This window comes from Saliniferula longa, assembly GCF_050789285.1.
Taxonomy (GTDB): domain Bacteria; phylum Pseudomonadota; class Alphaproteobacteria; order Rhodobacterales; family Rhodobacteraceae; genus CAVPWP01.
In genome coordinates, this window is the sequence record NZ_JBOUVX010000001.1 from 171,630 (window position 1) to 280,266 (window position 108,637).

Below are 108,637 nucleotides of genomic sequence, written 5' to 3' on the forward strand. Positions count from 1 at the left end.
CTCGAGCTGGACGTTGCGGATCATCATCAGTCCCGCCTCGATCGACGAGGCGAAGATCAGGAAGAGGGGCGGGAACAGCAGGGCGAACTCGACCGTCGCCGTGCCGGTCTCGGCCCGGAGAAAGCGCCCGAACCGCCGCGCCGCGCGGGTGCCGAGGCCGGTCATTGCGTAAGCCTCAGCTGCGTGATCTGGCCGGCGATCGACCGGAAGGCGTCCGAGATGCCGGTGCCGTCGGTTTCATAGTAGAACCCGCCGTTCGCCCCGCCCGTGGCGCAGTACTTCATGACCTCCTTCGCACCGGACGGCGCCTCGAAGGCCAGCGTGAAGATCACCGCGCTGGTGTCGCGCTTCACCGCGTCGCAGATGTCCTTCATCCGCTGGTCGGCGGCCGAGTACCCGGTGAAGTCCTCCAGGGCGGCGCGGTGCTGGTTGCGCGCGGTGTTGTCGGCGCCATCGAAGAAGTAGTTGGCGATGTCGTCCTCGGCGAACCAGTCGTGCAGCGTGATGTAGTCGATCTGACGTGCGTCGGGATAGCTGTCGAGGAAGTTCGCGCTGTAATACCGGTTGTCGCCCGTCGTGTTCCAGTGGCCGGGGCGGTACCAGCGCTGGCTCGACGACCGGTTCGGCATCTCGACGAAGAAGCCGTCGCGCCAGGTCAGGTTGCGGCCAAGCTGCGAATCGTACCGGCGATAACGGCACGAGGTGTCCGAGGGGCGCTGGTTCGGGTTCCAGGCCGAGAAGCAGCCTTGCGCGGTGCTCCAGGCTTCATGCGAATACCAGATGCGCGAGGGGCCGTTCTTGAACTGTTGCTTGAGATCGCGCTGAACCGTGTTCTCGCCGTCCGTCATGACGACCAGAACCTTCATCGTTTCGGTGGGGTCGTAGTCGTTCGGCCGGTTCTCGGCACGATCGGCGATCAAGTTGTCCTCGATCATCTCGGCCACGACCGGGCGAAGCGCCGGGTCAAGCAGGGCCGCGCCCCACTTGATGCCCAGGTCGACGGCCGTCCAGCCACTGGCGGTCAGGCTGTTGATATGGTTCTTGAGCTGGGTGACGCTTGTCGAATGGACAAGCATCGGGGTGCGGGTCTCGTCGCACCAGCGCTCATCGTCGGACGGTTGGTTATAGCTGTCGCCGCCTTCATGGAAGTGGCCAAGCCGTTCAAGCGGCGTGCTCGCGTCAACCACCACCGTGTCGAAATCCTCGTCGTCGAAGCGGATGCAGGTCGCGAAGTCGTGCGTGGTGTCGTAGGCCGTGATCGCGCCGGGATGCGCCGGCGGGTTGACCACCTGAATCGTTTCCCCGTCTGCGTTGAGGTAGTCGATCATCGGCCCGGTCACCACGACCGAGTGGTAGGGGATGATCGACATCGACGTGATGCCTTCCGTCCGCTCTTCGTCGACGACCGTGTCGATGAATTCGTTGGCCGCGCTCTTGAGGTTGATGAGCCGCCGGTTCGATCCCATCGACCCGGAGATGTCGACGACAAGCGAGATCTCGACGTTCTGGATCCGCTCGAGCGCGGTGCTTCCCGCGACCGACTGGAACTGCGTGACCTCGGCCGCACGACCCTTGCCCGCGGCGTCGAAATCGTCGCCGAAGATGCCGTTCACGTTCACCCAGTTGGTGAAGTAGTTGGGCGAGGTCACCCTCGAAGTGATCGCTACCTGGCGCGAGACAAGCTCGCCCTCCTGGCCGGGAATCGGATTGCCGTCCTCGTCGAAGACACCGCCGACATAGCTTTCCTGGACGTCGATCGTCTCGCGCGGCGGCGGCGTGCGCCCCGCCTTCACGTAGTAGTCGATGACCACGTCCCGGGGATCGAGCGGCTGGCTGAGCCCCGCTGCCGCCAGCGCCGCGCGGTCCATCGTGGCCTGGTTGATCACGCGCGACGTCTCGAAGCGCATCAGGTCCACGGCGAGGCCGCTGACCATGACCATGCCAAGGAAGAAGAACAGCGCGAGAATGATGATGCCACCCTCTTCGTCCTGTCGGAACCGCCGGGTGCGGCGCAGCGCGACGGACCCGAAAAGCCGGGCCTGCGTCGAAAGAGGAAGGGTCTCGCTGCCGTACGACTGGCCAATCATATTCCACCTACCTTGGGTCCCGGGCCTGCGAACACCGCATCCGGAACGGACCACCACACGTGAAAGTGGACGTCGTTATGTGGCCAAAATTGGGCGAGGGCCGCTTCAATCGACGATTAACCGCGAATGAACGACAATTGCGGCTGGCGTTCATAAACTGATCACGAAAGCTGTCCACGATCGGGAAACAAAGCCCCACGTCTCGCGTGTTCGTTTGCGCCCGGGAACCAAGGAGGAATTCGATACCCCGATGCGGTAGCCTGACCGAAGACGGCTGGGTTGCGTGATTCGCGGGCCCGCGCGCCGCCCGAGGGAGAAGGAAGCATGCCGTGACCATCCAGACCCGCACCGCCGAGCCCGGCTTTCGCGACAGCGTCGACCTGATGTTCAACCGCGCAGTGGCGCTGATGGATCTCAGCCCCGGCCTTGAAGAGAAGATCCGCGTCTGCAACTCGACCTATACGGTGCGTTTCGGGGTGCGCCTGCGCGGTCAGATCCACACCTTCACCGGCTATCGCTCGGTCCATTCCGAACACATGGAACCGGTCAAGGGCGGCATCCGCTATGCGCTGGCCGTCAACCAGGACGAGGTCGAGGCGCTGGCCGCGCTGATGACCTACAAGTGCGCGCTGGTCGAGGTGCCGTTCGGCGGATCCAAGGGCGGGCTCTGCATCGACCCGCGCCAGTACGAGGAGCACGAGCTTGAATTGATCACGCGGCGTTTCGCCTATGAACTTGCGAAGCGCGACCTGATCAACCCTGCCCAGAACGTTCCCGCCCCCGACATGGGTACGGGCGAGCGCGAGATGGCCTGGATCGCCGACCAGTACGCGCGGATGAACACCGCCGACATCAACGCGCGCGCCTGCGTGACCGGCAAGCCGCCGCACGCAGGCGGCATTCAGGGCCGGGTCGAGGCGACGGGGCGCGGTGTGCAATACGCGCTGCGCGAGTTCTTCCGCCACCCCGAGGACGTCGCGAAGGCCGGTCTTTCGGGCAAGCTCGACGGCAAGCGCGTGATCGTGCAGGGCCTTGGCAACGTGGGCTATCACGCCGCGAAGTTCCTCAGCGAAGAAGACGGGTGCCGCATCACCGGCATCGTCGAGCACGACGGCGCGCTTCATTCCGAGACCGGCCTCGACGTCGAGGCGGTGCGGGCCTGGATCCAGCGCCACGGGGGAGTGTCCGGCTTCGCCGACGCGACATACGTGGCCGAGGGGGCAAGCCTTCTCGAGGCCGAGTGCGACATCCTGATCCCGGCCGCGCTGGAAGGCGTGATCAACCTGGGCAACGCCGAGCGCATTCGCGCGCCGCTGATCATGGAGGCCGCGAACGGCCCCGTCACCTCGGGCGCGGACGAAGTGCTGCGCGCGAGGGGGACGGTGATCATCCCCGATCTTTACGCCAACGCAGGTGGCGTGACGGTGAGCTATTTCGAGTGGGTGAAGAACCTCAGCCACATCCGCTTCGGGCGGATGCAGCGCCGTCAGGAAGAGGCCCGCCACCAGCTTGTGGTGGATGAACTGGAGCGGCTGTCGGCCGACACCGGCATCGGCTGGACGCTGTCGCCCGGCTTCAAGGAGAAATACCTGCGCGGCGCGGACGAGCTGGAACTGGTGCGCTCGGGCCTCGACGACACGATGCGCACGGCCTACCAGTCCATGCGCGAGGTCTGGCACGGGCGCGACGACGTGCAGGACCTGCGCGTGGCGGCCTACATCGTTGCGATCGGGCGGGTGGCGAAAAGCTACAAGGCCAAGGGGCTCTGAACGGGCGGCACACGGTGGCCGCCTCCGGCGGGAGTATTTGGAAAGAGAAGACCCCCGGGCACTCTCGACTCGGGGCGGCGGCGTGCCGATATACTAGGGCATGAGTCTGCCCCCCGGTTTCCTTGACGAGCTTCGGACGCGCACCTCGCTGTCGCAGGTTGTCGGACGCAAGGTCGTCTGGGATGCGCGCAAGTCGAACCGCGGCAAGGGCGATCTCTGGGCGCCGTGCCCGTTCCACCAGGAAAAGTCCGCAAGCTTCCACGTCGACGACCGCAAGGGCTATTACTACTGCTTCGGCTGTCACGCGAAGGGCGACGCGATCTCGTTCGTGCGCGAGACCGAGAACCTGGGATTCATGGAAGCGGTCGAGGTGCTGGCCCGCGAGGCCGGCATGCCGATGCCCGCGCGCGATCCGAAGGCGCAGGAGAAGTCGGACCGTCGCGCCGACCTGGCCGAGGTGATGGAGCAGGCCGTGCGCCATTACCGTCTGCAACTGCGGACCGCCGCCGCGGCCGAAGCGCGCGACTACCTTGCCCGACGCAGCCTGTCCGAGGCCGCCCTCGACCGCTGGGAGATCGGCTTTGCCCCGCCGGGCTGGCAGGGGCTGTGGGAGCATCTGCGCGGCAAGGGCGTGGCGGCCGACCTGATCCTTGGCGCGGGACTCGCGCGATCGTCGGACCGTGGCAAGGAGCCCTACGACACCTTCCGCAACCGCATCATGTTCCCGATCCGCGACGCCCGCGGCCGCGCCATCGCCTTCGGCGGCCGCGCGATGGATCCGGCCGACACTGCGAAATACCTGAACTCGCCCGAGACCGAGCTCTTCGACAAGGGCCGGAGCCTGTTCAACCACGGCCCGGCGCGCGAGGCGGCGGGCAAGGGCCAGCCGCTGATCGTCGCGGAAGGCTACATGGACGTGATCGCCCTGACCGAGGCGGGGTTCACGGCCACCGTCGCGCCGCTTGGCACCGCCGTCACCGAAGATCAACTGCGCCTTCTGTGGCGCATCGACCCCGAGCCGGTGGTGGCGCTTGACGGCGACCGGGCGGGCCTCAACGCCGCGCTGCGCCTGATCGACCTTGCGCTGCCGATGCTCGAGGCCGGGCAATCGCTGCGCTTCGCGATCCTTCCCGATGGACAGGACCCCGACGACCTGATCCGCGCGGGCGGGGCGGCGGCGATGCAGCGCTGCCTCGACGCGGCGGTGCCGATGGTGACGCTGCTCTGGCGGCGCGAGACGGAAGGTAAGGTCTTCGACAGCCCCGAACGGCGCGCGGGGCTGGACAAGTCGCTGCGCGAGGCGATCCGTCGGATCAAGGACCCGTCGGTCCGCTCGCACTACGGGGCCGAGGTCAACCGCTTGCGGCAAGACCTGTTCGCGCCCCAGCGCGTCCCCCGGTTCAAGGGGCCGCGCGGTTTCGGCCGCGACGCCCCGCGCACGCCCACGCCTGCGGCCAAGGCCTCGGCCCTGGCGACGGCGGATGCGTCCTGGGAGGATCAGCTGCGCGAAGCGGTGATCCTTGCCATGCTCGTCACGCATCCTGGCCTGATCCCCGACTTCGTCGACGAGCTCGAGCGGATGGAGCCGCTGACCCAGGACCATGCGCGGGTGCTTTCGGCGCTTCTGTCCTCGCCCGAGCCCACGCGCGACGAAATCGATCGCCTCGCCGGGGCGGACGCTCTTGAAAAGCTCTTTACCCTGCGCCATGTGCAAATCTCGCCGGGGGTGCGCAACGCGGACGACAGCGCCCTGGCGATGGCGTGTGTCCGCGAAGAGCTGGCCAAGCTGGCCGCCCGCCGCGGCGCCGAGCGTGAGATCGAGGAAGCGGCGCACGACCTTCAGGCCCTGGCCGACGAAGGCGTGACATGGAGGTTGAGCCAGGCCGCCGAGGCGCGTAACAGCGCGGGCCGGATCACGGCCGGGGAGGAAACGGATTTCGAACGTGCACCCAACGGTCTTCGCCTGAGCAAGGAGGACCGCGACCGCGCCAAGGCGGTCTTCGGGCAGATCGATTTCGGGCGCGGAGGCCGCAAACGACCGTAGCAGCCGGGCCGCAGACCCGGTAGGCGATGTGCCGACGGGTTGCGAATCGGTGAGTCGCCCTAAATGATTCGCGTCAGGCGAATCGCCAGATGATCAGGAGTGCCGCATGGCCGCTAAGGACACCTCGGAAGAGCGCAAGCAGGACGATCAGGACGGCGAGATGATGCTCGACATGAGCCAGGCCGCCGTCAAGAAGATGATCGCCGATGCCCGCGAACGCGGCTACATCACATACGATCAGCTCAATCAGGTCCTGCCGCCCGAACAGGTGTCGTCGGAACAGATCGAGGACGTGATGTCGATGCTCTCGGAGATGGGCATCAACGTCATCGAGGATGACGAACTCGAGGATGACGAACAGAAGGGCGCGACCGACGTGGTCGAGACCTCGACCTCGCGCGAGATCGCCGTCGCCGCGACCGAGACCGAAAAGCTTGACCGCACCGATGACCCGGTGCGGATGTACCTGCGCGAGATGGGCTCGGTCGAGCTTCTGTCGCGCGAGGGCGAGATCGCGATCGCAAAGCGCATCGAGGCCGGCCGCAACACGATGATCGCGGGCCTGTGCGAAAGCCCGCTGACCTTCCAGGCCATCACCATCTGGCGCGACGAGCTTCTGAACGAGGACATCCTGCTGCGCGACGTCATCGACCTCGAGACGACCTTTGGTCGCTCGGTCGGCGAGGATGGCGACGACGAACCGGTGGTCGACGACATCGAGGTCTCGGCGAGTTCGCCGAAGAAACGCAGCGACGAGCCCGAACTTGACGCCGACGGCAACCCGATCCGGACCGACGACGAGGAAGACGACGACGACCAGGCCAGCATGTCGCTGGCCGCGATGGAATCGGCGCTGAAGCCGCGGGTGCTCGACATTCTGGAACGCATCGCGCGCGACTATTCGAAGCTGTCCGAGATGCAGGACCTGCGCATGTCGGCCACGCTGAACGAGGATGGCTCGTTCAGCGTCGGCGACGAAGAGCGCTATCAGAAGCTGCGATCGGAAATCGTCGAGCTGGTGAACGAGCTTCACCTGCACAACAACCGTATCGAAGCGTTGATCGACCAGCTTTACGGGATCAACCGCCGGATCATGGCGATCGACGGCCAGATGGTGAAGCTGGCCGATCAGGCGCGCATCAACCGCCGCGAATTCATCGACGAGTACCGCGGCTACGAGCTTGACCCCGCCTGGCTTGACCGGATGGCGCAGAAGGCCGGTCGCGGTTGGCAGGCTTTTGTCGAGCGCTCGTCCGACAAGGTCGAGGAACTGCGCGCCGAGATGGCGCAGGTCGGCCAGTATGTCGGCGTCGACATCGGCGAATTCCGCCGCATCGTGTCGCAGGTCCAGAAGGGCGAGAAGGAAGCCCGGCAGGCCAAGAAGGAAATGGTCGAGGCCAACCTCCGCCTCGTCATCTCGATCGCCAAGAAATACACCAACCGCGGTCTGCAATTCCTTGATCTCATTCAGGAAGGCAACATCGGCCTGATGAAGGCCGTCGACAAGTTCGAGTATCGCCGCGGCTACAAGTTCTCGACCTACGCGACCTGGTGGATCCGGCAGGCGATCACCCGCTCGATCGCCGATCAGGCGCGCACGATCCGCATCCCCGTGCACATGATCGAGACGATCAACAAGCTGGTGCGCACCGGCCGCCAGATGCTGCACGAGATCGGTCGCGAACCTACGCCCGAGGAACTGGCCGAAAAGCTTCAGATGCCACTCGAGAAGGTGCGCAAGGTGATGAAGATCGCCAAGGAGCCGATCAGCCTCGAGACGCCCATCGGCGACGAGGAAGACAGCCAGCTTGGCGATTTCATCGAGGACAAGAACGCCGTCCTGCCGCTTGACAGCGCCATTCAGGAAAACCTGAAGGAGACGACGACCCGCGTTCTGGCCTCGCTCACCCCGCGCGAGGAACGCGTGCTGCGCATGCGCTTCGGTATCGGAATGAACACCGACCACACGCTGGAAGAGGTGGGCCAGCAGTTCAGCGTGACCCGCGAACGCATCCGCCAGATCGAGGCGAAGGCGCTGCGCAAGCTCAAGCACCCCAGCCGGAGCCGAAAGCTGCGGAGCTTCCTCGATCAGTAGGGGGATGGTCTCGGACGACGATTTTCTTCGGTCGTCCGCGCAGTTCGCGGCAATCGGCGACGACCACGTGAGGGCGGTCTAGCTGCGGTTGCCGGGTGATTCCGACCGTGTGACCGGGGCGGACCTGCGTCCCGCTTCGCACGGCTAGATCGACCACGACCTTTGCGCATACTCGGGCAACAAGTTGTATTGCCCCGCAGTCCTGAACCAGCGCGTAGTGTTGTTCTGACTTCGCGGGCCGGCACTTCGCGCCCGAGTGGTTTCGCAACAACGAATTCTCCAGGCGTTCCTGGCGGCCGCCGAAACGAACGCGGGCGACATCACGCTGCGTGTGGCGAAGCTGGACGAGGCGACGCGCGTGATCCGGTTCTTCTTCCCGAGGTCGTGACGAACCCGGTTTCGCGCCACCCTTTCCCCCGACGCCCCCGCCCGCTAGTCTTTCGCCGAACACTCCAGCAACAGGGAGCGCGCGCCCATGTCCCTTTTCTCGCGTCTGTTCGGCGGCGGCGGCTCGTCCGGCCCCACGGCCGACGCCATCGACCACAAGGGTTTCGCCATCACCCCCACGCCGATCCGAGAAGGTTCGCAGTACCGCATCAGCGCGCGGATCACCAAGGAGGTGGGCGGCGTGACGAAGACCCATACCCTGATCCGGGCCGACATGCTGGGCGATCCGGACGGCGCGGCCGAGGCGTCGGTCGCCAAGGCCAAGATGCTGATCGACGAGCAGGGCGAACGTCTGTTCGACTGACCCGCGCGAAGGAGGCCCCATGGCACACCCCGCACTTACCGCCGACTCGGTGGCCGTCGTCACGGGCGGCGCCTCGGGCATCGGTCTTGCCGCCGCCCGACGCTTTGCCGGCCTCGGCATGACGGTCGTCATCGCGGACACGCGTGACAGCCTGTTCGCCAAGGCCGCTGCCGACCTGCGTGCCGCCGGTGCGCGCGAGGTCGTGACCGCCGAGGTCGACGTGGCCGACCGCGCCGCGCTGGAATGGCTGGAAAAGGATGTGGCGGCGCGGTTCGGCGGCACCGACATCCTGATGAACAACGCGGGCATCCAGCCCGGATCGGCGATGTTCGGCGACGACACGGTCTGGCATCGCGTCCTTGACGTGAACTTCTGGGGGGTTGCCAACGGCAGCCGTGTCTTCGCCCGGCGCATGATCGAACGCGGCCGCCCCGGCGCCATCGTCAACACCGGCTCGAAGCAGGGGATCACCACGCCGCCGGGCGACCCGGCCTACAACGTGTCGAAAGTCGCCGTGAAGGCCTTTACCGAGGCGCTTGCACACGAGTTGCGCAACACCGAAGGCGCGCACCTGACCGCCCATCTTCTGATCCCGGGCTTCGTTTTCACCGACCTCACGCGGGGCGGGCGCACGGAAAAGCCGGCGGGCGCCTGGACGCCGGAAGAGACGGCCGATTTCCTTCTCGCCAGCCTCAATCGTGGCGACTTCTACATCCTTTGCCCCGACAACGACGTGCCCCGCGCGCTTGACGAAAAGCGCATGTCCTGGGCCATCGGCGACATCATCGAGAACCGTCCCGCGCTGTCGCGCTGGCACCCCGATTTCGCCGCGAAGTTTGCGGCGTTCGTTGCCGGGGACTGACTTGCGCCAGGGGCCCGGACCGAAGTTCGGGGGCGGGCTGCCGTGATGCGTCCCGCCTTCACCCTGACCGTCGTGACCAGCCGCGACGGCTTCATCGCCCGTGCGCCTGACGACACGCCGGCGTCCTGGGCCAGCCCGGAAGAGCAGGCGCTGTTTCTGGCCGATGTCGGCGCCGCCGACTGGGCCGTCATGGGCCGCCACACGCATGAGGGCGCAGACCGTCCCGACCGGCGGCGGATCGTCTTCTCTGCCGCCGCCGGGGCAGGCCATTGGCGGCGTCCCACCCAGCTTTGGATCGATCCTGCGGGGCTGAGCCCTGCGGAACTTCCCGGCCTTGTCGCGTCGGTCCATCCGCTTCGGCAGGGTCTGATTCTCGGTGGGACGCAGGTTCATGACTGGTTTCTCGACCACGGCGCGATCGACAGGGTTCACCTTTCGGTCGAGCCGCTTGAGTTCGGCGCAGGGCTTGCGCTGTTCTCGCGCTTTCCCGGCCCGCCCGAGGCGGCGCTTGCCAAGGCCGGTTTCGTGAAGCGGTCCGAGCGACGTCTGAACGACCGCCCAACCCTTTACTCGGTGTGGACCCCGCGGCGCGGCTAGGTCTTGCTTGGCGCGGCGGGCGCCGCCCCTTTCGCCCTGCGCCGCCACCACGCCACCCCGAGCCACAGCATCGCGCCAAGGATCGCGGGGGCGATCAGGGCATGCTCGACCCTTTCGAGATCACCGAAAAGCCGTTCGACCGCGTGGCCCAACAGGTAGCCAAGGCCCACCCAGAGCACCGCCCAGACGACGGCCGAGATGGCCGCGCACAGGGCGAAGGGCAGGGGGCGCATTCCCAGCGTTGCCAGCGACATCGCGCCGGCCGTCTTCATGCCCGGCAGGAAGCGGAACGTCAGCGCGAAGACGACAAGGTTCTTCGACAGCCGCCCGACCACCTGCGCCACGCCCTTGTGCTCGAGCGCGCGTCGGACAGGACCGCTGTCGCGATAGGTTCGGCCCATCCAGTAAAGGAAAAGGTCCGAGAGGTACCCGCCGGCGGCCGCCGCGATCATGGTTTCAAGAACCGGCGTGTGTCCCTGGTGGGCCATGATTCCCCCGGTCATGGCGACGGCTTCGCCCTCGATCGCGGTGCCTGCGAACACGGCGAGCGTTCCATAGCTTTGAACGAAGGAGTCGAGCCAACCCGTCATGGTGCCCTTTCAGTGGCGCTTGGGCCGGGTGAACCATCGTCGCGGCCCGGTCTTGCGTCAAGGCCCGCCAGATCCCGGCCGATGGGCGCCGGCACGGCGGACGGGACCACATGGCATCTTGAATTCCCCGAGTGGAGCCGGGATGCTTGCCGCAACCGGCGGGGTCTGCCCTGCCAGAACGAACGGAGAAGCCGATGTTCCGCCATCTTGCCGCCGCCGCCTCTGCCCTTGTCGTCGTATCCGCCTGCGTCCCGTCCGATCCGTCGGGACGGCAGACATTCGTCACGCGCGAGTCGGCGGTGGTGCTTTTCTCCAGCGTCGACGATCCCTTCGAAGTCAGGTTCAAGGCGGGCTTGGGCGCTCCTGACTACTGGTGCGCGGCGGGGCGTTTCGCCGACCAGCAGAACCTGTCGGGCTCGACCCGGATCTACCGCCTGACGCCCAATCCGCGCCCGCAGGGGTCGGGAATAGTCTTTACCTTCGTGCCACCGGCGCCGGGGATGGCGCAGCCGACCGGCCTGATGCGGATCAGCTCCAACACAGACAGCCTGTCGGCGTTCCAGGCGCGCGACCAGTGCAACGTCGTGCGCCTTCGCACAGAGCGGTTCTGAACGGGCGGCAGCCACAATCCGCAAGGGTGGGGATGCAGGATATCCTCGGTTTCGGGCGCAACATCGGGTGGGTCCAAATCCCCCCTACCCAACGCATAGGCGACCCCCTATAGTGCCTGTGGATAAGAGGCAGAGACCACCGAGGGAGAGTCCATGCGCTGCCCGTTTTGCGGAAATATCGACACCCAGGTGAAGGATTCGCGGCCCGCCGAGGATCACGTCGCCATTCGGCGCCGGCGCTTCTGCCCGGCCTGCGGGGGCCGCTTCACCACCTACGAGCGGGTGCAGCTTCGCGATCTGGTGGTCATCAAGTCCTCCGGCCGGCGTGAGGAATTCGACCGCGACAAGCTGGAGCGTTCGGTGCGGATCGCACTGCAAAAGCGCCCGATCGAACCCGAGCGCATCGACCAGATGGTGTCGGGGATCGTGCGCCGGCTGGAAAGCATGGGCGAGACCGACATTCCCTCGAAGACGATCGGCGAGATCGTGATGGAGACGCTGGCCCGGATCGACACGGTGGCCTACGTCCGGTTCGCCAGTGTCTACAAGAACTTCCAGGCGGCCGGCGACTTCGACAGGTTCGTCAGCGAACTGAGGCCGCCGTCCCAGACCGAAGAGTGACCGCCCAAGAGGACCGGCGCTTCATGGCGCTGGCGCTGGCGCTGGGCCGGCGGGGGCAGGGCACGACCTGGCCGAACCCGTCGGTGGGCTGCGTGATCGTCCGTGACGGCCGGATCGTGGGACGCGGCTGGACCCGGCCCGGCGGTCGGCCCCACGCCGAATCCGTGGCCTTGGACCAGGCGGGCGCCGCCGCGCGGGGTGCCACCGCCTATGTCAGCCTCGAGCCCTGCGCGCACCACGGCAAGACCCCGCCCTGCGCCGAGGCGCTGGTCACGGCGGGGATCGCGCGCGTGGTCACGGCGATGACCGACCCCGATCCCCGCGTGTCGGGGGCAGGCCACCGCATTCTCGAGGCGGCGGGGGTGGCCGTCACGACCGCCGTGCGTGAGGACGAAGCCCGGCGCGACCATGCCGGGTTCGTGCTGAGCCGGACCCAGGGACGCCCCTTCCTGACGCTGAAGCTGGCCCTCACGCTGGACGGGCGGATCGCGACGGCAAGCGGCGAAAGCCGCTGGATCACCGGCCCCGGGGCGCGGCGGCGGGTTCACGCGATGCGGGCATGCCACGATGCAGTCCTGATCGGCGGCGGAACGGCGCGGGCTGACGACCCCGCCCTGACGGTGCGCGGCCTTGGCCCCCTGCCTCAGCCGGTTCGGATCGTGGCGTCCGCCGGTCTGGACCTGCCCACCGACAGCCGCCTGCTGCGCGGCCTTGGCGAGGCACCGCTATGGGTTGTCGTTGACGACGACCGCGTGAGTGCCTCGACAGGCTCGGTCTGGACCGATCAAGGCGTCCGTCTGCTGCCGGTGGCGGCCGGTCCGGACGGCCGTCTCGCCCCGCGCGCAATGATGGCCGCGCTGGCCGAGGCTGGCCTGACGCGCGTCTTGTGCGAAGGTGGCGGGGCGCTTGCGGCCTCGCTTCTTGGCGCCGATCTGGTGGATGAACTGGTGGTCTTTTCGGCCGGGCTTGCCATCGGCGCCGAAGGGCGTCCGGGCCTTGGCGATCTGGGCCTTGGGCGGCTGGCCGATGCCCGGCGCTTTCGGCTGCGCAGCACAGAAGCCGTCGACGGCGACGTGCTGCATCGCTGGTCGCGCGACTAGCGCCAAAACCCCCGGCTTGCCGCCAGCCCCTGAAGTCTGGACACGAGCCCAAGCCATCGGCCCCGTTGCGGCCCCTCGTCACGGGCCAGACGCTCGATCGCGACCTCGACGGGGCAGGGCAGCCCGGTCACGGGATCGACATAGCGCGGGTAGTCGATCAGCACGGCATGGGCCAGCCCCGGGAGGTCCGGCCCCGCGCGGCGCCAGGGCGGGGTTGACGCAAGGTCGCGCGTCAGACCCCAGCCGGCATAGAAGGGCGTACCGAGGCAGGTCACCGGCAGGTCGCGCAGCAGCGCCTCGAACCCCAAGGTCGAGGTCATGGTCCAGACCTCGTCGGCGGCGGCCAGCGCCGCGGCGGCGCCGACGCCGGACAGGACGGCATCGGCCAGTGCCAATGCGCTGGCGTCGACGGCGCCCCGCCGCAGGCCGGCCTCGACATCGGGATGGGGCTTCCACAGAATCACGGCGCTTGGGTTCGCGGCGCGGACGGCGGCCAGAAGCGCGGCGTTCGTCGCGACCGCGCCGCAGCCCGTCACGATCGAGGCGTCGTCCTCGACCTGGCCCGGTACAAGGATGCGGTGGCCCTGGGGCAGGTCCGGCAAGTCCGGTGCGCCGGTCGTATACTTTGTCAGGCCAAGGTCGGTCAGCTGCGCGATCACCCGCGCCGCACGGGCGCGCGCCGCCGGGGGCAGGGTCACCGAGGCCGCGATCAGCCGGTCAAGGCGGCTTTCCCGGCCGGGGTCGTAGTAGATGCCAGGATCGTCGCGCACCAGCGACAGGGGCGGGACAAGCGCCGCGCCCAGTCCGCGCGAACGCAGGATACCGTCCTCGATCCGGACGACCGCGCCCGCGCCCTGGCCGGACTGTGCGCTGCCCCAAAGCATCAGGGGGCGCTTCAGCCGTTCGGCCTCGCGTCGCGCCGCCTCGGGCGGGTCGCGGAAGCGCAGCGCCTCGTGGCGTCCGAAGAAGCGCTGCAGGTGCGCGCGCTTCCACAGCCGCATGCCGCTTGCGACATAGCCCAGGTGATCCTCGCGCCAGACGCGGGCCTGCGCCTCAAGCGCCTCGATCACCTCTTCGGGGCCGCACAGGCGGTCGCGGTAGGGGTCGTACCATGTCGGGTAAAGGATCATCGCGGCAGCAAACAGCTGGGTGGCCGACAGCTGGCGCTGGCGGCGGGCCAGGGGCCGGTCGTCCTGCGTCAGCCCCCATCCGGCATAGAAGGGCTGGCCGAAGACGCGCGGACGGTGCCCGGCAAGGATCGCCTCGAACCCAAGGCCCGAGGACAGGGTGTAGATGGCGGTCGCGCCTTCGAAGAGGCGCCAGGGGCTGAGCGGGGCGGAAAGCAGGCTGACACGTGCGTCTTCGTCCCCCGGGCCGAAATGGCCGGGGCGAAGGCCCTGGGCCGTTTCGGGGTGTGTCTTGATCAGGATGCGCGCGTCCGGGTGATCGGCGCGGGCGGCCGTCAGCATCGCGCGAAGCGCCTCGCCCCCGCCGCTGGTCGCGACCGCGGCGTCGTCGCGGGTCTGGTCGATCACCAGCACATATCCGGGCGGGGGCGGGGCGAGCGCGGGATCGACGGCGGCAAACTTCGTCAGGTGCGCGGCGCGCAGCCGCGCGATCGCGGCGTTCGCCCGGTCAAGCAGCGCGGGGTCGTCCAGCGGGTGCGTGGCAAGCAGGGTCTCGAGGTCGCTGGGCGTCGCCGGGTCATAGTGCACGCCGGACGTGTCCAGCAGAAGGCCCAGCGTCGGCTCGCCCGCCCGGCCCGGGAATAGCGAGCGCAGGAACGCATCCTCGACCGAAAGAACGCCCGCGCCCGTCGCCCGCGCCACGGCCTGCCCCCGGGCCGCCACCGGACGGCGGCCCCAGACGCCCACCCAGTCGTCCGGCCCGGGCGCCCCGATCCGGATGTCCCATCTGGCAAGATCGAGGATCCGACGCACGCGGCCCCCGGTCAGGAAGCCGCCACTATAGACGTAAAGGGCGCGCCGGCCGCCCGCGGGATCGGCCGCCCCGCCCAAGGCGGTTACTGCGCGAGTTGGCTGTACGAGGCCGCCACGTTCAGCGGTGCGGTGAAGGCCCCCAGAACCTTGGCGAACTGCGCATAGGGCGCCTCGGTCACGAAGACCGTGTCCTCGTCGCGGATCGCGAAGTCGCGCGCAAGGAACATACCCGTGGGCGAGGTGAGGTTCAGAACATAGACCATGCGCTGCTGGCCTTGCAGATCCGACCGCCCCAGAACGGCGTTCGCGATCGCGGGGTCTTCGTTGCGGAAGACGAAGATCCCGGTCGGATCGGCCAGTGCCGGGCTAAGCCCGCCGACCCGCGCGATCGCCTCGATGGCCGAAATCGATTGGGTGTCGAACTGCACGCGGTTCTGCGCGCCGGTGGCACCCAGCGCGGTGAAGGCGCGCTGATCGACATCGACCAGAATGCGGTCGCCGCCGCGCAGAGCGATATCGAGGCGGGGGTTCTGGTACAGATCCTGAAGCCAGACCTTGCCGATCTGGTCGCCGCGCGTGACGGTGACTTCGGCGATCTCGGGCGGGATCGTGACGCCGCCTGCGCGTGCCAGCATGGCGCTGAGCGTGCGCGTCGGCCGCTCGATCGGGTAGACGCCCTGGGCCCCGATGCCGCCGATCAGCGAAACGGTCGAGCCATCTCCGGCCAGGCGACGGACAAGAACCTGCGGGTCGGGCGTCTGCTCCTGCAGCCGTTCGGTGATCAGCTGACGGATTTCCTCGGGCGTGTTGCCCGCGGCGCGGATGCGTCCGGCATAGGGCACGAAGATGAAGCCCTCGCCGTCGACCTGCACCTCTTCCAGCGCGGTCGCATTGGCGCCCTGCGGCGACAGAAGGCCGTCGTCCACGTTCTCCCAGATCGTCAGCCCAAGCGTGTCGCCGGGCCGGATCGTGTCCGACCCTACGACGCCAGCGGTCAGGAAAGCCTGCGAAAACCCAAGCGCCGGCACGACCGAGGTCGCGGCCGCCACGCGGTCGTTCACCTCGACGATGTAGGCGTCGCCCTGGTTCTGGACCGACCCCTCGAAAATCTCGGTTTTGGTGGGACCCGTACGTGGAAGCGCGCAGCCGCCCGTCGCGAGACACGCCAACAAAAGGATGCCCATGCGGGCACCGCCTGCGGTGGAGAGTTTCACTGCCTGGTCTCCTCGACCTGTGAGCCTGCCTCAGCTTTTTCAGGCAAACTACCGGAATTGCGGCGAATCCGCCAGTCCGCCGGTCAGGGAAGCGCGCGCAGATGTTGCCCTTGCGCCGCACCCGCGCCAAGGGCCGCCTCGTAGGGCGAGGCCTCGGCAAGCATCAGGTCCACGATCCGGCGCAGCACCTCGCGCCGCCCGCGCGCCGAATAGAAGCCGCCCCGTATCTGGCTGGTCTTGAGAAGGAAGCGACGATAGCCGCGATAGGCTGCAAGGTCCGACGGCACCGGGTCGGCGAAGAACGCGGGCAGCGGATGGTCCGACACGAAGCCGGGCTTGCCATAGACCGCCGTTCCGAAGGCCTTGACCGGAAGCCCGCGCCAAAGCGCCTGCTGCGCCGCCGTGGAATTCACGGTGACGACGCTGCGCGCGCTGTCGAGCATCGGCGCCAGCTTTCCACCGATCAGGAAGTGCACGCGGTCGGCGACGCCCAGCGCGGCCGCGCGGCGGGCGATTGCGGCCGCCAGTGCCGCGCGCCCGTCTTCGAGCGGGTGCGCCTTGAAGACAAGGTGATGATGCCCGGGCGCGCCGCGTGCGAAGCCGTGCAGCACCACATCGAGGAAGTCGGTCATCGAGCGGAAGGGCGAGAACGCCCGAAAGCTTGAATCATGCTCAAGCTGAAGCAGCACAAGGTGGTAGGGATAGCCGCCGTTGCGCAGCCTGCGCGACGAGACCGCGCGTTGCAGGTGGTGCACCGGCATCAGCGCAAGCCGCCTCAGGTAGAGACCGAACTCCTGCCCGACCGTCGCCCCGCGATGTGAGAGAAAGCCGGGGTATCGCCGCCCGCCAAGCGCGACGGCGGCATGATAGATCGCGCCATAAAGCACGTGTTCGCGCATGTCGCCCCAAAGCGCAGGGGCTTCGGGCATGTCGATCGCCTCGGCGACGAGCGACGCCAGCATATCGTCCAAGTCCAGCGCCATGAGGGGCGAGTGGCCGTTGGTGCCGTCGCGTTCGTAGGTCACCCAATAGGGGCGCAGGTAGCCTTCCTCGAACAGGTGCGTGCGCAGCCCGCGGGCGCGCGCCACTTCAAGGGCTGTGGCGTGAAGGGGCCGTGGCTCGCCGTAAAGGACGATGTCGGTGATGCCCCGGGCGTCAAGGCAGGCCGCAAGCCAGTCCGGCCAGTCCGTCAGGCCGCCGCGATAGGGAAGATACCGCGCCCGGTCGCGCCAGAACAGGCTGTCGCCGCCGTTGAAGCCGACGCGCCAGACCTCGGCCCCGGCGGCTGTCAGCATCGCGGCCAGACGCGTGAAGAAGGGGCCGTGAGGACCCTGCAGCATCAGGAAACGTCGCGTTTTCGCCATCTGCGTTCCGCCACCACCCGGACGTGCCGGTCCTATCGTGCTTTGGCACGCAAGTCATTATGGATTGCGGGTCGTTCGCGGGCGGTACGCGGCAAGGCTTGCTCTTGCGCCACAGGCCGACTAGGTGACGGGTCAACCCCGAGCGCACCCGTCGAAGGCCAGCCCCATGTTCACCGGAATCGTCACCGACATCGGCGAAGTCGTCGAACGCGAAGACCGCGGCGACACCCGCCTGCGCATCGCCACGTCCTATGACGTGGCCGGCATCGACATCGGCGCGTCGATTTCCTGCTCGGGCGTCTGCCTGACCGTCATCGCCAAGGGCGCCGCCCCGCGCGGCTGGTTCGATGTCGAGTTCTCGGCCGAGACCGCGTCGAAGACGACGGCGGGCGACTGGCGCCCTAGCACGCGGCTAAACCTCGAGCGGGCGCTGCGGGTGGGCGACGAACTGGGCGGGCACATCGTGTCGGGCCATGTCGACGGCGTGGCCGAGGTGCTGAGCGCCCAGCCGGAAGGCGACAGCATGCGCTTCCGCTTCCGTGCGCCGCACAGGCTGGCCCGGTTCATCGCGCCCAAGGGATCGGTCGCGCTTGACGGCACGTCGCTGACCGTGAACGAGGTCGAGGGCGACGACTTCGGCGTCAACATCATCCCGCACACCCGGCAGGTCACGACCTGGGGGCAGATCCGTGCGGGCGACCGCGTCAACCTCGAGATCGACACCTTGGCCAGGTATGTCGCGCGTCTGGCCGAGGCCGCCGCATGACCATGATCGGCCACAACAACGGCCCCACGATGGAGCGCGGCCGCGCCTGGCGCCGTCATGCCTGGACCCGGGCCCGGGCAGAGCTTCTGCCGACCTTGCCGCTGGAAGTGGTGCGGATGCGCGTGCGCCGCGCGCGCGAGCTTGGACTCGATTACCGGGCCTATGCCTCGATCCGCGCGGCCTCGGGCCATGATGTCGTGGCGCTTCTGTTTTCGTCGAACGCCTTGCGGGTTGGACCGCGCAACGTGACGGTGCCCGCCGATCGCGCCGAGCGCCTCGGGGCGCTGGCGTCCTGCGGCCGGCTGGCGATCCTGCACGCCCCGACCAGCCCCGAAGCCTTCGCCTTTGCCAACCCGATGTTCGACGCGGCCGGCGCGGCCCCCCGCTTTACCGACGGCTGGGCGGCGATGCGCGCCGCCCTGCGACAGCTGACCGCCGACCGTGGCCTGCCCGGCGACCGGGTCGTCCTGATCGGCGAGACCGCATTCGAGCGGGAATGGACGCAGGCCGGCAAGCTTGCCGGGTATATCCCCGCCGACCGCTATTTCGGAGCCTCCGCATGACCTTCAAGACCCCTGACCCGAGCGAGGAGAACTGGCGCGACGCGATCTCCTCGATCGACGAGATCATCGAGGATGCGCGCAACGGGCGCATGTTCATCCTTGTCGACCATGAAGACCGCGAGAACGAGGGCGATCTCATCATCCCCGCCCAGATGGCCACGCCCGAGGCGATCAACTTCATGGCCATCCATGGCCGCGGTCTGATCTGTCTTGCGCTGACAAGTGCGCGTGTCGATGCGTTGGGCCTGCCGCTTATGGCCTCGCAGAACTCGTCGCGGCACGAAACGGCCTTCACCGTCTCGATCGAGGCGCGCGAAGGCATCTCGACCGGCATTTCCGCGCATGACCGTGCGCGCACCGTTTCGGTGGCGATCGATGCCTCGAAGACCGGCGCCGATATCGCCACGCCGGGCCATGTCTTCCCGCTTCGGGCCCGCGACGGCGGGGTGCTCGTTCGCGCCGGCCACACCGAGGCGGCGGTCGATGTGTCCCGGCTTGCCGGGCTGAACCCCGCGGGCGTCATCTGCGAGGTGATGAACGAGGACGGCACGATGAGCCGCCTGCCGGAACTGGTGGCCTTTTCCCAGCGGCATGGGCTGAAGATCGGCACGATTTCCGACCTGATCGCCTATCGCCGCCGCCACGACAACCTGGTCCGCGTATCGTCGGAAACCACCGTCACGTCGGAATTCGGCGGCGAGTGGACGCTGCGCATCTTCACAGACCAGACCCAGGGCGCCGAGCATATCGCCCTGATCAAGGGCGACATTTCGGGCGATGCGCCGGTGCTGGTGCGGATGCATGCGCTTGACCCCATGCTCGACGTGGTCGGCCTTGGCCCGCGCGGGCGTCGCGACGAGTTTGGCGATGCCATGACCCTGATCGCCGCCGAGGGCCGCGGGGCGCTGGTCCTTCTGCGTGACACGACGATGAAGCTGGTCTCGGACGGCGACGTGTCGCCCCAGACCCTGCGCCAGTACGGGCTTGGCGCGCAGATCCTGTCGTCGCTCGGGATTTCGAAGCTGGTCCTTCTGACCAATTCGCCCAAGCCGAAGGTCGTGGGCCTTGACGCCTACGGCCTCGAGATCGTGGGCACCCGCAAGATTTCGGAGATCGGATGATGGCCGGACAGTCGCACTATGTCCTTGAAACCCCGTCGTTCGACGACCCCGTCAGCGTCGCGATCGTGGTCGCACCCTATTACAAGGACATCGCCGACGGCCTGATCGCCGGCGCTGTGGCCGAGCTTGCGAAGGCCGGCGCCACCCACGAGATCATCGAAGTGCCCGGCGCGCTCGAGGTCGCCCCGGCGATCGGCATCGCCGCCCGCATGGGCGAGTTCGACGGCTTCGTGGCGCTGGGCTGCGTGATCCGGGGCGAGACCACGCATTACGACACGGTCTGCAACGACTCAAGCCGGGGCCTTCAGCTTCTGGGGCTGCAGGGCCTGTGCATCGGCAACGCTATTCTGACGGTCGAGACCCACGCCCAGGCCGCCGTCCGCGCCGACCCGGCGGGCCAGAACAAGGGCGGCGGCGCGGCGGCGGCGGCGCTTCACCTGATCGCGCTGACCCGGCGGATGAAGCGCACCGGCAAGGGCGTGGGCTTCCTCGCCGCCAAGGACGCCAAGGCATGACCAGCGTGCGCCAGATGAAATCCGCGGCCCGGCTCTATGCCGTGCAGGCGCTTTTCCAGATGGAGGTGTCGGGCCAGACCGTCGAGGCGGTGACGCGCGAGTTCGAGGATCATCGCTTCGGGGCGACCTACGAGGAAGGCGAGATGGTCGAGGGCGACGTCGATCACTTCCGTAGGGTCGTGGACGACGCGGTGAACCATCAGGCGAAGATCGACCAGATGACCGACCGCGCGCTGGCCGTGGCCTGGCCCATCAACCGGATCGACCCAACCCTGCGGGCGATCTTCCGGGCGGCCGGGGCAGAGCTGGCCGAAGGTGACGCTCCGCCGAAGGTGGTGATCAACGAATACGTCGATCTTGCCAAGGCCTTCTTCCCCGACGGGCGCGAGCCGAAGTTCGTCAACGCGGTGATCGACCACATGGCCCGCGAGGCGCGGCCCGACGCCTTTTGACGGGTCATCTTTCGCGGCAGGTCTTCAGTCGCCGTCGCGGAACGCGAGTTCGGCGGTGATTGGCAGATGGTCCGAGGCACGCAGCGCCTCGCCGCTCGACACGACGTCCGAGCGCACCACCTGCAACCCCCCGGTCAGCGCGATCCGGTCAAGCGGCGCCACCGGACGCGCGGCGTGATAGGTCCTGCCGGGCGAAATCACCCGATATCCCTGAAGCGGACCGAAGCCATCGGTTTCGGACCACTCGTTGAAATCCCCCATGATCATCGTCGGCATTCGCGGCCCGTCGGCCACGGCGGCGGCGATGGCTTCAAGCTGCATCTGGCGATAGCGGCGCAGAAGGCCGAGGTGGGTCGCCACGACCCGCAGCGTCGCGTCCCCCCGCGCCAGTTCGGCCAGAATCGCCCCGCGGGGTTCAAGACCCGGCAGGTCGATGCCGCGCAGCCGCGTGACGCGGAAGCCGCCCCGGATCAGAAGGGCATTGCCATGAAACCCGATCGAGGGCGTCGAGGGATCGACATCCAGCGCCTCCATCCCCAGTCGCCTCGCGGTGTCGGCCGGCAGCGCGCTGGGGCGCGGGGGAAGGCGGCGGTCGGCCTCCTGCAAGGCGACGATGTCGGCCTGAAGCCCCGCGATCACCCCCAGCGTGCGGTCGGGATCGCGCCGTCGGTCAAGCCCGATGCACTTGCGGATGTTGTACGATGCGACGCGAAAGACGGTCATGGCCGTGATATGGCGCGCATTCGCCGCAGGCGCAAATCCGCCGTTTGGGCGGGGTGCCCTTTTCCCGTCGCCGCGGCGTGCTATCTTTCATGCAGGAATCGCCATACGAGGTGCGCCATGCCCCCTCTTGTCCGTCTCTACATCCGCCAGACGCTGGTCGGTTTCGCCCTTGCGGCCGTCTTCGTGGGGCTCTTGTTCTGGTTCAACGTCGCGAACCTCTGGCACCTGGTGAACAACTCGTCAGAGGGCTGGCTGGCGGCCTTCCTTCTGTTCATGTTCAACGGGGTCGTCTTTTCCGGCGTGCAGTTCGGCATCTCGATCATGCGCATGGCCGAAGGCGACGACGATGATCCGTTCGGCGGCAAGCGGCTGCGCGCGGCCATCGCGCCCGCAGAAGGTGCCGTGCCCCTGCCTGTGCCGGTCAAGGCGGACGCGCCGCGCGCCTGAGGCGCCAAGCGTTCGGAAAGAAGTGACGGGACCACCCGGACCGTAACGGAACGAATTCCCGAGGACCTGTTTACACAGGTGGGCGCCGGGTAACCTGACCAGGGTCAGAACAGAGCCAGCTCCCTCGGAATTGAGTAAGGCCACCGGAATTTTGCCGCAACACGAGAGGGGCAGAACCCGTCACCGCCGAGAGATAAGCCCGCGCAGGCTATACGGCAAGAGGGCGTGACGGTCGAAAGGCCGTGGGATGGCTTGATTTTTGTTCACGACTTGTTCACAGTCCCTCCATGCCCGACGATCTTGCCTGCCACGCCGCAAGGCCTGCCGACCGCCCGGCGGAACGCCCGGGCCAGACCCTTGCCCGGGGCGTTTGCCGTCACCTGCTCGGGCATGACTTCGTCACCGTCGAGGAACTGATCCCCGCGCCGGGGCTGCGGGTCGACGTCATGGCCTTGGGGCCGAAAGGCGAGATCTGGGTGATCGAATGCAAGTCCTCGCGCGCCGATTACATGTCGGACACGAAGTGGCAGGGCTACCTTGGGTTCTGCGACCGGTTCTTCTGGGCTGTGGACGAGGCCTTCCCGACCGACCTTCTACCCCAGGACACCGGCCTCATCATCGCCGACGCCTATGACGCCGAGATCCTGCGGCTTGGGCCCGAGACGAAGCTGCCGGGTGCGCGTCGGAAGTCGATGGTGCAGAAGTTCGCGCGCCACGCCGCCGTGCGCTGGCATGCGGCGCGGGATCCGGCGTTCACGGGCGTCTGGCCGGGCTAGCGGTCCTTCTTGCCGCTCATCGTGCGGGCGCGCGCGGCCGCGGCGCGGATCTCGTCTGCGATCTCCTCGGCCTCGTCGGGGTCGAAGTCGAGAGGCAGGTCGACCCCGTCGCCTTCGATATAGATCCGCACCATCCCCATCGAGGTGGGGCCGATCTGAAGGTTCGCGGCGACGTCGGATTCGGAATTGATGCCCATGTCCGCCTCGGCTGGCTGAAGATTGCCTCCCTTACCGTCCGGGCCGCGGGCGATCAAGGCCGCCCTTGATGACAGCCCGGGCCTCTGAAAGGATCGCATGATGACGTCTGCGGCCACGGACACGGCGATCTTGCGCGAGTTTCGCACCGGGGATGCCGGCTGGCTGATCGAGCAGCACGCCCTTCTCTATGCCCGCGACGAAGGCTTCGACGCCAGTTTCGGCGCGCTTGTGGCCGAGATCCTTGCGGACTTCCTGCGCAGCCACGAACCGGCGACCGAGCGCGGCTGGATCGCAGAGGCGGCGGGTCTGCGGCTTGGGTCGATCTTCTGCGTTCAGTCGGGCGAGCCCGGCGTGGCCAAGCTGCGGCTGTTCCTTCTGATCCCCGAAGCCCGTGGCAGGGGGCTGGGACAGCGCCTTCTCGACGACTGCCTTGGCTTCGCGCGGGCGGTCGGATACCGGCGCCTGAAGGTCTGGACCTACGAAAGCCATCGCGCCGCCTGCGCGCTTTACGCGCGCAACGGCTTTGCCTGCACGGCGTCCGCCCCGGTGCGATCCTTCGGGGTCGACCTTGTCGAGCAAACCTGGGAGATCGCCCTCTGAGCCCTTGCAATCGCGGGGGGGCGAGAGTAAATCGCCCGGCAGTGCCGCCTTAGCTCAGTTGGTTAGAGCGCTGGATTGTGGATCCAGAGGTCCCCCGTTCAAGCCGGGGAGGCGGTACCACTCTCCCTCCGGTAGCACCCGATTGACCCTGTCCTCGATGCCGCACTAGGCTTGCCCTTGGGGCACAGGGCGCCCCGGGGGCGGAGCGCTTCGGGATGACATCGGCCAATTACGCGGTAGTCGCTCTTGTCATCCACGTTTCGCTTCTTGCGGTGTTCATCACGCGCGCCCTTTTGCGGCCCAACCGCGAGCCGTCGTCCCGGGTGGCCTGGGTCCTTGTGATCCTCGCGGTGCCGGCGCTTGGCATTCTGGCCTACATCCTGCTTGGCGAAACGAATGTCGGCCGCCGGAAGGTGGCCCGTTACCGCGAGATCAGCGCGCGGCTTTTCGAGAAGGCGCGAACCCTGAACGACGCCGCCTTCTACGAAAAGGTCGATCCCGAGCATCGCCACCTCTTTCGCCTGGGCCAGTCGATCAGCCACTTCCGTCCGCGCGGTGGCAATACCGCGCATCTGATGGAAGACTCGGCCGCGACGGTCGACGCGATGGTCGCCGACATCGACGCCGCCCGCGACCACGTGCACATCCTGTTCTATATCTGGCTGACCGACAACAACGGGCTGAAGGTCGTCGAGGCAGCGAAGCGGGCTGCGCTGCGTGGGGTCACGGTGCGCGCCATGGCCGACGATCTTGGCTCGCGCGGGCTTATCCGGTCGATGCACTGGACGGACATGGCCGATGCCGGCGTCCGCCTTGCCCGGGCGCTGCCCATCGGCAACCCGTTCCTGCGCCCGATCAAGGGGCGGATCGACCTGCGCAATCACCGCAAGATCCTGGTGATCGACAACCGCGTGACCTATTGCGGCAGCCAGAACTGCGCCGACCCCGAGTTCCTCGTGAAGGCGAAATACGCGCCGTGGGTCGATCTGATGGTCCGCTTCGAGGGGCCGGTGGCAATGCAGAACCAGGCGCTGTTCCTGCAGGACTGGATGACCCACGTGCCCGAGGATCTGACGGGGATTCTGCGGGATCCCGGCGACGGCGCGGACGGCGTCGTCGCACAGGTGATCGGAACCGGGCCCACCGTGCGTCCTTCGGCCATGCCCGAGATGTTCGAGGCGCTGATGCACGCGGCCCGTGACGAGCTTGTGATCACGACGCCCTACTACGTGCCCTCCGAGTCGATGCAGTCCGCGATCCGCGCGGCGGGGCAGAGGGGGGTCGACACCGTCCTGGTCCTTCCCGCGCGCAACGACAGCTGGATCGTCTCGGCCGCCAGCCGCAGCTACTATGCCGACCTGCTGCAAGCCGGCGTGCGTGTCTTCGAGTATCAGAAGGGCCTGCTGCATGCGAAGACCCTGACAATCGACGGAAAGGTGGCGCTGATCGGTTCGGCCAACCTCGACCGGCGCAGCTTCGACCTGAACTACGAGAACAACATTCTTCTGGAATGCCGGGACCTGACCGCCGCGATCAGAACGCGCCAGCAGGACTACCTGGCGGACTCGCGGGAACTTCACGCAGACGAGGTCCGCGGCTGGAGCGCGCCACGCCGGCTGTGGAACAACACGATCGGAATGATGGGGCCCGTTCTCTAGCGACCGGGCCCCTGCAGGGTGGCTGGCCTCAGCCCGCCACGAGGCCCATCTGCTCGAGTTTCAGAAGCACCTGGTGCGCGCAGTGATCGACCTCGACGTTCTCGGTGTCGAGACGCAGTTCGGGGGTCTCGGGCACGTCGTAGGGATCCGAGATGCCGGTGAACTCCTTGATCTTGCCTTCGCGCGCCAGTCGGTAAAGACCCTTGCGGTCGCGCCGCTCGCATTCCTCGAGGCTGGTTGCGACATGCACCTCGACGAAGGCGCCATACTGCTCGATCTCTTCGCGGACCGCCCGGCGGGTCGTCGCATAGGGTGCGATGGGCGCGCAGATGGCGATGCCGCCGTTCTTGGTGATCTCGCTGGCGACGAAGCCGATGCGGCGGATGTTGAGGTCGCGATGCTCTTTCGAGAAGCCAAGCTCGGACGACAGGTTCTTGCGCACCACATCCCCGTCAAGCAGCGTGACCGGGCGCCCGCCCATCTCCATCAGCTTGACCATGAGGGCGTTGGCGATCGTCGACTTGCCCGAGCCCGAGAAGCCCGTGAAGAATACCGTGAAGCCCTGCTGCGAGCGCGGCGGATAGCGGCGGCGCAGTTCGTTCACAACCTCGGGGAACGAGAACCACTCGGGGATCTCAAGCCCCTCGCGCAGGCGGCGGCGAAGCTCGGTGCCTGAGATGTCAAGGATCGTTGCCCCGTCCGTCACCTCGTCACGGGGTTCGTACTGGGCACGTTCCTGGACATAGACCATCTGTTTGAAATCGACCATCTCGATGCCGATTTCCTTCTGGTGCTGGGCGAAAAGCTCTTGCGCGGCGTAGGGGTCGTAGAAATCCTGGCCCTGGCTGTTCTTGCCCGGGCCGGCGTGGTCGCGGCCCACGATCATGTGGGTGCAGCCGTGGTTGCGACGGATGATTCCGTGCCAGACGGCCTCGCGCGGACCAGCCATGCGCATGGCAAGGTTGAGAAGGCTCATCGTCGTCGTCGCGGCCGGATATTTGTCGAGCACCGCCTCGTAGCAGCGCACGCGGGTGAAGTGGTCGACGTCGCCCGGTTTCGTCATGCCGACGACGGGATGGATCAGAAGGTTGGCCTCGGCTTCACGCGCGGCGCGGAAGGTCAGTTCCTGGTGCGCGCGGTGCAGCGGGTTGCGGGTCTGGAAGGCCACGATGCGCCGCCAGCCCAGCTTGCGAAAATAGGCGCGCAGTTCGTTCGGCGTGTCGCGGCGGGCCTTGAAGTCGTAGTGGACGGGCTGCTGGATGCCGGTGATCGGGCCGCCAAGATAGACCGGCCCGGCCGTGTGATGCAGGTAGTTGACCGCCGGATGGGCAAGGTCGTTCGCGCCGAAGACCTTTTCGGCCTCGCGCGCCTTGTCGGGGCTCCACTTGTCGGTGACCGACATGATCGCAAGGATCACGCCTTCCTGGTCGCGCAGCGCGATGTCCTGGCCGGGTTCGACGGTGCCTGCGAATTTCTCGCTCACGTCCAGGGTGATCGGGATGGGCCAGAGCGTGCCGTCCGCGGTGCGCATGTTCTCGACCACGCCGTCGTAGTCGGCTTCGGTCTGGAAGCCCTTGAGCGGGTGGAAGCCGCCGTTCATCAGAAGCTCGAGGTCACAGATCTGGCGGGGGGTCAGATCCCATGACGGAAGCTCGCCGGCTTCGACCTTCAGCTTCTGCGCGCTGTCATAGGAGACGTAGAGTTCCGGGATCGGGACAAGATTGGGGAGTTGCATCAACACACTCGCATCAAGGGCAAAAGGCGCGGGCTGTCGCGCCGAAGAGGGTTCGCGCGCCACCTACTCCTGCGCCACGCCCGGCACAACCCGTGCCGCAGCGGTCGCGCGAAAACGGAGTGTTCCCTATGTCCTGCGGGTGACGGTGCCGCGAGGCCCGGCAGGGGGCAGCTGGCGCGCAGGCGGGCCTTCCGGTGTTACTCCGCGGCGGCGGCCGCGCCTTGCGCGTCCTGTTCGGCGAGGAACCGCTCGGCCTCGAGCGCGGCCATGCAGCCCATGCCCGCACTCGTCACCGCCTGGCGATAGACGTGATCGGTCAGATCGCCCGCCGCGAAGACCCCGGGAATCGAGGTGGCCGTCGAGTCGGGTTTCGTGACCACATAGCCGCCGTGGTGGGTTTCAAGCTGGTCCCGGACCAGTTCGGATGCCGGCGCATGGCCGATGGCGACGAAGAAGCCCGCGCAGGGAAGCGTGCGGCTTTCGCCGGTCTTGACGTTGCGGACCACCACGCCGTCGACGCCGCGCGGGGTTTCGCTGCCCACGACTTCGGTCACCTCGTGGTCCCAGACGACCTCGACCTTGGGGTTGTTGAACAGGCGGTGCTGCAGGATCTTCTCGGCCCGCAGTTCGTTCCTGCGGTGGACCAGCGTGACCTTCGAGGCGAAGTTCGTCAGGAACAGCGCCTCTTCCACGGCGGTGTTGCCGCCGCCGATCACGACGACGTCCTTGCCGCGATAGAAGAACCCGTCGCAGGTTGCGCAGGCCGAGACGCCGAAGCCCTTGAAATGTTCCTCCGACGGCAGCCCCAGCCACTTCGCCTGCGCGCCCGTCGCCAGGATCACCGCGTCGGCGGTGTAGGTCGTGCCGCTGTCGCCCTGCGCGGCGAAGGGGCGCCGCGACAGGTCGATGCTCTGGATGTGGTCGGCGATGATTTCGGTTCCCATGGCCCGGGCGTGGGCCTCCATCCGCACCATGAGGTCCGGCCCCTGCACCTCGGTGTCGCCGGGCCAGTTCTCGACCTCGGTGGTGATGGTAAGCTGCCCGCCGGGCTGGATGCCCTGGATCAGCACGGGGTTCAGCATGGCGCGCGAGGCATAGACGCCCGCGGTGTAACCTGCGGGACCCGACCCGATGATCAGGACCCGGGCATGCTTCTTGTCGGACATCTCGATCCTCCTGACAGCTTGGCGGCCAGACGGATATAGACGGCGCCCGCGCGGTGCGGAACCCCCGGCGCATGCGAAACGGGCCAGGCGAAACGGTTCGCGTGAAACGGCGGGCGCTTTCGCGCCCGCCGTCTTGGCTCTCGGTAGTAGGGGTGGGATCCTCGCAAACCAGGACGCGCCCGGCGCTGTCGGCGGTATGGTCGCCGTCGGTGGAGGGCTATCGGTGCACGACGGTCAGTGCACGATCGACTCTTCCTTGACGAACATGTTGGCCCAGGCGCGTTCGACCAATGCCGGCGACATCTGGTAGGGGATGCCTTCGAATTCGCAGATGGCGATCATCTGGTCGATCAGGAACACCGGCTGGTAGTTCGCATAGATATTGTCGATCGTCGGATACTTCTCGCGCATCAGGTAGATCAGCGTCTCTTCGTCCAGCGGGATCTTCTTCTTCTTCGCCACCATCGCGAAGATCTTCAGGAAATCCTGCTGGTTCGGCCCGTCGATCTTGATCTTGAAGAAGATCCGGCGAAGCGCCGCCTTGTCGAAGATCTCGTTGGGGTGGAAGTTGGTCGAGAAGATCACCAGCGTGTCGAACGGCACTTCGAATTTTTCGCCCGACTGAAGCGCCAGGATGTCCTTGCCCTCTTCCAGCGGGACGATCCAGCGGTTGATCAGCGCCTGAGGCGGTTCTTCCTGGCGGCCAAGGTCGTCGACGATGAAGACCCCTCCGGTCGCCTTCAGCTGCAGCGGGGCCTGGTAGGTGCGCGCCGTCGGGTTGTAGACAAGGTCGAGCATCGACAGACTGAGTTCGCCCCCGGTGATCACCGTCGGGCGTTCGCACAACACATAGCGCGTGTCATAGCGATTGCCGGTGCGACGCAGCGAGTTCGGGTCGTCGACAAGTTCTTCGGCAGCCGAATGCACGATCGGGTCGTAGACCGTGATGACCTGACCCGCGTATTCGATCGCGCGGGGCACATAGATCTTGTCGCCCAGCGCGTTGCGGATCCCGTTCGAGATCGACGACTTGCCGTTGCCCGGGGGACCGTACATTAGGATCGACCGTCCCGCGCTGACCGCCGGGCCAAGGTGGTCAAGCAGTTCGGGCGGCAGGATCAGGTGGCCCATCGCGCCTGTCAGCTGGTCGCGCGTGATCTGGATGTTGCGGATCGACTGGCGCTTGACCTGTTCGGCATAGACCTGCATCGGCACGGGCATCGCGCCGTAGTATTCCGACTGCGACAGCGCATCGAGCGCGCGCGCCTTGCCGCTGTCGGTCAGCTGATAGCCCATCTCGCCGCCCGAGTTGGCGTGCAGCGTCCCGGTCGCCTGGACAAGCTTCTGGCCGCGGGCAAGGTCCACCAGTTCCTGGGTGACCGGCACCGGCAGGCAGATCGCGCGCGACAACTCGGTCACGAGTTCAAGGTTCATGCGGAACATGGTCTTGAGCAGGATGTCCCGCATCATGACCGTGGTAAGCTTCATTTCCGAAAGGCTGCGCGGCGCCGGGGGGGCCATCACGCCGGTGGTCTGCATGTTCATCCTGAACCGCTCCGCAACTGCTGTCTCTGCCGATGGCGGGGCGCCACGCGCTGCGGGCGCGCGCAAATCACCCTGCCGATCCTTCGCATCGTGATGCCGGGTCAATGTGGCCAAATGATGAAGACACGCGGCCGGGGCCGCCAGAAAGCGGTCGCAATCGGCGTTCAGGCCGGGGTGCGCAGGGCCAGCGCGAGATACCCCACCAGCGTTCCCGACAGGGCCAGTCCCATGGGAAAGTCCTTGCGCGTCCAGCTTTCCCATCCGGGAAAGGCCCGGCGCACCGCGGGGATGCGGCGCACGGCGCGGTGGGTGATGAAGGCCGCGATCAGCACGGCGGAAAACAGGATCAGCACGAAAAGCCAGTCCGCCAGCGCGAAGAAGGGCGCCATCGCCGCGGCGAACTTGGCGTCCCCCGCGCCAAGCGCCCCCGTGAGGTTGAGAAGAAATCCCACCAGCAGAACCACCACGAGGTGACTCCACCGCCACAGGTACTCGGGCAGGGGCAGGACAAGCACGCCCACCACGGCGAAGACCGCCGTCAGGGCGAGGACCGCCTTGTTGGGGATCTTCATCGTGGCCATGTCGCTCCACGCCACCCACAGCGCGATGGGCAGCGTGGTGATCAGGAACCACAGCGCGGCGTCGGGATAGGCCATGCCCCGCCGATCAGCCGCGGACGTTACCTTCCAGCGCCTCGAGACTGCGCACCGCGGCCTCGAAATGCTGGGGATGTGTCTCGATCGCGTCGTTGAGCAACGCCTTGCCGGTCGTCACGTCGCCCTGCTTGATCGCCGACAGCGCAAGCGTGTGCAGAAGCTGCGCCTTTTCCGTCTGCGTCATCGGGATGATGGGCATGTCGTACTTGCGCTGCGCCCCCCGCGCGAGGACGAGGTTGTTCTTGGTGGTGAAGACCGAGGGATCGTACCCGATCGATTCGGCAAAGAGCTTCTCGGCCTGGGCGAAATCGCCGCGCGACAGTTTCGAATAGCCCCAGTTGTTCAGCACGCCGCCGGGGCGGGTCGTCAGTCCCACGGCAATCTCGTAGAAGCTGTCGGCCTTCTGCCATTCCTTGTTGCTGTCGGCCACCATCGCCTCGAGGCGGTAGCGCTGGAAGGTCTCGAAGGTCGGTGGAATCTTGTCAAGCTGCGCCTCGGCCTCGTCCCAGTCGCCGTTGCGGATCAGTGCATCGGCATAACCCAGTCTGTCGTCGGGGGTGGCGTCGGGCATGCTCACCACGCGCTCCCAGGCCTGGGCGGCCTCGCGCGGGCGCTTGGCCCGGATCAGCGCCAGCGCAAGCCCGCGCTGAAGATCGATCCTGTCAGGCTGCTCGGTCGAAGCGCGGACGAAGTAGTTCACGGCCTCTTCCGGATCGGCGGCCTGAAGCATGACGTCGTTCAGCCCCGATTCGTCGATCACGTTGACCGCGTCGATCGCGCGTTCCACATCGGTGTCGGCGGACTTGTCGCATGCCGACAGCGCCACGGCGCTGCCAAGGCAGAGTGAAACGAAGATTGCGTGGCGCATGTGCCTGCGTCCTTTTCCTGCTCGATCCCTTCGCTTATGGCGTCGGCAGAAGCAGGAATTCTCCCGGTCCGCGGCGCACCAGTGCGAAGTTTGTATCTTGCTCAGGGTACTCGGGATTCTCGATTTTTGCGAGAGCAAGCCGAAGATTGTCCCGGATTTCGGCACTTTGGCCACTATCAAGCGCGAAGGCGGTGCGGAAGACACGGCTGGCTTCGCCGTATTCGCCCTTCTCCATCAGCACGACCCCAAGGTTGTTCCAGGCCGGCGCGAAGCGTTCGTCCTTCTCGATCGCCTGACGCAGAAGGTCCTCGGCCTGGCCCAGGCGCCCAAGCTTCAGGTTCGCCGACCCCACCGCGGACAGCACGTCGACGGTCATCCCCTGTTCGGCTGCGGCACGGGCGTAAGCGCGGATTGCCAGCTCGTACTCGCCCGCGGCCATCAGGCGATGGCCCACGATCAGGCCGTCGACGCTTTCGCCGCGCGGGTCGATCCCGGAGGGCGCGAACGGGCCTGGCGCCGATGACGCAAAACCGCCTGCGGTATCGCAGGCGGCCAGCGCGAGCATCGCGATGAGCGGCCAAGGCCCGGGTCTTGCCATCTGCCCCTAGAAGTTCGCTGCCTTCAGCGTCTGGACAATCTCGTACACCGACGGGCCGATCAGGATGATCAGAAGTGGCGGCACCGTCAGCATCATTGTGGCAAGGGTCATCTTCGTCGGCAAGGTGTTTGCCTTCTCTTCGGCCCGCATCACCCGCTTGTCCCGCATTTCCGACGCATAGACGCGCAGCGCCTCGGCGATCGAGGTGCCGAAGGCGGCCGACTGGATCATCACGGTCACGAAGCTCGACACGTCGGTGACGCCGGCGCGTTCGGCCATGTCGCGAAGCACTTGCGTCTTGTCCTTGCCGGCCTTCATTTCCTGGCTGACGATCTCGAACTCGTCGGCAAGTGCGGGGAAGCCTGGGCGGATCTCCTTCGAGACGCGGATGATCGCCTGGTCCATCGACTGCCCGGCCTCGACGCAGACCAGCATCATGTCAAGCGCGTCGGGAAAGCCGTTGGTGATGGCTTGCTGACGTTCGGCCTGACGGCGCGTCACCCAGTACTTCGGCGCCATGTAGCCGATCACCCCGGGCAGCAGCGCGGTCATGATCAGCGAACTGGTCGACGGATCGCCGGTCGCGCTTTTCAGCACGACAAGGGCAAGACCGAAGATCATCAGGCCGATGCCAAGCGCGAACTGGAGGAAATGGTAGGTCCGCACCGCGTCCTTCGAGCGGTAGCCGGCCTGAAGCAGCTTCAGCCGGACGGCCGAGTATTCCTTTTCGTCCTGCGGCTCGAGGAAGGTCGAGTACTTGTCGAGCTTGGCGTTCTTGGCGTTGGTCCGCAGCGCGGCCTTGCCGTCTTGGCGCGCGTTCCCGCCCTTGGCGGTCTCGCGCAGCTTGTCGAGGGGGTCCTTCTGCCGGCGCAACAGGGCCGGCAGGGTCAAGAGGATCAGCAGGACCCCAAGGATGCCCACCGCGATCAGCGGGCCGAAGGGGCCAAGGCTGCCGGTGAGAAACGCGTTGATGTTTTCGGGCATGACCGTTCCTCAAACCTTGATGTTCACGAGATGCCGCATCACGAAGACGTTGGCGACGAGGAAGGCGGCGACGACGAGGCAGGCCGGGATGAACAGGGCAGTCTCCTTGACGTCGTCGTAATAGTTGGGCTGGATCACGTTGATCCCGACCAGGGCGACGATCGGGAAGATCGACAGGAACATGCCTGACCACTTCGCTTCGGCGGTGATCGCCTTGACGCGGCGGAACAGCTTGAAGCGTGATCGGATCACCTTGGCCAGACCGTCGAGGATTTCGGCGAGGTTGCCGCCCGATGTCTGCTGGATCGTGACGGCGACCGCGAGGAAGCGCAGATCCTGCATGTCAAGCCGCTCGGCCATCGACTTCAGCGCGTCGCCGACGTCGCGGCCATAGGCGGCCTCGTCCGAGATGACGCCCATTTCGGTCGCCAGCGGGTCGGGGATTTCCTTGGCCACGATTCCCAAAGCCGACGAGAACGGATGGCCCACGCGCAGGCTGCGCACCATCAGTTCCACCGCGTCCGGCAGTTGCTCCTCGATCATTCCAAGGCGCTTTTTCGCGGTGTTGCTGACCCAGATGAAGACCGCGCCCACGCCCATCGCCACGGCGACGATGATGCGCACGATCACGCCCGCGCCGGTGCCGAAGGTCAGGCCGATGAAGGCCACCACCGACAAGAGCACCATCATCAGCACAAGCTGTGTCGGCGTGAAGGCGATGTTGGCCTTCTGCGCCTTGTCCGCCAGCATCGCGTAAAGCGGGATCGACCGCGATTTCATGTGCTGGCTCATCTCCTTGCGGAGCTGTTCGAGCACCTGTTCGCGGCCCGCGCCCTTCTCGAGCATCTCGAGGCGGCGGTTCACCCGGCTGTTGAGGCTGATCGACTTGCCGAAGACCGTCAGGTAGATGCCCTGCACAAGCGCCAGGACCCCGACGAAGATCAGGCCGTAGATGATCGGTTCGATGCTGATGACCATGGGGCCTACTCCGCTGCGAAGGGTTCGAAGATGCTTGCGGGAAGGTCGTAGCCCCACATGCGGAAACGTTCCGAGAAGTGGCTGCGCACCCCGGTGGCGGTGAAATGCCCGATGATCTTGTTGTCGGGCGTCAGGCCGACGCGCTGGTAGCGGAAGATCTCCTGCATCGAGATGACTTCGCCTTCCATCCCGGTGATCTCGGTGATCGAGACCATCCGGCGCGAGCCGTCCTGAAGGCGGCTGGCCTGGACGATCAGGTTGACGGCGCTGGCGATCTGGCTGCGCACGGCCTTGATCGGCATCTCGATGCCGGCCATGGCGATCATGTTTTCAAGGCGGCTGACGCCGTCGCGGGCCGAGTTCGCGTGGATCGTGGTCATCGATCCGTCGTGGCCCGTGTTCATGGCCTGAAGCATGTCGATGACTTCTTCGCCCCGGGTTTCGCCGACGATGATGCGGTCCGGGCGCATCCGCAGCGCGTTGCGCAGACAGTCACGCTGGGTGACGGCGCCCTTGCCCTCGACGTTCGGGGGTCGGCTTTCCATCCGGCCCACATGGGTCTGTTGCAGCTGAAGTTCCGCCGTATCCTCGATCGTCAGGATGCGTTCGGCATCGTCGATGAAGGACGACAGCGCGTTCAGCGTGGTCGTCTTGCCCGAACCCGTACCGCCGGAGACGATGATGTTGAGCCGGGTGGCGACCGCGGCCTGAAGATAGGCGGCCATCTCTTCGGTGAAGGCGCCGAAGCTCACCAGGTCGTCGACGGCGAGCTTCTCCTTCTTGAATTTCCGGATCGAGACAAGGCTTCCGTCCACCGCGATCGGCGGCACCATGGCGTTGAAGCGCGACCCGTCGGCCAGACGGGCGTCGACATAGGGGTTCGATTCGTCGACCCGCCGGCCGACGGCGGACACGATCTTGTCGATGATGCGCAGCAGGTGACGCTCGTCCTTGAAGGTGATGTCGGTCAGCTGCAGCTTGCCCGCGCGTTCGACGAAGATCTGGCGCGGCCCGTTGACGAGGATATCGTTGACTGTGTCGTCCTTCAGCAACGGCTCGAGCGGGCCAAGGCCCGTCACTTCGTCGAACAGCTCCTGGTTCAGGGCCGCGCGTTCGTCGCGGTTGAGAACGACGCCCATCTCTTCAAGGCGCTCGCCCGAGATCGCGATGATCTCGGCGCGCAGTTCCTGCTCGCTCGCCGTTTCCAGTGCCGACAGGTTGAGGTTGTCGAGAAGGGACTTGTGAAGCTCGACCTTGATCTCGGACAGCCGTTCCTTGCGCTTCTTCTCCTTGTCGACCGGGGCGGCCTGCGCCGCCACGGGGGCGGGCTTGCGCTGCACTGCGGTCGACCGCGATGCGGACGACGCGCCCGGCGCGGCCCCGCCGCCGCCCTGGATGGTCTTGAGTTCGGGTGCCTGCGGTTTGCCGTCACCTGACTTGCGATATTTCGAGAACACGGCTTTGACCCCTTGGGACTGATTCAGCCGCCCGCGGCCACGGACTGGTTGAGTTCGTGAACGGAGGTGGCGAGTTTGTGGATTTCCTTGCGAAGCGGATTTTTCGCGGCCATCTCGGCCAGTGGAAGACCGTGGTCGTTGGCCTGCACGACCTGGCGGCCGCCGTCGGGCATCTGCACCTCGACCTGGATGTCGAGGCTTTCGGCAAGCCGCTTGACGCGGCTCTTGCCGCTGAGGTCGGTGAATTTCGGCGCCCGATTCAGGACATAGCGCAGCTTTTGATAGGGCAGTTCGTCACCCTTCAGCGCGCGGATCATCCGCAGCGTGTTCTGCGCCGAGCGCAGGTCAAGCTCGAGCATGGCGAAATAGACGTGGGCGGAATGCAGCACCGTCTCGGTCCACATCACCACGGTGCTCGGCATGTCGATCACTACGTAGTCGAAGTTCGATGCCGCCGTCGCGATCAGCCGTTGCACGTCTTCCTGCGAGATGAAGTCAAGTGGCAGAAGCTCGTTCGGGGCGGTCAGGACATGCAGCTTCTCGTTATAGGTCAGCAGCGCCTGCATGAAGGACTCGCTGTCCATCGAGGACGTGTCCTGCAGCAGTTCGAGCACCGCGTCCCGGCGCGGCAGGTCAAGATAGGTCGAGGCCGATCCGAACTGCAGGTCAAGGTCCAGAAGGCAGACGCGCGGCGGGTTGTCCTTGTCGATGTTGGCCAGTTCCCAGGCGAGGTTCACCGCGAAGGTCGTGGCGCCCACGCCGCCGGCAAGGCCGTGCACGGGCAGGACGACGCCGTCCTTGTCGCCAGTGGCCTTCAGCTTGTTGCGCATCTGGTCGGGAATGTCGCTTTCCGGCGGGCGCTTGGCGGCCTCGCGCATCCGCTCGATCGCGTCGTGAAGCGCGCCATCGGGAAGCGGGTAGGGCACGAATTCCTCTGCCCCGAGCTTGAGAAGCTGGTGCAGGGCGATCGGGCTGACGTCCTCGGCGATCAGGAGCACCTTGATCCCGCGCTGCGAGGCGGTCTTGATGATCTCGGCGATCGTCTCGATCTTGTCCTCGTCTTCAGAGTCCATCGCCACCGCGACGAATTCGAGCGTGTCGGCCTCGGCCTGGCGGAGAAAGACGTTCGCATCCTGGAAGGTCAGGTCCCCCCAGCTTTCGCCGCATTCGGTTTCCATGTCCTCGATCAGGAGGTCGAAATTCTGAACATCCCGGCTGATCGTGCAGGCCACGATCGGTGCCGGTTCTGGCTGAAGTGCCGCTGTCCTCGTCATAATACCTCTCGTCCTTCCGCGGGTGCCTGCGGCGGCGCGTTCTGCGGCCGCCTCCTCACCAGGGGGAGTCAAAATTCGCGCGCGGAGATTCGCGCACACCACTCCCACCCGATGAAGGTCGTGGGGAATGGTGGCGACATTGAGGCTAAAAAAACGTAATTATTCGGAATTTCCGAACGATTTGGGCGGCCGTCGATCCGACGGCCGCCCATTGTATTCTTGCTCCGTTTCCGCCCCGAGGAGAACCCGGCGGGGGGATCAGCCGCCGCCTGCGTCCGAGATCTGGGAGATGGTGGTCTCGTTGCTCGGCGGCGCCTCGGTCGCGCTGGCGACGTATTCGCGGTAGATGATCCGCGCGTACTTCCCGTCCATCACCGTTGGATGGCGCTGGACGAAGCCGCTGACCTCGGTCACGGTCCGGCGGTTGCGCCGCTCGGGCTCGGGCGTGACGATCAGCGGTTGGGTCAGACCTTTCGACACCAGCGCCTCGAGCCGCGACCGGCTGATGCCCTGGCTGACCAGGTAGCTGACCACTGCCTCGGCGCGGCGCCGGCCGAGCGCTTCGTTGTAGGCGGCCGAGCCGACCAGGTCGGTGTGGCCATAGACGCGGAAGCGGACCTCGGGGAACTGCTTGATCCAGTCCGCCTGGCGGCGAAGGACCGCCCGGGCCTCATCGTCGAGCACGGCGCTGTCGAAGGCGAAGTTCACCATCGTCGGCACCTGTTCGGCGAAGCGCGCGTTCAGGTCGATGACCATCTGCCCGGTCTGCACCATGGTGTTGTTCATGGTCGGGTTGCCGAAGCCACCTTCGTCCACCCAGGACCCGGCCTCGGTTCCCCATTCCTCGCCGCAGGCGGCAAGGGAGAGGGCCGAAACGGTCGCGAAGACGATCTTTAGATTGGTCTTCATGGCTCTCACTCCATTACGTAGCCGAAGGACCCCGAGAAGTCCTGCCGGGCGACTTCGCCGGCCCCGCCCGAGAGGGACGATCCGGAAGCGGCGATGCGGCCGTTCAGGAACAGCTCGGACTCTGTCGGCGGACGCACGCGGTCCGTCGGCAGTGCCAGCGCCTCGCCCCGGGTCGGGGACACCAGGTGCGCGGTCACGATGATCACGAGTTCGGACTGCTGGCGTTCATATTCGGCCGAACGGAACAGCGCGCCAAGAACCGGGATGTCCCCAAGCCAAGGCACCTGACCGGCAAGATCGAGGAAGTCGTCCTGCAACAGCCCCGCGATTGCGAAGCTTTCGCCGTCGCGCATCTCGACCGTGGTCTGGGTCTGCCGCACGCGGAAGGCGTTCACGCTGAAGCCTTCGTTCTGGACGGTCACGGTCGTGTCGATGCCCGACACGGCCGCGTCGAGTTGAAGGTTGATCGTGTCGTCGTTCAGCACCCGCGGCGTGAAGGTCAGCTGGACGCCGAAGGGCTTATATTCGATGCCGATCCCGTTGTCGCCGTCGACGACGGGAATGGGGTACTCGCCGCCCGCAAGGAACGAGGCCTGCTGACCGGACAGCGCCGTCAGGTTCGGCTCTGCCAGGGTGCGCGACATCCCCTTCGATTCAAGCGCTTCCAGCAGGACACTCAGCTGGAGGTCGCCGATGGGAAGGGTAAAGGCCATCTGGCCGGTCGCCTCGGCGTTCGGTCGCAACGCGGCCGAGTTCGGCGCGCCGATCGGGGTCAGCGGGACAAGCGACCCCGAGCCGGTGCCGATCGAGATGCCACCGTCGGTCCCCAGGCTGGTCAGCGTCAGACCCGACGACAACTGCTTGCGCACCGACCGCGCCATTTCGGCGAAGCGCACCTTCAGCATGACCTGCTGCGTGCCGCCCACGACCATCAGGTTCGACACCCGTTCGGGGGCATAGCGGTTGGCAAGGTCGATGGCCCGATCCAGAGCCTGGATGGACGAGACCGTTCCCGACAGCACGATGCCGTCGTTGGCGGTGCGAACCTCGATCGCCTCGCCCGGAAGGATCTGCTGCAGACGCTCCTTGAATTCGGCGACGTCGGGGGCGACCTGCACCTCGACGTTGGTGATAAGCCGCCCGTCGGGACCCAGAAGCGTCAGCGTGGTGCGCCCGGGGGCCTTTCCAAGCACGTAGATCGTGCGGTCGGACAGGGTCGAGATGTCGGCGATCGCGGCGTTCGCGATCGAGATTTCTGCGAAGGGAATGTCCGATTCCACCACAACCGCGCGGTTCATCGGAACGTTCAGACTGCTCGATGCCTCGCCCGTCATCACCTGAATCGTCTGGGCGGAAGCGGTTGATACGCCAGTCATCGTTACGGCAAGCCCGAGTAGGGCCGCCTTAAGGAATATGTCGATTTTCATGTGACCTGCCTCTCCGATCACGCCTCAAGGGACGGGTCTTATGCCCGCATTGCCCCGGACGATGAGGCAGTTTGGCATTTATTTCAAGAATCAAGCGTTTGGCGGGGTCACTTTATGTGGAAAACCCGCAACAGTCTGGAAGCTGTTGCGGGTCGGACACGGTGCGACTCTATATGAAGTGTGCGCGAGCGCGCGCCACGTCGGATCAGTTCGTGCAGGGGATCGGGATTTCCACGACTTCGGCGCCACGGCGGGTGCGCACGGTGCAGACCCGCTCGCGTTCGCGCTGAACGACCTGGGTGCGCTCGATGCCCAGAAGGTCGGACTGGTTCATCGCAACGCCTTCCGAGGTTTCGTCGTCGAAGGTGCCCACAAGGGCAAGCGACAGGCTGCCGGTCGATTGCGCCTGCGCAAGCGAGGCAACCTGCTGCGGCGTGGCTTCGACCGTCACGGTACGCGCCACGGTCGGGCTGTCGCGCTCGGAATCAGCCGACTGGTCGATGGCCAGGATTCGGATGCCCGGCTGGATCAGCTGCGTCACTTCCTGGGCTTCGCCGTCCGCCATCTCGGCGCGGCCCGACCAGTAGACGTCGACCCGGTCGCCGGGCGTCAGGAAGCCTGACACGCCCGAGGCGACGTCGACCCGGATCGCGAAGGCGCGCATCCCCTTGGCAAGACGCGACGACACGCCGGCATCCTCGCCGGGCTCGGTCACCTTCACTTCGAGGACGGCCTCGTCCTTTTCCATCGCACGCAGCACTGTGCGCAGTTCCTCGTCGCCCTTGGGGAAAATGGCCTCGATCGTCTGGAACGCACCCTCGGGCACCGCGTCCTGGGGCCACTTCACCGACCGGACGTCTTCCTTTGTCAGCTTGTCGCCATAGCGCACGGCGCGATTGACCACGAAGACATCGATTGTCGGCACGATGGCGGCACGGGCCGCGCGTTCGCGTTCGAGCTGTTCCTGATAGGTGTTGATATACCCTTGGGCCATGTAGACCGCGAAGCCGGCAAGGCCGAGTCCAACCAGAAGGACCAATCCGAAAATCATACGCATGTTACATTTCCTTCCTACGTCGCGCGTTCACAAGGACCGTTCAGACTTGTCCCACCCCAACGCCATGTGCGGACCCTGACGGGTAATTGTGGCGACAGAATGGACAGAAGGCGGATTCGGCATGAAATGTCGCTGGCGTTGACGGGTATCGCGCACAGTGTCCTGCATGTCACGGCCGACGCTGACCCGACGACCACCAGGCGTGTTGCCACGCCCGAGGGCGGTCGTCGCAGGATCAGTCGGTGCCGGTGCCGTTGAACGCGTTCACGACGGTCTCATCGTAGCCGCCCGCCTGGTTGATGTCGGCATCGATGGCGGCAGTGACGTTGCCAACGCCGCCGGCGACGACCGTGATGACGGCAAGCCCTATCCCGACGATGGCGGCCGTCAGCACGACCCAGTCGACGGTCACGGCGCCGTCCTCATCCTGCGAGAACCGTGAGACGAACTCTTTCACCATTGCGCGGCCCTTCCTGCGATTGGCGTAGATCATTGCCTTCGTTTGACACCGAGAATGTGGCGCTTGTTTGGAGGACCAGGGGTGGGACCACGACATCGGTGGCTGCCCTGGAAACAGTCCGTTCAAGCAAAAACCGCGCCCCCAAGGGAGCGCGGTCTTGTTTCGGCGCAAGCCGTCTGGCTTGCAGCGACCGAGGATTAGTCGGTCCCGCCGCCCGAACCAGCGTTCAGCGCGTTCGTCGCGGTGTCCGAGAAGGTCGACGCACCGGCGAGGTCGCTGTCGATCGCGTCGGTCACGTTGCCGATCGAGCCGGCGACAGCGGTCAGCACGGCGATGCCGAGGCCGACGATCGCGGCGGTCAGCACGACCCAGTCAACCGTCACGGCGCCGGATTCGTCGTTCTTGAAGGTCTTCACAAGCTTGAACAGTTCCATCATTCCCTCCGTTCATACGTAAGCTCTGTTGCACTCACCTCAGCGGGTCATTCCGGAGTGTCCTTTGAACCGGTCGCCGCGTTGGCATGGGCTCATAAAGACCCTTGATTGGGGCAAGAGTTTGGCTTGGATCGTACCTTTTTGCAGAACCCCAAGAAATCTGCTGGAATCCGCTCATCCCACGGAAAGTAAACAAGAAAATTCTTTTTCGAACTTTTCGCAAGCGGGCAACTCGGCCAAAGCCGGGGCTTTTTGGTCTCAGTTGGGCAACAATCGCCGCGCAACGGATGGTTTTTCCACGACTTCTTGGGCACGTTGTCGAAAAACGACCCGAGGCAGACCAGCATGAACCCGGCAGCTCGCATCCCTGCGACGGTTGCGCTTTGTGCCTTCGTCTTGATGGCGGGGGCGATGGCGGCGGCCCAGACCGCCCCGGCCGCGCCCGAGGAGGGCGCACCCTCCGTGCCCGCGCCCTCCGCGCCCGCGCCCTTCCCGGAGGTTCAGTCGAAACGGCTGAAACCCCCCGCGCCTGGAACGACGAAGCGCATCACCGTGCAGCTGACCGAGCTTCCCGATTTCCGCCAGACCCCCGGCCCGATGACGATTCCGCCCGGACCGGGCGGTCCCTGGCGCCAGGACGAGGGCCCGCAGATGCCGGGCGCCTTCGACTGGTACTGGGCGTCGGTTTCGCCCTCGCTGGCCGAAAGCGGTCCGGCCCGCGTGACCCGCGCGATCGAGATGATCGCGCAGGGTCCCGATGGCCAGCCGTCCGCCGCCCCGCGGCTTCAGTCGCTTCAGCAGATCGCCGACCGCCACGGCGTCGACATCCTCAAGGCCACGATCGGAACGCGGGTGTCGCCCGCGCTTGTGCTTGCCATGATCTCGGTGGAAAGCGCCGGTCGGACCGAGGCGGTGAGCAGCGCGGGGGCGGTGGGGCTGATGCAACTCATGCCTGCGACGGCCGAGCGCTTCGGCGTCGCCGACCGCACCAAGCCGCACGAGAACATCCGCGGGGGCGTGGCCTACATGGATTGGCTTCTGAACGAATTCCGGGGCGACGCCGTGATGGCGCTGGCCGGCTACAACGCCGGCGAGAACGCGGTGAAGAAACACGAAGGCGTGCCGCCCTACGCCGAAACCCGCGCCTACGTGCCCAAGGTGCTTGCCGCGTGGACGGTGGCGCGCGGGCTGTGCCTGACCCCGCCCGAGCTTCTCAGCGATCCCTGCGTCTTCGTCGGGCGCCAGGCTGTCCGCTCGAACTGAGGGGGCTTGGCCAGTCGGCGCTTCAACGAACGGGTGGCCCGGAAAGGAAAATGCCGCCGGGCGTCAGATCAGGGGCAACGCACCGGCGGCAGGAGGGACTGAGGTGCAATTACACTGCTCTCGCCATTGGTTCGGGTATAGCGCCGGAATGCGTCGAAATTGTGTTCTGTTTCCCGCGCGGCCCTGCCTGCGCGGCGGAGGACAGGCGCACGATCAGACGGAAAAGACGTCGGCCCATTCCGGGTGACGGGCCCTCCAGCCGTTGACGAATGGGCAAAGCGGAACGATGCGCACGTGTTCCGCCCGGGCATCGGCCACCAGACGGCGGACAAGCGCGTCGGCCACGCCCTGACCGCGCCAGACGTCCGGCACGCCGGTATGGTCGGCGATGATGAGGGCGGGCGAGGCGATCGAATAGGTCAGTTCGGCCTCATGCCCGTCCTTGCGCCGCACATACCGGCCGCGGCTGCCCTCGACCTCGCGCAGGATCTCGTCAGACAATGGTGGCTTCCGTCGCGGCGATCATCGCGTCCCGCGTCACGCCGGGGGCGAGTTCGACAACGTGCAGGCCCTTGTGGGTGACATCGAGCACGCCAAGGTTCGTGATGATGCGGTCGACGACGCCCTTGCCGGTCAGCGGCAGCGTGCACTCGCGCAGCACCTTCGATTCGCCGGCCTTGTTCGTGTGGTCCATCACCACGACGACCCGCCCCACGCCGGCGACAAGATCCATCGCGCCGCCCATGCCCTTCACCAGCTTGCCCGGGATCATCCAGTTCGCCAGGTCGCCCTTCTCGGACACTTCCATCGCGCCAAGGATCGCCATCGCGATCTTGCCGCCCCGGATCATCCCGAAGGACGTCGCGCTGTCGAAATAGGCGGTGTTGGGCAGTTCCGTGATGGTCTGCTTTCCCGCATTGATGAGATCGGGATCCTCGTCGCCCTCAAGCGGGAAGGGCCCCATGCCCAGCATCCCGTTCTCGGACTGAAGCGTCACGCTCACGCCTTTGGGGATGTAGTTCGGCACCAGGGTCGGGATTCCGATCCCGAGGTTCACGTATGTGCCGTCTTCGAGCTCTCGCGCGGCGCGCGCCGCCATCTGGTTGCGGTCCCAGGGCATCAGGCTTCCTCCCGCTTGCGCACGGTGCGCTGCTCGATCCGTTTCTCGTGCTGGCCCTGGATCAGGCGGTGCACGTAGATGCCGGGCAGGTGGACGTGATCGGGGTCAAGGCTGCCCACCGGCACGATCTCTTCCACTTCCATCACGCAGACCCGGCCGCACATCGCCGCCGGCGGATTGAAGTTGCGTGCCGTCTTGCGGAAGATCGCGTTGCCGCTTTCGTCGGCCTTCCAGGCCTTGACGATGGCGAGATCGGCGAAGATCCCGCGCTCGAGGATGTAGGTCTCGCCGCCGAAGTCCTTGTGCTCCTTGCCCTCGGCGATCACGGTGCCGACGCCGGTGCGGGTGTAGAAGCCGGGAATGCCGGCCCCGCCCGCGCGCATGCGTTCGGCCAGCGTGCCCTGCGGCGTGAATTCAAGCTCAAGCTCGCCCGACAGGTACTGGCGCATGAATTCGGCGTTCTCGCCCACGTAGGACGAGATCATCTTGCGCACTTGGCGCGTCTGAAGAAGGATGCCGATCCCGAAATCGTCGACGCCCGCGTTGTTCGAGGCGAAGGTAAGGTCCTTCACCCCTGAGGCGCGGATCGCCTCGAGAAGAAGTTCGGGAATGCCACACAGGCCGAAGCCGCCCGAGGCAATGACCATCCCGTCCTTCAACAGACCGTCCAGCGCCTCGGCCGCCGAGCCATAGACCTTCTTCATGCGTCTCTCCCTGCCTGAGCGTGAAGCCGCCGCCGTTGTGACGCGCGCGCCCCCCTCTGTCAATCGAGACGCCGCAGCGCAGAAAGGGCGATCAGGCCGTCTTCTTCCCGGCGGACGGTTTCGCCGCCCGCTTCGCCGCCGGCTTCGCCCCTGCCTTCGGACTGGTCTTCGCGCGGGCCTTGGAACCGGCCTTGGAACCGGCCTTCGAACCGGCCTTGGCGCTCCCCTTCTTGCCGGCCTTGGCCGCGATGAGGTCAAGCGCCATCTCAAGCGTCACGGACGCGGGGTCGGTCCCCTTGGGCAGGGTGGCGTTGACCTTTTCCCACTTCACGTAAGGCCCGTAACGGCCATCAAGCACCTGGATCGCGCCGCCCTTTTCGGGGTGGGGGCCGAAGTCCTTCAGCGCGGCCGCCGGTGCCGCACGCCCGCGCCCGCCGCGCCCGGCGGCTTTCTGGGCCAGAACCTCGACCGCGCGGTTCATGCCGATGGTGAAGACCTCGTCGACCTCGGGCAGGTTCGCGTAAAGCTTGCCGTGCTTGACGTAGGGCCCATAGCGGCCGATCCCGGCCTCGACCAGTTCGCCGTCCTCGGGGTGGGGGCCGATCTCGCGCGGCAGGCTGAGAAGGGTCACCGCCTTGGCCAGGTCGATGTCGTCGGGTGCCCAGCCCTTGGGCAGGCTGGCGCGCGGCGGCTTGGGGGCGTCCTCGGTCGCATGGCCGCGCTGGACATAGGGCCCGAAGCGGCCGTTGAAGAGCCGAATCTCGTCGTCCGCGTCCACGCCCAGAAGCTTGCCGTCCGGCCCGATCGCGTCGCCCTCATCCATGCCCGGGGGGCCGAAGGGGCGAGTATAGCGGCATTCGGGGTAGTTCGAGCAGCCGATGAACGCCCCGCCCGAGCGCGCCGTGCGCATCGACAGCCGGCCCTCGCCGCAGACCGGGCAGGCGCGGGGGTCGGACCCGTCCTCGGTCGGAGGGAAGAGGTGGGGCTCGAGCACCTCGTTGATCTTTTCGAGCACCTCGGTGATCCGCAGCTCGGTCGTCTCGGCCAGGGCGGCGGCGAAGTCGCGCCAGAACCTGCCCAGAACCTCCTGCCAGTCGCGGGTGCCGTTGGTGATGTCGTCGAGCTCTTCTTCAAGCTCGGCGGTGAATTCGTAGCCCACGTACTTGCGGAAATAGTTCACCAGGAAGGCCGTCACCAGCCGGCCCTTGTCCTCGGGGATCAGGCGGCCCTTGTCCTTGCTGACATAGCCACGGTCCTGGATCGTGGTCACGATCGAGGCATAGGTCGACGGCCGGCCGATCCCAAGCTCTTCCATGCGTTTCACCAGTGTCGCCTCGGTGTATCGCGGGGGGGGCTGGGTGAAGTGCTGCTCGGGCGTGATGTCGCGCTTTTCGGCCGTCTCGCCCTGCATGATCTGGGGCAGGCGGGCGTCGTCGCCGTCCTCGGCGCCCCTGTCGCCGTCGAGAGGGGCGTCGTCGCGGCCTTCCTGATAGACCTTGATGAAGCCGTCGAAAAGCACCACCTGGCCGGTTGCCCGCAGAGCGACCTGCCCATCGCGCGAGGCGATGTCGACCGTGGTGCGTTCAAGCCGCGCCGCCGCCATCTGGCTGGCCAGCGTCCGCTTCCAGATCAGGTCGTACAACTTGCGCTGGTCGGCATCGGTCAGCTTCAGCTGGCCGGCGTCGCGGCGCATGTCGGTGGGGCGGATGCATTCATGCGCTTCCTGCGCGTTCTTGGCCTTGTTCTTGTACATCCGCGGGCTGTCGGGAAGGTAGTCGGCCCCGAAGCGGTCGCGGATCGCGTCGCGGGCGGCCATCACCGCCTCGGGGGCCATGTCGATGCCGTCGGTCCGCATGTAGGTGATCAGACCCGCCTCATAGAGGCGCTGGGCCGCCTGCATGGTCTGGCGCGCGCCGAAGCCGAACTTGCGGCTGGCCTCCTGCTGAAGGGTCGAGGTCATGAAGGGCGCGGACGGGTTGCGGTTGGCGGGCTTGGCCTCGACCGACGTGACGAACAGATCGCGCGATCGCACCGCCTGCACGGCCAGCTCGGCCGCGGTTTCGGTCGCGATGTCGAACTTGTCGAGCTTCCGTCCGCCAAGAACCGTCAGCCGGGCCTCGAATTCCTGCCCGCGCGGCGTGGCCAGACGGGCCTTGACCGTCCAGTACTCCTGGGCGCGGAAGGCCTCGATCTCCATCTCGCGCTCGACGATGAGGCGCAGGCAGACCGACTGCACGCGTCCTGCCGACTTCGCGCCGGGCAACTTGCGCCAGAGCACCGGCGACAGGTTGAAGCCCACCAGATAGTCGAGTGCGCGGCGCGCCAGGTAGGCGTGCACAAGCTCCATGTCGATGCCGCGGGGCGCCTTCATCGCCTCGGTTACCGCGCGTTCGGTGATCGCGTTGAAGACGACACGGCTGACCGGGGTGTCCTTTTTCAGCGCCTTGCGGTCGCGCAGCGCCTCTTCGAGGTGCCAGCTGATCGCCTCGCCCTCGCGGTCGGGGTCGGTGGCGAGGATGAGCGCGTTGTCCGTCTTCAGGGCGTCGGCGATCGCCTTGAGGTGCTTGCGGCTGTCGGCAGCGACTTCCCAGGACATCTCGAAGGCGTGGTTGGTGTCGACCGATCCGTCCTTGGCGGGAAGGTCGCGGACATGTCCGTACGAGGCGAGGACAGTGTAGTCGGGACCGAGGTACTTGTTGATCGTCTTGGCCTTGGCGGGGGATTCGACGACGACGACTGGCATGAAGGTCCCTTTGGCGAATGACGGCGCTTCATGTGGGACCGGGACGGTCTTTGTCAACGCCGCTTGCGGGGCGTCCGGGGCGGGCAATTCGCCCGGCCCTTAAGGGCCGCGGTCAGGAGGCGCGCGTCAGAAGGCCGCCCGGCTGCCGTTCGATGCGTCCCTCAAGCTCGAGCGTGACAAGCTCGGGCGTCACCGCCGAGGCCGGTCGCCCGAGGTCGCGAATCAACTGGTCCTCGGCCAGCGGGCTTGGGCCGAGGCGCGACAGGATCTCGCCGTGAAGCGCGGCGGTCTCCTTCAGCGTGCGCCGTTCGGCCGCTGCCGCGGGGATCGGCGTTTCCGGCGCGGCGGCCGCGTCGCGTTCGGCGTCCGCGACGGGACGCGCCGGCAACGCGAGCGCTTCGAACACGTCGCGCGATCCGCGCACAAGCGCGGCGCCGTCTCGGATCAGCATGTTGCAGCCCGCCGCGCGCGCGTCGAACGGATGACCCGGCACCGCCAGCACATCCCGCCCGAGGTCGAGCGCGGCGCGCGCGGTGATCAGGCTGCCCGATTTCGTTGCCGCCTCGACCACGACGAGGGCCTGGACGAGGCCCGCGATGATACGGTTCCGGCGGGGGAAATGGCGCGCCTGCGGGGTCAGGTGCATCGGCTCTTCGGAAAGCCGAAGCCCCTTCTCGGCGATCTCCTGCGCCAGCACGGCGTTCTCGGGCGGATAGATTGCATCGACCCCGCCGGCCATGACCGCGACGGTGCCGCGGGCAAGCGACGCGCGATGCGCCTCGGTGTCGATGCCACGCGCCAGGCCCGAGACGACCACGACCCCGGCCTCGGACAGGTCCGCGGCCAGCTTGCGCGCCATGCGCAGCCCAAGCGACGACGCGTTCCGCGCGCCCACAAGGGCCACCGTGGGGCGCGCGAGAAGCGCGGTGTCGCCCATCACCCACAGAAGCGGCGGCGCTTCGGGGGTCTCGGCCAGCAGGGTGGGATACCCGGGCGTGCCGATCGCGACCAGGCGCGCGCCCGCGCGCCGGCCGCCTTCGATTTCGGCCAGGGCGACCTCGGGCGGGCAGGGGGCATAGTCGTCGACGCCGGCGGCACGCGCGACCTCGGGCAGCGCGGCAAGCGCCGCCCGGGCCGACCCGTGTTCCGTGAGCAATCTGTAGAAGGTCGTCACGCCGACCCGGCGCGAGCGCAAGAGGCGAAGCCAGTCCGGCAATTCTTCCTCGGTGAGGGGTGGGGTGAGTGAGGGGGTGGAAGAAGTGGAAAGATCCTTCACCGTCCTGTCTCCGCCTGCTTGCAGGGCCATTTGGACGCGAATCAGTTAATGGGCCGTTAAGCCCCGAACAGATGAGAAGATTTCCCTGCTCCGGCGTCCGCTGTCAGGCCGAGCCGCCCACCGTCAGCCCGCCGATTAGCAGCGTCGGCTGGCCCACGCCCACCGGCACCCATTGCCCGGCCTTGCCGCAGTTGCCGATCCCGGGATCGAGCGCCATGTCGTTTCCGATCGCGCGGATCTGGCGCAGCGAGGTCGGACCGTCGCCGATCAGCGTGGCGCCCTTCACCGGCGCGCCGACCTTGCCGTTCTGCACACGATAGGCCTCGGTGCAGGAAAAGACGAACTTGCCGCTGGTGATGTCGACCTGACCGCCGCCGAAGCCCACAGCGTAGATGCCGTCTTTCAACTCGGCGACGATGTCGTCGGGGGCGGCATCGCCTGACAGCATGTAGGTGTTCGTCATCCGCGGCATCGGCGCGTGCGCGTGGCTTTCACGCCGGCCGTTGCCGGTGGGGGCCACCCCCATCAGACGGGCGTTCTGCCGGTCCTGCATGAAGCCGACAAGGATGCCGTCCTCGATCAGCACCGTCCGGTTCGACGGCGTGCCCTCGTCATCCACCGTGATCGACCCGCGGCGGTCGGGAATCGTTCCGTCGTCAAGGACCGTCACGCCCTTCGCGGCGACCTGCTGGCCCATGAGGCCGGCGAAGGCCGAGGTGCCCTTGCGATTGAAGTCGCCCTCAAGGCCGTGTCCCACAGCCTCGTGCAGAAGGATGCCCGGCCAGCCCGGACCAAGCGCCACGTCCATCATCCCCGCCGGCGCCGGGACCGCCTCGAGGTTCACAAGTGCGATCCGCAGCGCCTCGCGCGCCACCCCCTGCCAGTGATGCGGCTCCAGCAGCATGGCAAGCCCGGCCCGGCCGCCACCGCCCGACGAGCCGCTTTCGCGGCGTCCGGCCCGTTCGACGATGACGCTGACGTTCAGCCGCGCCATCGGGCGCTGGTCGGTCACGGGCACGCCGTCGGCGCGCAGGATCACCACCTCCTGGATCGAGGCCGCGACCGTGGCTGAAACCTGCACCACGCGGGGATCGAGCGCGCGCGCGAAGGCGTCGATCTCGCGCAGGGTGTCGACCTTGGCTGCGAAGGCGGCGTCCGCGATCGGGTCGCGGTCGGTGTAGAGACGGCGGTTGGTCGCGGCGGGCGCGGGGGCCAGCGCACCGCCGCCATCGCCGATGGCAAGGCGCACGGTGTCGACCGCTCGGGCGATGGCGCGGTCCGAGATCTCGGTCGAATGGGCATAGCCCGTGGTCTCGTCCCGGACGGCGCGCAGGCCGAAGCCTTCGGCGGCGTCGTAGCTTGCCGTCTTCAGCCGGCCGTCGTCGAAGACCAGCGCTTCGGACCGGCGGCGTTCAAGGAAAAGCTCGCCGTCGTCGCCTCCGGCCACCGCCCGGCGGACAAGCGCACGCGCGTCGTCGGCGCCAAGATGCGTCTCGAAGGGGCGGAACAAGGTGGAATCGGTCATCGGTGTCCTTTCGGCGCGGTGCGGGCCGGCGGTTGCCGAAGCCGGCAGAAGCGTCCGTTTGACGCAAACCGCAGGGCTTGCACCGCCGGGACATATATGATGTTTGAAGGCGCGAAAACAACGGACCGGGCGGCAAGCCCCGGCTCTCCCGCGGCTAGGCGGGACCATCGAAGAAAACGACTGAAGAAGATCACTGGCGAACAGGATTGAGAGAAATGCGTCTGAACTCCCGTCTGATGGCATATGTCACCGCCGCGTCGACCCTTATGGCCGCCGCTTCGGCGCAGGCCCAGGCCACTGTCGAGGGGCTCGATATCATCGGCGCGCCGGTCGACCGGGCCATCGGCTTCCAGCCCGCGGCGACCTCGATCGCCGAGGACCTGCAGTGGCTTGACGGCTTCATCCTGGTCATCATCACGGCCATCGTCCTGTTCGTGACGGCGCTTCTGGTGGTCGTGGTGGTCCGCTACAATCGCCGCGCCAACCCCACGCCCGCGACGTTTACCCACAACACCCCGATCGAGGTGACCTGGACCGTCGTGCCGATCGTGATCCTTGTCTTCATCGGGGCCTTCTCGTTGCCGGTCCTGTTCAAGGAGCAGGTGATTCCGGAAGCCGAAGTGACGATCAAGGCGACCGGGTATCAGTGGTTCTGGGGCTACGAGTACCCTGACGAGGGGTTCGCGTTCGACAGCTTCATGCTGCCGCGCGAAGAGCTTGAGGCGAATGGCTACACCCAGGATGAGTACCGCCTTGCGACCGACACGGCGATGGTGGTGCCCACCGGCAAGCGCGTCGTGGTGCTGGTGACGGCCGCCGACGTGATCCACAGCTGGACGATCCCGGCCTTCGGCGTGAAGCAGGACGGCGTTCCCGGCCGCCTCGCCGCCCTCTGGTTCGAGGTCGAGCCGGGCAAGGAAGGGATCTATTTCGGCCAGTGCTCGGAACTGTGCGGCAAGGACCATGCCTTCATGCCGATCACCGTGAAGGCCGTGACCGAGGCCGAATACGAGGACTGGCTGTCCCGCGCGGCCGAGGAATACGCGGGCAAGCCGCGCATGCTGGATGTTGCGTCGGCCGACTGAGGCCGATGCACCCTGACAGACGCAGGCAGTCCCGATGACAGACGCAACCGTCACGATCCGCGAGCAAGAGGCCCAGTTCGGAGATTACTTCGCGCTGCTGAAGCCGCGTGTCATGTCGCTTGTGGTCTTCACCGCGCTCGTCGGCCTGATTGTCGCGCCGGTTCCGGTGCATCCCTTCGTGGGGTTCTGCGCGATCCTCTTCATCGCGGTCGGCGCCGGTGCGTCCGGCGCGCTCAACATGTGGTGGGACGCCGATATCGATGCGGTGATGCGTCGGACCGCGAAGCGCCCTGTGCCGTCGGGCAAGGTGACCCCAGACGAGGCGCTGGCGATCGGCGTGGCGTTGTCGGGCCTGTCGGTCGTGATGCTGGCGCTTGCCACCAACCTGATGGCGGCGGCGCTTCTGGCCTTCACCATCTTCTTCTACGCCGTGATCTACACGATGTGGCTGAAGCGCTGGACGCCGCAGAACATCGTGATCGGCGGCGCGGCCGGGGCGTTCCCGCCGATGATCGGGTGGGTGGCCGCGACCGGGTCGATCTCGGTCGAGGCGGCGCTGATGTTCGCGCTGATCTTCATGTGGACGCCGCCGCACTTCTGGGCGCTCGCGCTTTTCATGCGTTCGGACTACGACGACGCCGGCGTTCCGATGCTGACCGTCACGCACGGCCGCCGCGTCACGCGGACTCACATCCTGGCCTATACCGTCCTTCTGGTTCCGGTCGCCGTGGGCCTTGGCCTGAGCGGCGTGGGCGGACCGGTGACGCTGGTCGCCGCGCTGGCGCTCAACGCCTGGTTCCTCAAGGGCGCGATCGCGATCTGGCGTCGCGACGAAGCCACCGCCGAGGCCGATGCCTATGCCGTCGAAAAGCGGTTCTTCCGTTTTTCGCTGTCCTATCTCTTCCTGCACTTCGGGGCGCTGGTCGCCGACGCGGCGCTTCGCGGATTTGGGGTGATCTGATGGCGATCCGGGCCACGCACGAACTTCACCAGCGGCGCGCCTCGCGCAACATCGGCGTGGGCCTCGTGCTTGTCGCCTTCATTGCGGTGATGTTCGGCCTCACGGTGGTCAAGATCCGCAGCGGCGCCAGCATGGAGGCCTTCGACCATGTCGTGCGCCCCTCGATCACGGTCAGCGAATGAGGGCGGGCGGATGAAGATGCGGCGCCTCTCGGACAAATCGCGCACCTTGGTGCAGCTGGTGGCGGTGGTCCTGTTCATGGGCTCGCTCGGCTTTGCCTCGGTGCCGCTTTACGACTGGTTCTGCCGTGTCACGGGCTTCGGCGGCGAGACCGGCGTGGCCGAAGCCGGGTCCGAGACCATCCTCGACCAGACCATCAAGGTCCGGTTCGACGCTTCGCTCGAGCGCGGCATGCCGTGGGAGTTCCGCCCGGTGCAGATCGAAATGGACCTGCGCATCGGCGAGACCGGGCTGGCCTTCTACGAGGCCTACAACCCGACCGACCAAGCGGTGGCGGGAACCGCCAGCTACAACGTCGCCCCCTTCGAGGCGGGCGGCTTCTTCACCAAGATCGACTGCTTCTGCTTCGAGATGCAGGTGCTTGGCCCGGGGGAGCGGGTGCTGATGCCCGTGACCTTCTTCGTCGATCCCAAGATGGTCGAGGACCGCGACGCCAAGTTCGTGAAAACCATCACGCTCAGCTACACCTTCCACGAAACGGCCTTGCCGGACGACTATGCCGCCTTGCCGGTCGCCGCGGGCGATGGCTACAACTAAGAAAACGGGACACCGGGAGCCTCCAGACATGGCGCACGCAAAGAACCACGACTACCACATCCTGCCACCGTCGATCTGGCCCTTCCTGTCGGCGGTTTCGGCCTTCATCATGCTTTTCGGGGCCGTGCTGTGGATGGCCAACGGCGTGCCGTGGCTGTTCTGGATCGGCTTCGTGGGCGTGCTGTACTGCATGTTCGGCTGGTGGTCGGACGTGATCCGCGAATCGAACGCGGGCGATCACACCCCGGTGGTGAGGATCGGCCTGCGCTATGGCTTCATCATGTTCATCATGTCGGAAGTCATGTTCTTCGCGGCGTGGTTCTGGTCGTTCTTCAAGCACGCGCTCTACCCGATGAACGAATACGTCGGCTCGACCTACGTGCCGCCCGACTTCTATCACCTCGACCCGCTGCACCTGCCGCTCATCAACACGCTCATCCTGCTTCTGTCGGGCTGCGCGGTGACCTGGGCGCACCACGAACTGGTGCATGGCGGAAGCCGCAAGAACGTGGCGAATGGCCTGATCATCGCGGTCCTGCTGGGCGTGCTCTTCACCGCCTTCCAGGCCTACGAATACCGCTATCTGCTGGTCACGCAGGACTGGACCTTCGGAGGTGACAAGTTCTTCTCGAACTTCTTCATGGCCACGGGGTTTCACGGGATGCACGTGATCATCGGGACGATCTTCCTGTTCGTCTGCTGGCTGCGCGTGCGCGCCGGCCACTTCACCGCCGAAAAGCACATCGGCTTCGAAGCCGCTGCCTGGTACTGGCACTTCGTCGACGTGGTCTGGCTGTTCCTTTTCTTCGCGATCTACCTCTGGGGCATCGGGCTTCCCGGCCACTGAGCGCCGGCGCCCTCGGGCGCGCGGTTCACTGACCCGGCGGGTGCGGCGCGAAAGCCCGCACCCGCTTTGCTTGAAAGGCCTGCGATGCTGCGGCGCGTGATCCTTCCACTGATCTTCGGGATCGGCGGTTTCGCCGTGCTGATGGGGCTTGGCCTGTGGCAGCTTCAGCGCCTCGCCTGGAAAGAGGGCGTACTGGCCGAGATCGACGCCCGCATCGGCAGCGCCCCCGTCGCCCTGCCGGCGGCGCCGGACGCGGCCGCCGACCGCTATCTGCCGGTCGTGGTGCGCGGCGTCTTCGACGGGACCGAACTTCGGGTGCTGGCCTCGAGCCGTGACACCGGGGCGGCCTACCGCATGATCGCGGCCTTCGACACCGACGACGGACGGCGCGTCCTGATCGACCGGGGACTTCTGCCGGTCGAGACGCCGCCCGTGCCGATCGCGGGGCAGGCGGCGACGGTCGTGGGCAATCTTCACTGGCCCGACGAGATCGACAGCTACACCCCACCGCCCGACCTTTCCGCGAATCTGTGGTTCGCGCGGGACGTGCCGGCAATGGCCGAGGCGCTGGGCACCGAACCCGTCCTGGTCATCGCGCGGACGATCGACGGCCCCGATCTTGCGGCGCAGCCCCTTCCGGTCGACACGCGCGATATCCCCAACAACCACCTCGGCTACGCCGTCCAGTGGTTTGGCATGGCGCTTGTCTGGGCGGGGATGACAGTCTTTCTGCTCTGGCGTATCAGGCGGCGAACGAACTGAAGGAAACGTGATGCGGTACGTGTCGACCCGGGGCAAGGCGCCGGCGCTGAGTTTCGAGGAAGCCATGCTGACGGGCCTTGCCCGCGACGGCGGCCTCTACGTCCCCGAGACGATTCCGACGATGTCCGCGGCCGATATCGCCGCGCTGGCAGGCCTTGGCTACGAGGATGCGGCCTTCCGCGTCATGCGACCCTTCATCGGCGACAGCTTCACCGATGGCCAGCTGAACGAGATCATCGCCAAGGCCTATGCCCCCTTCGGCCACGCGGCCCGCGCGCCGCTGGTGCAGACCGGGCCGAACCAGTTCCTGCTCGAGCTGTTCCACGGGCCCACGCTGGCCTTCAAGGACTTCGCGATGCAGCTCATCGGGCAGCTTTTCCAAGCGGCGCTGAGCCGGCGGGGCGAGCGGGTGACGATCGTCGGCGCGACCAGCGGAGACACCGGATCGGCCGCGATCGAAGCGTTCCGGGGGCTGGCGGCCGTCGACGTCTTCATCCTGTTCCCGCATGGCCGTGTGAGCGAGGTGCAGCGCCGCCAGATGACGACGCCGTCCGAACCCAATGTCCACGCGCTGGCGGTCGACGGTGACTTCGACGCCTGCCAGGGCCGGCTGAAGGACATGTTCAACGACTTCGACTTCCGTGACGGCGTGCGGCTTGCCGGCGTCAACTCGATCAACTGGGCGCGCATCCTTGCCCAGGTCGTCTATTACTTCACGGCCGCCGTGACGCTGGGCGCGCCCCACCGCGCAGTCAGCTTCACCGTGCCGACCGGCAACTTCGGCGACGTCTTCGCAGGCTACATCGCCCGGCGGATGGGCCTGCCGATCGACCGGCTGGTGATCGCGACGAACCAGAACGACATCCTGCACCGTGCGTTGTCGACGGGCGAGTATCGGCAGGCCGGGGTCGCGCCCTCGATCAGCCCCTCGATGGACATTCAGGTCGCCTCGAACTTCGAACGCGCGCTCTATGACGCCTACGGGCGCGATGCGAACGCCGTGACGCAACTGATGGACGAACTGAAGACCAACCGGGGCTTCACGATTAGCCAGGGCGCGCTCGAGGCCCTGCGCGAGGTGTTTTCGTCCGGGCGCGCCTCGGAGGCCGAGACGAAGGCCACGATCGCCGAGGCGTTCCATACCACGGGCGAGGTGCTTTGCCCGCATACCGCCGTCGGCGTCAAGGTCGCGCGCGCGGCTGCCGTGGACGAGATTCCGATGGTCACGCTGGCCACCGCGCACCCCGCGAAGTTCCCCGACGCCGTCGAAGCCGCCATCGGGCTGCGGCCCGCCCTTCCATCCCGGATGGCGGACCTGTATGACCGGCCCGAGAGGGTCACCCGTGTCGCGGACGATCTGGCCGCGATCGAGGGCGTGATAAGGGAGCGTCGCGCAGCGTGAGCGTTCAGATAGACAGCCTGCCCAATGGCGTCCGTGTCGTCACCGAGCGGATGGAGGGGCTTCAATCCGCCGCGATCGGGCTTTGGGTCAACGTCGGCGGCCGCCACGAACGGGTCGAGCAGAACGGCATCGCCCATTTCCTTGAACACATGGCCTTCAAGGGCACCGCGCGGCGCAACGCGCTTGAGATCGCGGAAGCCATCGAGGATGTCGGCGGGCACATCAACGCCTACACCAGCCGTGAGACGACGGCCTATTACGCCCGTGTTCTGGAAGCGGACGTGCCGCTTGCGCTTGACGTGGTGTCCGACATCGTCCTCAACCCGGTCTTCGATCCGCACGAGATCGAGGTCGAGCGCCACGTGATCCTGCAGGAGATCGGCCAGGCGCTCGATACGCCAGACGATATCGTCTTCGACTGGCTGCAGGAGGCCGCCTATCCCGGCCAGCCCATGGGGCGGTCGATCCTGGGTCCCGAGGATTGCGTAAGTCGGTTCACCCGCGACGACCTTGCCGCTTTCGTGGCCGAACGCTATGCGCCAGGCCAGATGATCCTGGCGGCCGCGGGCGCCGTCGACCATGACGCCATCGTGCGGCAGGCCGAAGGCATCTTCGGCCATCTGGCCCCGCGCGGCGGTGGCCTGATCGAGCCCGCGCGTTTCGCCGGCGGCGAGATCCGCCGCGACAAGCCGCTCGAGCAGGTGCATTTCACGCTGGCCTTCGAAAGCCCCGACTACCGCGACCCCGAGATCTATACGGCACAGATCTATGCCACGGCGTTGGGCGGGGGCATGTCGTCGCGTCTGTTCCAGGAAGCCCGGGAACGTCGGGGGCTGTGCTATTCGATCTTCGCGCAGGCCGGGGCCTATTCGGATTCCGGGATGATGACGATCTATGCCGGCACCAGCGGCGAGGATGCGCGCGGCCTGGTCGAGCTGACGATAGACGAACTCAAGCGTGCCGCCCTCGACCTGTCCGAACCCGAGGTCGCCCGTGCCCGCGCCCAGATGAAGGCCGGGCTGCTGATGGGGCTGGAAAGCCCCTCGTCGCGGGCCGAGCGGCTGGCGCGGCTTCTGGCGATCTGGGACCGTGTGCCGCCGTTGGAAGAGACGATCGCGCTGATCGACGGGGTCACCACCGCAGGCGTGCGCGACCACGCCGCCGCCATGGTGCGGTCGGGCCGCGCGGCGGTTGCGCTTTACGGTCCCGTCGGAACCACGCCCGACCTTTCGGAGATCACCGGAAGGCTTGCCGCCTGATGCTTGTCCGACGCCGGCGTGTCCGGATCGAGACCGCGCGGCTGACCCTGCGTCCGCCGGTTCATGCCGACTATCGTGCCTGGGCGGGCCTGCGCGAACAAAGCGCGGGCTTCCTTGTCCCATGGGAGCCGACCTGGTCGGCCGATCATCTTACGCGCAAGGCCTTCACCAACCGCGTCTACTGGGCGAACCGGTCGATCGCGACCGGGTCCGCGCTGCCGCTGTTTCTCGAACGGAGGTCCGACAAGGCGCTTCTGGGCGCGATCACGCTGGACAACATCCGTCGCGGCCCGGCGCAGGACGCGACCCTTGGCTACTGGATCGGCGAGCCCTTCGCGCGGCAGGGCTACATGCGCGAGGCCATCGCGGCGCTGGTGCATCATGCCTTCGAAACGCTCGACCTGTCGCGAATACAGGCCGCCTGCCTGCCCGAGAACAAGGCCTCGCGCGGGGTGCTCGAGAAATGCGGCTTCAAGTACGAGGGGGTCGCGCAAAGCTATCTTCAGATCAACGGGCGCTGGCGCAACCACGTGCTCTATTCGAACCTGCGCGGCGACCGGCGCGGCAAGACGCAGGCGGGGTAGGGCACGCGCGCGCCGTTGTCTTTCGCACGTTCCTCCGGCAGGCTCTCGGCCCATGCCACGGTCAGGGGAGCCCCAGGAATGTATCTGCCCGCCCATTTCGAAGAGGTTCGCCCCGAGGAAATCGCCGCGGTCATCGAAGCGGCGCCCTTGGCCTGCATCGTCGCGCAGACGGGCGAGGGGCTGGTCGCGAACCATGTGCCGCTTCTGGCCGCGCCCGATGGCACGCTGATCGGCCATGTGGCGCTGGCGAACGACATGCACCGGCTGATCCCCGACGGAGAGGAGGTTCTGGCGATCTTCCGCGGCGAGGATGCCTATGTTTCGCCGAACTTCTACCCCAGCAAGCCCGAGCATCATCGCCACGTGCCCACCTGGAACTATCAGGTGGTTCACATCCACGGCGCGATCACCTTTCAGCACGACGCCCACGCCAAGCGCGCGGCGGTCGGCCTTCTGACCCGCACGCACGAGCGTCGGCTGAACGGGGCGCAGGCCTGGAGGATGGCGGACGCCCCGCCCGACTACATGGACCAGATGCTGGGCAACATCGTCGCCTTCCGCATCGCGCCCAGGCGGACGCTGGCCAAGTCGAAGCTCAGCCAGAACCGCGAGGAGCGCGACTATCGCGGCGCAATCGACGGCCTGCGCGCCAGCGGGCACGCGACGATGGCACGCCGCATGGCGCAGCGATTGCCCGATGCCGAGTGACCGGCACGGTCCCCCTGTTCTTCGCCAAATCCGCGCTATCTTCCCTGCCATGACGCCGTTCCGCGCCCTTGTCGCGGTCGCCGCGCTGGTCATGGCCTTTCCCGCCGCCGCGCAGGACCGCCGCCCGAGCCACTGCATCGCCATCGCCGATGCAGCGCCGGGGATCGAGTATCTGCACAAGGCCAGTTTCCGGGAACCGCCCGCCGACGAGTTCACCGTGCGGATCAGCTATGTCGACCACGCGATGTTCCTCATCCAGAGCGCGGGCGGGCTGTCGGCCGTGACCGATTATTCGGGGTTCATCGGACCTGTCGATTTCGTGCCCGACGTGGTCACCATGAACAACGCCCACTCGACCCACTGGACCAGCGTCCCCGACCCGCGAATCCCCCATGTCCTGCCGGGCTGGGCCGACTTCGGCGCGGCCGCCGATCACGCGCTTGATCTTGACGAAATGTACGTTCGCAACGTGCCCACCGACGTGCGGTCGGGCTTCGGCGACGGCGTGCGCGAGAACGGCAACTCGATCTTCGTGTTCGAGGTCGCCGGCCTGTGCATCGGGCACCTGGGACACTTGCACCACGAACCGGACGATGCGCAGTACGCCGCCCTTGGACGCCTCGACGTGGTCATGGCGGCGGTCGATGGCGGGCTGACGCTTGACCTGCCCACCATGATCCGCGTGCTCGACCGGCTGCGGTCGTCTGTGGTGATCCCGATGCACTGGTTCGGACCATCCTCGCTCGAGCGGTTCCTGTCCGGGATGGCGGCCGAGGGCTTCGTGGTCGAGCGCGATCTGGGCACCTCGATCGAGGTGTCGCTGCGCACGTTGCCGTCGCAGCCCACGGTCATGGTGCTCCAGCCGCGCTATCTGGCCGACGACTGAGCCTTGCAGGCGACCCGGGCGCACTGTTTGATGGCGCCATGCTGAGGGATCTTTCCCCCGCTCTGTTGGCCGAACTGGGCGCGCGTCTGCGCGATGACACGCTGCGCCCGGTCGAGCCCCGATATCTGGAAGAGCCGCGCGGACGTTACCACGGCCGCGCCGCCGCCGTTGCCGCGCCGCGCACGCCCGCCGAGGTCGCCGAGATCCTGCGCTTCGCCGGCGAGGCGCGCATCGCGGTCGTGCCCTATGGCGGGGGCACGGGTCTGGTCGCCGGCCAGATCGCCGAAGGCGGTCCTCTGCCGCTTCTGCTGTCGCTGGAACGGATGCGGGCGATCCGCACCGTCCACGCCGAGGAAGCCGTGCTGGTGGCCGAAGCCGGCGCCCCGGTTGCCACCGTGCAGGAGGCCGTGCGCGAGGCGGGGCTGCTTTTCCCCTTGTCCTACGGCTCGGAAGGGACGGCGCAGATCGGTGCGGCGCTGGCGGTGAATTCGGGCGGCACCGGCGTCCTGCGCTATGGCAACGCGCGCGAACTGTGCCTGGGCGTCGAGGCGGTGCTGCCCGACGGCAGCATCCACCACGGGCTGAAGCGGCTGCGCAAGGACAACACGGGCTACGATCTGAGGGGCCTTCTCATCGGGTCCGAGGGGACGCTTGGCGTCATCACCGCCGCCGCCCTGCGGCTGTTCCCGCGCCCCGAGCGTCAGGCGGCCGCACTTCTGTCGGTGGCCTCGCCCGAGGCGGCGCTGACGCTTCTGAACCGCGCGCGCGACCGGGTGGGCGAAGCCGTCTCGGCCTTCGAGTTGCTGTCCGGTACCGGCCTGCGCTTCCTGTCGGAAGCGGGCATGGCCGCGCGCTGGCCGCTGGCGGATGTGCCCGCCTGGGCGGTGCTGATCGACCTTGGCACCGGCGCCGGAAGCGATCCCGGCGCGGCGCTTGAAGCCCTCTTCGAAGCGGCGCTTGAGGACGGACTGGCGGTCGACGGGCTTCTGTCGCAGTCCGAGGCGCAGCGTGCCGCCTTCTGGACCCTGCGCGAGGCCATTCCCGAAGCGAATCGCAAGATCGGCGCGGTCGCCTCGCACGACATCTCTCTCCCGCTGGGCGAGATCGCGCGCTTCATCGCCGAGACGACACCGGCGATCGAGGCGATGGGGGCCCTTCGCGTCAACACCTTCGGCCATCTTGGAGACGGCAACCTGCACTTCAACGTCTTCCCCGCATCCGGCCGCCGGCGGGAGGAGTTCGACGACCTCCGCGCCGCGGTGACCGAGGTCATCCACGCCCGCACCGTCGCATTGGGTGGGTCGTTCAGCGCCGAGCACGGCATCGGCCGGCTCAAGGTCGGTGATCTCGAACGCTGGGGCGACCCCGCGAAACTGGCCGCCATGCGGGCGATCAAGGCCGCGCTCGATCCGTACGGCATCATGAATCCCGGCGCGGTCCTGCGCCTGCGCTGACTCTATTTCGATGAATGCCGAAATAGTCTTGTCGGAAATCCGTCGCCGTGCGATCCCGCGCACATGGATCTTGACGCCCTTGCCCTTCGCCTTGCTGCACTGGGAAATCCGACCCGCCTTGCCGCCTTCCGGGCACTGGTCCGCGCGGGCCCGGCCGGGCTTGCCACCGGGGCGCTTCAGGCGCGTCTGGGCCTGCCGGCCTCGACGTTGACGCATCACCTTGCGCATCTTCTGAAGGTCGGCCTTGTCACGCAGGAACGGCACGGCACGACGCTGATCTGTCGGGCCGATTTCGAGGGCATCGACGCCGTCGTTACAAGCCTCCGGTCCGAGTGCTGCGCCGACATGGGGCAGTCCGAGTGAACCCCGTCCTTGCGCTGGGCCTCACGCAGATCATCGGCTACGGCGCGCTTTACTATGCCTTCCCGATCCTCGCACCCGCGGTCGCCCAGACCTTCGGCCGGCCCGAGGCGCATCTTTACGCCGTCTTTTCCGCGGGTCTGCTTGTCGGTGGCTTCGCGGCGGTCGAGGCGGGGCGTCTGATGGACCGGATCGGCGCGCCGCGCCTGATGGCGGCGGGAAGCCTTCTGGCGGCCGCCTGCCTGTGGCTTATGGCAGCGGCGCCCAGCTTTGCGGTCTGGGCCGTCGCCGTGATCCTGACCGAGGTCGTGGCGGTCGCCGTCCTCTACGACGCGGCGTTCGCGGCGCTTGCACAACTGCGCGGGGCGGGCGCGCGGCGGGCGATCACCCGGCTGACGCTGATCGCCGGCTTCGCGTCGACCGTCTTCTGGCCGCTTGCGGCCTGGCTCGACGCGGCGGTGGGCTGGCGCGCGACCTACGCGATCTTCGGCACGCTGCACCTCACGATTGGCGCGGGCCTGCACCTGTGGCTTGTCCGCCAATCGCCACTGGTGGGTGACGGCCCCCTCCCGCAGCGGCCGGTCCCCGAGGCCGTGCCGCTGCCGCCTGCCGAGGTCGATCACGCCTTCCGCGCCGTCGCCGTCAGCTTCGCGCTGTCCGGGGCGCTGGTGTCGGCCTTCGGGGTGCACATGGTGCCAGTCCTTGCCGCGTCCGGGTTGGCCGGTCAGGCGACGCTGGCGGCGATGCTGGTCGGGCCGGCGCAGGTGGGGATCCGACTGGTCGACGCGCTGTTCTTCGGCCGGCTTCACCCGCTGACGGTGGCCGCGATCTCGGCGGCGGCCCTGCCGCTGTCGGCGGTGGGCCTGATCGCAGGGGCGCCGGTCTGGCTGGCCGGCATCCTCTTTGCGTCGCTTTTCGGGGTGGGGCAGGGGCTTGCCAGCATCGTGCGCGGCACGGTGCCGCTGGCGCTGTTCGGGCGGGCGGGATACGGCGCGCGGCTTGGTCGGCTGGCGCTGGTGCGCACCATCGCCTCGGCCGGCGCGCCCTTCGCCTTCGCGGCTGCCGGGGCGTCGCTGGGATGGACGGGCGCACTTTGGCTTTTCGCGCTTCTCGGGGTGGTGGCGGCGGTGCCGCTTGTTCACCTTCGGGCCAGGCTGGCGTCGGCGGGCAGGCTGCGACCCTTGCGCTGAGCAAGGCGCCCCGCCGATCAGGGACCGGCAGGGCGATGATCACTCGTCACTCGCACGGAGGGGGCCGCGCTCAAACAGGCCCGATCCCGTCGGGCTTCGTGACGAATACGCGCGGAATGGTTAATGGGGGGTTCACGCGCCGTCGAACTCGCACAGGACGTGCACCTCCATCCCCATGGCTTCGAGATGACGCCGGCCGCCCAGCTCGGGCAGGTCGACGATGAAGGCGCAGCCCACGATCTGCGCGCCCAGCCGCTCCAGCAACCGGATGCCCGCCCCGGCGGTGCCACCGGTGGCCAGAAGGTCGTCGACCAGCAGCACCTTCTCGCCCGGCTGCACGGCGTCGTCATGGATTTCCATGATCGCCTCGCCGTATTCCAGCTGGTATTCCTCAGAGATCGTGGCCCCGGGCAGCTTGCCCTTCTTGCGGATCGGCACGAAGCCCACCGACAACTGGTGCGCGATGGCCCCGCCGATGATGAATCCCCGCGCCTCGAGCCCCGCGACCTTGTCGATCCGCTCGCCGGCATAGGGGTGCAGCATCTGGTCGATGCACATTCGGAAGCCGCGCGCATCGGCGAAAAGCGTGGTCACGTCGCGGAACATGATCCCCTCGTGGGGGAAATCCACGATCGTGCGGATATAGTCCTTCACGGCCTTGCGGGGGGCGCTGTCCTTCATCGTCGGGTCTCCGTGTCGGTGGTTGCGCGATCCGCGCGGCCTTGCATCACAAAACGCGCCCCGCCACCGCGTCGAGCTTGTCCAGAATCGCGGGGTCACGCCGGTCGGGCGCGGTGAGGATGGCATGGTCAAGGGCCCGGTCACAGCCGTGCGGGCAGGGCGCGCGGGCCGCACCCAGCACCGCTGGAAGGCGGGCCATAAGTGCGCGCGCCCGATCGGCGTTGCCCGTCATGGTGCGGATGATTTCGGCCACGTCGACCTCGCCGTGCTCGGGGTGCCAGCTGTCGTAGTCGGTGATCATCGCGACGCTGGCATAGCAAAGCTCGGCCTCGCGGGCGAGCTTGGCCTCGGGCATGTTGGTCATGCCGATCACGTCGGCGCCCCAGGACTCGCGGTACATGCGCGATTCCGCCAGCGTCGAGAACTGCGGACCCTCCATCGCAAGATAGGTGCCCGACCTGTGCACGCGGATGCCCTGGGCCATCGCGGCCTCGTGGCAGGCGGCCGACAGGCGCGCGCAGGTCGGATGCGCGACCGAGACATGGGCGACGCAGCCGGGACCGAAGAACGAGGATGCGCGTCCGACGGTGCGGTCGATGAACTGGTCGACCAACACGAAGTCGCCCGGCGCCATGTCCTCGCGGAACGACCCGCAGGCCGAGACCGAGACGACGTCGGTCACGCCAAGGCGCTTGAGCGCGTCGATGTTGGCGCGGTAGGGGACGGAACTTGGTGAATGGACATGCCCGCGCCCGTGCCGCGGCAGGAAGGCCATCGGCACGCCGTCAAGCGTCCCGGTCAGGATCTGGTCCGACGGGGCGCCCCAGGGGCTGTCGATGCGGCGCCAGCGGGCGTCTTCCAGACCCGCGATCTCGTAGACGCCCGATCCTCCGATCACGCCGATCATCGTTCTGCTCATGGACGGGGTCCTTCTGACACGGCTCGCCGCAGGGTTGCACGCCGAAGGGTTGTCCGGCGGCGCCCGGAAAGCAAGCCCCGGCGCAGGTCATCCGTCACTTCGGAAGTCGGTCGGCTTTCCGACGCACAAGGACGCTGCGCAGGTCGTGCATGGCCATCAGCAGTCGGTCGGTCAGCGCGTCGAGCTCGGCATCGGTCGCGCGGCTTTGCGCCCAGTGCGCGGCAAGGTTCAGCCGGTCGATCGTCGCCTCGATCTCGTCCGCCTCGCGGCGGGCAAGCGTGTCGCGGCGCGCCACGATCCAGTCGTCGATCGCGGTGCGGTCGACCTCGGTCAGCGTCCGCCCGCCCTGAGGCTTCACCTCACCGCTGCGCAGGTTGAGGCTGGCGATCGGCTCCATCTCGATCCGGCCAAGGCGGTTCTCGGTCGTCACGCGGAAGACCGTCGCGCCGTTTTCACGGATCCGAAAGAAATACGGGGGCAGGGCGATGCTCATGCCCCTTTGTCAGACGGGTCGGCCGGTGATTCAAGAGGCTGCGATGCAAGGGCTGCGATGCAAGGTCCGGGTCCGCGCGCGACGGACCCTTAGCCCCGGGGTTTTGCGCGCAGCGTGGGTGGGGCCGTCGTCGGGTCTTCGGGCCAGGGATGACGCGGGTAGCGGCCGCGCATCTCCTTGCGCACATCGGCGTAGGAGCTTGCCCAGAAGCCCGGCAGGTCCGTCGTGGTCTGAAGCGGTCGGCCCGCGGGGGACAGAAGCGTCACCTTCAAAGGCTGGCCCGCGACCGTCGGGTGGACGGTGGTGCCGAACATCTCTTGCAGGCGGACGGCGATCTCGGGCGTGCCAGCGGAATAGTCGATGGCGACCTCGCGCCCCAATGGGGTCGTGACGTGGCCGGGGGCCGCACGGTCGAGGGCCTGCAGCGCCGGCCAGTCGAGCATGGCGCGCAACGCCGGCAGCGCATCGAAGGCATCCCAGTCGGCGGCCGTGCGCAGGTTCGACAGATGCGGCAGCAGCCAGTCTTCAAGTCGGTCCAACAGGGCCGCATCCGACATGTCCGGCAGGTCGAGGCCCCCCGCCCGTGCTGCGGCAACGCGGGCGCGAAAGCGCTCGGCCGCCGGCGACAGGCGCAGGCCACGCTCGCGCACGCCGTCGAGCATCGCCAGGGCGACGGCTTCGGGCGGGGCCTCGGGCCAGGGCTGGTCGGCAAGGACGATCGCGCCCAGGCGTTCCTGCCGCCGCGCGACGACGCGGCGGTCGCGGTGCGACCAGGCGCAGGTCTCGACCCAGGCGATGGCGTCGCCTGCGACCGCGCGCAGGTCGGCTTCCGCGATGGGGGCGGCCAGCCGGATGCGCGCCTCGCGCGGGTGGCCGTCGGTGTCGGTGACGACGAGATAGGGTGCGGCAGCCAGCGGATCGGCGGGATCGAGCCGTGCGCCCTTGCCGCCCGAGGTGACGAAGCGGGGCTCGTCGCCCGGACGGCGTTGCGCGATGCGGTCGGGGTAAGCGAGCGCGGCCATCTGCGCGGGCGTGAAGCCCGCGTCGGGCCCCGTGACGGCCGAGGCAAGACGGCGCGCTTCGTCGCGGATCCGTCCCGCCGTCTCGCGCGACAGGGCAAGGCCCCGATCGCGGCCCTGCAGCGCCTCGAGCCGCGCCAAAAGATCGGCACCCGCCCCCGGCGCCGGATCGCGGTCGCCCAGAAGCGCGGCCAGCGGCGCGGCGGCGGGGCCGGCAAGGGCAAGCATGTGGGCCAGCCGGGGATGCAGCGGCAGGGCGGCGATCTGTCGGCCATGGGCGGTGATCGCACCCGTGGCGTCCAGCGCACCCACGCCCTTGAGAAGCTCCCGCGCCTCGGCCAGCGCCGCCTCGGGCGGCGGCGTGAGAAAGGCAAGGTCGGCCACCTCGCGCGTGCCCCAAAGCGCAAGGTCAAGGGCGAGGCCGGCAAGGTCTGCGGCCTCGATCTCGGCCGGCGGATAGGCGGCCAGCGCGCCCTCGGCGGCCTTCGGCCACATCCGGTAGCAGATGCCCGGCGCGACCCGCCCGGCACGGCCCCGGCGCTGGTCGGCCTCGGCGCGGGTCACGCGCTCGGTCACCAGGCGGCTCATGCCCGATCCCGGATCGAACCTCGCCCGCCGGGCGCGGCCGCAGTCGACGACAACGCGAATGTCCTCGATCGTGAGCGAGGTCTCGGCGATCGAGGTCGACAGCACCACCTTGCGGCCCGACGGCGCGGGGGCGATGGCGGCGCGCTGGCGCGCGAAAGGCAGGCTGCCGTGCAGGGGGCGGATCACGCAACCGTCCGGCAGCCGTCCCTCAAGCGACGCCGCGACGCGGGCGATCTCGGCGGCGCCGGGCAGAAAGACAAGGACGCCACCCTCGGTTTCGGCCACGGCAGCGGCCACAAGGCGCGCCGCCGTCATCTCGAACCGTTCACCTTGCGGGGGCGGGCCGGCCAGCCAGCGCGTCTCAACCGGATAGGCACGGCCCTCGGCCCGGACGATGGGCACCCCGCCCATCAGCGCCGCCACCGGCGCGGCGTCAAGCGTGGCGGACATCGCCAGCAAGATAAGGTCCTCGCGCAGCGCGCCCCGCACTTCGAGCGTCAGGGCAAGGCCAAGGTCGGCGGCCAGGGAACGTTCGTGGAACTCGTCGAAGATCACCGCGCCCACGCCGTCAAGCCCCGGGTCGGACTGAAGCATTCGGGTCAGGATGCCCTCGGTCACCACTTCGATCCGGGTCCCGCGCGAGACCCGGCTTTCGCCCCGCATCCGGTACCCCACGGTGTGGCCGACCGGCTGACCCAGGGCCTCGGCCATGCGTTCCGCGGCGGCGCGGGTGGCAAGGCGGCGCGGCTCCAGCATCAGGATGCGGCCCGGCGTCAGGCCGGCGTCAAGCAGCGCAAGGGGCACGCGCGTCGTCTTGCCGGCGCCGGGCGGCGCCTCGAGCACGGCGGCGCCGGCGCGCGAAAGCGCGTCGAGCAGCGCGGGAAGCGCCGGGTCGATGGGAAGCGGATCGGTGGTTGCTGCGGGCGTCACGGGGACCGGTTATCGCCGAACCATCGAGCCCCGGCCATAGGTGGTTTCCATGTCGACGCGCGTGGCATGCCATTTGCCGTCGCCCGCGGGCTCGTAGGTCAGCTGGAACGGGAAGACGGTGCGTTCGGCCATCTCGTCGGGCTTGAAGCCGCCGATGCGCCGGTATTCGGCGGTGCAACGGATCGTGTCGCCCTCGACCTTCGGCGCGCCAAGCGTGATGCGTGACCGGCGGATTCCGTCGAAGAGGTATTCGTCGACCTTGCAGACCGCGTCGCGCGGCTGGGCGCCGAGGACCGCATAGATCGCGGTCATCACGTCCAGCGTTCCGCCCTGCTTGGCCGGGTCGAGCGCCAGTTCGCTTTGCGGGCGCGGGGGATCGAGCTCGCGCCCCTGGGGCACGCCGCCGCGATAGGCCATGCGGGCCTTTCGCACCTCGCCGTTGTTGTTGCGCGCCTCTTCGTAAAGCGAGGGGCGGAAGTCCCGCCCCGAGATCACGCCGCGGGACTTGGCGTCATAGCTGACCGTGCGCAGACGCCCGATCAGGCCCGAGGTCTGAAGCTTTCCGGCCGCGCTGTAGCGGCCGCCCTGTTCGGCCCCCGAATAGCCAAGCTGCGCGGCCTTCACGCCGCGCAGGTAGATGTCGAAGATCCCCTGATCACTGCTCTGGGCCAGTGCTGCGAAGGGAAGCGCCGCGATCGCCGCGGCCAGAAGGACCCGTCGTGCCGTCGTCATCGTCGCCTGCCTCATGCGTCCGTTGCTCTGGACATATCATGGGGCTTATGGGCAAGTCTCTGGCCACGAAGTCAACTGCGCTGACATCTTCGTCAGCGGCGAACCGCCGGAAAGCCGTGAACGCCGTTACAGAGCTTGCAGAGAAGGTGATTGCGGGCGACCGGCGGGCGCTGGCGCGGGCGATCACGCTGATCGAAAGCGCCCGGTCAGACCACCGCGAGGATGCCGACCGGCTGCTCGAACGGCTGGCGGCCAGCGGGCGGCAGGCCCTGCGGGTCGGCCTTTCGGGCACACCCGGCGTGGGCAAGTCCACCTTCATCGAGTCCCTCGGCACGCGGCTGACCGGGCAGGGGTTGCGGGTTGCGGTTCTGGCGGTCGATCCGTCCTCCACACGCTCGGGCGGGTCGATCCTGGGTGACAAGACGCGGATGGAGCGTCTGTCGCGCGATCCGAACGCCTTCATCCGTCCTTCGCCCAGCCAGACCACACTGGGGGGCGTCGCGCGCCGCACGCGCGAGGCGGTCGCCGTCTGCGAGGCGGCGGGCTTCGACGTGGTGCTGATCGAGACGGTGGGCGTGGGTCAGTCCGAGACCATGGTCGCGGGCATGTCCGACGTCTTCGTGCTGCTTCTGGCCCCGGCGGGCGGGGACGAGCTTCAGGGCGTGAAGCGGGGCATCATGGAAATCGCCGACCTCATCCTTGTGAACAAGGCCGATGGCGAGCTTCTTCCGGCGGCGATGCGGACCTGCGCCGACTACGCCGGGGCGCTGCGGCTTCTGCGCAAGCGGCCCGAGGACCCGCCGGGCTTTCCCAAGGCGCTGGCGGTCTCGGCCCTGTCCGAGACCGGGCTTGACGCGGCGTGGGAGGCGATCACCGGGCTGGCCGAATGGCGGCGCGACGCCGGCGTCTGGGCGGCCCGGCGCGCGGCCCAGGCGCGGGCCTGGTTCGAGGACGAGGTGCGCCATGCCCTGTTGCAGGAGCTTGCGTCGGATCCCGCGACGCGCGCCGAGATGACGCGGCTTGGCGCGGCGGTCGAAGCCGGGACGGCCGCGCCGCGGGCGGCGGCGCGCGCGCTGCTCGAGACCCGGCGGCGGCGATAGGTCCGGGGTCAGGTCCGCTGCTTGATCAGTGTGGCCAGCGCCTCGCGGCCACGCCGTTCGGCACGGCGGATCCGGACGGCAGTGCTGAAGGCTTCCTGGAACGTCGGCGAGGCGACGCCGATGGATTTTGCCACCTTGTCGACGAGCTCGTCGTCGCCCGCCGCCTCGGCGGCGTCCAGCACATCGCGGGCAAGTTCGTCGGCGATGGTCTCGAGTAGCGTGCTCATGCGGTCGCGCCCTTGCTGTTCGATGTCTCTGGTGCGTATAGGGCGCTGCGGTCACCGGGGGCAAGCCGTCGGGTCGGCGATGGATCCGGGCCGGCGCCCACGCCGGGCCTTGCGCCTTGCCAAGCCTTGACTGCCCGGGCGATTCTGCCTAAGACCCCGCAACTGAATTTCGAGGCCCTGCACCGGGTGCGGGGCTTCGCCCGTTACAGACGAGGATGAAACCATGTCGCGCCGTTGCGAACTGACCGGTAAAGGGCCGATGACTGGCAACAACGTCAGCCACGCCAACAACAAGACGAAGCGGCGCTTCCTGCCGAACCTGACCGAGACCGCGCTGATGTCCGAAGCGCTTGGCCGGACCTTCAGGCTGCGTGTGTCGAACGCCGCGCTGCGCACGGTCGACCATACGGGCGGCCTCGACGCCTTCCTCGCCAAGGCGAAGGACGCCGACCTGTCGGCGAATGCGCTGAAGATCAAGAAAGAGATCGCGAAGGCCCAGGCCGCCGCCTGACGCTTTCGTCCGCTTCATTGCGCACGGCCCCGCCCGATCGGCGGGGCCGCTGCATTTTGCCGCTTGGACTTCCGCCACGGGTCGGGCAATAGCGGGCCGATGCCGAACGCTCTTCGTCTTTTCACGCTGACCGGCCTTGTGCTGGGGATGGTCGTCACCGCGCTGTCGGTCGGCCACGCCCGCGGGCAGGCGCGTGTCGCGGGCGAGGTGGTGCTTTGCATCGGCACGCAGGTCGTCACGGTGACGGTCGACGCGGATGGCCAGCCCGTCACGTCGGTCCAGACCTGCCCGGATGGCATTCTCAAGCTCGCCGCGCCGCTCGCGCCGCCCGTTGTGGTGGCCCGGCCTGCGGATATCGTATGCGCGGGCGTCGACCGGCCGGAAACCACCCTTGCCGCCTCCGTCGCGGTGATCGATTGGAAGGCCCGCGCACCGCCGCGCCTGGCCTGAGCTTGACGATCACCGACACTTCACGACCAACGACGGAGACCACGATGTCCCTTCCCAAGACGCTTCTTGCGGCCGCTGCGGCCGCGTCCATCGCCCTGCCGCTTTTCGCCGCCGAGACGATCGAGGTGCGCGATCCCTATGCGCGGGCCGCGTCGCCCAGCGCCATGGCCGGCGCCGCCTTCATGACCCTCGTCAACACCGGAGCCGAGGATGACCGCCTTGTCGCGGCCTCGACCGACGCGGCACAAAGGGTCGAACTGCACACCCACCTCGAGGACGCCGGGGGCGTCATGCGCATGGTCGAGGTCAAGGACGGCTTCGCCATTCCGGCCGGCGGCGAAACCATGCTCCAGCGCGGCGGGCTGCACGTGATGATGATGGGTCTGACCCGCCCCTTCACGCAGGGCGAGGCGATCGAGCTGACCCTGACCTTCGAGAAGGCCGGCGAGATGACCCTGACGGTGCCGATCGACAACGAGCGCGCCGATGGCATGGGCATGGCCCACGGCCAGGGGCACGGGGCGCCAAGCAACTAGGCCAGAAGCCGGTCGACCCAGGCCGGCACGATCCGGGTCGCGGGCCCGACGATGACCTCGTCGAAGGCGCCCGCGACGTCGGATGGCGCAAGGTTCAACTCGACCGTCCGCGCCCCCGCCGCGCGCGCTTCGGCCACGAAACCCGCGGCGGGATAGACCTGACCGCTGGTGCCGATGGCGGCGAAGAGGTCGGCACGCGACAGTCGGTCGGCGATCCGGTCCATGTGATAGGGAACCTCGCCGAACCAGACGACGTCCGGGCGTGTCGCGGCGCGACCGCAGGCGGGGCAGGGGTCGGCGGGCGCCATGACGCGCGGGGCCTGCCAGCGCGCGCCGCAGGCCGCACACAACGCGCGCATCACCTCGCCGTGCATGTGGATCACGCCGGCCGTCCCCGCCCGCTCGTGCAGGTCGTCGACGTTCTGGGTGACGATCGTCACCTCTCCGCGAAAGCCGGCCTGAAGGCGCGTCAGCGCCCGGTGGGCCGCGTTCGGATGTGCCCCCAGGCAGTTCTCGCGCCGGGCGTTGTAGAAGCCGTGGACCAGCGCCGGGTCGCGGGCGAAGCCCTCGGGCGTCGCCACCTCGTCGAGGTCATGGCGCGACCAGATGCCGCCCGCGTCACGGAAAGTGCCAAGGCCGCTTTCGGCCGAGATGCCGGCCCCGGTCAGAAGGAAAAGGTGCCGTGTCATGCCATGCATGCCGTCGGGTTGACCGCGACCGGGGGACATGGCCAGATCGGGCGATGGTCCGCCGCGTGCTTTGCGTCTGTCTTGGCAACATCTGCCGTTCGCCCACCGCCGAGGCGGTGTTGCGCGCGCAGGCCGTGGCGCGTGGTCTTGACCTCGTGGTCGACAGCGCCGGAACCGGCGGCTGGCATGTCGGGAAGCCGCCCCATCCCCCGGCGGTCGCCGCGGCGGCGTTGCGGGGCTATGACCTGACGCCCCTTCGGGCGCGGCGCTTCAGCCGGGCCGATTTCGATGACTTCGACCTGATCCTTGCCATGGACCGCGCCAATCTGGACGACATCGAACGCCTGCGGCCGGCGGGGCATCCCACGCCGGTCCGGCTGTTCCTCGACGATGCCGATGTGCCTGATCCCTATATCACGGGCGAATTCGATGCCGTGCTCGACGTTGTCGAAACCGGGGCGGGCGCGATCCTCGATCAGTTGCGGCAGTAGGTTTCGGCCGCCGTGCCGAAGTTCACGTACCGCTCCCAGAATTCCTCGTCCGAGCGGCGATCCGACTGGCGGACCTCTTGCGCGCGATGGGGATCCTTGAAGAAGCTGGCGGCAAGCCGCTGATCCTTCGTCGACAGCGTCAGGTCGGCCGCCTGCTGGATGCACCCGCACAGGGACCGGCTGATTCCCGGCCGGTCACTGCTCAGGCAGGCCCGCTCGATGGTGCCCGCCATTGCGGTGCCGCCAAGGCCTGTCAGGACCAGGGTTGTCGCTGCTGCTGCGATCGGTCGTCTCATGAGACACCTCTTTGTCTGCCTCTCCCGGCGATCTGTGCCACCGGTTCGTTAACGGAATATGCCACAACGCCCGCCGTCCGGGCAAGATGTCCGGACGGCGGGACATCGGCGTCAGGGCCTTTTCACATGCCGGATGTCGGGATGAAGCGAGGCGCCAAGGATGTGATCCGACCGCCGCACCACGTGGCTGGCCTGCCCGACGATCAGCGGATCGGGCGGCTGCGCGATGGTCGGGTCCTTTTCGGGATAGTCGATACTGTCCAGGAAATGGCGCATGCAGTTCAGCCGCGCGCGCTTCTTGTCGTCGGACTTGACGATCGTCCATGGCGCGTCGGCGGTGTCGGTATAGAAGAACATCGCCTCCTTCGCCTCGGTGTAGTCGTCCCATTTCTCGATGCTGGCCTTGTCGATCGGCGACAGCTTCCAGCGCTTGAGCGGGTCGGTCTCGCGTGCCTTGAAGCGGCGCAACTGTTCGGCCCGCGTGACCGAGAACCAGTATTTGTAAAGCCGGATTCCGTCGCGCACGAGCATCCGCTCAAGATCGGGCACCTGGCGCATGAACTCGAGATAGTCGTTGGGGGTGCAGAAGCCCATCACCCGCTCGACGCCGGCGCGGTTGTACCAGGACCGGTCGTAGAAGACCATTTCGCCCACGGTCGGCAGTTCGCGGACATAGCGCTGGAAGAACCATTGGCCCTTCTCTTCCCAGGTCGGCGTGTTGAGCGCCACGACCCGCGCCTGCCGGGGATTGAGGTGTTCGGTGAATCGCTTGATCGTGCCGCCCTTGCCGGCCGCATCGCGCCCTTCGAACAGGATCACGAAGCGTTCGCCCGTCTCCTGCGCCCAAAGCTGGACCTTCAGCAGTTCCGCCTGAAGCCGGGCCTTCTCGGCCTCGTAGGCGCGGCGCGGAACATGGTTGCGATAGGGGTATTTCCCCGTCTCGAACGCACGTCGGATCACGTCAGGACTTGGGGGGCGGGCCTGATGCTGGCCGGTGGGCGGGGTCTGCTTCTGAGTCTGGGCCGGTGTGGCCTGGGGGGCCGGCTTTGCCTCGGCCGTTGCGTCGCCGTTCAGAAGGGCGGTCTCTGCCATCTTCGATCTCCTCGTTCCGTTCGCGCAACCAAGGCAGATTGCGGCCGAGGTGTCGTTGATCCATGTCACAAAACTGTTGCATCGGCCGCCCATTGCGCCGCCCGTGCGCCGGGAAACCGTTTCAAACGTGCGTTTAGGGAGATCGCCTGACGTAACGTAAGCTTGCGCCGGCCGCGAACGGGGCGTGAGTCTCCGAGGGTGCGGCAGATCCAGGGGGGTGAAAGATGAACCGACTGCTTTGCCTGTCGCTCGCTCTCTGCGCCGGCTCGGCGGCCTTCGCCGCGCCGTCGACGGAGCGGGGCGAATATCTTGTGCGGGGGCCGGCCGGGTGCGGGAATTGCCATACGCCACAGGGGCCGGACGGCCCGGACATGACGAAGGAACTGGGCGGCTTCCTTGTCGAGAAGAACGACCTGTTCGAGGCCTGGGCCCCGAACATCACCCCCGGCGGGCGCACTGCGGGGTGGAGCGACGCCGAGCTTGCCAAAGCCATCCGCGAGGGGATCCGCCCCGACGGCACCGTCATCGGCCCGCCCATGCCCATCGGGCTTTACCGCGGGCTGTCGGACGACGACCTGCTGTCGATCGTGATGTTCCTTCGGACCCTGCCGGCCAGCGACAACGTCGTGCCGGCTTCGACCTACAACATCCCGCTTCCGCCCGCCTACGGGCCGCCGATCGACAGCGTCGCGGCGATCCCCGAAGGCGTGACGGTCGAATACGGCGCCTATCTCGCCGGGCCGGTGGCGCATTGCCTTGAATGCCACACCACCCCGGGCGCGCAGGGTCCGATGTTCGACACGCATCTGGGCGCGGGCGGTTTCGAATTCCACGGGCCCTGGGGGGTGTCGGTCTCGGCCAACCTCACGCCGCATGAAGACGGGATCGCCGGATATTCGGATGACGAGCTGCGCGCGATGATCACGCAAGGCATCCGGCCCGACGGAAGCCGGATGATGCCGCCGATGGGCTTTGCCTACTATGCCGCGACCAAGCCCGAGGATATCGACGCGATCATCCTCTTCCTGCGGCAACTGCCGCCGCTGCCCGATCCGGGCTGAGGCCGCCTACAGCGCGGCCTCGGTCGCCAGACCCCGTTCCGCCGCAAGGCGGGCCGCGACCGAGGCCACCGCAAGATCCTGAAGCCCGACGCCGGTGCCGTCAAAGACCGTCACCTCGTCGTCCGACGTCCGGCCGGGATGCGTTCCGTTGATCACCGCCCCGAGCGGGGTGATGTCCCCGGCCTCGATGGTCCGCGCCGCCACTGCGTGCTGGGCTTCGCCGATCGAGACCGATTGCGCCACCTCGTCGGTAAAGACGGTGGCCCCGGCAAGGATCATCGGGTCAAGCTCCTGCTTGCCCATGGTGTCGGTCCCCATGCAGGCGATATGCGTGCCGGGACGGATCCACACCTGCATCAGCAGGGGCTCGAACGCCGAGGTGATGGTGATGATCGCGTCGGCCTCGGCGCACAGCGCCTCGCGCTCGACGGCCTCGAAGGGAAGGCCGATCTCCTCGGCCACCGCCGCCAGCCGCGGCAGCATGTCGGGGTGCGGGTTCCAGGCCAGCACCTTCTCGAAGGCGCGCACCTCAGCCGCGGCGCGCAGCTGGAAGGTCGACTGGTGCCCGGCGCCCACCATTCCCAGCACCTTGGCGTCCTTGCGCGCAAGATGGGCGATCGACACGGCGCTCGCCGCGGCGGTGCGTACCGCCGTCAGGTAGTTTCCGCCCACCAGCGCCGACAGCCGCCCCGTGTCGGGATCGAAGAGGAAAACGGTCGACTGATGGTTGGTCAGACCCTTCGCCATGTTCCCCGGCCAGTAGCCGCCCGCTTTCACGCCCAGCACAAGACCGGCCCGGTCGAAGCCCGACTTGAAGCCGTAAAGCGCATCTGCGTGCCCGATCGCCTCGCGCACGACGGGGAAGTTGCGGGCGTCGCCACGCGCCATGGCGCCGAACACCGCCTCGACCGCCGCAAAGGCGTCGGCGCGACCGACGACCTTCTGGCACACCTCTTCGTTGACGATCAGCATGCTTGCCTCCCTCGCGTTCGATCAGGGTCCGGGGCCGCCCATGCGACCCTTCCGGGTTTCTTCTTGGGTCAAATATCCCCGCCGGAGGCCTCGTCCGGGCCGGGGCCCTGCCGGGCCCCGGTTCGGGCGATCAGCTCAATAGGCCTTCCCGCGCGCCGACACCGGCCAGACGACCTCGACCTTGCCGTTGCGGACGCCCACGTACCAGTCGTGCACGTTGCAGGTCGGGTCGCAGTGCCCGGGCACCAGGCGCAGCTTGTCGTTGACCGTCAGCACGCCGTCCGGATCCTCGACCACGCCGTGCTCGTCCGAGCACTTGACGTATTTCACGTCCGTCCGACCGAAGATCACGGGAAGACCCGAATCCACCGACTGCGCCTTGAGGCCCGCGTCGACGATCGCCTTGCCGGGCTTGGCGTGGCTCATCACGCTGGTCAGGATGAAGAGGGCGTTCTCCCACTCGCCCTGGTCGATGCGCTTGCCCTCCTTGTCGAGGATACGCCCGTAGTCCGCGTCCATGAAGGCGTAGGAGCCGCACTGAAGCTCGTTGTAGACGCCGCTCGTCGACTCGAAATAGTAGCTGCCGGTGCCGCCACCGCCGACGATGTCGCACTCCAGGCCCTCGGCCTTCAGCGCATCGACCGCGTCCTTCACCATCGCCACGGCGATGCCGATCTTGGCCTTGCGGTCATCGTAGCTGTCGAGGTGCTGCATCGCGCCCTGATAGGCCTGGATGCCGGAGAACTTCAGTCCCGGGGCGGCGTCGATCGCACGCGCGATCTCGACCACCGCGGGCGTCGTCGTCACGCCGCAGCGCCCTGCGCCGCAGTCGATCTCGACCAGGCACTCGATCGTGGTGCCGTGCTTCACGGCCGCCGCAGACAAGTCGGCAACGTTCGCAAGGTCATCGACGCAGCAGATCGTGCGTGCCCCAAGCTTCGGCATCCGCGCCAGCCGGTCGATCTTGGCGGGGTCGCGCACCTGGTTCGACACCAGCACGTCCTTGATTCCGCCGCGGGCGAAGACCTCGGCCTCGCTGACCTTCTGGCAGCAGACGCCGACCGCGCCGCCCAGCGATTCCTGCAGCTTGGCCACGTCGACGGACTTGTGCATCTTGCCGTGCACCCGGTGGCGCATGCCATGCGCCTTGGCATAATCGCCCATCTTCTTGATGTTCCGCTCGAGCGCGCCAAGGTCGAGGACCAGGCAGGGCGTCTGGATATCCGCCTCGTCCATGCCGGGCAGTGCGGGGATGTCATAGCCCACTTCGAGGCCATCGAATTTGGTCGGTGCGTTCATCGGGATGTCTCCTCAGGCCTTGATCCAGGGCAGCGTGTCCAGGTCGACATTGCCGCCGGTGATGATGACGCCCACGCGCTTGCCGCGGAACGTCTCGGGGTTCTTCAGGATGGTGGCCAGCGGCACGGCGCAGCTGGCTTCCATCACGATCTTCATGCGCTTCCAGGTCAGCTTCATCGCGTCGATGATCTCCTGCTCGCTGGCGGTCAGGATGTCGGTGACGTGGTGCGACACGAAATGCCAGGTCAGGTCCTTCAGCGGCACCTTCAGCCCGTCGGCGACGGTCTCGGGCGCGTCGTCGGCGATGATGTGGCCGGCCTTGAAGCTGCGATAGGCATCGTCGGCCTGCTCGGGCTCGGCGGCGTAGATCTCGACGCCAGGCGCGATGTTCGACAGCGTCAGACAGCAGCCCGACACCATGCCGCCGCCGCCGATCGGTGCGATCACCGCATCAAGCCCCTCGACCTGCTCGACCAGCTCGCGCGAGCAGGTGCCCTGACCGGCGATCACGCGCGGGTCGTTGTAGGGATGCACGAACTCGGCCCCGGTCGCGGCCTGGACCTGGGCGAAGACCGCCTCGCGCGACGAGGTCGAGGGTTCGCATTCGGTGATGAGGCCGCCATAGCCGCGCACGGCGTCTTTCTTGGCCTGCGGCGCGGTGCGGGGCATCACGACATGGCAGGGAATGCCGCGCCGCCCGGCGGCGTAGGACAGGCTCAGTGCGTGGTTGCCGCTGGAATGCGTGGCCACGCCCCTTTTCGCCATCTCGTCCGAGAGGCCGAAGACCGCGTTCGAGGCGCCGCGCACCTTGAAGGCGCCGGCCTTCTGGAAGTTCTCGCACTTGAAGAACAACTCGGCCCCGGTCAGTTCGTTGAAGTAGCTCGAGGTGAGGATCGGCGTGCGGTGGATGTAGGGCCGGATCCGCTCGTGCGCGGCGACAACGTCGTCGTAGGTGGGGATCACGGCGGGCGGGGTCATGTCGTTCATCGATGCCTCCTTCACGCGGCGGCCTGCGCGGCGGCGACCTTGCCGCCCGCGCGCCAGAACTCCTGCGCCGCCGCGACGCCGGAGCCCAGTGTGATCGGATAGCCGAGGTCGGCCATCGCCATTTCGATGGTGGCAAGTCCCGACAGAGCCATCGGCTCGGTCAGGCTGCCCAGATGCCCGATGCGGAAGGCGCGGCCGTTCATCTGACCAAGGCCAACGCCGAAACTCATCCCGTAAGTGTCGTAGGCGTGATCGGTCAGCCGGTTGCTGTCGAAGCCGTCGGGCACGTAGATCGCGCTGACCGTGTCGGAATAAAGCGACGGCTCGGCCGCGCAGAGCTTCATCCCCCAGGCCGCCACGGCCCGACGCACGCCTTCAGCCATCCGGTGATGGCGGGCGAACACGTTGTCGAGGCCTTCCGCCATCAGCATGTCGACGCTTGCGCGCAGCCCGTGCAGAAGCTGCAGCGGTGGGGTATAGGGATAGCCGCCCCGGGCATTGGCCTGGGTCATGTCCCGGAAATCGAAGTAGGTGCGCGGCAGCGTCGCCGTTTCCATCGCCGCCATGGCCTTCTGACTGACGCCGACGATGGCGATGCCGGTGGCCAGCATGAAGCCCTTCTGGCTGCCGGTGACGGCCAGATCGACGCCCCAATCGTCCATGCGGAAATCCATCGAGGCCAGCGACGACACCGCGTCGACCATCAGCAGTGCCGGATGGCCGGCGGCGTTCATCGCCGCGCGGACCGCGCCGATGTCGGACTTCACGCCGGTCGCGGTTTCGTTGTGGGTGACGAGGACCGCCTTGATCGTGTGGTCCGCGTCGGCGCCAAGCCGTTCGCCGAAACGGTCGGCGGGCGCGCCGGTGCCCCAGACGCAGTCGATGATCTCGACGTCAAGCCCGTGACGCTGGCAGAGGTCGATCCAGCGATGCGAGAACATGCCATAGCGCGCGATCAGAACCTTGTCGCCGGGCGACAGCGTGTTCGACACCGCGGCTTCCCATCCGCCGGTGCCGCTGCCCGGAAAGGTAACGATCTGTCCGGTCTCTGTCTTGAACACCGTCTTCAGGTCGGCAAGCAGCGGGCCCAGAAACTCGGCAAAGTCGCGCGCCCGATGGTCGGACGTCGGGGTGTTCATCGCGTGGCGCAGCGCCTCGGGCATGTTGGTCGGGCCCGGGATGAAGACCGGGTTCTGGTCGCGAAGTGCGGGGGCGTGACGTGACATCCTGCTTCCTCCCTGAACGGACAAGCGGCAACATGACGCCCGCCGGCAGATTTTGCAATTTTTCTGGAAAAATATTTCACTGTGTATTAGTTTGCAATCAGTATACTGAAAAACAACAGAATTATGATTTTCCACTTTTCAGATTTTCAATTGAGCGGAAAATTTTTCCATTGATTGCCGCGCTGCCGCGGGTCACGGTCGGCGGCAACAGTCCACGGAATTCATCCCGGAGCAGACCATGAACGAAATCGCCCAGAACCGCCGCGCCCGGGGCCGCCCGCGCAGCGCCCCGGCCGATGTCGGCAGCGTGCAGGCCATCGACCGGGCCGTGGTTCTTCTGCGATCGCTGGCGCGCGACGGCGACGCGACGCTGACCGAACTGGCCGACCGCGCCAATGTGCCGGCCTCGTCCGCGCACCGGGTGCTTGTTTCGCTTCAGTCGCACGGAATGGTCGATTTCGCCGACGCCACGCAGGAGTGGCAGATCGGGGTCGAGGCCTTCCGCATCGGCAGCGCCTTCACGCGGCGCACCAACATCGTGGATGTCGCGCGCGAACCCATGCGGCGGCTGGTCGAGGACACGGGCGAGACCGCGAACCTTGCCATCGAGGACGGGGGCGAGGTGGTGTTCCTGGCCCAGGTCGACACGGCGAACCCGATCCGGGCCTTCTTTCGGGCAGGGACACGGGTGCCCATGCATTCCTCGGGCATCGGCAAGGCGCTTCTGTCGGCCTACGACCGGGCGCGTGCCGACAAGATCCTGCGCCGGCAGGGCCTGCCCGAGTTCACGGCCAAGACCCTGTCCGACCCCGAGGCGCTGCACGAGGATCTGTCCCGCACGCGGGCGCGCGGCTGGTCCTTCGATGACGAAGAGCGCTATCAGGGCATGCGGTGCATCGCCGCCCCGGTCTGGAACGTCCATGGCGATCCGATCGCGGGCGTGTCGATTTCAGGCCCGGCGGTGCGCTTTGATGCGGCGAGCCTGGACGGGAAGGGGGCGCGGGTGATGCAGGCAGCCGCCGAGATCACCGAGGCGATGGGCGGCACCCCGGCGCGCCTCCCCTGATCCCCGTCACTCGCCGGGGGCAGCAGTTCAGGGTTGCGGGTCGGCCCGGCAACGAATACATACCCGCCGATCCAAGGGTTGAAGGCCGCGCCTGAATGGAAAACGTCGTTCTCATCGTCCACCTGATCCTGGCGCTCTGCCTGATCGGCGTCGTGCTGCTTCAGCGGTCGGAAGGCGGCGGGCTTGGAATGGGTGGTGGCGGTGGCGGGCTGGTCAGTTCGCGTGGCGCCGCGACCGCTTTGGGCAAGCTGACCTGGGCGTTCGCCATCGCGTTCATCGCGACCTCGATCACGTTGACGATCTTTGCGGCGCGGAACTCGGCGGACACGTCGGTGCTGGACCGGCTGGGGGTCGAGACGCCAAGCGCGCCGGCAACCGGACTTCCCGATGCCGACGGCCTTCTGCCGCCGCCCTCGGGCGATGCGCCGCTCGCGCCGCCACCCGTCGAGTGAGCGCGGTCGAATAGCCACAACAAATTGGGGGTGGGCCTTTGGACACCCCAGATATTGCGGGACCGAGGCGAATCGTCTATCGGTCAAATCCCGTGATGCTGCGTTTCCGGAACCCTGGATCGGCGCAGCGCTGGCACATAATCACGGGGGGTCGCCGCCCACATGGCACGATACATCTTCATCACCGGCGGCGTCGTTTCCTCCCTTGGCAAGGGGCTGGCCTCGGCCGCCCTCGGCGCGCTTCTGCAGGCCCGCGGCTATTCGGTGCGGCTGCGCAAGCTTGACCCCTATCTGAACGTCGATCCGGGGACGATGTCGCCCTTCGAGCATGGCGAGGTCTTCGTGACGGACGACGGCGCCGAGACCGACCTGGACCTTGGCCACTACGAGCGTTTCACCGGGGTGTCGGCGCGCAAGACGGATTCGATCTCGTCCGGGCGCATCTATTCCAACGTCCTCGAGAAAGAGCGGCGCGGCGACTACCTGGGCAAGACGATCCAGGTGATCCCGCACGTTACCAATGAAATCAAGGACTTCCTTCGTATCGGCGGGGACGAGGTCGACTTCATGCTGTGCGAGATCGGCGGCACCGTCGGCGACATCGAGGGGCTTCCGTTCTTCGAGGCGATCCGCCAGTTCATTCACGAGCATCCGCGCGGCCAGTGCATCCTGATGCACCTGACGCTGCTGCCGTATCTGGCGGCCAGTGGCGAGCTGAAGACCAAGCCCACCCAGCATTCGGTGAAGGAGCTTCAGTCGATCGGTCTTGCGCCGGACGTGCTGGTGTGCCGGTCCGAACACCCGATCCCCGACAAGGAGCGCGAGAAGATCGCGCTGTTCTGCAACGTGCGCAAGGACGCGGTGATCGCGGCCTATGACCTGTCGACGATCTACGAGGCACCGCTGGCCTATCACCGTGAGGGGCTGGATCAGGCCGTTCTCGATGCCTTCGGCATCTCGCCCGCGCCGAGGCCCAACCTCGCGCGCTGGGAAGACGTGATGGACCGGATCGTCAACGCCGAGGGCGAGGTGCGCGTGGCGATCGTCGGCAAGTACACGCAGCTGGAAGACGCCTACAAGTCGATCGCAGAGGCGCTGACGCACGGCGGCATGGCCAACCGGGTGAAGGTGCGCGCCGAATGGATCGACGCCGAGATCTTCGAACGCGAAGACCCCGCGCCCTGGCTTGAAGGCTTCAACGCGATCCTCGTGCCCGGCGGCTTCGGCGAACGCGGCACCGAGGGCAAGATCCGCGCCGCGCAGTTCGCCCGCGAGAAGGACATCCCCTATCTCGGCATCTGTCTTGGCATGCAGATGGCGGTGATCGAGGCCGCGCGGAACCTTGCCGGTCTGGCCGACGCGGGCTCGGAGGAGTTCGACCATGAAGCCGGGCGCAAGCGGTTCACGCCCGTGGTCTATCACCTGAAGGAATGGGTGCAGGGTAACCAGACGGTGGCGCGCAAGGTCGACGACGACAAGGGAGGAACCATGCGGCTGGGCGCCTACACCGCGCACCTTGCCGAAGGCTCGAAGGTGGCCGAGGTCTATGAGGCCACGGTGATCGAGGAACGCCACCGCCACCGCTACGAGGTCGACATCAAGTATCGCGACAAGCTAGAGTCGGCCGGCCTGTGCTTTTCGGGCATGTCGCCCGACGGCCGCCTGCCCGAAATCGTCGAGCACAAGAACCATCCCTGGTTCATCGGCGTCCAGTTTCACCCGGAACTGAAGTCCAAGCCCTTTGCGCCGCATCCGCTGTTCGCGGATTTCATCCGCGCCGCGAAAGAGGTCGAGCGGCTGGTCTGAGGCGCGGCCGGCAAAGGCGGACGCGGGAACCGCGGCACCGGGCGGGACCGGGGCAGATCCGCCGCCCGCCGCCTGCGATCAGACCTGAAGGCACCAGCGCAGGATGGCCTTCTGGGCATGCAGGCGGTTCTCGGCCTCGTCGAAGACCACCGACTGCGGCCCGTCCATCACCGCACTTGTCACCTCTTCGCCGCGATGGGCGGGCAGGCAGTGCATGAAGACCGCCTGCGGCCCGGCCTTCTGCATCAGCGCTTCGTTCACCTGGTAGGCGCGCAGCAGGTTGTGGCGACGTTCGCGGGTGGACTGGGCATCGTGCATCGAAACCCAGGTGTCGGCGACGATCAGGTCGGCGCCGGCAACGGCCTTCTCGACATCTCGCTCGATCGTCACGGTCGCGCCTTCGCGCCGGGCGAGGTCGATGAACGCGGCCTCGGGGTCAAGCTGCTCGGGGCCCGAGAAGGTCATGTCGAAACCGAAGCGCCCCGCGGCATGCAGGAAGGACGCGCAGACGTTGTTGCCGTCGCCCGTCCAGACCACCTTGCGCCCCGCGATCGGCCCCCGGTGTTCCTCGAAGGTCAGGACGTCGGCCATGATCTGGCAGGGGTGGGTGCGGTTCGTCAGCCCGTTGATGACCGGAACGGTCGCATGTTCGGCCAGTTCGAGAAGCGTCGATTCCTCGAAGGTGCGGATCATGATGAGGTCGACATACCGGCTGAGGACCCGCGCCGTGTCGGCGATGCTTTCGCCGTGGCCAAGCTGCATGTCGCTGCCCGACAGGACCAGCGTTTCGCCCCCCATCTGGCGCACGCCCACGTCGAAGGACACGCGTGTCCGGGTCGAGGGCTTCTCGAAGATCAGCGCGACCATCCGACCGTCGAGGGCCTTGTCGTCGTCGGGGGCGGCCTTGGGCCGGCCGGCCCGCGCCTGCTTGATCGCATGCGCCCGGTCGATCATCGCGCGAAGGTCGGCGGGGTCGGTCTTGTGGATGTCGAGGAAATGTCTCATGCGCCCGCTCCTTCAGGCCGCCAGCGCCGAGGCGGCCCGATCGAGGCGTGTCAGCGCCTCGGCGATTTCGTCGTCGGAGATGGTCAGCGGTGGCAGGATGCGCACCACGTTGTCGGCGGCGGCGACCGTCAGCACGCCCGCGTCATAGCCCGCCTTCACGACGTCAAGGTTCGGCACCCGGCATTTCAGCCCCAGCATCAGGCCCGATCCGCGCACCGTCTCGAAGACCTTGGGGTGGCTTGCGACCAGCCCTTCGAGCTTCTGGCGCAGGGCGCCGGCCTTGCGGTTGACGGTGTCCAGAAAAGCCGGATCGGCCACGATTTCCATCACGGCGGCGCCGACCGCGCAGGCCAGCGGGTTGCCGCCATAGGTCGACCCATGGGTGCCGGCCGTCATGCCGGCCGCCGCGGCTTCGGTCGCCAGAACGGCGCCCAGCGGAAAGCCCCCGCCGATGCCCTTGGCCACCATCATGATGTCGGGCGTCACGCCCGCCCATTCATGGGCGAAGAGCTTGCCCGTGCGGCCCATTCCGCACTGCACCTCGTCCAGCACCAGAAGCGCGCCGGTTTCGTCGCAAAGATCACGCAGGCCCTTCAGGCACTGGTCGGGCAGGGGGCGGATGCCGCCTTCGCCCTGCACCGGTTCGATCAGCACCGCGGCGGTCCGGTCGGTGACGGCAGCGCGCAGCGCCTCGTGATCGCCCCAGGGCAGGTGCACGAAGCCCGGCAGAAGCGGCGCAAAGCCCTTCGTCATCTTCTCGGACCCGGCCGCGGCGATGGCCGCGCTCGACCGGCCGTGAAAGGCGCCGTCGAAGGTGACGATGTCGACGCGGTCCTCGCCCTTCTCGTACCAGTACTTGCGCACCATCTTCACCGCCAGTTCGCAGGCCTCGGTACCCGAGTTGGTGAAGAACACGGTGTCGGCGAAGGTCTCGGCCACCAGCATGTCGGCCAGCCGCTGCTGCTCGGGCACCTGGTAAAGGTTCGAGACATGCCAGAGCTTGCCCGCCTGTTCGGTCAGCGCCGCGACAAGCGCGGGGTGGGCATGGCCAAGCGCGTTGACCGCGATGCCCGCGCCAAGATCGAGGAAGCGTCGCCCGTCCGTCGCCTGAAGCCAGGTGCCCTCGCCCCGCTCGAAGGCGAAAGGCGCGCGGTTGTAGGTCGGCAGGATGGACGGGATCATGGGTCGTGTCCTTGAAGTGCAGGCCGTAGGGGTGCCAGTGGCGGGCGGCCAAGTCAACGATTTGAGGATGTAAGGCTGCGCCCACAGGCGCAAGGGATCGCAGGCTGACAGGTCAGCGTCGGCGGCGTCGGATATCCGGGGTCCCAGCGATCATGGCGATCCGATAGCCTGCTGCCCCGGGCCTGTCCAGCCCCCAAGCCGAGGGCGCGGTCTTCCGCGCCGGGGCGGGCCGTCAGGCCTTCATCCTGTGGCCGGTGCGAAACCAGTGCCAGCACAGGGCAAGGATCGCGGCGGTCGTGACCGTGCAGACCAGCAGCCCCAGCCAGGGCGAGCTGTCCGAGACGCCGATGGTGCCATGGCGCAATCCGTCGATCAGGTAGAACACGGGGTTGAGGTGGATCAGCCATTGCAGCCCGCCGGGCAGGGCCTCGATCGAATAGAAGGTGCCCGACAGAAAGGCGAGCGGCGTGACCACGAAGTTGGTGATGGCGGCCATCTGGTCGAACTTGTCGGCATGGATCGCCGCGACGATGCCCAGACCCGACAGCATCGTTGCCCCAAGCAGCACGAAGACCGCCGCCCAGACCGGGTGGGCAAGGCCCGAGCCGGTCAGAAGAAGCAGCACGACGCCGGTCGTCAGCGCGACCAGAACGCCGCGCACGACGCCGCCGGCGACATAGCCCGCCACCAGTTCGGCCGGGCTCAGGGGCGGCATCAGCGTGTCGACGATGTTGCCCTGCACCTTCGAGATCACGATCGAGGACGAGGTGTTGGCGAAGGCGTTCTGGATCACCGTCATCATGATGATGCCGGGGACGAGGAAATGCAGGAAAGGCACCCCCATCACCGCGCCTCGCGCGGGTCCGATCGCCAGCGCGAAGACGGCAAGGAACAGACCCGCGGTCGCCAGCGGGGCCAGCAGGGTCTGGCTCCAGACGTTGAGAAAGCGACGCACCTCGCGCTCGGCCAGGGTGTATAGCCCAAGACGGTTCCACCGCCCGAAGCGCCGGATGCCCATTTCCACGAAGTCCGCCATGCGATGGTCTGTCCTTTTGCTGCCTGCGCCGCTTGTAACTCCCCCCACCGTGACTAGAATAGGGACTTCGCATGAGACAAGCCCCCGCGCCGACGGCGCCCGGGCATGAGGCAAGGGTTTTCGATGTCCTGGACGGATGAACGGGTCGAGCAGCTGAAGAAGATGTGGTCCGAAGGACAGTCGGCCAGCCAGATCGCCAAGGAACTGGGCGGTGTGACCCGCAACGCCGTGATCGGCAAGGTGCACCGTCTGGGGCTGTCGAACCGGTCGGGCGCGGCCCCGGCGAAGGCACCCGAGACGCCCAAGCCCGCGGCCAAGGCCGATCCGGCGCCCGCGCCCAAGCCGACGGCCGTCAAGCCCGATCCGAAACCCGAAGAGACGCGCCCTGCGCAATCGGCGGCGCCGGTGGCGCGCAAGCCGGTGATCACCGCAGGGCAGCCCCTGCCGCCGCAACCCTCGGCCAACGAGATCAGCCCCGAGGCCCTCGCCTCCGTCCGCGAGATCGAGAAGAAGGCCCGCCGGATCACCCTGATGGAGCTGACCGAGCGGACCTGCAAATGGCCGATCGGCGACCCGGCGACCGAGGATTTCTGGTTCTGCGGCCTGCCGGCGCAACCTGGAAAGCCCTATTGCGAGGCCCATGTGGGCGTCGCCTTCCAGCCGATGTCGAGCCGCCGCGACAGGCGCCGCTGATCGCGCTGAGGCGCGGCCCCACGATCATCCGGGCGGGATCACTCGGCCGGGATCGTGGCCCGGACGCCTTCGCCTTCCTTGGGGAAGGGCACAAGGCGCTGCGTGTCCTCGTCCCAAAGCTTCAGACGGAACGACCGGATCGCTTCAGGCCACTCGATCGTGCGCAGGCCGAAGTCCTCGCGCAGGGCGCGGTGGCACTTGCGCAGCCGGTAGCTGGGGATGCGGGGGTTGAAGTGGTGCAGGTCGTGATAGGCGATGTTGCAGGTGCCGATGTCCCACCAATGCCCGAGATCGAGCGCCGACGACCCCTGAAGCGCCGCCTTCTCGATCGAGAGGTCGGGCTTGCGGTCCCACCAGGTGTCCTCGAAGTTGTGCTGCAGGAAGACAAGGAAAACGCCGATCACGCCGGCCACGAAGACCGTCGCCAGCCAGACGAACAGCCCCGCAGTCCCCCAACCCAGCCAGATCAGCCCGACCCACGCCGCCAGCGCTGCGTTGTGCGCCATCACCCCCATCCAGCCGATACGGCCGGCGTTCTTAGGCCAGCGATACCGCACAAGGTAGGTGAAAAGGCCGCCGACGGGCAGCAGGAACAGGGGGTTGCGGTACAGACGGTAAGCCAGGCGTGTCCAGGTTCCGGCCTCGTTCCATTCGCGCACCGTCATCGTGTGGATCTCGCCCGAGTCGCGGTGGTCGAGGTTGCCCAGATGCGCGTGATGCGTGTTGTGGTTGACCTGCATCGCGCGATAGGGCGTCAGCGTGAAGGTCGACAGCCCGTGTCCCGCCAGATCGTTCCAACGCTTCTTCTCGAACAGCGAGTGGTGTCCGCAATCGTGCTGAAGCACGTAAAGCCGGACCCCGGCGAAAGCGTTGACGATGATCAGCGGGCCGGCCAGCCACCAGAACTGGGAAAGGCTCAACGCCAGCCAGAGCGTGGCGAAGTAGGCCGCGAACGACCCGAAATAGCTTAGAAGACCGATCCGGTCATCCTTGGCGCAGTAGGGAATGGTCGCCTGTCTGATCGTTGTCATCGATCGTCTTCCGCCCATCGAACCAGGGCCCGGGAATCGGTCCCGCGACCCGATGTTTCGCCCTGCGCAAGATCGGCAAGTTTCGTATGAATTTCAAGACATGGTGCCCCGGCCGTCGGGACAGGCGTCAGCGCCCGTGGTCGACGCCCGTGGTCAGCGACAGTGGCGCGCGACCTCGCTCGCGCGAAGCCCGGTTTCGACCAGCAGGCAGCGGTTGCGGGCTTCATAGTAGTAGCCGCGCGCGTACCAGCCGACGGCCTCGGCCTCGTCACCGTCGGCGACAAGCCACGCCCCCCGCAGATAGCGCACCGCGTAGCGCAGGTTGGTTTCGGCATCCAGAAGGTCGGACGGCGATCCCTTGAACCCCATGGCCCGCGCCGTTTCCGGCAGGATCTGCATCATGCCGTAGTAGGGGCCATTGCGGGCCTCGGCCCGATAATCGCTTTCGCGCTGGATCACCCGATGCACAAGCGAGGGCGGCACGTCGTAATAGTCGGCGTACTGATCCACGAGCGCGCGAATTTCCATGGTCTCGCCTGGATAGAGCGACTGGGGTGCCGCCCGTGTCACCGTCTCTGGAGCGCCGCACGCGGCAAGGATCAGCGGAATTGCGATGACGCTGAAGCGACGCAAGATCTTGTGCATGGACTGTCCCGGTTCCTGCCTGTTGACGCGACGCTAGCCTCGGGCGGCCGATCCGGGCAAGACGGCAGAAGGGCAGCCGCGGACCCGTCGGCAATATTCCGCCATCTCCCACTCTCTTCCCACGGGCCCGGGCATGCCCTATAGGGCGCAGCCATGACCACGAACCCGCCCGACCTGCGTCCCGACATCGCCCACGCCGCCGTTCCCGAGACGCGGCGCGAGGGCCAGCCGACGATCGGCATGGTCAGCCTTGGCTGCCCCAAGGCGCTGGTCGACAGCGAGCGCATCCTGACGCGCCTTCGGGCCGAGGGATATGCGATCAGCCCCGACTACGCGGGCGCCGAAGCGGTGATCGTGAACACATGCGGCTTCCTCGACAGCGCCAAGGCGGAAAGCCTCGAAGCCATCGGCGAGGCGCTGAAGGAAAACGGCCGCGTCATCGTCACCGGCTGCCTCGGGGCCGAGCCCGCATACATCACCGGCGCGCATCCGAAGGTCCTGGCCGTCACCGGCCCGCAGCAATACGAGGCGGTGCTCGACGCCGTCCACGCCGCGGTGCCGCCCGCGCCCGATCCGTTCATCGACCTTCTGCCGCCTTCGGGCGTCAAGCTCACGCCGCGGCACTACAGCTATCTGAAGATTTCCGAAGGCTGCAATCACAGCTGCCGCTTCTGCATCATCCCTGACATGCGCGGCAAACTTGTCAGCCGCCCCGCCCATGCCGTGATCCGCGAGGCCGAGAAGCTGGTCGAGGCGGGCGTGAAGGAACTGCTGGTGATCAGCCAGGACACGTCGGCCTATGGCGTCGACATCCGTCATGCCGAGGACCGGGGGCATCGTGCGCATATCACCGATCTTGCCCGCGATTTGGGGTCGCTCGGACCATGGGTGCGGCTGCACTATGTCTATCCCTATCCTCATGTCCGCGACTTGATCCCGCTGATGGCCGAGGGTCTGGTGCTGCCCTACCTCGACATTCCGTTCCAGCATGCGCATCCCGACACGTTGCGGCGCATGGCCCGCCCGGCGGCGGCCGAGAAGACGCTTGATCGGATCGCGGAATGGCGGTCGATCTGCCCCGAGATCACGCTGAGGTCGACCTTCATCGTCGGCTACCCGGGCGAGACCGAGGCCGAATTCCAGACGCTGCTTGATTGGCTTGACGTCGCGCAACTCGACCGGGTCGGATGCTTCCGCTATGAAAACGTCGCCGGCGCGCGGTCGAACGCGCTGCCCGATCACGTGCCCGAGGACGTGAAGGACGACCGCTGGCACCGCTTCATGGAAAAGGCGCAGGCGATCTCGGCGGCGAAGCTTGCCGCGAAGGTGGGCCGCCGGATCGAGGTGATCGTCGACACCGTCGACGACGAGGCCGCGACCTGCCGCACGAAAGCCGACGCGCCCGAGATCGACGGCAACCTCTTCATCGACGACGGCTTCGAGGGGCTTGCCCCCGGCGACATCGTCACCGTCGAGGTGGACGAGGCGGGCGACTACGACCTTTGGGGCCGCCGCGTCTGACGCCTCAGCCGTAGAGCCCCCAGAGGATCACCGCCCAGGCAAGGCCCGCCGCCACCGCCGCGACGGCGACCGCGCCGCTCGCCGCGTCCTTCGACGCCTTCGCAAGCGGGTGCGACGCGGTCGAGATGTAGTCGACCGCGCGCTCGACGGCGGTGTTCAGAAGCTCGACCACGAGGACCAGAAGACCCAGCGCCAGGATCAACGCGCGCTCGCCCGTTGACAGGGGCAGCGCGAAGGCAAGCGCCGCGGAAAGCGCGTTCGCCACGACCCAGGTGCGAAAGGAATACTCGGTCCGCCAGGTCTCGGCGAGGCCGTCCCAGGACCACAGGGTGCGAAGCTTGAGCCGATGGAAGAAATACCGCGTCTCGCCCATGTCCGAAGCGGCTGTGCGCAGTTCTTCGGGCGGCGTGCCCTTCGGGTGCTCGGTCATCCCTTCATCCCGTGTTCCCCTTGCCCGCCGAAGCTATCCCTGCCGGCGACCTTGGGGCAAGCGTGGCTTCAGGTGAACTGCTCGCGCAAAAGCCGCTCTTCCAGGCCGTGCCCGGGATCGAACAGCAGCCGGTGGGTGATCGCCGGTTCGCTGCGGACTTCGACCCAGCGGACATCGCGCACCGAACGGCTGTCGGCGTCGGCCATGACCGGGCGCTTCTCGGGTTCGAGGATGTCGAAACGCACGAGCGCCGTCTTCGGCAGCAACGCCCCGCGCCAGCGCCGGGGGCGGAAAGCCGCCATCGCGGTCAGCGCCAGCACTTCGGACTGGATCGGCAGGATGGGCCCATGCGCCGAATAGTTGTAGGCGGTCGAGCCGGCGGGGGTCGACACGAGCGCCCCGTCGCATACCAGTTCTTCCATCCGGGTCCGACCGTCGACCGAGATCTTCAGCCGCGCGGCCTGCGGTCCGGCGCGCAGAAGCGACACCTCGTTGATCGCCAGCGCTTCGTGCACGGTGCCATCGGCGGTTCCCGCCCGCATCCGCAGGGGGTTGATCGTCGCCTCTTCGGCGGCCGCGACGCGGTCCGGCAACCCGTCCTCGGCGTATTCGTTCATCAGAAAGCCGATGGTGCCGCAGTTCATCCCGTAGACCGGCGTGTCGAGGTCGATGGTCGCGTTCAGTGTCTCGAGCATGAAGCCGTCGCCGCCAAGCGCCACGATCACGTCCGCAGCGCTGGCCGGGACATCGCCATAGCGCGCCTGTAGCGTCTTGAAGGCGGCCTGGGCCACCTCGGATCCGCTTGCCCGGAAGGCGATCTTCGCGGCCATTCTGACGTTCCACTGTCCCTGTTTCCGACAAGACATCGCGCGCGCCGAACGGAAACACAAGACTGGCGTCCCGGCGCGCATGGCGCAAACCGCGTATCGAAGGGCGCTTTGCAGGCTTTCTGCGCGGGCTATTTGGCGGTATGAGACCGACCAACGCTGCCCCCTGACAGGAGACGCCCATGAATGCCCCGCATCGCGACGCTGGCTTTTTCACCGAGCCCCTCGCCTCGCGCGACCCCGAGATCGCGGCCGCGATCCGGTCCGAGCTTGGCCGCCAGCGCGACGAGATCGAACTGATCGCCAGCGAAAACATCGTCTCGGCCGCCGTGATGGAGGCGCAGGGGTCGGTGATGACCAACAAGTATGCCGAGGGCTATCCCGGCAAGCGCTATTACGGCGGCTGCCAGTATGTCGACATCGCCGAAAGCCTGGCGATCGATCGCGCCTGCCAGCTGTTCGGCTGCGGCTTCGCCAATGTGCAGCCGAATTCGGGGAGCCAGGCCAACCAGGGGGTCTTCACCGCGCTTCTTCAACCGGGCGACACCATCCTGGGCATGAGCCTCGATGCCGGCGGGCACCTGACCCACGGCGCCCGGCCGAACCAGTCGGGTAAGTGGTTCAATGCCGTCCAGTACGGGGTGCGCAAGCAGGATCTGCGGGTCGACTATGACCAGATCGCCGAGCTTGCGTCCCAGCATCGGCCCAAACTGATCATTGCCGGCGGGTCGGCCATTCCGCGGCAACTCGACTTCCCGAAGATGCGCGAGATCGCCGACAGCGTCGGCGCCTGGCTTCTCGCGGACGTGGCCCACTACGCCGGCCTGATCGCGGCGGGCGAATATCCCTCGCCCTTCCCGCATTGCCATGTCGTGACCACAACCACGCACAAGACCCTACGCGGGCCGCGCGGCGGGATGATCCTGACCAACGACGAAGAGATCGCGAAAAAGGTGAATTCGGCCATCTTCCCCGGCATCCAGGGCGGGCCGCTGATGCATGTCATCGCCGCCAAGGCGGTGGCCTTCGGCGAGGCGCTGCGGCCTGAGTTCAAGACCTACCAGCGTCAGGTCATCGCCAATGCCAAGGCGCTGGCCGATCAGCTGGTGAAGGGCGGACTCGACATCGTGACGGGCGGCACCGACAGCCACCTTCTTCTGGTCGACCTGCGTCCCAAGGGCGTGAAGGGCAACGCGACCGAGAAGGCGCTGGGCCGGGCGCACATCACCTGCAACAAGAACGGCATCCCCTTCGACACCGAGAAGCCGACGATCACGAGCGGCATCCGCCTTGGGTCGCCCGCGGGCACGACGCGCGGCTTCGGAGAGGCCGAGTTCCGCCAGATCGCGGACTGGATCGTCGAGGTGGTCGACGGGCTTGCCGCGAACGGCGAAGACGGCAATGCCGCGGTCGAGGACAAGGTGAAGGCCGAGGTGGTCGCGCTTTGCGCCCGGTTCCCGGTCTACCCCAAGCTCTAGATCAGGTCGCGCCAGGCAAGAACCGCGATCATCAGAACAAGGACGACCAGCAGGCGGAACGCGATGAGCGACAGCGTGTCGAGCATCGCCCTTCGCCGGCTAGCCTTGTAGTCGAGGCTATCGAGGTAGTGGGCCGCGTCGCGATAGGCCCGTTCGATCCCGGCCTCGTCGATCTGGCGTTCAAGCTTGGGGTGGCCGCGCACCGCGCGCGCTTCGGCGATGACGGCGATCCTGTCGCGGACCCGGGCGGGCAGGGCGCGCCCCGCCTTGCGGGCGCTGTCCTCAAGGCTCTTGCCGTGAATGCCAAGACCCGTCGCGATCTTTTCGCTCAGTTCGCCCGCGCGGGCGTCCAGCTTGTCGGCCTGCATCGTTGTCCCCCCGGAATGCTCTGGCGATAGCGCAAGCCGCGCGCTATGGGAAGCGGCATGCTGGAGCGACAGGATTTCGGGACGGCGGGCGGACCGCCGCTGATCATCGGTCACGGGCTTTTCGGCTCGGGACGCAACTGGGGGGCCATCGCCCGGCGGTTGTCGGACACGCGGCATGTGGTGACCGTCGACATGCGCAATCACGGGGCCAGCCCCTGGACGGAACAACACGGCTATCCCGACATGGCGGCGGATCTGGCTGACCTGATCGACGGGCTGTCGTCCGGGGCGGCCGACGTTCTGGGCCATTCGATGGGCGGCAAGGCGGCGATGCAGCTTGCGCTGACCGCGCCGGACAAGGTGCGCAAGCTGGTCGTCGCCGACATCGCACCGGTGGCCTATGGCCACAGCCAGCAGCGCATGATCGACGCGATGCGGTCGGTCGACCTGTCGCGGGTCGAAAAGCGTTCGGACGCCGACGCCCAACTTGCCCGGGCGATCGACGAGCCCGGCGTGCGGGCCTTCCTGCTGCAATCGCTCGACGTCCCGGCGCGGGCCTGGCGACTGAACCTTGACACGCTCGAGGCCGAGATGCCGAAGATCCTGGGCTGGCCCGGGACGCCCGGCACCTTCGAAGGGCCGACGCTGTTCCTGACCGGGGCCGAAAGCGACTATGTCCGCCCCGAACATCGCGGGCCGATCCGCGTCCAGTTCCCCAAGGCACGGTTCGCGAAGATCCCCGGCGCGGGGCACTGGCTGCATGCCGACCACCCGCGCGAGTTCGAGGCCGCGGTGCGCGCCTTTCTAGACGCCTGAGCGCTCGGGGCCCGAGCTGTCGGGCACAGTCGCGCAGCCCGGCAGGGGTGCGCAGCCGCTCGCGGGAGGCTTCGAGACAGGCGAAAGGGTTGCGCGCGGCGCAGCGCGGCGGCCTCGCTCTTGGACGGGACAAGGCCCGGATGCGCCACGATCCCGCGCCAAGCGATGGTCTCCCGTCCCTGCGCGGCGACGCAGGCGAGAGCCGGCCCCAGTTCTGGTAGGGATGTCGATTTGTTGCCGATCGGCGCTGTGAGGCCACCAGATATGGTTGATCGTCTGCGCGTTCGCGTGTATGTGTGCCCCTACAGGTGCATGGACGCGGTAATGCATCAGCTGACGCTGAAGGGGCTCGGGGGTCGAATGGCACCCGGGCCCTGTGCGTTCTTGGGGGGGGGAGCGTTAGACAGGAAAAAGGCGCCAGGTGCTCAGACGCGGTCTTCGCATCGTGCCTCGCGGCACACCCTGACGCCTTCCTGATCGGGAGCGCCGCCCGAAGGGGGCGTCCGTCTCAACCCGCCTGTCCTTGCGGACCTGCGGAGCCGCTTTCGGACCGAGGTCCGTCCGCGACGCGCTCTGACCCTGGCCGCCGGTGGTTCCGACCGCTTTCCGAAGAAAGATGCCGGCCCGTTCCGCCGCCCTGGCCGATCTGCCGCGCCGCCCGGTTCCGAAGTCCCGTTACGCCGCGCCCCGATCGTCCGGGTCTTGCGCCCCGCCCGGTTCCCGAAGGCCCGTTGCGGTGATCCAACCGTTGCGCCAAGCCCCGATTCCCGCAAGGAAAAAGCACTGCAGCATCGAAATTTCATGGGGATAAAGCTTTGATTTTCCTCTGGAAAAGCCTGTGGATAAGCGGGATTTCCGACGCCGTCGGGGGCACTTGGTCGAAATCCCGCGACCCCGCCGAAAAGGCCCGGCGCGGCCCCCGTCTTTCTGCGCCTGCGAAGGCCGCGACCGGCCCGGATCAGTCCGACAGGCGCTTGGCGACCATCCAGCTGACCGGGAAGGACAGCACGAATCCCGCGATGCCGGCGATGGCGATGGGCACAAGCGTGTCGTAGCCCAGCACCAGCGCCAGGATGATGGCCGAACCCGCGATGGTCGAGCCAAGGAAGATGTGGATGATCAGCATGAGCGGCAGCATGGCGCCTTCCCCCGTGTGGAATGTCATGGGAAAGACATTAGCGAAGGCGCATGTGTGGCGCATTGACATGCGTCAGGTCGGCGGCAATCCGAAGTTTACTTGAACAGCCCCGCCGCCGCGTTGCGGATCCCGCCCGAGGCGCGGCCGCTGGCGTTCATGTAGCTTTCGATCCCCGCGCCGCCGCCCTTGCCGGTGACCGTGTGGCGCGAGATGGCGTTCCCCGAGAAGAACACATACCCGGCGGCCAGGGCGATCGCGATGAGAAGCGGTCCACGCATGGACAGGCAAAATACCGCGGCTTTGTGGCGGGATTGGGGCCGGCAGATGAACGGTGGGTTAACGGTGGCGCGCCCGGAAGGGGCCCGGACGCGCCGCGCGGGTCAGGCCCGGGTCAGGCCAGGGTCACGCCGGGGCGGCATAGGCCGAGGCGATCTGCCCGGCCTTCTTCTGGATGGCCGTGAACTCGTCGGTGGTCAGGGCGCGGACCGTCTGGATGTTCGTGATCGCGCCCGATCCGCCCGCCACCATGAGCGCGGCCATAAGCCCGTCGATGTCGGGGCTGTCGGTCGAGACGACCATCAGGAAGTCGCTGGGGCCGGTCGTGACGTAGTACTGCTCGAGCGTGCCGCCCCCGGCCGCCGCGATCTTGGCCGCGGCCGCCCCGCGGTCGCTTGGATGCGCCATCATTCCCTTCATGGCAGACGCGGTATAGCAGCCGGTGATGATGTGTCTGGGCATGGCTGGTCCCTCCCGGGGGGGCGCGCTTCCGGTGGTCCGCACCATCGCGAGGCCGATCCGGCCCGCAGTCCCCCGGGGGGAGTGTAGCACGGATCGGGCGGGGGCGGGTGTGAACCGGGTTGCAGAAGGGGGCTACCTCCCCGAGCTAACGCTCGATCCCCAGAAGCCGGTAGAGCCACGAGAAGAACTCGTCCCCGTAGATGGTTCCGATCCCCGAGAAGACCGCGACGATCGCGATCAGGTGTCCGGGGGACTTTCGCCAGTCATGGGGAGGTTTCATGTTGGGCCTATGTGGTAGGGTGCGTGTTCACACGCACCATAGGTGAGCGCGGGAGGGGGATCGATGGTGCGTGCGAGCACGCACCCTACGGCTTGCTACCACACTACGGCTTGCTACTACGCAGCCAAACGAAAGAACTCTATTTCTTAGTCATCGTGGCGAATCTCTGCTCACAATCGAGCTTGATCGCTTCTAGGATGAAGTTCCTTAGGCAGGGTCCAACTTCCGCTGTTCCTTCAAGCGTTCCAAGGCGGCCGTGCGAAAATGCGTTTCGGAAGCCAACAGCAACAGCGTATAGATTGCGAACTTCTCCCCCTTCGAACTCCTCAATTTTTGCAATCAGGTTTGCACCAAGTTTCTCGTCTTGCGCTCGCTTCAGGCGCACAAAGAATTTTTCATCTAGAGGAATCTCATTGAACGTAGCGCAGTGTGCCGTTGCCAACTCTGAACTAATGATATCGAAGTATACTCTGTGCCACTTCTCATCAAATAGGCGACAGTATGCCTCAAAGGCCACTACAGAAAGCGACATCATTACCTGCGCACTGTAGTGCTGGGGAGTGTTCGAACTTTCGGGATAGCCCTCCAGAGTCAGAGACCTAAATGCCTTCGCCAGTCGGTACTTTGCTGCTGCCTGAGAGAGATTCCTAGCATCGATGCAACGTTTGGTGGGTGCGAGTTCAAAAACGTACCCACCTCTATTGGCTGCGGTCAAGTCTGCTCCTGCTGCCATCGCAGCAGCATGCAGCTTGACGAAGAAATCTGGCGCATTATCGAATGGCATACACCCAATCCTTCAACAGGCCATGAATGGGAATTTGTACTGATCATAATTGAGTAAAAATGATTGGCTTGGCTGTCAATCACAAGAAGTGGAGGTTCGGATTCCCCTCACCCATCCATCTTCAACGCATTGATGAACGCTTCCTGCGGGATCTCGACCTTGCCGAACTGACGCATCTTCTTCTTGCCGGCCTTCTGCTTTTCCAGAAGCTTCTTCTTCCGGGTGACGTCGCCGCCATAGCACTTTGCCGTCACGTCCTTGCGCAGCGCCGACAGCGTCTCGCGCGCGATGACCTTGCCGCCGATCGCCGCCTGGATCGGGATCTTGAACATGTGGCGGGGGATGAGGTCCTTCAGCTTTTCCACCATCGCGCGGCCGCGCATCTCGGCCCGGTCGCGGTGGACCATCATCGACAGCGCGTCGACGGGCTCGTCGTTGACGAGGACCTGCATCTTCACAAGCCGGTCCTCGCGGTAGCCCAGCATCTGGTAGTCGAAGCTGGCGTAGCCCTTCGTCACCGACTTCAGCCGGTCGTAGAAGTCGAAGACGACCTCGTTCAGCGGCAGGTCATAGACCACCATGGCCCGGCTGCCGGCGTAGGTCAGCTCAAGCTGGATGCCGCGCCGGTCCTGGCAGAGCTTCAGCACGTCGCCCAGATAGTCGTCGGGCACCAGGATCGTGGCCTTGATGCGCGGTTCCTCGATGTGGTCGACATAGGTCAGGTCGGGCATGTCGGCGGGGTTGTGCAGCTCGCGCATCTCCCCGTCCTTCATGAAGAGGTGATAGACCACCGAGGGCGCGGTGGTGATCAGGTCGATGTCGTACTCGCGCTCGATCCGGTCGCGGATCACCTCGAGGTGGAGAAGGCCAAGGAACCCGCAGCGGAAGCCGAAACCAAGCGCGGCCGAGGTCTCGATCTCATACGAGAAGCTCGCGTCGTTCAGCGCCAGCTTCTCGATCGCGTCGCGCAGGTCGTCGAACTCGGCGCTGTCGACGGGGAAGAGGCCGCAGAAGACCACGGGCTGCGCCGGCTTGAAGCCAGGCAGCGGCTTGGCGCAGGGCTTTTTCTCGTGCGTGATCGTGTCGCCCACGCGGGTGTCGCGCACCTGCTTGATCGAGGCGGTGAGCACCCCGATCTCGCCCGGGCCAAGCTCGGCGATGTCGACCATCGCGGGCTTGAGGACGGCCAGCTTGTCGATCTGGTACTTGGCGCCGGTCTGCATCATCAGGATGCGGTCGTTCTTGCGGATGACCCCGTCGATCACGCGGATCATGACGACGACGCCCAGATAGCTGTCGTACCAGCTGTCGACCAGCATCGCCTTCAAGGGCGCGGTCCGGTCGCCCTTGGGCGCGGGCAGGCGGGTGACGATGGCTTCCAGCACGTCGGGGATGCCCAGGCCCGTCTTGGCCGAGATGCGGATCGCCTCCGAGGCGTCGATGCCGATCACGTCCTCGATCTGCGCCTTGACGCGGTCGGGCTCGGCCGCGGGCAGGTCGATCTTGTTGAGGACCGGCACGATCTCGTGGTCGGCGTCGATCGCCTGATAGACGTTGGCCAGCGTCTGCGCCTCGACCCCCTGGCTGGCGTCGACCACCAGAAGCGAGCCTTCGACCGCGCGCATGGACCGGCTGACCTCGTAGGCGAAGTCGACGTGCCCCGGCGTGTCGATCAGGTTCAGGACATAGGTCTTGCCGTCCTTCGCCGGATACTCGATCCGCACGGTGTTGGCCTTGATGGTGATGCCCCTCTCGCGCTCGATGTCCATCGAGTCGAGAATCTGCTCCTTCATGTCGCGTTCGGCCACGGTCCCGGTCAGCTGGATGAGCCGGTCGGCAAGCGTCGACTTGCCGTGGTCGATATGGGCCACGATGGAGAAATTGCGGATCTGGGCGAGGTCGGTCATGGGCCGGGATATGGAGGGGAAATCGGGGGCCGTCAATGGCGCCCGTGCGGGATGTTCCTGGGGCGGTCAATGCTTAAGCATCTGAAATATATGGAAATTGAGCGCAGCGCACGGTGAGACGCCGCGCTGGTGCACAGTTGCTGCCGGAACTTGCCCCGCCGGGCGGCCTTTCAGGCGACACATATCCATGGCAGGCTTGCGCCATGGCCGACCCGACGACCCCCTCCGGCACCCCGCCCCAGCTGACGCTTTCGGTCCGCGTCACGGGCCGGGTTCAGGGCGTCTGGTACCGCGGCTGGACTGCCGCCGAGGCCACGCGGCTGGGTCTGTCGGGCTGGGTCAGGAACGAGGCCGACGGGTCCGTCCTGGCCCTGTTGCACGGCCCCGGGGACAGGGTGCGGGCGATGGTCGCGCTCATGCGGGACGGCCCGCCTGCGGCGCGGGTGGATCGCGTGGAAACGGCAGCCGGCGCGGCGCCGGATGCCTTTGGTTTTCGCGTGATCCGCTAGGTCAGACGTCCTCGATCCGGATCGCGACGGGTTCGTCCACCAGAACTCCGGTGCCCCGCATGCCGCCAATCGCGGCGTCGATGGCGGCCCGGGTGGCCTTGTGCGTGACGATCAGGACGGTGGCCGACGGCTCGGTATGCTCGCGCTGGCGCATCCGGTCGATCGAGATGCCCTCATCCCCGAGAACCGCGGCGATCTTGGCCAGCGCGCCGGGTTTGTCCTGAAGGCGCATGCGCAGGTAGAAGGGCGCCGCACCCGCTGCCACGGCGCTTGCCGCGGGCAGAAGCGTCGTCGCCGGCTGGCCGAAGACCGGAAGGCGAAGGCCGCGCGCCAGGTCCATCACATCGCCCATGACGGCGCTGGCCGTCGGGCCTTCGCCCGCGCCGGGGCCCGAAAGCACGATCCGGCGCACGGCGTCGCCTTCCAGCACGACCATGTTGGTGGCGCCCTCCAGCTGGCCCAGCGGGCTGGTGGCCGGGACAAGGCAGGGCGACATGCGCTGTTCAAGCCCGCGGCCTGTCATTTGCGCCACGCCCAGAAGCTTGATCCGGAAGCCCATGTCGGCGGCCTGCTCGATATCCTCGATCGAGACCTGCTCGATCCCCTCGATCTCGATCCCCTTGAAGTCGACCTGCGTGCCAAAGGCAAGCGCGGCCAGCAGCGCCAGCTTGTGGCCCGCGTCGATGCCGCCCACGTCCAGCGTCGGGTCAGCTTCGAGATAACCCAGCGCGTCGGCTTCGGCGAAGACCTCGTCATAGGTCAGGCCCGCACTTTCCATCCGGGTCAGGATGTAGTTGCACGTGCCGTTCATCACGCCGAGCACGCGGGTGACCTGGTTGGCGGCCAGGCTTTCGCCCAGCGCCTTGATGACGGGAATGCCGCCCGCTACGGCGGCTTCGAAGCGGATCGTGACGCCCTGCGCCTCGGCCAGTTCGGCCAGTTCCTGACCGTGGATCGCCAGCATCGCCTTGTTCGCGGTGACCACGTGCTTGCCGGCCTTCAGCGCGGCGCGCGTCGCGGCCAGGGCCGGGCCATCGGAGCCGCCCATGAGCTCGACGAAGACGTCGACGTCGTCGCGGGTGGCAAGCGCCACGGGATCGTCTTCCCAGGCATAGGCCGACAGCGACACGCCGCGGTTCTTGTCACGGGTGCGCGCCGAGACGGCCGAGATCGCGATCGGCCGTCCGGCGCGGGCCGTCAGTCGGTTCGCCATGCGCTGCACGATCTTCACGGTGCCGGTGCCGACCGTGCCAAGTCCCGCGATCCCAAGGCGCAAGGGGGTGGTCATCGTGTCAGGCTCCCGTCCGTTTCTGGCGTCACCCCGGGGTGTTAGACGAAAGCGGGCGCGTCGGCAATCGACCCTCAGGCGGCGATCCTCAGGGGGTTGTGGCAAGCAGCGCGTCGGCCCGTGATTGCAACGCCGCCGCCTGGGCCTGCAGGGCCGCGTCGGTTTCGGCCTCGGCGGCGAAGACGGCGGCGGCTTCGTCGGCGTTCTCGGGCACGCCCTCAAGCGCCTGCGACAGGGGCAGGAGGCCGGGATAGCCGTCAACCCCGGTCGGGTCGCCCGCCAGCGGGAAGTCGCCGCAGGCCGCGACGATCAGCAGGGCAAGAAGGGCGGGAACAGGGCGCATCGGGCCATCGCGTCGCGGGTTTGGCGCAGGGTAGGGCGGCCAGGCTTGGCCTGCAAGGGACGGACCGGGATCGGGGATTGAACTGAACGGATGTTCAGATAAACGTGGGGCATGGCCAGGAAAACCGGATCTCATGCCGACGTGACGGGTCCGCGCGTGCGCGCGGCGGCCGAGCGCCTGATCGCCCGGCATGGCTTCGCCGCGGTGTCGATGCGCCAGATCGCGGCCGAAGTAGGTTTGCAGGCCGGCGCGCTTTATCTCTACACCCCCGACAAGCAGACGCTTCTGTTCGACATGATGCGCGCCCATCTGGAAGAGCTTCTGGCCGCCTGGGCCGAGGCGGACCCGGGCGGCGCGCCCTTGCCCCGGCTCGAGGCGTTCTGCCGTTTCCACATCTGCTTCCACCTCGACCGTCCGGACGCGGTCTTCATCGCCTACATGGAACTGCGCAACCTCGCGCCCGGCAACTTCGCCGCGATCGAGGCGCTGCGCCGGCGCTACGAGGCCGCGCTGGAAGCCATTCTGGTGGACGGCCAGGCAAAGGCCGCCTTCGAGGTTCCCGACGCGCGCCTGACCACGATGGCGCTGATCGCGATGCTGACCGGGGTCAACACCTGGTACCGCGAAGGCGGGCGGCTCAGCCGCGCCCGCGTGGAAGAAATCTATTGGGACCTTGCACGCCGGGCGGTCGGCGCCTGAGCGGGATGCCCGGCCCGCGCCCCTAGTGCGGGGCGCGGATGAAGGTTCCGTTGCGCAGCTCGGCCATGGCCTGCATGAGCTCTTCGCGGGTGTTCATGACGATCGGTCCGTGCCAGGCCACGGGCTCTTCGATCGGCGCGCCCGAGATCAGAAGAAAACGCAGGCCGTCAGGCCCGGCGGTAACGGTCACCTCGTCGCCCGTGCCGAAGCGGATCAGCGTGCGGTCGCCCGACAGGTCGCGGATCGCGACCTCGCGTCCCAGGACCTCCTTCTCCAGAAGCACGCCCTGCGGCGCCGAGGCATCGGTGAAGCGGCCCGAGCCGGCGAAGACATAGGCGAAGGCGCGGCGATAGGTGTCGATGCGGAAGGTCTTGCGCAGCCCCGCCGGCACGGTGATGTCGAGGTACTGCGGATCGGCCGCGATCCCGTCGACCGGGCCGCGCTTGCCCCAGAACTTTCCCACGACGACCTTCACCCGCGTGCCGTCGTCGTCGATCACCTCGGGGATGTCGAGTGCCCCGATATCCTGATAGCGCGGCGCGGTCATCTTCAGCGCCGAGGGCAGGTTTCCCCAAAGCTGAAAGCCATGCATCCGGCCATTGGCCGCGCCCTTCGGCATCTCCTGATGCAGGATTCCCGACCCGGCCGTCATCCACTGCACCGACCCCGCGCCCAGCGTGCCGCGGTTGCCCAGCGAATCCGCGTGCTCGACCGTGCCGTCAAGGACATAGGTGATCGTCTCGATCCCGCGGTGCGGATGCCAGGGAAAGCCGCGCAGGTAGTCCTGCGGGCGCTCGTTGCGGAAATCGTCGAACAACAGGAAGGGGTCCAGCATCGTGGGGTCGTCGAAGCCGAAGGCGCGGTGCAGCTTGACGCCCGCCCCCTCCATCGTCGGGACGGCCTTTGACTGGGCGATGACGGGACGGATGGACATGGCGACCCCCTGTGCTGGCGCTCCTGTCAGATAGGCGTTGCGCCACGTCCGGTCCAGCGCGTGGGCTGTGCGGCGGCCCGCAGGTCCTGTGCGCCTCAGCCCAGGAAGATGCCCACGATCACCGCCATGAGCCCCAGCGCCGAGACGGCAAGCGCGCCCAGGTTCAGCGCCACCACCTTTTGCAGCCGGGCGCGCAGGTCTTCGTCCGAAAGCCCCGCGCGGCGGGCGCGGACGGCAAGAAGGATGCACCACACAAGGCCGAGAAGCCCAAGCAGCGTCAGTCCCGCGCCGATCCAGACAAGAAGTTCCATGCGCCCTCCGATCCCGGTCAGGGTTTCCTGCCGCGGTTCCGCGCCTAGCCGATGGCGCCCGCCCCGGCAAGCCCCGGAGACCCCCGGTCACATGGCGGACGGGCCGCCGACAGGGCCTTGCGGCAGCGCCGGCGCGCCGCTAGTCAGGCGCCCTGACATGGAGGCCCGAGCATGAGCGACACCGCGACCGACATTCCCGAACCCACCGTCACCGACGCCACCTACCGCGTCACCGCAGACGAACTGCGCCAGTTCATCGAACGCTGGGAACGCCTCGAGGCCGAGAAGAAGGACATCGCCGACCAGCAGAAGGAAGTGATGGCCGAAGCCAAGGCGCGTGGCTATGACACCAAGGTCATGCGCAAGGTCATCGCGCTGCGCAAGCGCGACCGCGACGAGATCGCCGAGGAAGAGGCGGTTCTCGAGATGTACAAGCAGGCCCTGGGAATGTGAGGCCGCGCCTTGCCCATCACGGCTTGATGAGCGTGATCCCGTCCATGGCGCTCAGCGTGGCGACGTCCGCGTCGTAGGTGGCGGTGATCTCTTCGACCAGATCCTGCGTCCAGCCGGGCAGGTCGATCTCGATGTCGAGCCGGTCAAGCGCGGCGTGCTCGTCCAGCAGATCGAGGATCTTCTCGCGCCGCGCCTGGGGCGCCTCGCGCGGGTGCTCGGCGACATGTCGGGCCAGTTCTGCCATGCCCGCGCGCTGCATCACCTGCGCCAGCATGTCGTATTCCCCCTCAAGCGTCAGATCGTCGGGCAGGCCGGTCAGCGCGTGCAGGATGTCGCCCCAGATCAGCGGCGTATCCTCGTTGCACCACAGGATCAGCGGACAGCCTGGATTGGCCGCCTGCACGCGCAGGATCGCGTCGGTCCAGCGGAAGGCACGCGGGTCGGCGCCGCCGGTGAAGGCCTGGTAGCTGGTGCCGCGCAGGCGGTTCGACGCCAGGAGCGCCGGCACCAGCGTTGCGGGGTTGCGCAGCGCCATCGCGAAGACCGACTCGCAGCCCGGGAACAGCGCGCGCAGCCACGCGGTCTTGTAGGCGCGGTTGTAAAGCCGCCCGGCCTCGAGCGCGCGCTCGGGCACGCAGATGAAACTGTCCGAGGTCAGGATCAGCCGCTCGGGCTCGTCCATATCGAGGACCGATTCGAACAGCGTTTCCTGGACGATCTCATCCGGTTCGGCCCCGCGAAGGGTGCCCACGAGGTCGCCGATGAGCTTGCGATACCGGCTAGGCCCGGGAACGACGACCTCTTCGGCCAACAGCAGGTCGGCGTTGCGCAGCAGCGACCGCAGCAGAAGCCCATGGTCGGTCTGGTGGGCGCCAAGATGAAAGACGACCTGCATGGGGCGGACGGGGTCCCTTCGCCGGGTGGATTGGGGGGACTATATTGGGAATGCCGTGTTAAGAAACCCCGGACAGACGTCTTCGCACAGGCCGAGACGCTTGCCCTTGGACCCGCGCAGGATTATTGCAGTCGCGTGCCCCTATAGCTCAGCTGGTAGAGCAACTGATTTGTAATCAGTGGGTCGGGAGTTCGAGTCTCTCTGGGGGCACCATGAAACCCGTGACTTATGGCCCTTGACGATTGGCCTTTGGCCACAGAGTAGCCAGCATCGCGCGCCGTTTCTGTTTGGATGTTGCGCGCAACTGCCATGTCTGGACCCAAGGCATCGTCCGAATCCCCGACCTCACCCTGCAGGGATCGCAGGCTCTGACGCCAAGGCCCCGTCCAGTCTCTGCTTGCGACGCTCCCAGTCGGGCATCGCTTTATCGAGTCGCTCGAGAAAGGTGGCGCGTGATGAGGCCCCGCCACGTGACAAAGCTCATGGGTGACCACACGGTCAATGGCGTCGAGGCGCGCCATACCGTTGGCGTCCCTGCACCGGATATCGTGGGCAACCCAAGTGCGGGACCGATGCCGAACAGTTTTCCGACCCGACCTTTGAGCCTTGTGCCCGCTCGAGAACTGATGCGCCGGAAGCAATCGATCCGGCGACGACCCTTCAGCCGCCGCCGGACCGCAGCACGCGGAACCACACACCCGGACGAAAAAGGGTAAGCTGGAAAACCTCGTCCTCCGCGAACTGATCCCTGGCGATGATCGCCCGACGGCACGCAGGGCAACCCACAACACCTGTCATTTCCTGTCTGGCGCCGTCCCGGCCCCGTCGGGACGCGCCATACAGCCGCAAGTCGATTTCTATTCCGGGCCTTGTGACGCCGCTCTGACTACGGTCGGACAGGACCGGACGGCGCGGCCTCCGGGAGGATACCCGAGATCCTCTGGCAGCGTCGCTCGCGCCCAACAGCGGTGACATCCGACCAGATCGGGTTGCCCTCGAAGCTCCCGCCCACACGATGATACCAGCCGACCAAAGCCAGTTGCCCGGCCTCGGTCCGCCACGGCATCACGATATGTTCGAGCAGCAGATCACCCTTTGGCTGAACGAGGCGCAACACGCTCCACATGGCCGCGCGATCTTCCAACGCCCGCATCAGATCGCTGTGCCATGCAAGCTCCAGACCGCCCAGATCGAAGTCGAGGACCGTTCGCCCTTCGATGGGCGTTCCCAACAGCTGCACCGTCGTGTCATCGGCCTCGGACAGCAAGAAACGAGTGATGATCAGGGCATCGGATGAGGCAAGACCCGACCGCGCCGCTGCACGTTTGTGCACCGGATGCACCCCATATGACGCAGGGCCCGTCCAGAACTGTCCCGGCGCGACAGAAGGCTGGGTGGGCAGTCCCTCCCTGCGCTTGCGCACGACCGCACAGATTTCCGGCGATGGTTCGCTGAACCTTGTGTACACGGACGTCTTCGGGGGCACGCGTGCCCAACGTGTACTGCGGGTGGGGCCGATGTAAGTCAGGGTTCTCCGCACGTCCGGCAAGAACATTCCATGGCTCCTTCTCAAGAAAAGGTGGGCGGATCGGGGCATGGGGAACAGGGATCCGATCCGCCCAGGGCTCGGTGGCTGCGGGGACAGGCAGAACCACCAGAGGCATTTCTTCAAGTCATCGCAACCATCGCCGCGCGTCCCTTGGAGCGTGCATAGCCCCGAATGACATCGAGAATGCCATTCGCAAGCTTGCTCTGTGCGCGCATCATGGCGAACTCCTTCAGGACTTCGGCCTGAACAACAGGATGGCACAACTGGATCGAGGGCAAACCGTTCATCTGCGCAATGACGTCGTTGCGTTTCCGCCCTTCGAGAACATCCAGATAGGTCCCCGGACAGGGCTGTGCGGCGGCCAACATGGCATCCTGAAGCGCGCCGGAAACGAGTTCTGAAATCTCTTGCGCGGAGACCGCAACCGACTTGGCTCGGTCAAGACCCGCGTCCGACGCCGTGTCGCGGCTTGCGAGGGTCGATGCGGCATTGGATCGGCGGCGGCTGGGCCCGGCCTTTTCGGCGCAGTGCGATGCTGTGTCGGTCATATGAACCTCCGTTCACTGTGATCGTGGGGCACATATAGCCAACCGAAGGCTGCGTTCTTCCCGTAGCGTTCGACGAAGTTGTAACAGCCGATATGGAGAGCGGGTCCAGCAAAACTCTGTTACAAAAAAGGCGGTCGCCGCCGCCCTGCGCCGCTTTGCCAGTGCCGGCGGCCTGTGGCAACTAGACCTCGATTTCGGTGAAGAAGCACGACCCGCGTGAGCAGAACCCGACATATTCTCGTTGTTGACGACGACCGCGAAATCCGGGACCTCGTCGGCAAGGTCCTCGAGCGTGACGGCTTTCGGATCAGTCGGGCGGAAGACGGCGTGGCCATGCGGCGCGCGCTCGCCGACGGGGCCATCGACCTCATCGTGCTTGACATCATGTTGCCGGGCAAGGACGGCCTAGCCCTGTGCCGGGAACTCCGGGGGGCCAACGATACGACCCCCATCATAATGCTGACCGCGAAGGGCGACGACATCGACCGCATCCTCGGGCTTGAAATGGGGGCGGATGATTACCTTCCAAAGCCCTTCAACAGTCGCGAACTGACCGCCCGCGTGAAAGCCGTGTTGCGCCGCGGGGGGGCTGAATCCGAGGCCAGGCAGGCGGATCAGGTGCGCTTCTATTGCTTCGACGGCTGGCGCCTTGATGTCGGAAAGCGGGAGTTGCTAAGTCCCGAAAGCGTCGTCTTGTCGTTGAGCAGTGGGGAATTCGACCTTCTTCTGGCGCTCGTGCAGCGCCCGCAGCGAACGCTGACCCGTGACCAGCTTCTGGACCTCACCCGGGGCCGCGCCGCGGCGGTCTTCGACCGCAGCGTCGACATCCAGATCAGCCGCTTGCGCAAAAAGCTCGGAGACGATCCGAAGGAGCCCCGAGCGATAAAGACCGTCTGGGGCGGCGGGTATCTTTTCGCACCGGACGTCTCCACGGAATGAAGGCGTTCGACAGCCTGAGGGCCCGCACCGCGGCGATCGTGATCGCAGGTCTCGTCGTGTCCAATACGGTTGGCTACGCGCTTTATTCCCGGGACAAGCAGGACACGCTGATCCTTCAGGACGGGCTTGACATGTCCGAGCGCGCGGCGGGGGTAAGCCGCCTGCTGCGCGATATCCCCGATGACTGGAATGCCGATATCGTCGCCGCCTCGGACAGCCGAGCCTTCCGGGTCTGGGTAACCACGACGGCACCGTTCAGGAATGACCAGCCAACCGAAGAGGAACTCGAGCTTGAGGCCTATATCTCGGACCTCGTCCCGCGCATACGCCACAACGAGATCATCGTTTGGTTCCGGCCCGAGCTTCCAGCGCGCCTGGTCATCCCTGCCGGGCCGGCAGGGGCCCAAGCGGAGGCCGGCGTGGACGCCGCCGAACGCCTTTCATTCGTTCTGTCGATCAATCACGCAGAGCATGAGTGGCTGAATTTCCTTGGTCAGACGGCTCCGACAGCCAGCTATCTGCCGACGTTCCTCGCCCTGAACCTGCTGAGCGCGGTTTTTGGGCTTGGGATCGTTGCGCTGTGGCTCGTCAACCGCGTGACGGCGCCCTTGAATGACCTGGCGCTGGCCGCGCAACGTCTGGGACATGACCTGACCGCCGAGCCGCTGAGCGAGAAGGGGCCCGCTGAAGTGCGCGTTGCGGCGCGCGCCTTCAACGCCATGCAGGCGCGGCTTCTCCGCCAGATTGAGGGACGAACCGGCATGCTCGCGGCAATCTCGCACGATCTCCGCACCCCGATCACGCAGATCCGGCTGCGCACGGAACTCGCGCCGGAGTCGGACGAGCGCAACAAGACCCTCGCAACGCTCGACGAGATGAACACGATCATCGGAACATTCCTCGATTTCGCCCGAGCCTCCGGTGACAGCGAAGCCCGCACCACCGTGGACATGGGCAGTCTGGTCGAAAGCATTTGCGACGATTTTGCCGATGACGGCGCCGACATCACCTACCAAGGGCCCGACGGGATCCGCTACATGTGCAAGAGGCTGGCGATGAAGCGGGCGGTCACCAACATCATAAAGAATGCGATCACCTACGGTTCAAGCGCTTGGGTGACGCTGGCCGTTCGCGGTCACGATCTGGTAATCGAGGTCGGGGACGATGGACCGGGAATTCCGGAAAACGAAATTGAAACGGTCTTTCAGCCGTTTCGACGCCTGGCGTCCGACCACGCGCTGCATCCGGACGGCGTCGGTCTGGGTCTGAGCATCGCACAGACAATCATCGAGGAACATGGCGGCAAAGTCGTGCTGCTGAACAGGCCGACCGGCGGTCTCCTCGCGCGCGTAAGCCTTCCGCAAGCGGAAACCTCGATGAGGAAACAGCCCGGCAAGCCTTACGCCCGCTAGCGCCCTTGCTCAGTCTGTGAAGCGAGATCCTTGTCGTTTGGGGAGTCTTTCGCGCGTCGTGGTGCCCGCGTTGCCAGGCTGCCTTCAATCAACGAAGCCTCAAGCGGCATCGAATACCTGATCGAAGCGAAAGTCCGACACTGGCAAAATTCGACGAACACGAGCAGTGGTGCAACCGCCATTGGAGATCCGCAGCGGGTTCCACTCTGTCCTGGTGCGCTGCCACTTGGACTTCAGCGTCGTTGATCAAGTGGACCTTCGTTCATGCGGCAGCGAAGGTGCGACCTTCGACCCGTTTGGAGTCAACCGCCGCACTGCCATCTGACCTGATCGGCCGCCGCTGAAGTTGAAGGGACGGCCCAGCGCCGACACCTGCCAGAGGAATCCGGATCTCCACGTCCGGGGCGACCCCGACCCGCCAGCCAAGCCCGATCTGGGGCCTGCAGCGCGCGGATGTTTCGATACACGACTTGGTCGCGCGGGTTTTCTGTTGAACCCAGGGTGCCGCGCGGCGTAACTGGGGCCATGATCACCCAGAAGATGAAGTACGCGCTGAAGGCCCTCATGGAACTCGCCGCCGAGCAGGCGGGGGAGGGGCGTCCGCTGCGGATCGAAGAGATCGCGACTCGGTCGGGGGCGCCGAAGCGGTTCCTCGAGCACATCCTGCTCGAGATCCGCAACGCGGGCTTCATCGCCTCGGTGCGCGGCCGGAACGGGGGCTACGTGCTGATCAAGGAGCCCCGTGAAGTTCCTCTGAGCGAACTCATGCGGCTCATCGACGGACCCATCGCGCCGCTCCCGTGTCTGTCGCGCCGGGCGTATCAGCGCTGCGAGGATTGCCCGGACGAGGCCGCGTGCCGGCTGCGGGACGTCTTCGGCGAGGTCTTCTGGTCCTATCTGATCCTCATCGAGTCGCTGACGCTGGCGGACCTCGCGGAGAAGCCCGGCCTGGTCGCGGCACGGGAAACACCGCAGACGCCGAAGGCCTGAGCGACGGCCGGGGCCTGACCGGCAGAGGGCGCCGGAGAAGATCCTTCTCTTATCACGACAAAAATGGACGTGATTATTCTGTTGCTTTTCTCGACTGAATCTGTCGTGATGATCGTCAATATGCCGCCACGCGCGGCCCCCTGGTGGAGACGACGGAATGCGATTGATCGACAGACGCCCGACTGCCTTCGACCGCGCGGTGCTGCCCAACGACCGCCGGCAGCCACGACCGGCCAGCGCCCACGTCAAGGCCGAGGGGCCGGACGCCGAGGCGTCGCGCGGCAAGGGCCCCGAACGCATCCTAGGCTTCATGCGGATGTTCACCCTGGCGGTTGCCGTGGGGATGC

Annotated in this window: 117 protein-coding genes and 2 tRNA genes (2 of these 119 only partly in view); 56 read left to right on the plus strand and 63 right to left on the minus strand. The window is 67.0% G+C overall.

Annotated elements, in window-relative coordinates:
- On the minus strand, positions 1–165 hold the 5' portion of the coding sequence (locus ACRDNQ_RS00705; protein ID WP_431826700.1) for a TadE/TadG family type IV pilus assembly protein. It extends 423 nt beyond the left edge of the window; 165 of the gene's 588 nt are visible here — the first part of the coding sequence; it begins with the start codon at positions 163–165; the stop codon falls past the left edge of the window.
- On the minus strand, positions 162–2,087 hold the full coding sequence (locus ACRDNQ_RS00710) for a TadE/TadG family type IV pilus assembly protein (RefSeq protein WP_431826701.1): 1,926 nt from the start codon (positions 2,085–2,087) through the stop codon (positions 162–164). The genes ACRDNQ_RS00705 and ACRDNQ_RS00710 overlap by 4 nt, the downstream gene beginning before the upstream one ends.
- A gap of 383 nt (positions 2,088–2,470) precedes the next feature.
- Between ACRDNQ_RS00710 and ACRDNQ_RS00715 the strand changes: the two genes are divergently transcribed.
- The 7 genes from ACRDNQ_RS00715 to ACRDNQ_RS00745 all read left to right on the plus strand — a co-directional run bounded on the left by ACRDNQ_RS00715 (position 2,471) and on the right by ACRDNQ_RS00745 (position 10,205).
- A complete protein-coding gene (locus tag ACRDNQ_RS00715; protein ID WP_431827830.1) occupies positions 2,471–3,856 on the plus strand; it encodes a Glu/Leu/Phe/Val family dehydrogenase in 1,386 nt (461 codons plus the stop codon).
- A gap of 100 nt (positions 3,857–3,956) precedes the next feature.
- Positions 3,957–5,900 (plus strand): DNA primase, encoded by a 1,944-nt coding sequence (dnaG, locus tag ACRDNQ_RS00720; RefSeq protein WP_431826702.1) that lies wholly within the window; start codon positions 3,957–3,959, stop codon positions 5,898–5,900.
- Between the two features lie 106 nt (positions 5,901–6,006).
- Positions 6,007–7,995, plus strand: a complete 1,989-nt coding sequence (rpoD, locus tag ACRDNQ_RS00725; RefSeq protein ID WP_431826703.1) for an RNA polymerase sigma factor RpoD — start codon at positions 6,007–6,009, stop codon at positions 7,993–7,995.
- Between the two features lie 256 nt (positions 7,996–8,251).
- Positions 8,252–8,383: a hypothetical protein gene (locus ACRDNQ_RS00730; protein ID WP_431826704.1), complete on the plus strand. Its 132-nt coding sequence runs from the start codon at positions 8,252–8,254 to the stop codon at positions 8,381–8,383.
- Positions 8,384–8,470: 87 nt separating this feature from the next.
- Positions 8,471–8,746 (plus strand): HlyU family transcriptional regulator, encoded by a 276-nt coding sequence (locus tag ACRDNQ_RS00735; RefSeq protein ID WP_431826705.1) that lies wholly within the window; start codon positions 8,471–8,473, stop codon positions 8,744–8,746.
- A 19-nt stretch (positions 8,747–8,765) separates the two neighbouring features.
- Positions 8,766–9,608, plus strand: a complete 843-nt coding sequence (locus ACRDNQ_RS00740) for an SDR family NAD(P)-dependent oxidoreductase (protein WP_431826706.1) — start codon at positions 8,766–8,768, stop codon at positions 9,606–9,608.
- A 42-nt stretch (positions 9,609–9,650) separates the two neighbouring features.
- Positions 9,651–10,205 (plus strand): dihydrofolate reductase family protein, encoded by a 555-nt coding sequence (locus ACRDNQ_RS00745; protein WP_431826707.1) that lies wholly within the window; start codon positions 9,651–9,653, stop codon positions 10,203–10,205.
- Here the strand turns inward: ACRDNQ_RS00745 and ACRDNQ_RS00750 are convergent.
- A complete protein-coding gene (locus ACRDNQ_RS00750) occupies positions 10,202–10,795 on the minus strand; it encodes a DedA family protein (RefSeq protein WP_431826708.1) in 594 nt (197 codons plus the stop codon). The two genes, ACRDNQ_RS00745 and ACRDNQ_RS00750, sit on opposite strands and share 4 nt — an antisense overlap.
- A gap of 194 nt (positions 10,796–10,989) precedes the next feature.
- Between ACRDNQ_RS00750 and ACRDNQ_RS00755 the strand changes: the two genes are divergently transcribed.
- From ACRDNQ_RS00755 to ribD, 3 genes are all read left to right on the plus strand, one after another.
- Positions 10,990–11,406, plus strand: a complete 417-nt coding sequence (locus tag ACRDNQ_RS00755) for a hypothetical protein (protein ID WP_431826709.1) — start codon at positions 10,990–10,992, stop codon at positions 11,404–11,406.
- Between the two features lie 153 nt (positions 11,407–11,559).
- The gene (gene nrdR, locus ACRDNQ_RS00760; RefSeq protein WP_431826710.1) at positions 11,560–12,027 is read left to right on the plus strand and encodes a transcriptional regulator NrdR; all 468 of its coding nucleotides are present in this window, start codon (positions 11,560–11,562) and stop codon (positions 12,025–12,027) included.
- A 23-nt stretch (positions 12,028–12,050) separates the two neighbouring features.
- Positions 12,051–13,127 (plus strand): bifunctional diaminohydroxyphosphoribosylaminopyrimidine deaminase/5-amino-6-(5-phosphoribosylamino)uracil reductase RibD, encoded by a 1,077-nt coding sequence (gene ribD, locus ACRDNQ_RS00765; protein ID WP_431827831.1) that lies wholly within the window; start codon positions 12,051–12,053, stop codon positions 13,125–13,127.
- Here the strand turns inward: ribD and ACRDNQ_RS00770 are convergent.
- From ACRDNQ_RS00770 to ACRDNQ_RS00780, 3 genes are all read right to left on the minus strand, one after another.
- Complete coding sequence (locus ACRDNQ_RS00770) at positions 13,124–15,145, minus strand: capsular polysaccharide biosynthesis protein (RefSeq protein WP_431826711.1); 2,022 nt, start codon at positions 15,143–15,145, stop codon at positions 13,124–13,126. The genes ribD and ACRDNQ_RS00770 overlap by 4 nt on opposite strands.
- A gap of 5 nt (positions 15,146–15,150) precedes the next feature.
- Entirely contained in the window at positions 15,151–16,251 is a 1,101-nt protein-coding gene (locus tag ACRDNQ_RS00775; protein WP_431827832.1) for a polysaccharide biosynthesis/export family protein, read from the minus strand.
- A gap of 113 nt (positions 16,252–16,364) precedes the next feature.
- A complete protein-coding gene (locus ACRDNQ_RS00780) occupies positions 16,365–17,645 on the minus strand; it encodes a capsule biosynthesis protein (protein WP_431826712.1) in 1,281 nt (426 codons plus the stop codon).
- A 166-nt stretch (positions 17,646–17,811) separates the two neighbouring features.
- Here ACRDNQ_RS00780 and ACRDNQ_RS00785 point away from each other — a divergent pair, with 166 nt between their 5' ends.
- Genes ACRDNQ_RS00785 through nusB form a run of 5 tightly spaced genes read left to right on the plus strand, consistent with a single transcriptional unit; the run spans position 17,812 to position 21,062 of the window.
- On the plus strand, positions 17,812–18,411 hold the full coding sequence (locus ACRDNQ_RS00785) for a riboflavin synthase (RefSeq protein ID WP_431826713.1): 600 nt from the start codon (positions 17,812–17,814) through the stop codon (positions 18,409–18,411).
- Entirely contained in the window at positions 18,408–18,974 is a 567-nt protein-coding gene (locus ACRDNQ_RS00790) for a hypothetical protein (protein ID WP_431826714.1), read from the plus strand. Before ACRDNQ_RS00785 ends, ACRDNQ_RS00790 begins: the two co-directional genes overlap by 4 nt.
- Complete coding sequence (gene ribB, locus ACRDNQ_RS00795) at positions 18,971–20,095, plus strand: 3,4-dihydroxy-2-butanone-4-phosphate synthase (RefSeq protein WP_431826715.1); 1,125 nt, start codon at positions 18,971–18,973, stop codon at positions 20,093–20,095. Before ACRDNQ_RS00790 ends, ribB begins: the two co-directional genes overlap by 4 nt.
- Positions 20,095–20,610: a 6,7-dimethyl-8-ribityllumazine synthase gene (locus ACRDNQ_RS00800; RefSeq protein WP_431826716.1), complete on the plus strand. Its 516-nt coding sequence runs from the start codon at positions 20,095–20,097 to the stop codon at positions 20,608–20,610. The genes ribB and ACRDNQ_RS00800 overlap by 1 nt, the downstream gene beginning before the upstream one ends.
- Complete coding sequence (nusB, locus tag ACRDNQ_RS00805) at positions 20,607–21,062, plus strand: transcription antitermination factor NusB (RefSeq protein ID WP_431826717.1); 456 nt, start codon at positions 20,607–20,609, stop codon at positions 21,060–21,062. The genes ACRDNQ_RS00800 and nusB overlap by 4 nt, the downstream gene beginning before the upstream one ends.
- Positions 21,063–21,086: 24 nt before the next feature.
- Here nusB and ACRDNQ_RS00810 read toward each other — a convergent pair whose 3' ends face one another.
- On the minus strand, positions 21,087–21,785 hold the full coding sequence (locus tag ACRDNQ_RS00810; RefSeq protein ID WP_431826718.1) for an endonuclease/exonuclease/phosphatase family protein: 699 nt from the start codon (positions 21,783–21,785) through the stop codon (positions 21,087–21,089).
- A 117-nt stretch (positions 21,786–21,902) separates the two neighbouring features.
- On the opposite strand from ACRDNQ_RS00810, the gene ACRDNQ_RS00815 reads away from it, so the two are divergent.
- Positions 21,903–22,232, plus strand: coding sequence for a hypothetical protein (locus tag ACRDNQ_RS00815; protein ID WP_431826719.1), 330 nt, complete (start codon positions 21,903–21,905; stop codon positions 22,230–22,232).
- Between the two features lie 287 nt (positions 22,233–22,519).
- On the plus strand, positions 22,520–23,008 hold the full coding sequence (locus tag ACRDNQ_RS00820; protein ID WP_431826720.1) for an MmcB family DNA repair protein: 489 nt from the start codon (positions 22,520–22,522) through the stop codon (positions 23,006–23,008).
- Here ACRDNQ_RS00820 and ACRDNQ_RS00825 read toward each other — a convergent pair.
- Positions 23,005–23,205, minus strand: coding sequence for a DUF6324 family protein (locus tag ACRDNQ_RS00825; protein ID WP_431826721.1), 201 nt, complete (start codon positions 23,203–23,205; stop codon positions 23,005–23,007). The two genes, ACRDNQ_RS00820 and ACRDNQ_RS00825, sit on opposite strands and share 4 nt — an antisense overlap.
- A gap of 100 nt (positions 23,206–23,305) precedes the next feature.
- Between ACRDNQ_RS00825 and ACRDNQ_RS00830 the strand changes: the two genes are divergently transcribed.
- From ACRDNQ_RS00830 to cls, 3 genes are all read left to right on the plus strand, one after another.
- Positions 23,306–23,806, plus strand: a complete 501-nt coding sequence (locus ACRDNQ_RS00830) for a GNAT family N-acetyltransferase (protein ID WP_431826722.1) — start codon at positions 23,306–23,308, stop codon at positions 23,804–23,806.
- Positions 23,807–23,849: 43 nt separating this feature from the next.
- Positions 23,850–23,926, plus strand: a tRNA-His gene (locus tag ACRDNQ_RS00835).
- 95 nt (positions 23,927–24,021) lie between these two features.
- Positions 24,022–25,464, plus strand: a complete 1,443-nt coding sequence (gene cls, locus ACRDNQ_RS00840) for a cardiolipin synthase (RefSeq protein WP_431826723.1) — start codon at positions 24,022–24,024, stop codon at positions 25,462–25,464.
- A gap of 28 nt (positions 25,465–25,492) precedes the next feature.
- Here cls and ACRDNQ_RS00845 read toward each other — a convergent pair whose 3' ends face one another.
- From ACRDNQ_RS00845 to ACRDNQ_RS00915, 15 genes are all read right to left on the minus strand, one after another.
- Positions 25,493–27,199, minus strand: a complete 1,707-nt coding sequence (locus ACRDNQ_RS00845; protein WP_431826724.1) for a bifunctional sulfate adenylyltransferase/adenylylsulfate kinase — start codon at positions 27,197–27,199, stop codon at positions 25,493–25,495.
- Positions 27,200–27,396: 197 nt separating this feature from the next.
- Complete coding sequence (gene trxB, locus ACRDNQ_RS00850; RefSeq protein WP_431826725.1) at positions 27,397–28,365, minus strand: thioredoxin-disulfide reductase; 969 nt, start codon at positions 28,363–28,365, stop codon at positions 27,397–27,399.
- Between the two features lie 234 nt (positions 28,366–28,599).
- The gene (locus ACRDNQ_RS00855) at positions 28,600–29,910 is read right to left on the minus strand and encodes an ATPase (RefSeq protein ID WP_431826726.1); all 1,311 of its coding nucleotides are present in this window, start codon (positions 29,908–29,910) and stop codon (positions 28,600–28,602) included.
- A 164-nt stretch (positions 29,911–30,074) separates the two neighbouring features.
- Positions 30,075–30,566 (minus strand): prepilin peptidase, encoded by a 492-nt coding sequence (locus ACRDNQ_RS00860; protein ID WP_431826727.1) that lies wholly within the window; start codon positions 30,564–30,566, stop codon positions 30,075–30,077.
- Between the two features lie 10 nt (positions 30,567–30,576).
- Positions 30,577–31,434, minus strand: a complete 858-nt coding sequence (locus ACRDNQ_RS00865) for a tetratricopeptide repeat protein (protein ID WP_431826728.1) — start codon at positions 31,432–31,434, stop codon at positions 30,577–30,579.
- Between the two features lie 34 nt (positions 31,435–31,468).
- Positions 31,469–32,032 (minus strand): tetratricopeptide repeat protein, encoded by a 564-nt coding sequence (locus ACRDNQ_RS00870; RefSeq protein ID WP_431826729.1) that lies wholly within the window; start codon positions 32,030–32,032, stop codon positions 31,469–31,471.
- 6 nt (positions 32,033–32,038) lie between these two features.
- Positions 32,039–33,016 carry a type II secretion system F family protein gene (locus ACRDNQ_RS00875; protein ID WP_431826730.1) on the minus strand — a complete coding sequence of 326 codons (978 nt, stop codon included), beginning with the start codon at positions 33,014–33,016 and terminating at the stop codon, positions 32,039–32,041.
- 9 nt (positions 33,017–33,025) lie between these two features.
- Positions 33,026–33,994 (minus strand): type II secretion system F family protein, encoded by a 969-nt coding sequence (locus ACRDNQ_RS00880; protein WP_431826731.1) that lies wholly within the window; start codon positions 33,992–33,994, stop codon positions 33,026–33,028.
- Positions 33,995–33,999: 5 nt separating this feature from the next.
- Positions 34,000–35,451 (minus strand): CpaF family protein, encoded by a 1,452-nt coding sequence (locus ACRDNQ_RS00885; RefSeq protein ID WP_431826732.1) that lies wholly within the window; start codon positions 35,449–35,451, stop codon positions 34,000–34,002.
- Between the two features lie 23 nt (positions 35,452–35,474).
- Complete coding sequence (locus ACRDNQ_RS00890) at positions 35,475–36,725, minus strand: AAA family ATPase (RefSeq protein ID WP_431826733.1); 1,251 nt, start codon at positions 36,723–36,725, stop codon at positions 35,475–35,477.
- A 258-nt stretch (positions 36,726–36,983) separates the two neighbouring features.
- Complete coding sequence (locus ACRDNQ_RS00895) at positions 36,984–37,634, minus strand: OmpA family protein (protein WP_431826734.1); 651 nt, start codon at positions 37,632–37,634, stop codon at positions 36,984–36,986.
- A gap of 5 nt (positions 37,635–37,639) precedes the next feature.
- Positions 37,640–39,061, minus strand: a complete 1,422-nt coding sequence (locus ACRDNQ_RS00900) for a type II and III secretion system protein family protein (RefSeq protein ID WP_431826735.1) — start codon at positions 39,059–39,061, stop codon at positions 37,640–37,642.
- A gap of 205 nt (positions 39,062–39,266) precedes the next feature.
- A complete protein-coding gene (gene cpaB, locus ACRDNQ_RS00905; protein ID WP_431826736.1) occupies positions 39,267–40,118 on the minus strand; it encodes a Flp pilus assembly protein CpaB in 852 nt (283 codons plus the stop codon).
- A 235-nt stretch (positions 40,119–40,353) separates the two neighbouring features.
- A complete protein-coding gene (locus ACRDNQ_RS00910; RefSeq protein WP_431826737.1) occupies positions 40,354–40,578 on the minus strand; it encodes a Flp family type IVb pilin in 225 nt (74 codons plus the stop codon).
- Positions 40,579–40,775: 197 nt separating this feature from the next.
- Positions 40,776–41,012 carry a Flp family type IVb pilin gene (locus ACRDNQ_RS00915; RefSeq protein WP_431826738.1) on the minus strand — a complete coding sequence of 79 codons (237 nt, stop codon included), beginning with the start codon at positions 41,010–41,012 and terminating at the stop codon, positions 40,776–40,778.
- Positions 41,013–41,357: 345 nt separating this feature from the next.
- Between ACRDNQ_RS00915 and ACRDNQ_RS00920 the strand changes: the two genes are divergently transcribed.
- Positions 41,358–42,275, plus strand: coding sequence for a lytic transglycosylase domain-containing protein (locus ACRDNQ_RS00920; protein ID WP_431826739.1), 918 nt, complete (start codon positions 41,358–41,360; stop codon positions 42,273–42,275).
- Between the two features lie 213 nt (positions 42,276–42,488).
- On the opposite strand, the gene ACRDNQ_RS00925 is transcribed toward ACRDNQ_RS00920, so the two are convergent.
- The 6 genes from ACRDNQ_RS00925 to tldD form a co-directional block, all read right to left on the minus strand.
- The gene (locus ACRDNQ_RS00925) at positions 42,489–42,776 is read right to left on the minus strand and encodes a GNAT family N-acetyltransferase (RefSeq protein ID WP_431826740.1); all 288 of its coding nucleotides are present in this window, start codon (positions 42,774–42,776) and stop codon (positions 42,489–42,491) included.
- Positions 42,769–43,395 (minus strand): 3-oxoacid CoA-transferase subunit B, encoded by a 627-nt coding sequence (locus ACRDNQ_RS00930; RefSeq protein ID WP_431826741.1) that lies wholly within the window; start codon positions 43,393–43,395, stop codon positions 42,769–42,771. Before ACRDNQ_RS00930 ends, ACRDNQ_RS00925 begins: the two co-directional genes overlap by 8 nt.
- Positions 43,395–44,099, minus strand: coding sequence for a CoA transferase subunit A (locus ACRDNQ_RS00935; RefSeq protein ID WP_431826742.1), 705 nt, complete (start codon positions 44,097–44,099; stop codon positions 43,395–43,397). The genes ACRDNQ_RS00930 and ACRDNQ_RS00935 overlap by 1 nt, the downstream gene beginning before the upstream one ends.
- Positions 44,100–44,190: 91 nt before the next feature.
- The gene (gene topA, locus ACRDNQ_RS00940) at positions 44,191–46,842 is read right to left on the minus strand and encodes a type I DNA topoisomerase (protein ID WP_431826743.1); all 2,652 of its coding nucleotides are present in this window, start codon (positions 46,840–46,842) and stop codon (positions 44,191–44,193) included.
- A gap of 112 nt (positions 46,843–46,954) precedes the next feature.
- On the minus strand, positions 46,955–48,148 hold the full coding sequence (gene dprA, locus ACRDNQ_RS00945; RefSeq protein ID WP_431826744.1) for a DNA-processing protein DprA: 1,194 nt from the start codon (positions 48,146–48,148) through the stop codon (positions 46,955–46,957).
- A 73-nt stretch (positions 48,149–48,221) separates the two neighbouring features.
- Positions 48,222–49,643 carry a metalloprotease TldD gene (gene tldD / locus ACRDNQ_RS00950; RefSeq protein ID WP_431826745.1) on the minus strand — a complete coding sequence of 474 codons (1,422 nt, stop codon included), beginning with the start codon at positions 49,641–49,643 and terminating at the stop codon, positions 48,222–48,224.
- A 266-nt stretch (positions 49,644–49,909) separates the two neighbouring features.
- Between tldD and coxB the strand changes: the two genes are divergently transcribed.
- From coxB to ACRDNQ_RS01020, 14 genes are all read left to right on the plus strand, one after another.
- Positions 49,910–50,728 (plus strand): cytochrome c oxidase subunit II, encoded by an 819-nt coding sequence (gene coxB, locus ACRDNQ_RS00955; RefSeq protein WP_431827833.1) that lies wholly within the window; start codon positions 49,910–49,912, stop codon positions 50,726–50,728.
- 34 nt (positions 50,729–50,762) lie between these two features.
- Positions 50,763–51,689, plus strand: a complete 927-nt coding sequence (cyoE, locus tag ACRDNQ_RS00960) for a heme o synthase (RefSeq protein WP_431826746.1) — start codon at positions 50,763–50,765, stop codon at positions 51,687–51,689.
- Positions 51,689–51,871, plus strand: coding sequence for a hypothetical protein (locus ACRDNQ_RS00965; RefSeq protein ID WP_431826747.1), 183 nt, complete (start codon positions 51,689–51,691; stop codon positions 51,869–51,871). The genes cyoE and ACRDNQ_RS00965 overlap by 1 nt, the downstream gene beginning before the upstream one ends.
- 10 nt (positions 51,872–51,881) lie before the next feature.
- Complete coding sequence (locus ACRDNQ_RS00970; RefSeq protein WP_431826748.1) at positions 51,882–52,466, plus strand: cytochrome c oxidase assembly protein; 585 nt, start codon at positions 51,882–51,884, stop codon at positions 52,464–52,466.
- Between the two features lie 28 nt (positions 52,467–52,494).
- A complete protein-coding gene (locus ACRDNQ_RS00975; RefSeq protein WP_431826749.1) occupies positions 52,495–53,313 on the plus strand; it encodes a cytochrome c oxidase subunit 3 in 819 nt (272 codons plus the stop codon).
- Positions 53,314–53,397: 84 nt separating this feature from the next.
- Positions 53,398–54,075 carry an SURF1 family protein gene (locus tag ACRDNQ_RS00980; protein WP_431826750.1) on the plus strand — a complete coding sequence of 226 codons (678 nt, stop codon included), beginning with the start codon at positions 53,398–53,400 and terminating at the stop codon, positions 54,073–54,075.
- A gap of 10 nt (positions 54,076–54,085) precedes the next feature.
- Positions 54,086–55,477, plus strand: coding sequence for a threonine synthase (gene thrC / locus ACRDNQ_RS00985; RefSeq protein ID WP_431826751.1), 1,392 nt, complete (start codon positions 54,086–54,088; stop codon positions 55,475–55,477).
- A complete protein-coding gene (locus ACRDNQ_RS00990; RefSeq protein WP_431826752.1) occupies positions 55,474–56,736 on the plus strand; it encodes a M16 family metallopeptidase in 1,263 nt (420 codons plus the stop codon). The genes thrC and ACRDNQ_RS00990 overlap by 4 nt, the downstream gene beginning before the upstream one ends.
- Entirely contained in the window at positions 56,736–57,320 is a 585-nt protein-coding gene (locus ACRDNQ_RS00995) for a GNAT family N-acetyltransferase (protein WP_431826753.1), read from the plus strand. The genes ACRDNQ_RS00990 and ACRDNQ_RS00995 overlap by 1 nt, the downstream gene beginning before the upstream one ends.
- A 78-nt stretch (positions 57,321–57,398) precedes the next feature.
- Positions 57,399–58,028: an FMN-binding negative transcriptional regulator gene (locus ACRDNQ_RS01000; protein ID WP_431826754.1), complete on the plus strand. Its 630-nt coding sequence runs from the start codon at positions 57,399–57,401 to the stop codon at positions 58,026–58,028.
- Positions 58,029–58,077: 49 nt separating this feature from the next.
- Entirely contained in the window at positions 58,078–58,914 is an 837-nt protein-coding gene (locus ACRDNQ_RS01005; protein WP_431826755.1) for an MBL fold metallo-hydrolase, read from the plus strand.
- 38 nt (positions 58,915–58,952) lie between these two features.
- Entirely contained in the window at positions 58,953–60,368 is a 1,416-nt protein-coding gene (locus ACRDNQ_RS01010; RefSeq protein ID WP_431826756.1) for an FAD-binding oxidoreductase, read from the plus strand.
- A 63-nt stretch (positions 60,369–60,431) separates the two neighbouring features.
- Positions 60,432–60,731 (plus strand): ArsR/SmtB family transcription factor, encoded by a 300-nt coding sequence (locus tag ACRDNQ_RS01015; protein ID WP_431826757.1) that lies wholly within the window; start codon positions 60,432–60,434, stop codon positions 60,729–60,731.
- Positions 60,728–61,918: an MFS transporter gene (locus ACRDNQ_RS01020; RefSeq protein ID WP_431826758.1), complete on the plus strand. Its 1,191-nt coding sequence runs from the start codon at positions 60,728–60,730 to the stop codon at positions 61,916–61,918. The genes ACRDNQ_RS01015 and ACRDNQ_RS01020 overlap by 4 nt, the downstream gene beginning before the upstream one ends.
- Before the next feature lie 132 nt (positions 61,919–62,050).
- On the opposite strand, the gene ACRDNQ_RS01025 is transcribed toward ACRDNQ_RS01020, so the two are convergent.
- From ACRDNQ_RS01025 to ACRDNQ_RS01045, 5 genes are all read right to left on the minus strand, one after another.
- Complete coding sequence (locus ACRDNQ_RS01025; RefSeq protein ID WP_431826759.1) at positions 62,051–62,599, minus strand: adenine phosphoribosyltransferase; 549 nt, start codon at positions 62,597–62,599, stop codon at positions 62,051–62,053.
- 46 nt (positions 62,600–62,645) lie between these two features.
- Positions 62,646–63,518 carry an S-methyl-5'-thioadenosine phosphorylase gene (locus ACRDNQ_RS01030; RefSeq protein WP_431826760.1) on the minus strand — a complete coding sequence of 291 codons (873 nt, stop codon included), beginning with the start codon at positions 63,516–63,518 and terminating at the stop codon, positions 62,646–62,648.
- Between the two features lie 94 nt (positions 63,519–63,612).
- Positions 63,613–64,011, minus strand: coding sequence for a hypothetical protein (locus ACRDNQ_RS01035; protein ID WP_431826761.1), 399 nt, complete (start codon positions 64,009–64,011; stop codon positions 63,613–63,615).
- An 89-nt stretch (positions 64,012–64,100) separates the two neighbouring features.
- The gene (gene hrpB / locus ACRDNQ_RS01040) at positions 64,101–66,548 is read right to left on the minus strand and encodes an ATP-dependent helicase HrpB (protein ID WP_431826762.1); all 2,448 of its coding nucleotides are present in this window, start codon (positions 66,546–66,548) and stop codon (positions 64,101–64,103) included.
- Positions 66,549–66,557: 9 nt separating this feature from the next.
- Complete coding sequence (locus tag ACRDNQ_RS01045) at positions 66,558–67,280, minus strand: DUF3108 domain-containing protein (RefSeq protein WP_431826763.1); 723 nt, start codon at positions 67,278–67,280, stop codon at positions 66,558–66,560.
- 116 nt (positions 67,281–67,396) lie between these two features.
- Here ACRDNQ_RS01045 and meaB point away from each other — a divergent pair, with 116 nt between their 5' ends.
- Positions 67,397–68,380 (plus strand): methylmalonyl Co-A mutase-associated GTPase MeaB, encoded by a 984-nt coding sequence (gene meaB, locus ACRDNQ_RS01050; protein ID WP_431826764.1) that lies wholly within the window; start codon positions 67,397–67,399, stop codon positions 68,378–68,380.
- Positions 68,381–68,388: 8 nt separating this feature from the next.
- Here the strand turns inward: meaB and ACRDNQ_RS01055 are convergent, their stop codons facing one another.
- Positions 68,389–68,607 carry a hypothetical protein gene (locus ACRDNQ_RS01055; RefSeq protein WP_431826765.1) on the minus strand — a complete coding sequence of 73 codons (219 nt, stop codon included), beginning with the start codon at positions 68,605–68,607 and terminating at the stop codon, positions 68,389–68,391.
- A 223-nt stretch (positions 68,608–68,830) separates the two neighbouring features.
- Here ACRDNQ_RS01055 and rpmB point away from each other — a divergent pair, with 223 nt between their 5' ends.
- The 3 genes from rpmB (at position 68,831) to ACRDNQ_RS01070 (ending at position 70,104) form a co-directional block, all read left to right on the plus strand.
- Complete coding sequence (gene rpmB, locus ACRDNQ_RS01060; protein WP_431826766.1) at positions 68,831–69,118, plus strand: 50S ribosomal protein L28; 288 nt, start codon at positions 68,831–68,833, stop codon at positions 69,116–69,118.
- Between the two features lie 99 nt (positions 69,119–69,217).
- A complete protein-coding gene (locus tag ACRDNQ_RS01065) occupies positions 69,218–69,568 on the plus strand; it encodes a hypothetical protein (protein ID WP_431826767.1) in 351 nt (116 codons plus the stop codon).
- Positions 69,569–69,612: 44 nt separating this feature from the next.
- Positions 69,613–70,104 carry a copper chaperone PCu(A)C gene (locus ACRDNQ_RS01070; protein ID WP_431826768.1) on the plus strand — a complete coding sequence of 164 codons (492 nt, stop codon included), beginning with the start codon at positions 69,613–69,615 and terminating at the stop codon, positions 70,102–70,104.
- On the opposite strand, the gene ACRDNQ_RS01075 is transcribed toward ACRDNQ_RS01070, so the two are convergent.
- On the minus strand, positions 70,101–70,793 hold the full coding sequence (locus tag ACRDNQ_RS01075; protein ID WP_431826769.1) for an NAD-dependent deacylase: 693 nt from the start codon (positions 70,791–70,793) through the stop codon (positions 70,101–70,103). The genes ACRDNQ_RS01070 and ACRDNQ_RS01075 overlap by 4 nt on opposite strands.
- A gap of 53 nt (positions 70,794–70,846) precedes the next feature.
- Here ACRDNQ_RS01075 and ACRDNQ_RS01080 point away from each other — a divergent pair, with 53 nt between their 5' ends.
- Positions 70,847–71,284, plus strand: coding sequence for a low molecular weight protein-tyrosine-phosphatase (locus ACRDNQ_RS01080; RefSeq protein WP_431826770.1), 438 nt, complete (start codon positions 70,847–70,849; stop codon positions 71,282–71,284).
- Here the strand turns inward: ACRDNQ_RS01080 and ACRDNQ_RS01085 are convergent.
- The gene (locus ACRDNQ_RS01085; protein WP_431826771.1) at positions 71,269–71,580 is read right to left on the minus strand and encodes a hypothetical protein; all 312 of its coding nucleotides are present in this window, start codon (positions 71,578–71,580) and stop codon (positions 71,269–71,271) included. The two genes, ACRDNQ_RS01080 and ACRDNQ_RS01085, sit on opposite strands and share 16 nt — an antisense overlap.
- Before the next feature lie 111 nt (positions 71,581–71,691).
- Positions 71,692–72,672 (minus strand): polyphosphate kinase 2, encoded by a 981-nt coding sequence (gene ppk2, locus ACRDNQ_RS01090; protein WP_431826772.1) that lies wholly within the window; start codon positions 72,670–72,672, stop codon positions 71,692–71,694.
- Positions 72,673–72,896: 224 nt separating this feature from the next.
- Between ppk2 and ACRDNQ_RS01095 the strand changes: the two genes are divergently transcribed.
- Entirely contained in the window at positions 72,897–73,733 is an 837-nt protein-coding gene (locus ACRDNQ_RS01095) for a c-type cytochrome (protein WP_431826773.1), read from the plus strand.
- Between the two features lie 6 nt (positions 73,734–73,739).
- Here ACRDNQ_RS01095 and bhcD read toward each other — a convergent pair whose 3' ends face one another.
- The 4 genes from bhcD to bhcA all read right to left on the minus strand — a co-directional run bounded on the left by bhcD (position 73,740) and on the right by bhcA (position 78,217).
- Positions 73,740–74,705, minus strand: coding sequence for an iminosuccinate reductase BhcD (gene bhcD, locus ACRDNQ_RS01100; RefSeq protein WP_431826774.1), 966 nt, complete (start codon positions 74,703–74,705; stop codon positions 73,740–73,742).
- Between the two features lie 135 nt (positions 74,706–74,840).
- Positions 74,841–76,004 (minus strand): 3-hydroxy-D-aspartate aldolase BhcC, encoded by a 1,164-nt coding sequence (gene bhcC / locus ACRDNQ_RS01105; RefSeq protein ID WP_431826775.1) that lies wholly within the window; start codon positions 76,002–76,004, stop codon positions 74,841–74,843.
- A 12-nt stretch (positions 76,005–76,016) separates the two neighbouring features.
- Positions 76,017–76,991, minus strand: a complete 975-nt coding sequence (bhcB, locus tag ACRDNQ_RS01110) for a beta-hydroxyaspartate dehydratase BhcB (protein WP_431826776.1) — start codon at positions 76,989–76,991, stop codon at positions 76,017–76,019.
- An 11-nt stretch (positions 76,992–77,002) separates the two neighbouring features.
- Entirely contained in the window at positions 77,003–78,217 is a 1,215-nt protein-coding gene (bhcA, locus tag ACRDNQ_RS01115) for an L-aspartate--glyoxylate aminotransferase BhcA (RefSeq protein ID WP_431826777.1), read from the minus strand.
- A 238-nt stretch (positions 78,218–78,455) separates the two neighbouring features.
- Here bhcA and bhcR point away from each other — a divergent pair, with 238 nt between their 5' ends.
- From bhcR to ACRDNQ_RS01130, 3 genes are all read left to right on the plus strand, one after another.
- Complete coding sequence (bhcR, locus tag ACRDNQ_RS01120; RefSeq protein ID WP_431826778.1) at positions 78,456–79,283, plus strand: HTH-type transcriptional regulator BhcR; 828 nt, start codon at positions 78,456–78,458, stop codon at positions 79,281–79,283.
- Between the two features lie 95 nt (positions 79,284–79,378).
- A complete protein-coding gene (gene secG, locus ACRDNQ_RS01125; protein WP_431826779.1) occupies positions 79,379–79,735 on the plus strand; it encodes a preprotein translocase subunit SecG in 357 nt (118 codons plus the stop codon).
- Between the two features lie 162 nt (positions 79,736–79,897).
- Entirely contained in the window at positions 79,898–81,541 is a 1,644-nt protein-coding gene (locus tag ACRDNQ_RS01130) for a CTP synthase (RefSeq protein WP_431826780.1), read from the plus strand.
- A gap of 78 nt (positions 81,542–81,619) precedes the next feature.
- Here ACRDNQ_RS01130 and argF read toward each other — a convergent pair whose 3' ends face one another.
- The 3 genes from argF to ACRDNQ_RS01145 all read right to left on the minus strand — a co-directional run bounded on the left by argF (position 81,620) and on the right by ACRDNQ_RS01145 (position 84,764).
- Positions 81,620–82,546: an ornithine carbamoyltransferase gene (gene argF / locus ACRDNQ_RS01135; RefSeq protein ID WP_431826781.1), complete on the minus strand. Its 927-nt coding sequence runs from the start codon at positions 82,544–82,546 to the stop codon at positions 81,620–81,622.
- A gap of 12 nt (positions 82,547–82,558) precedes the next feature.
- Positions 82,559–83,728, minus strand: coding sequence for an aspartate aminotransferase family protein (locus ACRDNQ_RS01140; RefSeq protein ID WP_431826782.1), 1,170 nt, complete (start codon positions 83,726–83,728; stop codon positions 82,559–82,561).
- A gap of 232 nt (positions 83,729–83,960) precedes the next feature.
- Complete coding sequence (locus tag ACRDNQ_RS01145; protein ID WP_431826783.1) at positions 83,961–84,764, minus strand: ABC transporter permease; 804 nt, start codon at positions 84,762–84,764, stop codon at positions 83,961–83,963.
- 123 nt (positions 84,765–84,887) lie between these two features.
- Between ACRDNQ_RS01145 and ACRDNQ_RS01150 the strand changes: the two genes are divergently transcribed.
- A complete protein-coding gene (locus ACRDNQ_RS01150; protein WP_431826784.1) occupies positions 84,888–85,457 on the plus strand; it encodes a GcrA family cell cycle regulator in 570 nt (189 codons plus the stop codon).
- 38 nt (positions 85,458–85,495) lie between these two features.
- Here the strand turns inward: ACRDNQ_RS01150 and ACRDNQ_RS01155 are convergent, their stop codons facing one another.
- Positions 85,496–86,488: a fatty acid desaturase gene (locus ACRDNQ_RS01155; protein ID WP_431826785.1), complete on the minus strand. Its 993-nt coding sequence runs from the start codon at positions 86,486–86,488 to the stop codon at positions 85,496–85,498.
- A 153-nt stretch (positions 86,489–86,641) separates the two neighbouring features.
- On the minus strand, positions 86,642–87,133 hold the full coding sequence (locus ACRDNQ_RS01160; protein WP_431826786.1) for a transglycosylase SLT domain-containing protein: 492 nt from the start codon (positions 87,131–87,133) through the stop codon (positions 86,642–86,644).
- Between the two features lie 153 nt (positions 87,134–87,286).
- Between ACRDNQ_RS01160 and rimO the strand changes: the two genes are divergently transcribed.
- Complete coding sequence (gene rimO, locus ACRDNQ_RS01165; protein WP_431826787.1) at positions 87,287–88,654, plus strand: 30S ribosomal protein S12 methylthiotransferase RimO; 1,368 nt, start codon at positions 87,287–87,289, stop codon at positions 88,652–88,654.
- Between the two features lie 4 nt (positions 88,655–88,658).
- On the opposite strand, the gene ACRDNQ_RS01170 is transcribed toward rimO, so the two are convergent.
- Positions 88,659–89,084, minus strand: a complete 426-nt coding sequence (locus ACRDNQ_RS01170; RefSeq protein WP_431826788.1) for a diacylglycerol kinase — start codon at positions 89,082–89,084, stop codon at positions 88,659–88,661.
- Between the two features lie 68 nt (positions 89,085–89,152).
- Positions 89,153–89,914 (minus strand): NAD kinase, encoded by a 762-nt coding sequence (locus ACRDNQ_RS01175; protein ID WP_431826789.1) that lies wholly within the window; start codon positions 89,912–89,914, stop codon positions 89,153–89,155.
- A 179-nt stretch (positions 89,915–90,093) separates the two neighbouring features.
- Here ACRDNQ_RS01175 and glyA point away from each other — a divergent pair, with 179 nt between their 5' ends.
- Complete coding sequence (gene glyA, locus ACRDNQ_RS01180; RefSeq protein WP_431826790.1) at positions 90,094–91,389, plus strand: serine hydroxymethyltransferase; 1,296 nt, start codon at positions 90,094–90,096, stop codon at positions 91,387–91,389.
- On the opposite strand, the gene ACRDNQ_RS01185 is transcribed toward glyA, so the two are convergent.
- Positions 91,386–91,757, minus strand: coding sequence for a hypothetical protein (locus ACRDNQ_RS01185; protein ID WP_431826791.1), 372 nt, complete (start codon positions 91,755–91,757; stop codon positions 91,386–91,388). The two genes, glyA and ACRDNQ_RS01185, sit on opposite strands and share 4 nt — an antisense overlap.
- Positions 91,758–91,814: 57 nt before the next feature.
- Here ACRDNQ_RS01185 and ACRDNQ_RS01190 point away from each other — a divergent pair, with 57 nt between their 5' ends.
- Positions 91,815–92,573, plus strand: a complete 759-nt coding sequence (locus ACRDNQ_RS01190) for an alpha/beta fold hydrolase (protein WP_431826792.1) — start codon at positions 91,815–91,817, stop codon at positions 92,571–92,573.
- A 958-nt stretch (positions 92,574–93,531) separates the two neighbouring features.
- On the opposite strand, the gene ACRDNQ_RS01195 is transcribed toward ACRDNQ_RS01190, so the two are convergent.
- The 6 genes from ACRDNQ_RS01195 to lepA all read right to left on the minus strand — a co-directional run bounded on the left by ACRDNQ_RS01195 (position 93,532) and on the right by lepA (position 97,420).
- The gene (locus ACRDNQ_RS01195) at positions 93,532–93,738 is read right to left on the minus strand and encodes a CTP synthetase (protein WP_431826793.1); all 207 of its coding nucleotides are present in this window, start codon (positions 93,736–93,738) and stop codon (positions 93,532–93,534) included.
- A gap of 68 nt (positions 93,739–93,806) precedes the next feature.
- Entirely contained in the window at positions 93,807–93,989 is a 183-nt protein-coding gene (locus ACRDNQ_RS01200; protein ID WP_431826794.1) for a hypothetical protein, read from the minus strand.
- A gap of 124 nt (positions 93,990–94,113) precedes the next feature.
- Entirely contained in the window at positions 94,114–94,449 is a 336-nt protein-coding gene (locus tag ACRDNQ_RS01205; protein ID WP_431826795.1) for a GYD domain-containing protein, read from the minus strand.
- 145 nt (positions 94,450–94,594) lie between these two features.
- Positions 94,595–94,729: a hypothetical protein gene (locus ACRDNQ_RS01210; RefSeq protein WP_431826796.1), complete on the minus strand. Its 135-nt coding sequence runs from the start codon at positions 94,727–94,729 to the stop codon at positions 94,595–94,597.
- A 139-nt stretch (positions 94,730–94,868) separates the two neighbouring features.
- Positions 94,869–95,513 (minus strand): hypothetical protein, encoded by a 645-nt coding sequence (locus ACRDNQ_RS01215; RefSeq protein WP_431826797.1) that lies wholly within the window; start codon positions 95,511–95,513, stop codon positions 94,869–94,871.
- Between the two features lie 107 nt (positions 95,514–95,620).
- Positions 95,621–97,420: a translation elongation factor 4 gene (lepA, locus tag ACRDNQ_RS01220; protein WP_431826798.1), complete on the minus strand. Its 1,800-nt coding sequence runs from the start codon at positions 97,418–97,420 to the stop codon at positions 95,621–95,623.
- A 203-nt stretch (positions 97,421–97,623) separates the two neighbouring features.
- On the opposite strand from lepA, the gene ACRDNQ_RS01225 reads away from it, so the two are divergent.
- Positions 97,624–97,929 (plus strand): acylphosphatase, encoded by a 306-nt coding sequence (locus ACRDNQ_RS01225; protein WP_431826799.1) that lies wholly within the window; start codon positions 97,624–97,626, stop codon positions 97,927–97,929.
- A 1-nt stretch (position 97,930) separates the two neighbouring features.
- Here ACRDNQ_RS01225 and ACRDNQ_RS01230 read toward each other — a convergent pair whose 3' ends face one another.
- Together ACRDNQ_RS01230 and ACRDNQ_RS01235 are read right to left on the minus strand one after the other, a co-directional pair.
- The gene (locus ACRDNQ_RS01230; RefSeq protein WP_431826800.1) at positions 97,931–99,217 is read right to left on the minus strand and encodes a homoserine dehydrogenase; all 1,287 of its coding nucleotides are present in this window, start codon (positions 99,215–99,217) and stop codon (positions 97,931–97,933) included.
- A gap of 88 nt (positions 99,218–99,305) precedes the next feature.
- Complete coding sequence (locus ACRDNQ_RS01235) at positions 99,306–99,560, minus strand: hypothetical protein (RefSeq protein ID WP_431826801.1); 255 nt, start codon at positions 99,558–99,560, stop codon at positions 99,306–99,308.
- Positions 99,561–99,671: 111 nt separating this feature from the next.
- Between ACRDNQ_RS01235 and ACRDNQ_RS01240 the strand changes: the two genes are divergently transcribed.
- The gene (locus tag ACRDNQ_RS01240; protein ID WP_431826802.1) at positions 99,672–100,259 is read left to right on the plus strand and encodes a TetR/AcrR family transcriptional regulator; all 588 of its coding nucleotides are present in this window, start codon (positions 99,672–99,674) and stop codon (positions 100,257–100,259) included.
- 22 nt (positions 100,260–100,281) lie between these two features.
- On the opposite strand, the gene ACRDNQ_RS01245 is transcribed toward ACRDNQ_RS01240, so the two are convergent.
- Both ACRDNQ_RS01245 and ACRDNQ_RS01250 read right to left on the minus strand, forming a co-directional pair.
- Positions 100,282–101,193, minus strand: a complete 912-nt coding sequence (locus tag ACRDNQ_RS01245; RefSeq protein ID WP_431826803.1) for a pirin family protein — start codon at positions 101,191–101,193, stop codon at positions 100,282–100,284.
- Between the two features lie 95 nt (positions 101,194–101,288).
- Positions 101,289–101,504 (minus strand): hypothetical protein, encoded by a 216-nt coding sequence (locus ACRDNQ_RS01250; protein ID WP_431826804.1) that lies wholly within the window; start codon positions 101,502–101,504, stop codon positions 101,289–101,291.
- 171 nt (positions 101,505–101,675) lie between these two features.
- Between ACRDNQ_RS01250 and ACRDNQ_RS01255 the strand changes: the two genes are divergently transcribed.
- Positions 101,676–101,957 (plus strand): DUF2312 domain-containing protein, encoded by a 282-nt coding sequence (locus ACRDNQ_RS01255; RefSeq protein ID WP_431826805.1) that lies wholly within the window; start codon positions 101,676–101,678, stop codon positions 101,955–101,957.
- A 16-nt stretch (positions 101,958–101,973) separates the two neighbouring features.
- On the opposite strand, the gene ACRDNQ_RS01260 is transcribed toward ACRDNQ_RS01255, so the two are convergent.
- Complete coding sequence (locus ACRDNQ_RS01260; protein ID WP_431826806.1) at positions 101,974–102,852, minus strand: hypothetical protein; 879 nt, start codon at positions 102,850–102,852, stop codon at positions 101,974–101,976.
- A gap of 137 nt (positions 102,853–102,989) precedes the next feature.
- On the opposite strand from ACRDNQ_RS01260, the gene ACRDNQ_RS01265 reads away from it, so the two are divergent.
- Positions 102,990–103,065 (plus strand) — tRNA-Thr (locus ACRDNQ_RS01265).
- Between the two features lie 673 nt (positions 103,066–103,738).
- On the opposite strand, the gene ACRDNQ_RS01270 is transcribed toward ACRDNQ_RS01265, so the two are convergent.
- Together ACRDNQ_RS01270 and ACRDNQ_RS01275 are read right to left on the minus strand one after the other, a co-directional pair.
- On the minus strand, positions 103,739–104,185 hold the full coding sequence (locus ACRDNQ_RS01270) for a hypothetical protein (RefSeq protein WP_431826807.1): 447 nt from the start codon (positions 104,183–104,185) through the stop codon (positions 103,739–103,741).
- A gap of 335 nt (positions 104,186–104,520) precedes the next feature.
- Complete coding sequence (locus tag ACRDNQ_RS01275; protein ID WP_431826808.1) at positions 104,521–104,949, minus strand: hypothetical protein; 429 nt, start codon at positions 104,947–104,949, stop codon at positions 104,521–104,523.
- A 216-nt stretch (positions 104,950–105,165) separates the two neighbouring features.
- Here ACRDNQ_RS01275 and ACRDNQ_RS01280 point away from each other — a divergent pair, with 216 nt between their 5' ends.
- The 4 genes from ACRDNQ_RS01280 to ACRDNQ_RS01295 form a co-directional block, all read left to right on the plus strand.
- Positions 105,166–105,888 (plus strand): response regulator, encoded by a 723-nt coding sequence (locus ACRDNQ_RS01280; protein WP_431826809.1) that lies wholly within the window; start codon positions 105,166–105,168, stop codon positions 105,886–105,888.
- Complete coding sequence (locus ACRDNQ_RS01285) at positions 105,885–107,300, plus strand: ATP-binding protein (RefSeq protein ID WP_431826810.1); 1,416 nt, start codon at positions 105,885–105,887, stop codon at positions 107,298–107,300. The genes ACRDNQ_RS01280 and ACRDNQ_RS01285 overlap by 4 nt, the downstream gene beginning before the upstream one ends.
- Before the next feature lie 525 nt (positions 107,301–107,825).
- Entirely contained in the window at positions 107,826–108,290 is a 465-nt protein-coding gene (locus ACRDNQ_RS01290; RefSeq protein WP_431826811.1) for an RrF2 family transcriptional regulator, read from the plus strand.
- 343 nt (positions 108,291–108,633) lie between these two features.
- On the plus strand, positions 108,634–108,637 hold the beginning of the coding sequence (locus ACRDNQ_RS01295) for a sulfate ABC transporter substrate-binding protein (protein ID WP_431827834.1). It continues 956 nt past the right edge of the window; the window shows 4 of its 960 coding nt (coding positions 1–4); its start codon is at positions 108,634–108,636; its stop codon lies off the right edge, out of view.

Excerpts from the sequence above, each read along its gene's own strand:
- ACRDNQ_RS00710 (WP_431826701.1), bottom strand. The coding sequence starts at position 2,087 with ATGATTGGCCAGTCGTACGGCAGCGAGACCCTTCCTCTTTCGACGCAG.
- ACRDNQ_RS00715 (WP_431827830.1), top strand. The coding sequence starts at position 2,471 with ATGTTCAACCGCGCAGTGGCGCTGATGGATCTCAGCCCCGGCCTTGAA.
- dnaG (WP_431826702.1), top strand. The coding sequence starts at position 3,957 with ATGAGTCTGCCCCCCGGTTTCCTTGACGAGCTTCGGACGCGCACCTCG.
- rpoD (WP_431826703.1), top strand. The coding sequence starts at position 6,007 with ATGGCCGCTAAGGACACCTCGGAAGAGCGCAAGCAGGACGATCAGGAC.
- ACRDNQ_RS00735 (WP_431826705.1), top strand. The coding sequence starts at position 8,471 with ATGTCCCTTTTCTCGCGTCTGTTCGGCGGCGGCGGCTCGTCCGGCCCC.
- ACRDNQ_RS00740 (WP_431826706.1), top strand. The coding sequence starts at position 8,766 with ATGGCACACCCCGCACTTACCGCCGACTCGGTGGCCGTCGTCACGGGC.
- ACRDNQ_RS00750 (WP_431826708.1), bottom strand. The coding sequence starts at position 10,795 with ATGACGGGTTGGCTCGACTCCTTCGTTCAAAGCTATGGAACGCTCGCC.
- ACRDNQ_RS00755 (WP_431826709.1), top strand. The coding sequence starts at position 10,990 with ATGTTCCGCCATCTTGCCGCCGCCGCCTCTGCCCTTGTCGTCGTATCC.
- nrdR (WP_431826710.1), top strand. The coding sequence starts at position 11,560 with ATGCGCTGCCCGTTTTGCGGAAATATCGACACCCAGGTGAAGGATTCG.
- ribD (WP_431827831.1), top strand. The coding sequence starts at position 12,051 with ATGGCGCTGGCGCTGGCGCTGGGCCGGCGGGGGCAGGGCACGACCTGG.
- ACRDNQ_RS00775 (WP_431827832.1), bottom strand. The coding sequence starts at position 16,251 with ATGGGCATCCTTTTGTTGGCGTGTCTCGCGACGGGCGGCTGCGCGCTT.
- ACRDNQ_RS00780 (WP_431826712.1), bottom strand. The coding sequence starts at position 17,645 with ATGGCGAAAACGCGACGTTTCCTGATGCTGCAGGGTCCTCACGGCCCC.
- ACRDNQ_RS00785 (WP_431826713.1), top strand. The coding sequence starts at position 17,812 with ATGTTCACCGGAATCGTCACCGACATCGGCGAAGTCGTCGAACGCGAA.
- ACRDNQ_RS00790 (WP_431826714.1), top strand. The coding sequence starts at position 18,408 with ATGACCATGATCGGCCACAACAACGGCCCCACGATGGAGCGCGGCCGC.
- ribB (WP_431826715.1), top strand. The coding sequence starts at position 18,971 with ATGACCTTCAAGACCCCTGACCCGAGCGAGGAGAACTGGCGCGACGCG.
- ACRDNQ_RS00800 (WP_431826716.1), top strand. The coding sequence starts at position 20,095 with ATGGCCGGACAGTCGCACTATGTCCTTGAAACCCCGTCGTTCGACGAC.
- nusB (WP_431826717.1), top strand. The coding sequence starts at position 20,607 with ATGACCAGCGTGCGCCAGATGAAATCCGCGGCCCGGCTCTATGCCGTG.
- ACRDNQ_RS00810 (WP_431826718.1), bottom strand. The coding sequence starts at position 21,785 with ATGACCGTCTTTCGCGTCGCATCGTACAACATCCGCAAGTGCATCGGG.
- ACRDNQ_RS00815 (WP_431826719.1), top strand. The coding sequence starts at position 21,903 with ATGCCCCCTCTTGTCCGTCTCTACATCCGCCAGACGCTGGTCGGTTTC.
- ACRDNQ_RS00820 (WP_431826720.1), top strand. The coding sequence starts at position 22,520 with ATGCCCGACGATCTTGCCTGCCACGCCGCAAGGCCTGCCGACCGCCCG.
- ACRDNQ_RS00825 (WP_431826721.1), bottom strand. The coding sequence starts at position 23,205 with ATGGGCATCAATTCCGAATCCGACGTCGCCGCGAACCTTCAGATCGGC.
- ACRDNQ_RS00830 (WP_431826722.1), top strand. The coding sequence starts at position 23,306 with ATGACGTCTGCGGCCACGGACACGGCGATCTTGCGCGAGTTTCGCACC.
- cls (WP_431826723.1), top strand. The coding sequence starts at position 24,022 with ATGACATCGGCCAATTACGCGGTAGTCGCTCTTGTCATCCACGTTTCG.
- ACRDNQ_RS00845 (WP_431826724.1), bottom strand. The coding sequence starts at position 27,199 with ATGCAACTCCCCAATCTTGTCCCGATCCCGGAACTCTACGTCTCCTAT.
- trxB (WP_431826725.1), bottom strand. The coding sequence starts at position 28,365 with ATGTCCGACAAGAAGCATGCCCGGGTCCTGATCATCGGGTCGGGTCCC.
- ACRDNQ_RS00855 (WP_431826726.1), bottom strand. The coding sequence starts at position 29,910 with ATGAACATGCAGACCACCGGCGTGATGGCCCCCCCGGCGCCGCGCAGC.
- ACRDNQ_RS00860 (WP_431826727.1), bottom strand. The coding sequence starts at position 30,566 with ATGGCCTATCCCGACGCCGCGCTGTGGTTCCTGATCACCACGCTGCCC.
- ACRDNQ_RS00865 (WP_431826728.1), bottom strand. The coding sequence starts at position 31,434 with ATGCGCCACGCAATCTTCGTTTCACTCTGCCTTGGCAGCGCCGTGGCG.
- ACRDNQ_RS00870 (WP_431826729.1), bottom strand. The coding sequence starts at position 32,032 with ATGGCAAGACCCGGGCCTTGGCCGCTCATCGCGATGCTCGCGCTGGCC.
- ACRDNQ_RS00875 (WP_431826730.1), bottom strand. The coding sequence starts at position 33,016 with ATGCCCGAAAACATCAACGCGTTTCTCACCGGCAGCCTTGGCCCCTTC.
- ACRDNQ_RS00880 (WP_431826731.1), bottom strand. The coding sequence starts at position 33,994 with ATGGTCATCAGCATCGAACCGATCATCTACGGCCTGATCTTCGTCGGG.
- ACRDNQ_RS00890 (WP_431826733.1), bottom strand. The coding sequence starts at position 36,725 with ATGACGAGGACAGCGGCACTTCAGCCAGAACCGGCACCGATCGTGGCC.
- ACRDNQ_RS00895 (WP_431826734.1), bottom strand. The coding sequence starts at position 37,634 with ATGAAGACCAATCTAAAGATCGTCTTCGCGACCGTTTCGGCCCTCTCC.
- ACRDNQ_RS00900 (WP_431826735.1), bottom strand. The coding sequence starts at position 39,061 with ATGAAAATCGACATATTCCTTAAGGCGGCCCTACTCGGGCTTGCCGTA.
- cpaB (WP_431826736.1), bottom strand. The coding sequence starts at position 40,118 with ATGCGTATGATTTTCGGATTGGTCCTTCTGGTTGGACTCGGCCTTGCC.
- ACRDNQ_RS00910 (WP_431826737.1), bottom strand. The coding sequence starts at position 40,578 with ATGGTGAAAGAGTTCGTCTCACGGTTCTCGCAGGATGAGGACGGCGCC.
- ACRDNQ_RS00915 (WP_431826738.1), bottom strand. The coding sequence starts at position 41,012 with ATGGAACTGTTCAAGCTTGTGAAGACCTTCAAGAACGACGAATCCGGC.
- ACRDNQ_RS00920 (WP_431826739.1), top strand. The coding sequence starts at position 41,358 with ATGAACCCGGCAGCTCGCATCCCTGCGACGGTTGCGCTTTGTGCCTTC.
- ACRDNQ_RS00930 (WP_431826741.1), bottom strand. The coding sequence starts at position 43,395 with ATGCCCTGGGACCGCAACCAGATGGCGGCGCGCGCCGCGCGAGAGCTC.
- ACRDNQ_RS00935 (WP_431826742.1), bottom strand. The coding sequence starts at position 44,099 with ATGAAGAAGGTCTATGGCTCGGCGGCCGAGGCGCTGGACGGTCTGTTG.
- topA (WP_431826743.1), bottom strand. The coding sequence starts at position 46,842 with ATGCCAGTCGTCGTCGTCGAATCCCCCGCCAAGGCCAAGACGATCAAC.
- dprA (WP_431826744.1), bottom strand. The coding sequence starts at position 48,148 with ATGGCCCTGCAAGCAGGCGGAGACAGGACGGTGAAGGATCTTTCCACT.
- tldD (WP_431826745.1), bottom strand. The coding sequence starts at position 49,643 with ATGACCGATTCCACCTTGTTCCGCCCCTTCGAGACGCATCTTGGCGCC.
- coxB (WP_431827833.1), top strand. The coding sequence starts at position 49,910 with ATGGCCGCCGCTTCGGCGCAGGCCCAGGCCACTGTCGAGGGGCTCGAT.
- cyoE (WP_431826746.1), top strand. The coding sequence starts at position 50,763 with ATGACAGACGCAACCGTCACGATCCGCGAGCAAGAGGCCCAGTTCGGA.
- ACRDNQ_RS00965 (WP_431826747.1), top strand. The coding sequence starts at position 51,689 with ATGGCGATCCGGGCCACGCACGAACTTCACCAGCGGCGCGCCTCGCGC.
- ACRDNQ_RS00970 (WP_431826748.1), top strand. The coding sequence starts at position 51,882 with ATGAAGATGCGGCGCCTCTCGGACAAATCGCGCACCTTGGTGCAGCTG.
- ACRDNQ_RS00975 (WP_431826749.1), top strand. The coding sequence starts at position 52,495 with ATGGCGCACGCAAAGAACCACGACTACCACATCCTGCCACCGTCGATC.
- ACRDNQ_RS00980 (WP_431826750.1), top strand. The coding sequence starts at position 53,398 with ATGCTGCGGCGCGTGATCCTTCCACTGATCTTCGGGATCGGCGGTTTC.
- thrC (WP_431826751.1), top strand. The coding sequence starts at position 54,086 with ATGCGGTACGTGTCGACCCGGGGCAAGGCGCCGGCGCTGAGTTTCGAG.
- ACRDNQ_RS00995 (WP_431826753.1), top strand. The coding sequence starts at position 56,736 with ATGCTTGTCCGACGCCGGCGTGTCCGGATCGAGACCGCGCGGCTGACC.
- ACRDNQ_RS01000 (WP_431826754.1), top strand. The coding sequence starts at position 57,399 with ATGTATCTGCCCGCCCATTTCGAAGAGGTTCGCCCCGAGGAAATCGCC.
- ACRDNQ_RS01005 (WP_431826755.1), top strand. The coding sequence starts at position 58,078 with ATGACGCCGTTCCGCGCCCTTGTCGCGGTCGCCGCGCTGGTCATGGCC.
- ACRDNQ_RS01010 (WP_431826756.1), top strand. The coding sequence starts at position 58,953 with ATGCTGAGGGATCTTTCCCCCGCTCTGTTGGCCGAACTGGGCGCGCGT.
- ACRDNQ_RS01015 (WP_431826757.1), top strand. The coding sequence starts at position 60,432 with ATGGATCTTGACGCCCTTGCCCTTCGCCTTGCTGCACTGGGAAATCCG.
- ACRDNQ_RS01025 (WP_431826759.1), bottom strand. The coding sequence starts at position 62,599 with ATGAAGGACAGCGCCCCCCGCAAGGCCGTGAAGGACTATATCCGCACG.
- ACRDNQ_RS01030 (WP_431826760.1), bottom strand. The coding sequence starts at position 63,518 with ATGAGCAGAACGATGATCGGCGTGATCGGAGGATCGGGCGTCTACGAG.
- ACRDNQ_RS01035 (WP_431826761.1), bottom strand. The coding sequence starts at position 64,011 with ATGAGCATCGCCCTGCCCCCGTATTTCTTTCGGATCCGTGAAAACGGC.
- ACRDNQ_RS01045 (WP_431826763.1), bottom strand. The coding sequence starts at position 67,280 with ATGACGACGGCACGACGGGTCCTTCTGGCCGCGGCGATCGCGGCGCTT.
- ACRDNQ_RS01055 (WP_431826765.1), bottom strand. The coding sequence starts at position 68,607 with ATGAGCACGCTACTCGAGACCATCGCCGACGAACTTGCCCGCGATGTG.
- rpmB (WP_431826766.1), top strand. The coding sequence starts at position 68,831 with ATGTCGCGCCGTTGCGAACTGACCGGTAAAGGGCCGATGACTGGCAAC.
- ACRDNQ_RS01065 (WP_431826767.1), top strand. The coding sequence starts at position 69,218 with ATGCCGAACGCTCTTCGTCTTTTCACGCTGACCGGCCTTGTGCTGGGG.
- ACRDNQ_RS01070 (WP_431826768.1), top strand. The coding sequence starts at position 69,613 with ATGTCCCTTCCCAAGACGCTTCTTGCGGCCGCTGCGGCCGCGTCCATC.
- ACRDNQ_RS01075 (WP_431826769.1), bottom strand. The coding sequence starts at position 70,793 with ATGACACGGCACCTTTTCCTTCTGACCGGGGCCGGCATCTCGGCCGAA.
- ACRDNQ_RS01080 (WP_431826770.1), top strand. The coding sequence starts at position 70,847 with ATGGTCCGCCGCGTGCTTTGCGTCTGTCTTGGCAACATCTGCCGTTCG.
- ACRDNQ_RS01085 (WP_431826771.1), bottom strand. The coding sequence starts at position 71,580 with ATGAGACGACCGATCGCAGCAGCAGCGACAACCCTGGTCCTGACAGGC.
- ppk2 (WP_431826772.1), bottom strand. The coding sequence starts at position 72,672 with ATGGCAGAGACCGCCCTTCTGAACGGCGACGCAACGGCCGAGGCAAAG.
- ACRDNQ_RS01095 (WP_431826773.1), top strand. The coding sequence starts at position 72,897 with ATGAACCGACTGCTTTGCCTGTCGCTCGCTCTCTGCGCCGGCTCGGCG.
- bhcD (WP_431826774.1), bottom strand. The coding sequence starts at position 74,705 with ATGCTGATCGTCAACGAAGAGGTGTGCCAGAAGGTCGTCGGTCGCGCC.
- bhcC (WP_431826775.1), bottom strand. The coding sequence starts at position 76,004 with ATGAACGCACCGACCAAATTCGATGGCCTCGAAGTGGGCTATGACATC.
- bhcB (WP_431826776.1), bottom strand. The coding sequence starts at position 76,991 with ATGAACGACATGACCCCGCCCGCCGTGATCCCCACCTACGACGACGTT.
- bhcA (WP_431826777.1), bottom strand. The coding sequence starts at position 78,217 with ATGTCACGTCACGCCCCCGCACTTCGCGACCAGAACCCGGTCTTCATC.
- bhcR (WP_431826778.1), top strand. The coding sequence starts at position 78,456 with ATGAACGAAATCGCCCAGAACCGCCGCGCCCGGGGCCGCCCGCGCAGC.
- secG (WP_431826779.1), top strand. The coding sequence starts at position 79,379 with ATGGAAAACGTCGTTCTCATCGTCCACCTGATCCTGGCGCTCTGCCTG.
- ACRDNQ_RS01130 (WP_431826780.1), top strand. The coding sequence starts at position 79,898 with ATGGCACGATACATCTTCATCACCGGCGGCGTCGTTTCCTCCCTTGGC.
- argF (WP_431826781.1), bottom strand. The coding sequence starts at position 82,546 with ATGAGACATTTCCTCGACATCCACAAGACCGACCCCGCCGACCTTCGC.
- ACRDNQ_RS01140 (WP_431826782.1), bottom strand. The coding sequence starts at position 83,728 with ATGATCCCGTCCATCCTGCCGACCTACAACCGCGCGCCTTTCGCCTTC.
- ACRDNQ_RS01145 (WP_431826783.1), bottom strand. The coding sequence starts at position 84,764 with ATGGCGGACTTCGTGGAAATGGGCATCCGGCGCTTCGGGCGGTGGAAC.
- ACRDNQ_RS01150 (WP_431826784.1), top strand. The coding sequence starts at position 84,888 with ATGTCCTGGACGGATGAACGGGTCGAGCAGCTGAAGAAGATGTGGTCC.
- ACRDNQ_RS01155 (WP_431826785.1), bottom strand. The coding sequence starts at position 86,488 with ATGACAACGATCAGACAGGCGACCATTCCCTACTGCGCCAAGGATGAC.
- ACRDNQ_RS01160 (WP_431826786.1), bottom strand. The coding sequence starts at position 87,133 with ATGCACAAGATCTTGCGTCGCTTCAGCGTCATCGCAATTCCGCTGATC.
- rimO (WP_431826787.1), top strand. The coding sequence starts at position 87,287 with ATGACCACGAACCCGCCCGACCTGCGTCCCGACATCGCCCACGCCGCC.
- ACRDNQ_RS01170 (WP_431826788.1), bottom strand. The coding sequence starts at position 89,084 with ATGACCGAGCACCCGAAGGGCACGCCGCCCGAAGAACTGCGCACAGCC.
- ACRDNQ_RS01175 (WP_431826789.1), bottom strand. The coding sequence starts at position 89,914 with ATGGCCGCGAAGATCGCCTTCCGGGCAAGCGGATCCGAGGTGGCCCAG.
- glyA (WP_431826790.1), top strand. The coding sequence starts at position 90,094 with ATGAATGCCCCGCATCGCGACGCTGGCTTTTTCACCGAGCCCCTCGCC.
- ACRDNQ_RS01185 (WP_431826791.1), bottom strand. The coding sequence starts at position 91,757 with ATGCAGGCCGACAAGCTGGACGCCCGCGCGGGCGAACTGAGCGAAAAG.
- ACRDNQ_RS01190 (WP_431826792.1), top strand. The coding sequence starts at position 91,815 with ATGCTGGAGCGACAGGATTTCGGGACGGCGGGCGGACCGCCGCTGATC.
- ACRDNQ_RS01195 (WP_431826793.1), bottom strand. The coding sequence starts at position 93,738 with ATGACATTCCACACGGGGGAAGGCGCCATGCTGCCGCTCATGCTGATC.
- ACRDNQ_RS01200 (WP_431826794.1), bottom strand. The coding sequence starts at position 93,989 with ATGCGTGGACCGCTTCTCATCGCGATCGCCCTGGCCGCCGGGTATGTG.
- ACRDNQ_RS01205 (WP_431826795.1), bottom strand. The coding sequence starts at position 94,449 with ATGCCCAGACACATCATCACCGGCTGCTATACCGCGTCTGCCATGAAG.
- ACRDNQ_RS01210 (WP_431826796.1), bottom strand. The coding sequence starts at position 94,729 with ATGAAACCTCCCCATGACTGGCGAAAGTCCCCCGGACACCTGATCGCG.
- ACRDNQ_RS01215 (WP_431826797.1), bottom strand. The coding sequence starts at position 95,513 with ATGCCATTCGATAATGCGCCAGATTTCTTCGTCAAGCTGCATGCTGCT.
- lepA (WP_431826798.1), bottom strand. The coding sequence starts at position 97,420 with ATGACCGACCTCGCCCAGATCCGCAATTTCTCCATCGTGGCCCATATC.
- ACRDNQ_RS01225 (WP_431826799.1), top strand. The coding sequence starts at position 97,624 with ATGGCCGACCCGACGACCCCCTCCGGCACCCCGCCCCAGCTGACGCTT.
- ACRDNQ_RS01230 (WP_431826800.1), bottom strand. The coding sequence starts at position 99,217 with ATGACCACCCCCTTGCGCCTTGGGATCGCGGGACTTGGCACGGTCGGC.
- ACRDNQ_RS01235 (WP_431826801.1), bottom strand. The coding sequence starts at position 99,560 with ATGCGCCCTGTTCCCGCCCTTCTTGCCCTGCTGATCGTCGCGGCCTGC.
- ACRDNQ_RS01240 (WP_431826802.1), top strand. The coding sequence starts at position 99,672 with ATGGCCAGGAAAACCGGATCTCATGCCGACGTGACGGGTCCGCGCGTG.
- ACRDNQ_RS01245 (WP_431826803.1), bottom strand. The coding sequence starts at position 101,193 with ATGTCCATCCGTCCCGTCATCGCCCAGTCAAAGGCCGTCCCGACGATG.
- ACRDNQ_RS01250 (WP_431826804.1), bottom strand. The coding sequence starts at position 101,504 with ATGGAACTTCTTGTCTGGATCGGCGCGGGACTGACGCTGCTTGGGCTT.
- ACRDNQ_RS01255 (WP_431826805.1), top strand. The coding sequence starts at position 101,676 with ATGAGCGACACCGCGACCGACATTCCCGAACCCACCGTCACCGACGCC.
- ACRDNQ_RS01260 (WP_431826806.1), bottom strand. The coding sequence starts at position 102,852 with ATGCAGGTCGTCTTTCATCTTGGCGCCCACCAGACCGACCATGGGCTT.
- ACRDNQ_RS01275 (WP_431826808.1), bottom strand. The coding sequence starts at position 104,949 with ATGACCGACACAGCATCGCACTGCGCCGAAAAGGCCGGGCCCAGCCGC.
- ACRDNQ_RS01285 (WP_431826810.1), top strand. The coding sequence starts at position 105,885 with ATGAAGGCGTTCGACAGCCTGAGGGCCCGCACCGCGGCGATCGTGATC.
- ACRDNQ_RS01290 (WP_431826811.1), top strand. The coding sequence starts at position 107,826 with ATGATCACCCAGAAGATGAAGTACGCGCTGAAGGCCCTCATGGAACTC.